Source organism: Flavobacterium sp. GSP6 (genome assembly GCF_003984855.1).
Classification (GTDB): Bacteria; Bacteroidota; Bacteroidia; order Flavobacteriales; family Flavobacteriaceae; genus Flavobacterium.
Map to the genome: position 1 here is coordinate 1 of NZ_RYDO01000008.1, position 115,343 is coordinate 115,343.

The 115,343-nt window shown below is 34.1% G+C and carries 92 protein-coding genes, 1 other RNA gene and 1 pseudogene (1 of these 94 running past the window's edge); 48 read left to right on the forward strand and 46 right to left on the reverse strand.

What is annotated here, in order from left to right:
* Positions 1 to 314: 314 nt before the first annotated feature.
* The 4 genes from EKM03_RS09515 (at position 315) to EKM03_RS09530 (ending at position 4,094) form a co-directional block, all read left to right on the forward strand.
* Positions 315 to 662 carry a helix-turn-helix domain-containing protein gene (locus EKM03_RS09515; RefSeq protein ID WP_126556010.1) on the forward strand — a complete coding sequence of 116 codons (348 nt, stop codon included), beginning with the start codon at positions 315 to 317 and terminating at the stop codon, positions 660 to 662.
* Positions 662 to 1,954, forward strand: a complete 1,293-nt coding sequence (locus EKM03_RS09520; RefSeq protein WP_126562206.1) for a type II toxin-antitoxin system HipA family toxin — start codon at positions 662 to 664, stop codon at positions 1,952 to 1,954. Before EKM03_RS09515 ends, EKM03_RS09520 begins: the two co-directional genes overlap by 1 nt.
* A 9-nt stretch (positions 1,955 to 1,963) precedes the next feature.
* The gene (locus tag EKM03_RS09525; RefSeq protein WP_126460079.1) at positions 1,964 to 2,143 is read left to right on the forward strand and encodes a hypothetical protein; all 180 of its coding nucleotides are present in this window, start codon (positions 1,964 to 1,966) and stop codon (positions 2,141 to 2,143) included.
* A 166-nt stretch (positions 2,144 to 2,309) separates the two neighbouring features.
* Positions 2,310 to 4,094 (forward strand): DUF885 family protein, encoded by a 1,785-nt coding sequence (locus tag EKM03_RS09530; protein ID WP_126460076.1) that lies wholly within the window; start codon positions 2,310 to 2,312, stop codon positions 4,092 to 4,094.
* Positions 4,095 to 4,204: 110 nt separating this feature from the next.
* Here the strand turns inward: EKM03_RS09530 and EKM03_RS15485 are convergent.
* The 5 genes and pseudogenes from EKM03_RS15485 to EKM03_RS09555 form a co-directional block, all read right to left on the reverse strand.
* Positions 4,205 to 4,435: pseudogene (locus EKM03_RS15485) on the reverse strand (integrase core domain-containing protein); the annotation flags it as partial.
* Between the two features lie 94 nt (positions 4,436 to 4,529).
* On the reverse strand, positions 4,530 to 5,996 hold the full coding sequence (nhaC, locus tag EKM03_RS09540; protein WP_126740270.1) for a Na+/H+ antiporter NhaC: 1,467 nt from the start codon (positions 5,994 to 5,996) through the stop codon (positions 4,530 to 4,532).
* A 204-nt stretch (positions 5,997 to 6,200) separates the two neighbouring features.
* On the reverse strand, positions 6,201 to 7,814 hold the full coding sequence (locus EKM03_RS09545; RefSeq protein ID WP_126740271.1) for a glycoside hydrolase family 3 protein: 1,614 nt from the start codon (positions 7,812 to 7,814) through the stop codon (positions 6,201 to 6,203).
* Positions 7,815 to 7,980: 166 nt separating this feature from the next.
* Complete coding sequence (locus EKM03_RS09550) at positions 7,981 to 9,255, reverse strand: MFS transporter (RefSeq protein ID WP_126740273.1); 1,275 nt, start codon at positions 9,253 to 9,255, stop codon at positions 7,981 to 7,983.
* Between the two features lie 26 nt (positions 9,256 to 9,281).
* Positions 9,282 to 10,811, reverse strand: a complete 1,530-nt coding sequence (locus EKM03_RS09555; protein WP_126740275.1) for a glycoside hydrolase family 10 protein — start codon at positions 10,809 to 10,811, stop codon at positions 9,282 to 9,284.
* A gap of 236 nt (positions 10,812 to 11,047) precedes the next feature.
* Here EKM03_RS09555 and EKM03_RS09560 point away from each other — a divergent pair, with 236 nt between their 5' ends.
* From EKM03_RS09560 to EKM03_RS09570, 3 genes are all read left to right on the forward strand, one after another.
* A complete protein-coding gene (locus EKM03_RS09560) occupies positions 11,048 to 13,963 on the forward strand; it encodes an FAD-binding and (Fe-S)-binding domain-containing protein (protein WP_126576283.1) in 2,916 nt (971 codons plus the stop codon).
* 235 nt (positions 13,964 to 14,198) lie between these two features.
* A complete protein-coding gene (locus tag EKM03_RS09565; protein ID WP_126576282.1) occupies positions 14,199 to 16,118 on the forward strand; it encodes an amino acid permease in 1,920 nt (639 codons plus the stop codon).
* Between the two features lie 256 nt (positions 16,119 to 16,374).
* The gene (locus EKM03_RS09570) at positions 16,375 to 17,034 is read left to right on the forward strand and encodes a M15 family metallopeptidase (RefSeq protein ID WP_126740277.1); all 660 of its coding nucleotides are present in this window, start codon (positions 16,375 to 16,377) and stop codon (positions 17,032 to 17,034) included.
* Between the two features lie 4 nt (positions 17,035 to 17,038).
* Here the strand turns inward: EKM03_RS09570 and EKM03_RS09575 are convergent, their stop codons facing one another.
* From EKM03_RS09575 to tsaD, 8 genes are all read right to left on the reverse strand, one after another.
* Positions 17,039 to 17,605, reverse strand: coding sequence for a hypothetical protein (locus EKM03_RS09575; protein ID WP_126460051.1), 567 nt, complete (start codon positions 17,603 to 17,605; stop codon positions 17,039 to 17,041).
* Between the two features lie 2 nt (positions 17,606 to 17,607).
* Positions 17,608 to 18,789 (reverse strand): class I SAM-dependent methyltransferase, encoded by a 1,182-nt coding sequence (locus EKM03_RS09580; RefSeq protein WP_126740278.1) that lies wholly within the window; start codon positions 18,787 to 18,789, stop codon positions 17,608 to 17,610.
* A 2-nt stretch (positions 18,790 to 18,791) separates the two neighbouring features.
* Positions 18,792 to 19,883, reverse strand: a complete 1,092-nt coding sequence (locus EKM03_RS09585; protein ID WP_126460045.1) for an AI-2E family transporter — start codon at positions 19,881 to 19,883, stop codon at positions 18,792 to 18,794.
* 75 nt (positions 19,884 to 19,958) lie between these two features.
* The gene (locus EKM03_RS09590; RefSeq protein WP_126453317.1) at positions 19,959 to 20,903 is read right to left on the reverse strand and encodes a zinc metalloprotease; all 945 of its coding nucleotides are present in this window, start codon (positions 20,901 to 20,903) and stop codon (positions 19,959 to 19,961) included.
* A gap of 260 nt (positions 20,904 to 21,163) precedes the next feature.
* Positions 21,164 to 22,111: a zinc metalloprotease gene (locus EKM03_RS09595; protein ID WP_126460042.1), complete on the reverse strand. Its 948-nt coding sequence runs from the start codon at positions 22,109 to 22,111 to the stop codon at positions 21,164 to 21,166.
* A 508-nt stretch (positions 22,112 to 22,619) separates the two neighbouring features.
* Positions 22,620 to 23,258: a DUF4159 domain-containing protein gene (locus EKM03_RS09600; RefSeq protein ID WP_126740280.1), complete on the reverse strand. Its 639-nt coding sequence runs from the start codon at positions 23,256 to 23,258 to the stop codon at positions 22,620 to 22,622.
* A gap of 77 nt (positions 23,259 to 23,335) precedes the next feature.
* Positions 23,336 to 24,040 (reverse strand): 16S rRNA (uracil(1498)-N(3))-methyltransferase, encoded by a 705-nt coding sequence (locus tag EKM03_RS09605; protein ID WP_126460036.1) that lies wholly within the window; start codon positions 24,038 to 24,040, stop codon positions 23,336 to 23,338.
* A 3-nt stretch (positions 24,041 to 24,043) separates the two neighbouring features.
* The gene (tsaD, locus tag EKM03_RS09610; RefSeq protein ID WP_126555958.1) at positions 24,044 to 25,066 is read right to left on the reverse strand and encodes a tRNA (adenosine(37)-N6)-threonylcarbamoyltransferase complex transferase subunit TsaD; all 1,023 of its coding nucleotides are present in this window, start codon (positions 25,064 to 25,066) and stop codon (positions 24,044 to 24,046) included.
* Positions 25,067 to 25,259: 193 nt separating this feature from the next.
* On the opposite strand from tsaD, the gene EKM03_RS09615 reads away from it, so the two are divergent.
* From EKM03_RS09615 to EKM03_RS09630, 4 genes are all read left to right on the forward strand, one after another.
* A complete protein-coding gene (locus tag EKM03_RS09615; RefSeq protein ID WP_126460030.1) occupies positions 25,260 to 29,702 on the forward strand; it encodes a translocation/assembly module TamB domain-containing protein in 4,443 nt (1,480 codons plus the stop codon).
* Between the two features lie 384 nt (positions 29,703 to 30,086).
* Entirely contained in the window at positions 30,087 to 31,073 is a 987-nt protein-coding gene (gene pfkA / locus EKM03_RS09620; protein ID WP_126460027.1) for a 6-phosphofructokinase, read from the forward strand.
* Between the two features lie 75 nt (positions 31,074 to 31,148).
* Positions 31,149 to 32,153, forward strand: a complete 1,005-nt coding sequence (gene gap, locus EKM03_RS09625; protein WP_126460023.1) for a type I glyceraldehyde-3-phosphate dehydrogenase — start codon at positions 31,149 to 31,151, stop codon at positions 32,151 to 32,153.
* A gap of 140 nt (positions 32,154 to 32,293) precedes the next feature.
* Positions 32,294 to 33,145: an N-acetylglucosamine kinase gene (locus EKM03_RS09630; RefSeq protein ID WP_126460020.1), complete on the forward strand. Its 852-nt coding sequence runs from the start codon at positions 32,294 to 32,296 to the stop codon at positions 33,143 to 33,145.
* Between the two features lie 155 nt (positions 33,146 to 33,300).
* Here EKM03_RS09630 and EKM03_RS09635 read toward each other — a convergent pair whose 3' ends face one another.
* Together EKM03_RS09635 and EKM03_RS09640 are read right to left on the reverse strand one after the other, a co-directional pair.
* A complete protein-coding gene (locus EKM03_RS09635) occupies positions 33,301 to 33,681 on the reverse strand; it encodes a RidA family protein (protein WP_126460017.1) in 381 nt (126 codons plus the stop codon).
* 49 nt (positions 33,682 to 33,730) lie between these two features.
* On the reverse strand, positions 33,731 to 36,481 hold the full coding sequence (locus EKM03_RS09640) for a putative LPS assembly protein LptD (protein WP_126564193.1): 2,751 nt from the start codon (positions 36,479 to 36,481) through the stop codon (positions 33,731 to 33,733).
* Positions 36,482 to 36,564: 83 nt separating this feature from the next.
* Between EKM03_RS09640 and EKM03_RS09645 the strand changes: the two genes are divergently transcribed.
* The 11 genes from EKM03_RS09645 (at position 36,565) to EKM03_RS09695 (ending at position 50,769) form a co-directional block, all read left to right on the forward strand.
* Complete coding sequence (locus EKM03_RS09645) at positions 36,565 to 37,722, forward strand: N-acetylmuramoyl-L-alanine amidase (RefSeq protein WP_126460009.1); 1,158 nt, start codon at positions 36,565 to 36,567, stop codon at positions 37,720 to 37,722.
* Between the two features lie 562 nt (positions 37,723 to 38,284).
* Positions 38,285 to 39,250 carry an MlaD family protein gene (locus EKM03_RS09650; protein WP_126460005.1) on the forward strand — a complete coding sequence of 322 codons (966 nt, stop codon included), beginning with the start codon at positions 38,285 to 38,287 and terminating at the stop codon, positions 39,248 to 39,250.
* A 5-nt stretch (positions 39,251 to 39,255) separates the two neighbouring features.
* Positions 39,256 to 40,587 (forward strand): (Fe-S)-binding protein, encoded by a 1,332-nt coding sequence (locus EKM03_RS09655; protein WP_126564194.1) that lies wholly within the window; start codon positions 39,256 to 39,258, stop codon positions 40,585 to 40,587.
* 111 nt (positions 40,588 to 40,698) lie between these two features.
* Positions 40,699 to 41,490 carry a (Fe-S)-binding protein gene (locus EKM03_RS09660; RefSeq protein WP_126453357.1) on the forward strand — a complete coding sequence of 264 codons (792 nt, stop codon included), beginning with the start codon at positions 40,699 to 40,701 and terminating at the stop codon, positions 41,488 to 41,490.
* A 90-nt stretch (positions 41,491 to 41,580) separates the two neighbouring features.
* On the forward strand, positions 41,581 to 42,063 hold the full coding sequence (locus tag EKM03_RS09665; protein ID WP_126459999.1) for an ABC transporter ATPase: 483 nt from the start codon (positions 41,581 to 41,583) through the stop codon (positions 42,061 to 42,063).
* Positions 42,064 to 42,076: 13 nt separating this feature from the next.
* Complete coding sequence (locus tag EKM03_RS09670) at positions 42,077 to 45,073, forward strand: glycoside hydrolase family 3 N-terminal domain-containing protein (protein ID WP_126740282.1); 2,997 nt, start codon at positions 42,077 to 42,079, stop codon at positions 45,071 to 45,073.
* A gap of 144 nt (positions 45,074 to 45,217) precedes the next feature.
* A complete protein-coding gene (locus tag EKM03_RS09675; RefSeq protein ID WP_126459993.1) occupies positions 45,218 to 45,838 on the forward strand; it encodes a phosphatase PAP2 family protein in 621 nt (206 codons plus the stop codon).
* 46 nt (positions 45,839 to 45,884) lie between these two features.
* Positions 45,885 to 47,066, forward strand: a complete 1,182-nt coding sequence (locus EKM03_RS09680) for an MFS transporter (RefSeq protein ID WP_126568940.1) — start codon at positions 45,885 to 45,887, stop codon at positions 47,064 to 47,066.
* 1 nt (position 47,067) lies between these two features.
* The gene (locus EKM03_RS09685) at positions 47,068 to 49,080 is read left to right on the forward strand and encodes a heavy metal translocating P-type ATPase (RefSeq protein WP_126740284.1); all 2,013 of its coding nucleotides are present in this window, start codon (positions 47,068 to 47,070) and stop codon (positions 49,078 to 49,080) included.
* A gap of 77 nt (positions 49,081 to 49,157) precedes the next feature.
* Positions 49,158 to 50,291, forward strand: coding sequence for an N-acetyl-alpha-D-glucosaminyl L-malate synthase BshA (gene bshA / locus EKM03_RS09690; protein ID WP_126459984.1), 1,134 nt, complete (start codon positions 49,158 to 49,160; stop codon positions 50,289 to 50,291).
* A 46-nt stretch (positions 50,292 to 50,337) separates the two neighbouring features.
* Positions 50,338 to 50,769, forward strand: coding sequence for a protease complex subunit PrcB family protein (locus EKM03_RS09695; RefSeq protein ID WP_126740286.1), 432 nt, complete (start codon positions 50,338 to 50,340; stop codon positions 50,767 to 50,769).
* A 46-nt stretch (positions 50,770 to 50,815) separates the two neighbouring features.
* Here EKM03_RS09695 and EKM03_RS09700 read toward each other — a convergent pair whose 3' ends face one another.
* Positions 50,816 to 51,328 carry a hypothetical protein gene (locus EKM03_RS09700; protein ID WP_126740288.1) on the reverse strand — a complete coding sequence of 171 codons (513 nt, stop codon included), beginning with the start codon at positions 51,326 to 51,328 and terminating at the stop codon, positions 50,816 to 50,818.
* Between the two features lie 103 nt (positions 51,329 to 51,431).
* Positions 51,432 to 52,271 (reverse strand): UDP-2,3-diacylglucosamine diphosphatase, encoded by an 840-nt coding sequence (locus tag EKM03_RS09705; RefSeq protein ID WP_126459977.1) that lies wholly within the window; start codon positions 52,269 to 52,271, stop codon positions 51,432 to 51,434.
* 183 nt (positions 52,272 to 52,454) lie between these two features.
* Here EKM03_RS09705 and aroC point away from each other — a divergent pair, with 183 nt between their 5' ends.
* From aroC to EKM03_RS09720, 3 genes are all read left to right on the forward strand, one after another.
* Entirely contained in the window at positions 52,455 to 53,516 is a 1,062-nt protein-coding gene (gene aroC / locus EKM03_RS09710; protein ID WP_126453382.1) for a chorismate synthase, read from the forward strand.
* Positions 53,517 to 53,625: 109 nt separating this feature from the next.
* Entirely contained in the window at positions 53,626 to 54,906 is a 1,281-nt protein-coding gene (locus EKM03_RS09715) for a dicarboxylate/amino acid:cation symporter (RefSeq protein WP_197037191.1), read from the forward strand.
* A 79-nt stretch (positions 54,907 to 54,985) separates the two neighbouring features.
* Positions 54,986 to 56,272: a dicarboxylate/amino acid:cation symporter gene (locus tag EKM03_RS09720; protein ID WP_126459974.1), complete on the forward strand. Its 1,287-nt coding sequence runs from the start codon at positions 54,986 to 54,988 to the stop codon at positions 56,270 to 56,272.
* Between the two features lie 538 nt (positions 56,273 to 56,810).
* Here the strand turns inward: EKM03_RS09720 and EKM03_RS09725 are convergent.
* Both EKM03_RS09725 and EKM03_RS09730 read right to left on the reverse strand, forming a co-directional pair.
* Entirely contained in the window at positions 56,811 to 58,064 is a 1,254-nt protein-coding gene (locus EKM03_RS09725) for a DEAD/DEAH box helicase (RefSeq protein ID WP_126453388.1), read from the reverse strand.
* Between the two features lie 111 nt (positions 58,065 to 58,175).
* Complete coding sequence (locus tag EKM03_RS09730) at positions 58,176 to 59,213, reverse strand: formimidoylglutamase (protein ID WP_126459968.1); 1,038 nt, start codon at positions 59,211 to 59,213, stop codon at positions 58,176 to 58,178.
* Positions 59,214 to 59,313: 100 nt separating this feature from the next.
* Between EKM03_RS09730 and EKM03_RS09735 the strand changes: the two genes are divergently transcribed.
* Positions 59,314 to 60,198 (forward strand): hypothetical protein, encoded by an 885-nt coding sequence (locus tag EKM03_RS09735; protein ID WP_126740291.1) that lies wholly within the window; start codon positions 59,314 to 59,316, stop codon positions 60,196 to 60,198.
* Between the two features lie 48 nt (positions 60,199 to 60,246).
* Here EKM03_RS09735 and hutI read toward each other — a convergent pair whose 3' ends face one another.
* The gene (gene hutI, locus EKM03_RS09740; RefSeq protein ID WP_126562190.1) at positions 60,247 to 61,485 is read right to left on the reverse strand and encodes an imidazolonepropionase; all 1,239 of its coding nucleotides are present in this window, start codon (positions 61,483 to 61,485) and stop codon (positions 60,247 to 60,249) included.
* An 11-nt stretch (positions 61,486 to 61,496) separates the two neighbouring features.
* Positions 61,497 to 62,573 (reverse strand): glutaminyl-peptide cyclotransferase, encoded by a 1,077-nt coding sequence (locus EKM03_RS09745; RefSeq protein ID WP_126562189.1) that lies wholly within the window; start codon positions 62,571 to 62,573, stop codon positions 61,497 to 61,499.
* Between the two features lie 86 nt (positions 62,574 to 62,659).
* Between EKM03_RS09745 and ffs the strand changes: the two genes are divergently transcribed.
* From ffs to fsa, 3 genes are all read left to right on the forward strand, one after another.
* An RNA gene (ffs, locus tag EKM03_RS09750) (signal recognition particle sRNA small type) lies at positions 62,660 to 62,757 on the forward strand.
* Between the two features lie 111 nt (positions 62,758 to 62,868).
* Positions 62,869 to 63,672 carry an SDR family oxidoreductase gene (locus EKM03_RS09755; RefSeq protein WP_126568945.1) on the forward strand — a complete coding sequence of 268 codons (804 nt, stop codon included), beginning with the start codon at positions 62,869 to 62,871 and terminating at the stop codon, positions 63,670 to 63,672.
* A gap of 140 nt (positions 63,673 to 63,812) precedes the next feature.
* Positions 63,813 to 64,469: a fructose-6-phosphate aldolase gene (fsa, locus tag EKM03_RS09760; protein WP_126740293.1), complete on the forward strand. Its 657-nt coding sequence runs from the start codon at positions 63,813 to 63,815 to the stop codon at positions 64,467 to 64,469.
* A gap of 120 nt (positions 64,470 to 64,589) precedes the next feature.
* Here the strand turns inward: fsa and EKM03_RS09765 are convergent, their stop codons facing one another.
* Positions 64,590 to 66,251 (reverse strand): MFS transporter, encoded by a 1,662-nt coding sequence (locus EKM03_RS09765; protein ID WP_126740295.1) that lies wholly within the window; start codon positions 66,249 to 66,251, stop codon positions 64,590 to 64,592.
* A 346-nt stretch (positions 66,252 to 66,597) separates the two neighbouring features.
* On the opposite strand from EKM03_RS09765, the gene nagB reads away from it, so the two are divergent.
* The 19 genes from nagB to EKM03_RS09860 all read left to right on the forward strand — a co-directional run bounded on the left by nagB (position 66,598) and on the right by EKM03_RS09860 (position 88,275).
* A complete protein-coding gene (nagB, locus tag EKM03_RS09770; protein WP_126740297.1) occupies positions 66,598 to 68,535 on the forward strand; it encodes a glucosamine-6-phosphate deaminase in 1,938 nt (645 codons plus the stop codon).
* A 24-nt stretch (positions 68,536 to 68,559) separates the two neighbouring features.
* Entirely contained in the window at positions 68,560 to 70,587 is a 2,028-nt protein-coding gene (locus EKM03_RS09775) for a beta-N-acetylhexosaminidase (protein WP_126740299.1), read from the forward strand.
* A 186-nt stretch (positions 70,588 to 70,773) separates the two neighbouring features.
* Positions 70,774 to 72,393, forward strand: a complete 1,620-nt coding sequence (locus tag EKM03_RS09780) for an ABC-F family ATP-binding cassette domain-containing protein (RefSeq protein ID WP_126453416.1) — start codon at positions 70,774 to 70,776, stop codon at positions 72,391 to 72,393.
* Positions 72,394 to 73,215: 822 nt separating this feature from the next.
* Positions 73,216 to 73,974 carry a DUF4382 domain-containing protein gene (locus tag EKM03_RS09785; RefSeq protein WP_158614866.1) on the forward strand — a complete coding sequence of 253 codons (759 nt, stop codon included), beginning with the start codon at positions 73,216 to 73,218 and terminating at the stop codon, positions 73,972 to 73,974.
* A 46-nt stretch (positions 73,975 to 74,020) separates the two neighbouring features.
* On the forward strand, positions 74,021 to 74,317 hold the full coding sequence (locus EKM03_RS09790) for a DUF418 domain-containing protein (RefSeq protein WP_126555707.1): 297 nt from the start codon (positions 74,021 to 74,023) through the stop codon (positions 74,315 to 74,317).
* 81 nt (positions 74,318 to 74,398) lie between these two features.
* Positions 74,399 to 74,938: a bifunctional pyr operon transcriptional regulator/uracil phosphoribosyltransferase PyrR gene (gene pyrR, locus EKM03_RS09795; protein WP_126555710.1), complete on the forward strand. Its 540-nt coding sequence runs from the start codon at positions 74,399 to 74,401 to the stop codon at positions 74,936 to 74,938.
* Between the two features lie 46 nt (positions 74,939 to 74,984).
* On the forward strand, positions 74,985 to 75,911 hold the full coding sequence (locus EKM03_RS09800; RefSeq protein WP_126555712.1) for an aspartate carbamoyltransferase catalytic subunit: 927 nt from the start codon (positions 74,985 to 74,987) through the stop codon (positions 75,909 to 75,911).
* 77 nt (positions 75,912 to 75,988) lie between these two features.
* Positions 75,989 to 76,321 carry a ribonuclease Z gene (locus EKM03_RS09805; protein ID WP_126459918.1) on the forward strand — a complete coding sequence of 111 codons (333 nt, stop codon included), beginning with the start codon at positions 75,989 to 75,991 and terminating at the stop codon, positions 76,319 to 76,321.
* Positions 76,322 to 76,416: 95 nt separating this feature from the next.
* Positions 76,417 to 77,322: a ribonuclease Z gene (locus EKM03_RS09810; protein ID WP_126459916.1), complete on the forward strand. Its 906-nt coding sequence runs from the start codon at positions 76,417 to 76,419 to the stop codon at positions 77,320 to 77,322.
* Positions 77,323 to 77,418: 96 nt separating this feature from the next.
* Positions 77,419 to 78,063, forward strand: a complete 645-nt coding sequence (pdxH, locus tag EKM03_RS09815; RefSeq protein WP_126562184.1) for a pyridoxamine 5'-phosphate oxidase — start codon at positions 77,419 to 77,421, stop codon at positions 78,061 to 78,063.
* A 165-nt stretch (positions 78,064 to 78,228) separates the two neighbouring features.
* Positions 78,229 to 78,732, forward strand: a complete 504-nt coding sequence (locus EKM03_RS09820; RefSeq protein WP_126562183.1) for a CAP domain-containing protein — start codon at positions 78,229 to 78,231, stop codon at positions 78,730 to 78,732.
* A gap of 413 nt (positions 78,733 to 79,145) precedes the next feature.
* Entirely contained in the window at positions 79,146 to 80,000 is an 855-nt protein-coding gene (locus EKM03_RS09825) for a S1 RNA-binding domain-containing protein (protein ID WP_126454843.1), read from the forward strand.
* A gap of 876 nt (positions 80,001 to 80,876) precedes the next feature.
* A complete protein-coding gene (locus EKM03_RS09830) occupies positions 80,877 to 81,707 on the forward strand; it encodes a 1,4-dihydroxy-2-naphthoyl-CoA synthase (protein ID WP_126459908.1) in 831 nt (276 codons plus the stop codon).
* A gap of 175 nt (positions 81,708 to 81,882) precedes the next feature.
* Complete coding sequence (locus EKM03_RS09835; RefSeq protein WP_126555721.1) at positions 81,883 to 82,404, forward strand: PH domain-containing protein; 522 nt, start codon at positions 81,883 to 81,885, stop codon at positions 82,402 to 82,404.
* Positions 82,404 to 83,918, forward strand: coding sequence for a PH domain-containing protein (locus EKM03_RS09840; protein ID WP_126555724.1), 1,515 nt, complete (start codon positions 82,404 to 82,406; stop codon positions 83,916 to 83,918). The genes EKM03_RS09835 and EKM03_RS09840 overlap by 1 nt, the downstream gene beginning before the upstream one ends.
* 85 nt (positions 83,919 to 84,003) lie before the next feature.
* Positions 84,004 to 84,966, forward strand: coding sequence for a 1,4-dihydroxy-2-naphthoate octaprenyltransferase (menA, locus tag EKM03_RS09845; RefSeq protein WP_126740302.1), 963 nt, complete (start codon positions 84,004 to 84,006; stop codon positions 84,964 to 84,966).
* A gap of 54 nt (positions 84,967 to 85,020) precedes the next feature.
* Positions 85,021 to 85,698: a metal-dependent hydrolase gene (locus EKM03_RS09850; protein WP_126454851.1), complete on the forward strand. Its 678-nt coding sequence runs from the start codon at positions 85,021 to 85,023 to the stop codon at positions 85,696 to 85,698.
* A 185-nt stretch (positions 85,699 to 85,883) separates the two neighbouring features.
* On the forward strand, positions 85,884 to 87,092 hold the full coding sequence (locus EKM03_RS09855) for a M48 family metallopeptidase (protein WP_126740304.1): 1,209 nt from the start codon (positions 85,884 to 85,886) through the stop codon (positions 87,090 to 87,092).
* Positions 87,093 to 87,228: 136 nt separating this feature from the next.
* The gene (locus tag EKM03_RS09860) at positions 87,229 to 88,275 is read left to right on the forward strand and encodes an o-succinylbenzoate synthase (protein ID WP_126740306.1); all 1,047 of its coding nucleotides are present in this window, start codon (positions 87,229 to 87,231) and stop codon (positions 88,273 to 88,275) included.
* A 585-nt stretch (positions 88,276 to 88,860) separates the two neighbouring features.
* On the opposite strand, the gene EKM03_RS09865 is transcribed toward EKM03_RS09860, so the two are convergent.
* The 24 genes from EKM03_RS09865 to ggt all read right to left on the reverse strand — a co-directional run.
* Entirely contained in the window at positions 88,861 to 89,307 is a 447-nt protein-coding gene (locus tag EKM03_RS09865; protein ID WP_126576258.1) for a DinB family protein, read from the reverse strand.
* Positions 89,297 to 89,776: a nuclear transport factor 2 family protein gene (locus EKM03_RS09870; RefSeq protein ID WP_126562180.1), complete on the reverse strand. Its 480-nt coding sequence runs from the start codon at positions 89,774 to 89,776 to the stop codon at positions 89,297 to 89,299. Before EKM03_RS09870 ends, EKM03_RS09865 begins: the two co-directional genes overlap by 11 nt.
* A gap of 429 nt (positions 89,777 to 90,205) precedes the next feature.
* On the reverse strand, positions 90,206 to 92,239 hold the full coding sequence (locus EKM03_RS09875) for an OmpA family protein (RefSeq protein WP_126740308.1): 2,034 nt from the start codon (positions 92,237 to 92,239) through the stop codon (positions 90,206 to 90,208).
* A 3-nt stretch (positions 92,240 to 92,242) separates the two neighbouring features.
* Complete coding sequence (locus EKM03_RS09880) at positions 92,243 to 93,934, reverse strand: Ig-like domain-containing protein (RefSeq protein ID WP_126740310.1); 1,692 nt, start codon at positions 93,932 to 93,934, stop codon at positions 92,243 to 92,245.
* A gap of 364 nt (positions 93,935 to 94,298) precedes the next feature.
* Complete coding sequence (locus EKM03_RS09885) at positions 94,299 to 94,505, reverse strand: histidine kinase dimerization/phospho-acceptor domain-containing protein (RefSeq protein WP_126459879.1); 207 nt, start codon at positions 94,503 to 94,505, stop codon at positions 94,299 to 94,301.
* Between the two features lie 150 nt (positions 94,506 to 94,655).
* Complete coding sequence (locus tag EKM03_RS09890) at positions 94,656 to 94,925, reverse strand: YtxH domain-containing protein (protein ID WP_126555752.1); 270 nt, start codon at positions 94,923 to 94,925, stop codon at positions 94,656 to 94,658.
* Positions 94,926 to 94,951: 26 nt separating this feature from the next.
* A complete protein-coding gene (locus tag EKM03_RS09895) occupies positions 94,952 to 95,104 on the reverse strand; it encodes a lmo0937 family membrane protein (protein ID WP_126459873.1) in 153 nt (50 codons plus the stop codon).
* Between the two features lie 33 nt (positions 95,105 to 95,137).
* The gene (locus EKM03_RS09900) at positions 95,138 to 95,776 is read right to left on the reverse strand and encodes a porin family protein (RefSeq protein WP_126459870.1); all 639 of its coding nucleotides are present in this window, start codon (positions 95,774 to 95,776) and stop codon (positions 95,138 to 95,140) included.
* A 343-nt stretch (positions 95,777 to 96,119) separates the two neighbouring features.
* A complete protein-coding gene (locus EKM03_RS09905; protein WP_126459867.1) occupies positions 96,120 to 96,338 on the reverse strand; it encodes a hypothetical protein in 219 nt (72 codons plus the stop codon).
* Positions 96,339 to 96,613: 275 nt separating this feature from the next.
* Positions 96,614 to 97,048, reverse strand: a complete 435-nt coding sequence (locus EKM03_RS09910; RefSeq protein WP_197037190.1) for a hypothetical protein — start codon at positions 97,046 to 97,048, stop codon at positions 96,614 to 96,616.
* Between the two features lie 122 nt (positions 97,049 to 97,170).
* The gene (locus EKM03_RS09915; RefSeq protein ID WP_126740312.1) at positions 97,171 to 97,392 is read right to left on the reverse strand and encodes a hypothetical protein; all 222 of its coding nucleotides are present in this window, start codon (positions 97,390 to 97,392) and stop codon (positions 97,171 to 97,173) included.
* Positions 97,393 to 97,694: 302 nt separating this feature from the next.
* Positions 97,695 to 97,886, reverse strand: coding sequence for a hypothetical protein (locus EKM03_RS09920; RefSeq protein WP_126555764.1), 192 nt, complete (start codon positions 97,884 to 97,886; stop codon positions 97,695 to 97,697).
* Between the two features lie 205 nt (positions 97,887 to 98,091).
* Entirely contained in the window at positions 98,092 to 98,526 is a 435-nt protein-coding gene (locus tag EKM03_RS09925; RefSeq protein WP_126459855.1) for a response regulator, read from the reverse strand.
* Positions 98,527 to 98,528: 2 nt separating this feature from the next.
* A complete protein-coding gene (locus EKM03_RS09930; RefSeq protein WP_126740314.1) occupies positions 98,529 to 101,141 on the reverse strand; it encodes an ATP-binding protein in 2,613 nt (870 codons plus the stop codon).
* A gap of 29 nt (positions 101,142 to 101,170) precedes the next feature.
* On the reverse strand, positions 101,171 to 101,722 hold the full coding sequence (locus EKM03_RS09935) for an AraC family transcriptional regulator (RefSeq protein WP_126460145.1): 552 nt from the start codon (positions 101,720 to 101,722) through the stop codon (positions 101,171 to 101,173).
* A gap of 325 nt (positions 101,723 to 102,047) precedes the next feature.
* Positions 102,048 to 102,530 (reverse strand): hypothetical protein, encoded by a 483-nt coding sequence (locus tag EKM03_RS09940; RefSeq protein WP_126555770.1) that lies wholly within the window; start codon positions 102,528 to 102,530, stop codon positions 102,048 to 102,050.
* 3 nt (positions 102,531 to 102,533) lie between these two features.
* Positions 102,534 to 103,211 carry a peptidoglycan DD-metalloendopeptidase family protein gene (locus EKM03_RS09945; protein WP_126459846.1) on the reverse strand — a complete coding sequence of 226 codons (678 nt, stop codon included), beginning with the start codon at positions 103,209 to 103,211 and terminating at the stop codon, positions 102,534 to 102,536.
* A gap of 340 nt (positions 103,212 to 103,551) precedes the next feature.
* A complete protein-coding gene (locus EKM03_RS09950) occupies positions 103,552 to 105,960 on the reverse strand; it encodes a thiamine pyrophosphate-dependent enzyme (RefSeq protein WP_126459843.1) in 2,409 nt (802 codons plus the stop codon).
* Between the two features lie 186 nt (positions 105,961 to 106,146).
* The gene (locus EKM03_RS09955) at positions 106,147 to 108,894 is read right to left on the reverse strand and encodes an aminopeptidase (RefSeq protein ID WP_126740332.1); all 2,748 of its coding nucleotides are present in this window, start codon (positions 108,892 to 108,894) and stop codon (positions 106,147 to 106,149) included.
* Positions 108,895 to 109,092: 198 nt separating this feature from the next.
* Entirely contained in the window at positions 109,093 to 109,821 is a 729-nt protein-coding gene (locus EKM03_RS09960; protein WP_126459840.1) for a TIGR00730 family Rossman fold protein, read from the reverse strand.
* A 120-nt stretch (positions 109,822 to 109,941) separates the two neighbouring features.
* On the reverse strand, positions 109,942 to 110,301 hold the full coding sequence (locus tag EKM03_RS09965) for a cupin domain-containing protein (protein WP_126459837.1): 360 nt from the start codon (positions 110,299 to 110,301) through the stop codon (positions 109,942 to 109,944).
* A gap of 36 nt (positions 110,302 to 110,337) precedes the next feature.
* Entirely contained in the window at positions 110,338 to 113,169 is a 2,832-nt protein-coding gene (uvrA, locus tag EKM03_RS09970) for an excinuclease ABC subunit UvrA (RefSeq protein ID WP_126740316.1), read from the reverse strand.
* Positions 113,170 to 113,270: 101 nt separating this feature from the next.
* Positions 113,271 to 115,055 carry a chloride channel protein gene (locus EKM03_RS09975; RefSeq protein ID WP_126568549.1) on the reverse strand — a complete coding sequence of 595 codons (1,785 nt, stop codon included), beginning with the start codon at positions 115,053 to 115,055 and terminating at the stop codon, positions 113,271 to 113,273.
* A 212-nt stretch (positions 115,056 to 115,267) separates the two neighbouring features.
* Positions 115,268 to 115,343 carry the final stretch of a gamma-glutamyltransferase gene (ggt, locus tag EKM03_RS09980; RefSeq protein WP_126740318.1) on the reverse strand. Its footprint extends 1,610 nt past the window's final position, so only the last 76 of its 1,686 coding nucleotides appear in the window; the start codon falls outside the window, past its right edge; the stop codon is at positions 115,268 to 115,270.

Sequence of the window (115,343 nt, forward strand, 5' to 3'; positions counted from 1 at the left end):
TAGAAGAATTCTGGAAACAGAAAAATAATTTTAAAAATGTTGCTTAACTAATACTGCGGGTTTTATTTGCATATCCAGTATGTAAAAAAGTTTTAGGCCTTTTAAATCAAGAAAGAATCATTTTCTGGGATAAAAATTCGGAAGACAAATTTAAATCCTTTTGTGAAGAATATGTACCGATGGAAATTTTAGATGAAGATGAAGACCAAAACATTCTTAATGAAATAGTCTTTTAAAGTTATTTATTGAGTTTTTCGTTAAAATTAGCTATATTTGTATGACACATCAGTCATTAAATCATAAATAACTACTTTATGAATGATACATCATACATAAACTGGATAGCAATGAGCGATAACGCTTTAGCACAAACCATCGGTGCTTTTGTTAAACACCATCGCTTATCGCAGAACAAAACGCAGGAAGAGGTTGCCGGAGCCGCAAATATAAGCCGTTCTACACTCAGCTTACTAGAAAAAGGGGGAACAATAACAGTCCCAACCTTGCTACAAGTATTAAGAGTATTAGACCTTCTCTATATTATGGAGGTTTTCAAGATACAAGAACAAATAAGTCCTATAGAGTTAGCTAAACTAGATCAGCAAAAAAGACAACGAGCGAGAAACAGTGACAATGATTCTAATAAAAAATCAGATTGGTAATGATAACAACGGCATTTGTTAAAATATGGAATGAAACGGTGGGAGCTGTTGCTTGGAATACAGAAACGGGAGTAGCTAGTTTTGAATATGAGGCAAAATTCTTGGCGAAAAACTGGGATTTAGCCCCATTAAAAATGCCTGCCAATAATGCTCGTGGACGTATTTTTACTTTCACAGAATTAAAAGAAATTAAAACATTTAAAGGACTTCCTGGATTGCTGGCAGATGTATTGCCAGATGATTATGGAAACCAATTAATTAACAGTTGGCTGGCCCAAAATGGTCGACCGGAAAACAGTATGAACCCTGTTGAAATGCTTTGCTTTATAGGAACCCGTGGTATGGGTGCGCTTGAATTTGAACCTTCCCAATTTAATGTCAATAAAAGAGCTTTTGATATAGAAGTGGATAGCTTGGTAGCCATCTCTCAAAAAATGCTGTACAAAAGAGAAGGTTTTACAGCCAATCTAAACCAAAACGAGCAAGAAGCCATGATGAACATCCTTAAAATTGGAACCTCAGCTGGTGGTGCTCGTCCAAAAGCCATTATTGCCTATAACGAAAAAACAGGACAGGTAAAATCCGGACAAACAAATGCCCCAAAAGGATTTGAACATTGGTTAATCAAACTTGATACGGTAAGCGATGTGCAGTTTGGTGCAAGTACTGGCTATGGTAGAATTGAAATGGCTTATTATCTGATGGCAAGAGCAGCCGGAATTGAAATGATGGAATGCCGTTTATACGAAGAAAATGGTAGAGCGCATTTCATGACGAAACGTTTTGATAGAGAAAATGGCGATCAAAAACACCACATACAAACGTTATGCGCAATGCAACACTATGACTTTAACCAAATAACGAGTTTTAGTTACGAACAGTTGTTTCAAACCATGCGTTTATTAAAACTACCGTATCCACAAGCGGAACAGTTATACAGAAGGATGGTGTTTAATGTAATAGCACGCAATTGTGATGACCATACAAAAAACTTTGCATTTCGACTAAAGAAAGAGGGTGATTGGGAACTTTCTCCTGCTTATGATATTTGTTTTGCCTATCGCCCTGATAGTGATTGGGTAAGTCAGCATAACTTAAGTATTAATGGAAAGAGAACCTATATTACCAGAGAAGATTTACTGACAGTAGCAAAATCAATGAATATAAAAAAGGCGAATACTATCATCCAGCAAATTGATCAGGCTGTGAAAAGATGGTACGAATTCGCTGAAGCCGCAAATGTGGAGAATAAAATGAAAGAGAGTATTGCTAGATCACATCTAATTTTATAAGTAAAAAACATGTTTGCAGACAAAGTAATACAAACACTTACAGAATGTGATAAAAATATACTCTTCTATTTTGATGCAGATGGATCAAAAAAAGAAGAATTAACCGCTATTGAAGAAGCCGGTATAAAAGTAATAGAAGTAAATCAAAACTATTTTGAGTTAAAGTACAAACTGGAAATGGTATTGTAAATAATAGCGCTTTGAGGACAAACTAAATAATTGCAATAGTTAAAAAAATAAAACATAAATTAGCATATTGAAAAAAAAAATTAACATAAATACCCTAATAGCAGCCATTTAATCGAAAGACTAATCAAGCGTGTAGTATTAAATCATTTTCTAAATAATCCTTAATATGAATAAATTAAAATCTCTTCTTAGAAAAATAGCAGTCCTGCTTTTTGTTTTCACCGGCACAATTGTAATGGCACAAAAAAACTCAAGCAATGCTAAATTCAGCAAATTTCTAGATAATTATTACGAAGAAGGCTTGCTATTAAACCCATTGACAGCTACACAAAGAGGCGACAACAGGTACAACGATTTATTTCCGAACGATATCGCTGAACCCTACCTAAAAAAACAACACGACTTTACCATCGTGTATCAAAAACAATTAGCATCGTTTGATAGAAACAAGCTGAATTCTTTTGATAAAATTTCTTTCGACATCGTAAGTCTCCAAATAAAGCAAGCCCTGGAAAGAGAAACATTCCATCTTGAATACATTCCCTTTAGCCAGTTTAGGGGCTATCCCAGTTCATTACCTTCTCTTGGTTCAGGAAAAAGTTCTCAACCATTTAAAACAGCGAAAGATTATGAAAACTGGCTCAAACGAATTGATGGTTTTACGATATGGGCCGATACTGCGATAGCTAATTTTAACAAAGGCGTTGCAATGAAAATGGTACTTCCCAAAGCCTTGGTGATTAAAATGATTCCGCAGCTGGAAGCTCAAATTGCGACAGATACACTTAAAAATATCTTTTATGAACCCGTTCGGAATATGCCAAGCTCCTTTTCTGCAAAAGAAAAGAAAGCGATACGATTGGCCTATCAAAAGGCAATCAACACTAAAATAATCCCTACTTACCGAAAACTGGCCGATTATTTAAAAAATGTTTATTTGCCAAAATCCAGAACCACATCGGGCTACAATGATTTGCCCAATGGAAAAGCAATGTATGAATATTTTGTTGGAGTAAACACCACTACCAATCAAACACCGGATGAAATTTACCAAACGGGACTTCGAGAGGTGGAACAGATTACTAAAGAGATCGATGACCTCAAGATAAAAATTGGCTTTCAGGGAGACCGAACTGCATTTTTCAATCATGCCCTGACTGATCCCTCCTTTTTTCCTTTCACCACTGACGAAGAAATATTGGAAAGTTACAGAGCCATCCTGCCCATCATAGAGCCGAAGCTGAAAAAATTATTCAATATTGTTCCCAAAACAGCCTTCGAGGTGAAGGCAATTGAAAAATTTAAAGCGGCGACGTCGGCAGCCAATTATGAAAGAGGCACAACGGACGGTAGCAGACCCGGTTATTTTAATGTTCCAATCGTTGACGCTACTAAATTCAATAAGTTGGGGATGGACAATCTTTTTATACATGAAGCAATTCCGGGGCACCATTTTCAATTGTCCTTACAGCAAGAGAATCAATCCATGCCTAAAATCAGAAAATTTGCTGGCTATTCCGTTTTTTCTGAAGGCTGGGCTTTGTATGCCGAATCATTGGGTGATGAACTAGGATTGTACACCGATCCTTATCAAAAATTGGCTGCCTACAAATCAGAATTATTTAGAGCGATACGATTAGTGACAGACGTTGGATTGCATACCGGAATAATGACAAGAGAAGAGTCAATCCAATACATGATGGAAAAAGGGGGAAGAGAGCAGCAAGCTTCTGTTTCAGAAACAGAAAGATATATGGCAATGCCAGGACAAGCGCTTTCCTATAAAACAGGGGAATTGAAAATTTCGGAATTGAAAGCTAAATACATCAAAAGCTTAGGCAGCAAGTTTGAAATCAAAAAGTTTCACGATGCCATTTTGCAGGTTGGTTCCGTGCCTTTAAATGTGTTTGAAACTTATATGGATAATTGGGCTTCTGAACAAAGTAACTAAGGAGAATATAAGTATTAATTGGGAAACAATAGTTTTTTTAAAACCTAACGAAGTTATTAAGTTGTCTTGTCCTGAATAACCGATACAGATTATTAGATAAAAATATTTAATTAAACACTTGCAAAAACGTTTTTGTAAGTGTTTTTTGTTTTATATGTCCTCATTTTAATTTGATTTTGTAAATGCATTTTGTTTGGAGTCAGCATGAAATTAGAATAATGAGGTCTTAATTCATTGTATATGCTGATTGATTCTTTTACAATTTGCTTCATAACTTTTAAATCTAGATTGTATTTGTCAATCATAAATTCCTGCTTTAATATTCCATTTATTCTTTCAGCTACAGCATTTTCTTATTTATTTCTAAATCTAGAATTAGGTTTTGATGTTTTCTAAATCGATGATGAGAATTAGTGGTTACATGATAACTTTTATTTAGATAGATGTATTGTTTGCATCACTTTGTAATTGTCTTATTTTTATGTTGAAAGCAGCAAATAATAAAGTCATAAAAGGGCTTAAAAGATTAAAAAAGGCAAAAGGAAGATAGTCTAATGTTGGCACACCTAATGTTCCTGATTGGTACGCTCCGCAGGTATTCCAAGGAATTAATACCGAGGTTACAGTCCCGGCGTCTTCTAATGTTCTACTTAAGTTTTCAGGGGCTAAACCTTTATTTTTATAGGCTTTCGCAAACATTTTACCCGGAACTACAATGGCTAAATATTGATCCGAAGCTGTAATGTTTAATGCCAAACAGCTTCCTACGGTAGACGCAAATAAACCAAAAGTGGTGTGTGCTAATTTTAAGAGGGCTTTACTAATTGTTGCCAATGCGCCAATTGCATCCATAATGCCACCAAAAACCATTGCGCAAAGAATCAACCATATAGTTCCCAGCATTTTTTGCATTCCTCCAGAAGTAAATAAATCCGCAAGGGTTTCATTTGTAGTAGGAATGCTTACTTTAGTTGTTATGGCATCCATTATTCCTCTGTAACCGGATTGTAAAGTCATGTTGTTGACACCAGAAATTTGATTGATGATGTGAGGTTGAAATAGAATTGCAAATACAGCAGCCAGAAGAGTTCCTGCTAAAAGAGCAATTAGCGGTTCTGTTTTTTTTATGATTAATCCAATAACAATAGCGGGAACTATAAATAACCATCCCGAAACAGTAAAAGAACTTTCAATATCATTCAGCAGTGTTTTTATATCCACATTTCCTTTAATATCCACTGTCAAACCCAGAATAATAAACAAAATTAGAGTAATAATATACGTAGGAATTGTTGTTATCATCATATATCTGATGTGCGTAAACAAATCGGTTCCGGCCATAGCAGGGGCGAGGTTTGTTGTGTCTGACATGGGCGATAATTTGTCTCCGAAATAGGCTCCGGAAATAACGGCCCCTGCAACCATTCCTAAATCAAAACCCAATGCGCCACCAACACCAATTAATGCTATACCTACCGTAGCACTGGTGGTCCAGGAGCTTCCGGTAGCAATAGAAATTATAGAACAAATTAGCAATGTAGCAGGCAAAAATACCGTTGGACTCAAAATTTGTAACCCATAATAAATCATCGAAGGAATAATGCCACTTACCAACCAAGTTCCCGCTAATGCTCCAACCATAAGTAAGATCAGGATAGCGCCTACGGTTGATTTGATGTTCTCGGCCACTTCATCAATCATTTTTTGATAGGTAACCTTATTAAAAAAACCTATAATTGCTGCAACAGCTCCACCCAGCAAGAGTACAAATTGATTGCTTCCGCTCAAAGCATCATCACCGTAAACGAATACATTAAAACCTAGCAGCATGATGAGCGCTAGAACAGGAACCAACGCTTGTCCTATTGATAATTCTTTATTTTTGTTGATTTTTATATCCATTCTATAGTGTTTGGATGTGCAATATAGATAAAAAAAAGCCTTATATCCTAAAGTGGCTGCTCTATCAGTTTTGGTTTTTTGTAGATTTTATTAGTAGAACTTTCAAATTAAACCATTCGGGATTTAAAATATTTCGGAATTTATTTTTTGGCTATTTTTCACAATCCGTAGTCCTTTTTAGAAAAAATCAAATATTTTATGAGTCTATTCAATAGTTGATATTTGCACCGGCAGAGCTCCTTTACACTCCATGTTTTCCAGTAATTGGTGTGCTGCTGTTTCTTGAAATTCCGAAAAATCCTGATACACTTGAACGATTCCTGCAGTAGCACTTAAGTTAGGAATTATCTGTAATGCGTACGGGTTTCCAAAGACATATAAAAAACACTTTTTTGAAATAAATAATTTTTCTAAATACTGCAATACAAAATCCTCTATATCAAAATTATTCATTGGTTTGGCTTTTGGAACAAACAAAGCAATAAGGATAGTATCAAAATCAAGTAGCAGTTCATCTAATTCATTCAGGGCTATGGTATCTCCTCTTTCATAGCAAAATTCAGGACAAGGCAATGCGGCCGATAAATTTTTAAAAAAAGAATTTTCAGTGTTTTTATACAGACTTATTTTGGCTAGATTCGCTCTGTTTTTTGCATCAAAAAGTGTAACGGTATTGCGGGTGTCTTTTATTTTAGTAATGCAATTTTGAGCAATTTTTGAGTTTAATTCAGAAGTGGTTTTAAAATCAAAAGCATTCCGGGAAAGATGCGGTAATTTAGAAGTTCCGTCTATAATACCTGCTTTTTGTTTGCATTTCCACAACCGGTTAAAGCTAGCTTCAATCCGTTCCGGAGTTGCGTTTTTTAGGATTTCCTGTATTCCTTCGGGTACGTTTTCGGCAAAGCACAAAATATCATTACCAGCATTAAAAGCTTCCCATTCCAGTTGCCCTTTTTGATCGTATAATTTAGAAACGCTGTGCATATTCAAAGCATCCGAAATCACTAAACCATCATAGCCCAATTGCTTGCGCAAAAGGGTTTCAATCACGGATTTTGACAGCGTTGCCGAAGTGTTTTTTCCTTCGTTCAAAGCAGGAACTGCCAAATGGCCAATCATAATCGAATCGACTTTGTTCTCAATTCCTTTTATAAACGGAACCAGTTCATTGGCTACTAATTCTTCGAGAGTTTCTTTTAAAATAGGTAATCCCAAATGCGAATCAATATTAGTATTTCCGTGTCCGGGAAAATGTTTGAGACAGCCTAAAACACCAGTATCATTAAGTCCTCTGAGATATTCCAGCGCAAAATCAGTTACTTTTTTTTTGTCTTGACCAAAAGAACGGTAGCCAATTACAGGATTATTCGGATTGTTATTGATATCCGCCAATGGCGATAAATTATAATGAATCCCAACTGATTTTAAGTCTAAACCTATTTGTTTGCCCACTTCATAAACCAGATTTTTTTTATTGTCAGGCAAAGCGCCAAGGGTAATCGCATACGGATATTGTGGTGTTTTTTCTACGCGCATAGCCAATCCCCATTCGGCATCAATACTCATTAATAACGGAGTCGTAGCACAATTTTGATATCTGATTATGAGTTCTTTTAAACGCTGAAAACTACCATCATTCAGGACTACTTTTTTTGTAGTTTCATAATTCGTCGCAGCACTAGCTCTACTGTGAAAAAAAGTCAATCCACCTATATTGTGCTCTTTTATTAATCGTTCGGTAGCCTGAATGTTTTCCTCAGTATCATTGATGAAAACGGCTGGGAAGAAAAATTGTCCTATTTTTTGTTCTATTGTCATTATAAAATGAATATGATGTTAATTTTAAACAAATAAGTCACGTAAGTCAAATTACACAGAATAAATAATTATATAAAAGGGTTGTGAAAAAACAGTTATTTTTAAGAGAGTCTTACTTTCTTAAATAAACTTATATGACTTATATGTTTAAAAAAAGCTAGTTTGTTTATTCTTGTTCTGTTTTCTTACCGAAATCGGCAGGAAAAATCAAAAAGCGGGATAAAATTAATCCAGGGATGGTTGCCAAAAACACCCAAATAAAGAAATTTCCATAGCCCAAATAGTCTTGAATAAATCCGCTCAACATTCCCGGAAGCATCATTCCTAACGCCATAAATCCGGTTGCAATAGAGTAGTGAGAGGTTTTTGATTCGCCATCAGCCACATAAATCAAGTACATCATGAAAGCCGCAAAACCAAAACCATAACCAAATTGTTCCGCAATCACCGTCGCATAAATATAGAAAACGGAACCAGGATGAAAATGGGATAATAGTATGAATCCTATTATAGGTAAGTGCATGGCTAAAATCATGAGTAACATCCATTTTCCTAATCCATCTCTGGAAATGGCAATACCGCCTAAGATACCGCCCAAAGTAAGCGAAATCACGCCAAAAGTCCCATAGATAACGCCAACATCCTGTGTGGTTAAGCCCATGCCTCCTGCAGTTATAGGATCTATTAAAAAAGGAGTTAACATTTTTAATAACTGAGATTCTCCTAATCTGAATAATAAAATGAAAGCCAAAACTAAACCAATTTGTTTCTTTTGAAAAAAAGTAGCAAAAACAACTCCGAAGCTTTTATTTGGGACTGATTCCGTTTTTGCCTCTGCAATTTTTGTTTCAATTTTTGGAGTCGAAAAATAATTGTAAATGGTAATTACCGTCATAATTAATCCTACAATTACCATGGTGTAGGACCATGCTTTTTGTTTGTCTCCATATTCCTGTTCCAGATAACCAGCAATAACTACAATTAATCCGTTTCCGGTAAGCATAGAAAGTCTGTAAAATGTACTCCGGATTCCAAGGAAAAAGGATTGTTGGTCTTTCTCTAAAGCCAACATGTAAAAGCCATCACTGGCCACATCATTAGAGGCTGATGCAAATGCCGCCATCCAAAAAACAGCTAGACTTAGCATGAAAAAATTATTCATAGGAATGGTCAAACCCACAATCAAAAATGCAACTGCAATCAGTAATTGCATGCTCAAAAACCATTTTCTTTTAGTCGAATAGAGGTCAATAAAAGGGCTCCACAGCGGTTTGATTACCCATGGTAAATATAGTAAACTGGTATATATACCAATATCCTCATTGTTGATTCCTAGGTTTTTATACATTATTACCGAAACCGAAATAATAATAGCATACGGCAAGCCTGAAGCAAAGTTTAAAACGGGAATCCAATACCAGGGTCTATTGTCTGTTTTCATTTAAGGCAAATTATATTCAATTAAAATTATAGCGTAAAATTGACAAAAGCAGCTTCACTTTCATTGCCATAAAAATCGATGAATGTAATGGCGCAGGAATTATTTTTATCTAATTTATAAGTAGGAATTACTATTTCAACTGGGTTTTTCTCATTGAAAGCAATTTTGTTGATGATTTGGCTCGGATCATTCACATCAATTTGTGTTTCAGATGTAGATCCATAAACCATCACATAACGCACTTGACTATTTTCAGGATAAGGAACATAAAAACTAGAAGAAATCGAATTTTTAACCAGTGCGTTTGCCCTTGGAACAGCGATTACTTTTTTGACAAAATTTGGAACAACGTGAGGAAGTGCAGGATATTTGTATTGGTTGTTTTCCAGTAATCGAGTCACACTTTGATTTTTGTTTAAAAATGATTTGGCACTAAAAAAAGCATTACCCTGAATATTTTTATATGATCTGGTAATGTCTATTTGGTTGGGGATTTCGTATGGATTATTCCATCTTTTGTCAGAGTCGGTATTGATTTTGTATGATCCGTTACCAATATAGATTGCCGTATTTGTTGAATTTTCAGACCACCAACGCAACAATTTCGAATAGGAAGCTTTAGGGTGATCCATACTCCAGTATAGCTGCGGAACAAGGTAATCAATCCACTTGTTTTCCATCCACGCTAACGGATCAGCAAATAAATCATCGTAATTAGTTTGCCCAGATTCCGTTTCGGAACCTCTTGGATCTACTGATTTATTTCTCCAGACACCAAATGGGCTGATGCCAAATTGCACCCACGGTTTGATTTTTTTGATCGATATTGAAACACTTTTTACAAAATCATTCACATTTTTACGTCTCCAATCCGCTAAATCCAATCCATCTCCATATTTTTTGAAAGAATCAGTGTCGTCAAATAATTCGCCTTTTATTTTATACGGATAAAAATAATCATCAAAATGAATGGCATCAATGTCATAATTTGTAACGACTTCTTCCACGACAGCTGTCAAATGATTTTGAACTTCAGGCAAAGCAGGATTGTAATAGTATTTACCACCATATTTTATCATCCATTCGGGATATTTAAAAAAATCGTGTTGAGGACTTAAAAGTGCAGTATTGTAATCCATTGTGGCTCGGTATGGATTCATCCAAGCATGAAATTCAAAACCTCTGGCATGCGTTTCAGCAATCATCCACGCTAAGGTGTCAAAATAAGGTTTTGGTGCCTGTCCTTCTTTACCGGTCAAAAATCGGGACCAAGGTGCTAATTGGGTTGGATAAAAAGCATCACCAACACTTCGAATCTGAACAATGACTGCATTATAATTTAATTTTTTATAAGCCTCTAAAATCTCAATATAATCTGCTTTTTGTTTGGCAACATTATCAGTACTCATTTTAGGCCAGTCAATATTCACCACTGTAGCAATCCAAACGGCTCTAAATTCATTTTTGGGATTTGTAGCGGATGTTTGTGCGTTACCAATCGAAAAAGATAGTAAAAAGAATAAAATAAGCAAAAGAGTGTGCTTGCGATTTTTCATTAGAGTATTGTTTATAAAGTATTCAAAAATAGTTTTTTTAGTGAAATTTACCCGATAAAATGGGTTTAAAATTCGACTTTTTTTATCAGCGCAATTTCTTTGCCGTTTTTTCAAAATAACATTAAAGAATACTTTACCTTAAATAATAAAAGGATTTGAATATTTCTTATTAGTTTTTAAAGTATACACCACTATATATTTATATTTGTGAAAATAACAGCAATTCACTCCACAATATGTCAATTACGCCTCCGTTACAAGAACTATCTCAATCATTAGAAGGCATTCTTTTATATGATGACCTTCATAAAACATTGTATGCCACTGACGCTTCGGCCTACAGGATCCTGCCACTTGCTGTAGCGATTCCAAAATCAGAGGAAGATATTGTAAAAATTATTCGCTTTGCAGCAAAAAATAAAATTTCAATTACGCCTAGAACTGCCGGAACATCATTGGCAGGTCAAACTGTAGGTAGTGGAATAATCGTGGATGTTTCGAAACATTTTACGAAAATTGTCGCTTTTGATTCTATTAAAAAAACCGTTACCGTACAACCAGGAGTAATTCGGGATGAACTGAATTTATATTTAAAACCGCACGAATTGTTTTTTGGCCCCAATACTTCGACTTCCAATCGTTGTATGATAGGCGGAATGGTAGGCAATAATTCATCTGGAACTACATCAATTCGGTACGGAGTTACCCGAGATAAAATTGTGGAAATTAAAGCAGTTTTGAGTGATGGAAGTTCGGCAGTATTTAAAGAAATGACTTCTGCTGAATTCATTGAAAAAACAAAAGGGAACACGCTTGAAAGTTCTATTTACAAGACTATTTATGAGGAACTTTCGAACACAGAAAACCAAAAAGAGATTACAAAAGAATTTCCGAAACCTGAAATTCACAGAAGAAACACCGGATATGCAGTTGATTTAGTATTGAAATCGGAACTTTTTGGAGGAACCGAAAGCACTATAAATCTAGGAAAACTCCTTTGTGGAAGCGAAGGAACTTTAGCATTTACCACTGAAATTACGCTGAAAGTAGATCCGCTACCGCCAACAAATAATGTGATGATAGTGGCCCATTTTCATACCATTCAGGAAAGTTTAGAAGCTGTGGTTACCGCAATGAAACACCATTTGTACACTTGTGAAATGATGGATGACACCATATTAGATTGTACCAAAACCAACCGGGAACAGGCTAAAAATAGATTTTTCATTCAAGGAGAACCAAAAGCGGTTATCATGCTTGAAGTAGCCTCGTATCACAGTATGGAAGATGCTGAATTACAGGCCAATGCTTTGATTTCCGATTTAGAACGAAATAATTTTGGGTATGCTTTGCCAAAAATTTACGGAGCAGATATTGATAAAGTAAATGAGCTGAGAAAAGCAGGTCTTGGACTTTTAGGCAGTATTGTTGGCGACAATAAAGCGGCAGATTCTATTGAAGATACCGCTGTTGAATTGAGTGATTTGCCTAATTATATTGCTGAATTCTCCGCAATGATGGAGCGTCATGGTCAAAGTGCTATTTATTATGCGCATGCCGGTGCAGGAGAATTGCATTTGCGTCCGGTTTTGAATTTGAAAACAAAAGAAGGGATACACCAATTTAGAAACATCGCAACCGAAGTGGCTGTTTTAGTCAAAAAATACAGAGGTTCCTTGAGCGGGGAACATGGGGACGGTATTGTTCGTGGAGAGTTTTTACCTTTTATGATTGGAGAACAGAATTATGAATTATTGAAAAGAATCAAACATGCTTTTGACCCCAACACCATTTTGAATGTGGGAAAAATTGTAAACGCTTTCAAAATGGATGAAAACCTTCGGATGGAAGCGGGGAGAGTAGAACCGGAAATACAAACTATTCAGGATTTCTCTGATAGTATGGGGATTTTGCGTGCTGCGGAAAAATGTAATGGTTCTGGTGATTGCAGAAAATTACCTTCGGCCGGAGGAACCTTGTGTCCTAGCTATCGCGCCACGCGGAATGAAAAAGATACGACGCGCGCCAGAGCCAATGCGCTGCGGGAATATTTGACGCATTCAGAAAAAGACAATAAGTTCGATCATGAAGAATTATATAAGGTATTTGAGTTGTGTGTGAGCTGCAAGGCTTGTGCCAGTGAATGTCCCAGTAATGTGGATGTGGCAGCAATGAAATCAGAGTTTCTGTACCACTATCAAAAAGCGAATGGATTTTCATGGCGCAATAAAGTATTTGCTTTTAATGCGAAATTGAATGGACTGGGGAGTATCACTCCAAAGTTTACGAATTTCATGCTGAACTTGCCTTTGGTAAAAAAAACCATGGGAATTGCCTCAAAAAGAGAAGTACCGCCTTTGGCTCAGCAAACCTTTAGAAAATGGTATGAGAAAAATTGGAATCAAGCACCAAGTGATTCTTTTGTAAACGGAAAAGTATGTTTGTTTTGTGATGAATTTACTAATTTTTATGATGTTTCAGTAGGCATTGATGCGTACGAGTTATTGACAGCATTAGGATATGAAGTAATTATGGTGGATCATGAGGAAAGCGGAAGGGCTTTTATCTCTAAAGGTTTTCTGGAAGAAGCCAAAGCAATCGCAAACATAAACGTAACTGTTTTTTCGGATTATGTTACTACTGATTTTCCGTTGATAGGAATAGAACCTTCAGCAATATTGACCTTTAGAGATGAATACATTCGATTGGCTGACGATAAGGAAGGTGCTGAAAAATTAGCACAACATGTATTTACGATTGAAGAGTTTTTTAAAAATGAAATTACAAAAGGTAAAATTCATCCAGAACAATTTTCTGATGTTGCAAAAACAATAAAAATTCACGGACATTGTCACCAGAAGTCATTGAGTACTATGGAAGCAACTTTTGTAATGTTGAATGTCCCTAAAAATAGTTCAGTTACGATTTATAATTCGGGATGTTGTGGTATGGCTGGCTCTTTTGGTTATGAAAAAGAACATTATGAAATCAGCATGCAAATGGGAGAAGACACCTTGTTCCCAAAAATAAGAGCTACTGATGCAACAGTGGCTATCGCAGCAGCAGGAACTAGTTGCCGCCATCAGATTTTTGATGGTACCAGTAGAAAAGCCTTGCATCCGGTCACGATTCTAAAAAGCTGGTTGAAATAATAATTGCAGCTGATTTTAAAATTATTTTTTAATTAGATGAATAGCAAAATTTGACTTATTTACTATAAAAAAAAATTGATTTAACTTTTATAAAAAATAAATAAAAAAATAGTTAGAGAAACTCCATTAATTAAAATTGTTTTATACTTTTGAATTTTGAAGATAATTTGAACTATTTTCATAATTATAGCATACAATTTACAGTTTATTAATTTTTAATGATAAAGTTTAGTTTATGGCATCTTCAAGTTTATTTAGAAAAAAAACAGTACAAGATATTTTAAAACAGGTTGAAAAAAGAGATGCCGATGGCCATAATGCATTAGGAAAACATTTAACGGCGCGTGATTTAACAGCATTTGGTATCGCCGCAATTGTAGGAGCCGGAATTTTCAGTACGATTGGTAAAGCTAGTTCTGATGGAGGGCCTGCAGTTATCTTTTTGTTCTTGTTTACTGCTATAGCCTGTAGTTTTGCTGCTTTTGCGTATGCTGAATTTGCATCGATGGTTCCCGTTTCCGGAAGTGCTTATACGTATTCGTATGTGGCTTTTGGAGAAATAATAGCCTGGATTATTGGTTGGGCGCTGATAATGGAATATTCTGTGGGGAATATAACGGTCGCCATATCGTGGAGTGACTATTTTACGGGTTTACTTGAAAGTGGCGGGCTTCACTTACCACAATGGGTTCAAATGGATTTTTTGTCCGCTTCCAGAGGTTTTGACGATGCCATTGCGCTAATGCAAGGTGGCAAAGAATTTGCAAACTTAAGTCCTGCTTTACAGGATGCTTATACAGCCTGGACGACTTCGCCGGTTATTGGATCGTTTCATTTTGTGGCAGATCTTCCTGCACTACTGATTATTGTTTTGATTACGGCATTGATTTACCGCGGAATGAAAGAATCTCGAAATGCGAGTAATATCATGGTGGTTGTCAAATTATGTATTGTTCTTTTAGTCATAGCGGTTGGTGTTTTCTATGTGGATACTGCAAATTGGGATCCTTTTGCGCCTAATGGTGTTACAGGAGTTTTAAAAGGAGTTTCAGCAGTGTTTTTTGCTTACATTGGGTTTGATGCCATCTCGACAACGGCTGAGGAATGCAAAGATCCACAACGTGATTTGCCTAAAGGAATGATGTGGGCCATAATAATATGTACCGTTTTATATATTGCCATTGCTCTGGTACTTACCGGAATGGTGCGTTATGACCAGTTGAATGTAGGTGATCCCTTGGCTTTTGTATTTGAAAAATTAGACCTAAAATGGATGTCCGGAATCATTGCCGTGAGTGCGGTTGTGGCTATGGCAAGTGTTTTATTGGTTTTTCAAATGGGACAACCGCGTATCTGGATGAGTATGAGTCGTGATGGTTTGTTGCCAAAACGTTTCTCAAAAGTACATCCAAAATACAAAACACCATCGTATGCGACAATTGTTACCGGGTTTGTAGTAGCAGTTCCCGCTTTATTTTTGAATTTAACATTGGTTACAGATTTGTGCAGTATTGGAACGTTATTCGCTTTTGTATTGGTTTGTGCCGGAGTTTTAGTGTTACAAAACAGAACCGATATACCTCGTGGAAAATTTAAAACTCCTTATGTAAATTCAAAATTCATATTGCCAGTTTTGATTATTATGGGATTGGTGTTTGCTTTTGGTTACAATAAAAAAGGAACAATGGATTTTATTACCAATAAAACTCAAATCAACAGTTCATCCGCTATCATCACCTCGTTAAACAAAGAAGAAACCCAAAAAGTATACAATTATTTAGTCACTATTGATGCTAAAAACAGCACTGATGAAACGCCGGATTTAGAGCATTTATTGCGCCAGTATCAACAAGATGAGGCAAAATATGCTGCTGTTATAGCGGGTTTGCCAATTGCTGATGCAGTGAAATATGAAAGCGGTTTTAGTTTATTTAAACACAAAATTCCAATGTGGATTTTCTTGATTGTTTTAGCTGGATTATCCGTTTGGTCTTTTAAATCAAATTTGTCTTTGATACCGCTATTGGGATTGATTTGTTGTTTGTACATGATGGCTGAATTGAGTGTTTGGAACTGGATTTATTTTGGAATATGGCTTTTGATTGGATTGGTCATTTATTTTGGCTTTAGCCGAAAAAACAGCAAATTAAATTAAGAACACGAAAAAATTCTAAAACAGTCAGGGTCTTACTATGCATTTAGATCACTATTAGGAAAAACAAATAAGTCCGCTAAAAGTAATTTTAGAGGACTTATTTGTTTTAGAGGATATCTTAGTTGTCTTTTTTATACAATGAAATTGAAGGAAATGCAATTGCTTTTTCAAAATTGAAACGATTACTGAACGGATTAATTCATAGGGAATAATTGATACCACTATTTTTTACCTTATTTTTATAAAAAATAAACACATGATTTTCACTGTCAAAGCACTTGTATTCGTTAGTTTTCTTTTTTGTATTGTTAGCTGTCAAGCGCAAAACTTGATTTCTAAAACAGACGAAAAAAAGATTCCAATTAGCAATGATACGCTATTTGTAAATTTGAAAGAATACAGTCAAGATTTTGTGTATGATATGAAATACGCCACAACAGACAATTTCCTGAACGCAAAAGTATATGATTGCGCAGAATGTTTTTTGCGGTTAAAAACCATTCGTGCACTTGTTGAAGCCAATGAGAAGTTTATGGAAAAGGGCTATAAGATTAAAATTTTTGATTGCTATCGCCCTTTAGATATTCAGAAAAAAATGTGGGAAATTGTACCTAATCCTAAGTACGTGGCTAATCCCTCGAAGGGATCAATTCATAATAGAGGGGGAGCTGTAGACCTTACTTTAGTGAACAGCAGTGGAAAAGAATTAGATATGGGTACTGGTTTTGATTTTTTTGGAGTCGAAGCGAGTCATGATTATCCTACTGTTTCGCACACAGTAAAGGCAAATAGAAACCTGCTGAAAACAACAATGATTAGTAGTGGTTTTAATTCATTTGATTCGGAATGGTGGCATTATAATGTAAAATCAGGGTTGAATGACACTATTTCTAATACTAAATGGGAATGTAAATAAACTATTATTCGATACACTTTATCGTATTTATAAAGTAGGTTTCCGGATAGTAAATTTCGTTGTTTAATTCCGATTTAAATTCCTTTTTTATAATAAAATCCTCTGTATCAGTTAAATATTTGATGCGCATCATAGAAACTGGAGAACTTTTTAATTCTTCAAAACTATCCTTCATAAACATAAATGCTGCAGAATTGATCCGGTTATCATATCCATTGTCATCACGAATCAAAGTGCCACAATCTTCTTGATCAGTGTGTATTAACGTAATTATTTTTCCGTTGTTGAGTTGTAAAAACAATTTTGAATTTTTATCAAAACAATTCGCTTTTATAAATCCCTTGCTTTTTTGGATAAATTGTATGTTTAAGGTTGGTAATCCATCCGTTAAAGCCAGTGAATAGAAAATATAGCTGGAGTTTCCGGCAAATTTTTTTTCACTAATCATATATTCTTTAGTTGATTTATAGGTTCCTATTGAATCAGTAACGTTTTCACTGTAATCACATGGTTTTTGTGCAAAAAGACTCAAACTGAAGAAAAAGAAAGTTAATGTAATTATGAATTTCATTTTTATGATATTTTGGTGCAAATTAAAACTATTTTATGGTTATTTTCATCAGTTGTAAAAAAACTATATATATTTCCTCCGTCTTTTATTTTCCATTTTTTCCGAATACTTTCTACACTGTCCGGAAAATTCCGAGTTGTGATATTGGCTTTACTGTTTTCTAAAAAAAATTTCATCGCTGTTTTGTTGTAGGAAAATGTATTTTGAATTTCAAAAACACGACCCGGAAAGGGAATTAAGTCCATGGAAGTGTATAAGTGGGAATGCTTGTGTAGTTTATTGACTTTGTAAAAGGATCCCACTTCATCAAATCCACCTGATTTCATAATAGCACTATTGGGCTCGTATAAATAGGTTTGAGGTAAGTTGAAATTTGGAAAACTAGCATCTTCATTCCAAATAAAATCAAAAGTTTCATTTTTATCCTTGAGGATATTGACAGTTTTAATGCGTATTGGTCCGGAATAAGCTGCATGAAGTTCCCATAACAATTCCTTAACTTCGTTCTCAACGGCTATAATATGAATTTGTTTCACGTGTTGTAATTCCGTTAGTCCGGCAGTAATATCAAGAATAGGAGCCGTTTTTATGAGAATAGCATTTGTATTTTTAAAATAAAAAGTTAGATTTTCAGGAACATTTGGCAAACAATCTTTAAGCATGAATACCTTTCCTTTGGTATCATTTCTTCTGGAAGGATCAATATAAATCCAGTCCCAGTTTGTTTTTAAAGCGGTTAAGGTTGCCAGACTATCTCCGGTATAACAAGTAATATTAGGAACACGTAATTGCTCAAAATTGTGTTTTACAAGTTGAGATAAATCGGGATTAATTTCGCAATGAACCACTTCTTTTATTTTTTGTGCAAAATAAAAATCATCCACACCAAAACCTCCAGTCAAATCGATTAAGTGATCACCAGTAACAATAGAAGCTTTATAAGAAGCTGTTTTTTCAGAAGACGTTTGTTCTACTGAAAGTTTGCTTGGATAAATGATGTTTTGGGACAAGAACCAATGTGGCAATTTATCTTTTGCTTTTGTCTTAGCGTCTATTTGGTTCAAAATGGTGATCCAATCCACATTGGGAAAGGGATTTTTTTGTAATGCTAATGTTGCTACGTGTGTACCAATGTTAGCATTGATAAATACTTGTACTTCAGGATTTAAAATCATTAAATCCAAAATTAAAGGTCTTTAGTTAATGATTGAATGATCTTATTTTCCGGAAAAAATTCTTTCCCTATCACCTTAATTATTGTATACAATGGAACGGCTACAATCATTCCCAATATTCCAAAAAGAAAACCGGCAATTAAGATAACCAGAAATATTTCTAAGGGATGTGAACTGACACTTTTTGAAAAGATAATAGGTTGGGATAAATTGTTATCAATAATCTGAACGATCCAAAAACCAATAAGAACGTAAATTGTCGTAGGTAAAATATCGGATTGGAAGTCACCACCTAAATTGCTGATCATAGTCAAAATTGCGGCTAACACCGATGCAATTAATGGACCTATGTAGGGGATAATATTCAATACAGCACATAAAAAAGCAATAACAATTGCATCGGGAATACCAAAAATGACTAAGACTATGAAGTATAAAAGAAACACAATAAATAATTGAAGCAATAATCCAATAAAATAACGCGATAGTAAATGGTTGATCTTTTCCAGTGAATTTAAAATTTGAAATTCGTGACTATTGGGAATTAATTTTTTTACTCCTAAAAGAAACATTAATCGGTCTTTTAAAAAGAAAAAAGTAATAAACAGTACCGAAGCCAGTCCCACAACAAAACTACTGATTGTTCCCAAAATAGCATTTAGAAAATTTGGAATGATATTAAAATTTATTTTAGAGGAAATGTTGGCTTCCTTAAGTATTTGTGAGGAATCAATTTGATGACTTTCCAAAAACACACTGATCTGATTGGCTAACTCAATTATATTTTTTTCAATTTCTGCTGTGTTGAGCAGTGATAAATTTTGTCCTTGGGATAAAATCAAAGGAATAAACATCATTATGAAACCAAATATAATCAGTATAAAAATAAACAAAGTGGTAATAGTAGCAAAGAGATGATTAAATTTTAATCTCCGTTTAAAAAAATCTAAAATAGGATTTCCAATCATTGTGAATATAAAGGATACTACAAGATAAATTATCACCGATTGAATTTGGTAGAAAAAGAACAGCACTAAAGCACCTAGCACTAAGGTAAGTAGCGCACGGATAATGCCGCTAGAAATGGTTTTTGACGTAATCATATCTTTATATTAAGGGCTAAAGATAAAAAAAACTCGCTAACAAGTAGCGAGTTTTAAATTCTAAAAAACTAAAAATTATATTCCGAAACTCGCTCTTGCTCCACCAGAAACAAAAATTGCATCCATTCTTGATTTTTGGCCGTTAGAGAACATGTACATACCTCTATCATCTGTATAATCCATGTAATTCATAGTCATTTCTACAGGAGTACCAGAGCATGTACTGTAATGAGGGTAGGTAGGAACACCATAATTAGCAGTATTGTGCGTAGGCGTGTCAGAAACTAAATCGCTTCCACAAGTAGCATCACCCCAAATGTGACGTAAATTCATCCAGTGTCCTACTTCGTGAGTTGCTGTTCTTCCTAGATTAAATGGCGCTGTTACTGTCCCGGTAGTACCGAATGCATTGTTATCCATTACTACTCCATCGGTAGACGATGCACCTCCAGGAAATTGTGCGTAGCCTAGAATACCGCCACCAAGATTACAAGACCACATGTTTAATACAGTTGTTGGTGTAGTTGGAACGATTCCATTTGTTGATTTTTTCATAGAATCATCTGTAGACCAAGATGTTATAGTAGTAGATCTTCTCTTTACACTTTGTAAGACGAATGTAATTCCAACATTTGCTTTTACTCCTGAAAATGCTGCGGGAACTGAATTATAATCAGAATTTGCAGCATTAAAATCTTTATTCAATACGTCAATTTGGGATTGGATTTGTGCCAGCGAAATATTTTCAGCTGTAGTTCTGTATAAAACGTTTACGACCACTGGGATTTCTACTTTACCGTTAACTAAGCGACCAGATAACATTGCTTTGTCGGTAAAAGCTTCAATTTTATTCATTCGCAAAACTAATGACGGATCAGCTTTCATTTGGGCAGCTAACACTTCTTGAGATGCGCAACCACGTTTTGTAACTGCATCAGCTGATGGAGTAATTTCTGTTGTGTCATTTTGACAAGAAAAAAGCATTAATAATGCTACAGCAGATAAAAGAATTTTTTTCATAATGAATTTGTTATAAATTAATAGATTTGGTTTATTATATCACAATTTTATAACAATTTTTATTTAAAAAAAAATTTTATGATTACTTATTTATTAAATAATTTAAATCTTGCTTTTTGGATAAGAACAGTAAAGACTATTTAAATAAAATTTATGCTGTTAATAGGTTACTTATCGTAATGAAGAAATATAAACACGTAATGCTTATAAATAAAATAGGCGACTTTTTAGGTCGCTTATTTTATAAATTTATTTAGGAATTATACTCCAAAACCTGCTCTTGCTCCGCCTGCAACAAAAATTGCAGCCATTCTTGATTTTTGGCCATTAGAGAACATATACATACCCCTATCATCTGTGTAATCCATGTAATTCATAGTCATTTCTACAGGAGTTCCAGAGCATGTGCTGTAATGAGGATAAGCAGGAACGCCATAATTAGCAGTATTGTGTGTAGGTGTGTCAGAAACTAAATCACTTCCACAAGTTGCATCACCCCAGATATGACGTAAATTCATCCAGTGTCCTACTTCGTGAGTTGCTGTTCTTCCTAAGTTATAAGGATAAGCCCCTGATCCAGATAATCCAAAATATTTTGAATCAACTACAACACCATCAGTAGCCGTTGATCCGCCAGGAAATTGCGCATAACCTAAGATACCGCCACCAATAGTACAAGCCCATATATTAAGTGATGTTGTTGGTGAAGTAGGGTCTAAACCGCCTTGTTTTGTTTTTTTCATAGCATCTCTTGTGCCCCATGAAGTTTTAGTAGTAGATTTTCTATTTATTGTTTCTAAAACGAAAGTAATACCAACATTTGCTGCAACTCCAGAGAATAAAGCGGGAGTACTGCTGAAATCTGAATTAGTAGCATTAAAATCTTCGTTTAATACATCTATTTGAGATTGAATTTGAGCATCAGTTATGTTTTCTGCCGCAGTTCTGTATAAAACGTTTACAACTACAGGAATTTCTACTTTACCGTTAACTAATCGACCGGCTAACATTGCTTTTTCAGTAAATGCTTCAATTTTATTCATTCTCAAGGCTAATGATGGATCAGCTTTCATTTGTGCAGCAAGAACTTCTTGAGTGGCACAACCGCGTTGAGATACAGCGCTTGCTTCCGAAGTTGTTTCTGCTGTATCATTTTGACAAGAGAAAAGCATTAAAAGAGCAGCAACGGGTAAAAAAAAATTTTTCATAATCGAGTTTGTTATAAATTAATAGATTTGGTTAATGATTTAACAATTTTATAACAATTATTTCATGAAAAAAAATAAATATCTATTTTTTCATGAAATAAATATCAATTATGACTTTTTAGTAGCCTCTTTCTGCTGTCGTGTTCTTGATTTACCTCTGGTCTTAATAAAATATATTTAGGGAGATTGTAATTAATATTATTCTTATTAAATGATTCTTTAATGCTAATTTTACCTCTGAAAAAAGAAAGTAATGGTGGATTTTTCAAACTATTTATTTTCACAATTAATACTAATCTGTATTTTTTATTTGATTGTTAGCGATGGCATCTTTCAAAGAAGGATATTAAGAATTATAGCGCTACAGAACTCGAAAGTTCAAAAGTCATAAAGTCAAAAAAAATGTAAAATAGTATCTTAAAATCAATTTGTTACTTCTTGTTGTCTAATTGTAAAACACGACATTATACGATGATTGTTACTCAAAATAAATTATTGGTAAGCGGTGTTAATTATTAAAAATATAATTGATAATATTTGCCCCCATTTTTAATGCTTTTTCTCGAATCGCTGCTGGATCATTATTGACTTCTGGATCTTCCCATCCATCTCCTAAATCGCATTCATAGGTATAAAGCAGTATTAATTTATTTCTTATAAAAAGTCCAAAAGCTTGGGGTCGTTTACCGTCATGTTCGTGTATTTTGGGTAATCCGTTTGGGAACGAGAATGGTTTTTGAAAAATGGCATGACTCGCTGGAATTTCCACTAGACTATTATTTGGAAATATTTTTTTGATTTCTTTTCGGATGTATTGGTCCATTCCATAATTATCATCAATATGAAGAAATCCTCCAGCCAGCAAATAATTTTTAAGGTTGTTGCTATCAGCAGCACTAAAAACTACATTTCCATGGCCGGTCATATGCACATAAGGGTATGAAAATAAATCAGGACTAGCAGGCTCAACCGTGGCTGGCTTTGTTTTTATTTGGGTATTTATAGTTGCATTGCAGTATTTTATCAAATTGGGTAATGATGTTGGGTTTGCATACCAATCGCCACCACCACTGTATTTTAACAATGCAATTTCCTGCGAAAATGAAACGACCGAAAATAATAAGAGTAAATAAAATATTTTTTTCATAGCCAATTTCTATTATTTGCACCCATTTTGTGCATTGTTTTTTTTTGATTGTTCAGCAATCCAAACACGTTTTATTATTATTCATTGACAAAGTGTATGCTGTGACAAGCCACTATTGCTGCCGTTTCTGTTCGTAGCCTTGTATTTCCTAATGAAACCGGAATGTACTTGTTGTCAATTGCCAATGCAATTTCTTTTTCTGAAAAATCACCTTCAGGGCCTATTAGTAGGGTCACATTTTCATTTGGTTTCAAAACGGATTTCAATGATTTTTTATCCGTTTCCTCACAATGGGCAATTAATTTAAGGCCTTCATAGTTGTGTTTTAAAAAATCTTTCATCAATATGGCCTGATTTAATTTCGGCAGGTATAATTCGTTAGATTGCTTCATGGCAGCTAATAAAATTTTATCAAATCGTTCATTATTGATAACTTTTCGCTCTGAGTGATCACAAATAATAGGTGTGATTTCGTGAATGCCTATTTCGGTTGCTTTTTCCAAAAACCATTCGTAACGGTCATTCATTTTAGTTGGCGCTACAGCCAGATGTATGTGAAATTTTGCAACTGGGGCTTTTTCGAACGAAAGGATTTTAACGGTGCATTTACTGTCGGATGCCAGTGTTATTTCTGTTTTAAATAAGTAGCCTGAGCCATTGGTTACAAATAATATATCGGTATCTTTCTTGCGTAATACTTTGATAATGTGTTTGCTTTCTTCTTTATCAAAAGAAAAAATTGTCGTGGATTCTGTAATAGTAGGGTTAAAGAATAATTGCATAATTTATAATTGTATTCTTGCTTTAGAAACAACAGATGAAGTTTCAAATGTTTGGGTTAAAAATTTTTGATATCCTACAATTCCTATCATTGCAGCATTATCAGTAGTGTATTCAAATTTAGGAATAAAGGTTTTCCAACCATATATGTTTTCTGTTTCCTTTAATGTATTTCGGATTCCGGAATTAGCAGAAACGCCTCCGCCGATGGCTATTTGTTTGATCCCGGTTTCTTTTACGGCTAATTTTAATTTGTCCATTAAAATTTCAATAATAGTATGTTGGATTGATGCGCAAATATCATTTAGATTCTCAGCAACAAAGTTTGGATTTTCTAATTTTTTCTTTTGAATAAAATATAAAATAGCCGTTTTCAAACCGGAGAAGCTAAAATTTAATCCTGGAACTTTAGGTTTTGTAAACACAAATGCTTTTGGGTTTCCTAATTGCGCATATTTATCAATTAAGGGGCCACCAGGGTAGGGAAGTCCTAAAATTTTAGCGCTTTTGTCAAAAGCTTCTCCAACTGCGTCATCAGTGGTTTGACCAATTACGGTCATGTCAAAAAAATGATCTACTTTGATGATTTGTGTATGTCCACCGCTTATAGTTAAGGCCAAGAACGGGAAAGTGGGTTTTTCATAGCCCTCTTCCTCTATATAATGTGCCAGGACATGAGCTTGCATGTGATTTACAGCAATCAAAGGAATTTGTAAGGCCAGGGCAAGTGATTTTGCAAACGAACTCCCTACCAGTAGCGAACCCATGAGTCCCGGACCTTGTGTAAATGCAATTGCAGATAACTGTTCTTTTTGTATATTTGCCTTTCGAAGCGCCGCATCGACTACCGGAACTATGTTTTGTTGGTGTGCACGTGAGGCGAGCTCAGGAACTACGCCACCATATTGATTATGAATTAGCTGATTTGCAACAACATTTGACAATACTTTATCGTTGTGTAAAATGGCCGCTGCAGTATCATCACAAGAACTTTCAATGGCAAGAATAAAAACCTCGGGATTTTGCATAAAAAGGCATAAATTTGGAGTTACATTTGATGATTAGTTTACAAAAAATAACAATTTTGTAAAGGCCAAAATTAAAGAATTTTTATTTAAGGCACAGGAGTTTCCAGAGGTAAAATGAAATTTTAGAAAATTTAAATATATAGTAGGTATCAAAAAAATAAAAAAAATAGTATTTCGGTCTCTACTTGGACTAATCCTACTTTTACTTGTACTTGGTATTGCTCTTACCCTACCATTTGTTCAAACTAAAATAGCACAGTATTTCACCCGAAGTCTCAATAAAGACTTTGGAACTAATATTGCTATTGACGGAGTTGTTATATCTGTTTTTGGAGGTGTAAAATTCAAAAAAGTATTGATTCTGGATCACCACAAAGACACTTTAATTTATTCGGATAGAATTGCAACGACTATTTTAGAAGGTAAAAAATTGCTGGACGGTGATCTGATTTTTGGTGATTTGCGGTTGAGTGGTTTAGTATTTAATTTAAAAACGTACAAAAATGAAAAAGAGTCTAATCTCGATAAATTTATAGCCGCTTTTGAAACCGGAAGACCATCAACAAAAAAGTTTCTGCTCACCGTAAAGGAATTAAAAATTTACGATAGTCATTTTATTTTGACAGATCTAAATCGTGAAATTCCAAAAGACTTGGATTTTACTAAACTGAATGCTTCCGTAACGAATTTTAAAATTTACGGTCAGGATGTAACGACTATGATTGATAAAATGTCATTTTTAGATTTTCGGGGTTTGTATGTTAAAAATTTAAACTCAAAATTCAGTTATTCCAGAAAAAACTTAAAACTAGAAAATCTGAATTTGTTGACCAAAGAATCCACCTTAAAAGGGACTGTATTGTTAAATTATAAAATTGAATATTTTTCTAATTTTACCGATAAAGTACTCTTTGATATTAAACTGGATGCTGCCTCAATTGCTTCAAATGATATTCGTTACTTTTATAAAGAAATAGGGAAAAATCAACATTTTTATATCAAAGCATCTATTAAAGGAACGCTTAATGATTTGAAATTCAAAAATTTAAAATTAGTTGATGATCGGAAAACACAGATCAACGGTGCTATTAATTTTAAAAACTTGTTTGCTAAAAAAGGGCAGAAATTTTCGATGTATGCCAGATTTGACAAATTAACCTCTAGCTATGATAATTTGATAGTTATATTACCTAATATTCTTGGAAATAAATTACCCAGTTCTCTAAAAAAATTAGGACGATTTTCAGCTTCCGGAGTTTCAAATGTTTCTACAACTGTTGTCAAAGCTGATTTTTCTATGATAACGGCGTTAGGTAAAGTAATCTCTAATTTAGAAATAAAAAATATAAATGTTATTGATAAGGCTTCTTATATTGGGAACGTTATTTTAGAAAATTTTGATATTGGAACTTTATTGGATCAAAAAGAACTAGGAAAGGTAAGTTTGAATATGGATATCGATGGTAAAGGATTCAAAGAAAAATACCTGGACACAGCTATCAAAGGGAGCATTAGCCAAATAGAGTATAAAAAATACAATTACACGAATATTGATGTCAATGGAGTTCTTAAAAATCCGAATTACAGAGGACAAATTGCCATAAAAGATCCTAATTTAAGTATGAATTTTGAAGGTTTATTGGATTTAAGCAAAAAAGACAATAGATACGATTTTCACATTAATGTTGAAAACGCAGATTTGAATAAATTAAAGTTAATTAAGGATTCTATTGCTGTATTTAGAGGCGATGTGGTAGTTCAGGCATCAGGAAATACTGTAGAAAATTTTCAAGGAAATGTGTATATCAACGAAACCTCCTATCAAAATGCAAAAGACACGTATAATTTTGATGATTTTACCATAAATTCAACTTTTGATGAAAATAGAGTAAGAACCATGACTGTAAATTCACCAGATATTGTTCAGGGTGAAATTGTGGGTAAATATGAATTTAACCAATTGGAAAACCTGGTAAAGAATTCTTTGGGAAGCCTGTACACGAATTTTAAGCCCAACAAGGTAAAGAAAGGACAGTTTCTTAAGTTTAATTTCTCTATATATAATAAAATAATTGAAATATTTTACCCTGATATTTCTATTGCACCCAACACCATTATTAAAGGAAATATAAACTCCGATAATCAGGAATTTAAACTCAATTTTAATTCGCCTCAAATTATAGCTTCAAACAATATACTTGATAATATAAGAGTTTCGGTAGACAATAAAAATCCGCTTTATAATGCCTACATAGAACTGGACAGTATAAAAACAAAATACTATAAAATACGTGATTTTAGTCTGATAAATGTCACAATGAAAGACACACTGTATTTTCGTTCGGAGTTTAAAGGGGGACCAAAAGCAGAAGATTATTTTAATCTGAATTTATACCATACTATTAATCAGGATAACAATAATGTAGTTGGAATTAGTAAATCAGAGGTGAAATTCAAAGATTATTTGTGGTTTTTGAACGAAAAAGAAGCAACTGATAATAAAGTTGTTTTTGATAAATCATTTCAAAATTTCAATATTGATAACATTGTGTTGTCACATGAAGAACAGGAAATTTCTTTAGTGGGCCTTTTTAAAGATACTACAATTAAGGATTTACAACTGAGTTTTAAAGATGTGGATCTAAACAAAATCACGCCTGCTAATGATAAATTTATTGCACATGGAAATATAAATGGAAAAGTAAATTTCAAGCAAAATAAAGATGTTTTTCAGCCTACATCTTCTATAGTTATTGATAATTTGAATTTAAATAAAATAGATTTAGGAACTTTAAATTTTGAAATTGAAGGTGATGAAAATCTTAGCAAGTTTACCATAAATTCTAATTTAGAGAACAAAAATTTTGAATCATTTAATGCGGATGGTAGTTTTGAAATTGTCAATAAAGAAACCATTCTTGATTTGAGGCTAAAATTTGATAAATTTAATATCGCAACCTTGAACTCTTTGGGTGGTGAAGTATTGTCTAATATACGAGGTTCAATAGCCGGTAATGCTACCATAGAAGGAAATCTTAAGAAACCTAGTATAAATGGCAGGCTGTACCTTGACCAAGCAGGAATAACCATACCCTACCTGAATGTGGATTACGGTTTAAGTGATAACACAATTATAGACCTGACCGATGACCGATTCTTGTTTAGAAACAATACCTTGACAGACACAAAATTTGGCACTGTAGGGAAGTTAAACGGAAGTATTGGGCATACTAATTTTTCGGATTGGAAATTAGATTTAACCGTTAATTCAAAAAGGCTTCTAGCATTAGATACTAAGGATACTGAAGATTCAGCTTATTATGGTACTGCATTTATAGATGGAGTTGCCACTATAAAAGGACCAACTAATTCATTGTTTATAAAAGTAGCTGCAAAATCAGAGAAAGGAACAGCCATAAAAATTCCTATTAATAATGCCGAAAGTGTAAGTGATAATATTTTTCTTCATTTCCTGACTGCTAAAGAAAAATACAATGTAAGGAACGGTATTGTAGAAAATACCCGGAATTATAATGGCCTTGAATTGGAGTTTGATTTTGATATTACACCGGATGCCGAAGTAGAGGTAATTCTAGACCGAAACACAGGTCACGGAATGAAGGGGAAAGGTTTTGGCTCTTTGTTGTTTAAAATAAACACGACGGGGAAATTCAATATGTGGGGTGATTTTCAAGCGTATGAAGGGACTTATAATTTTAAATATGGAGGACTGATAGACAAGAAGTTTGAGGTCAAAAAAGGAGGGTCAATTTCCTGGGAAGGGAATCCGATGCGCGCACAGTTAAATCTTGAAGCAGTATACAAAACTACTGCAAATCCTGCAATTTTGTTAGAAAATGCTTCTTTTAATACGAAAGTCCCCGTGGAAGTAGTTATAGGAATTAGAGGCGATTTGACTAGTCCGGAACCCGATTTTAATATTGAATTTCCAACAGTCAGCACGGTGTTAAAATCAGAAATCCAATATAAGTTAAATGATAAGGACGTGAGACAAACTCAAGCATTGTATTTATTATCTTCCGGTGGATTTTTAAGTCCGGAAGGAGTAAGTCAATCTGATTTTTCAGGAAGTTTGTTTGAGACCGCCTCTAGTCTTTTAGGAGGAATAATACAATCTGACGATGAAAAATTCAAAGTGGGTCTGAATTTCATTGGAGCCGACAGAAGAATAGGAAGAGAAACAGATGGACGGTTTGTTGCAACAATTTCATCCAAAATAAACGAAAGAATAACGATCAATGGAAAACTAGGAGTTCCTTTTGGTGGGATTAATGAATCCGCTATCGTAGGAGATGTTGAAGTGTTATATAGGGTTAATGAAGATGGAACACTTAATTTACGATTGTTTAATAAAGAAAATGATATCAATTATATTGGGCAAGGGATTGGTTATACCCAAGGTTTAGGAGTTTCTTACGAAGTAGATTTTGATACTTTCAAGGAGTTAGTCAATAAAATTTTTACGAATCTAAAAATAGACAGAGTGACAGTGCCCGCCGCTGAAGATCAAGATTCTGACTTATCTCCGGATTATATTAATTTTATGAAATCTAAAAAACCCAAAACAGAAAAAACCAAAAATAATCAAGAAGGTTTAGTCCCGGAGGAAAACTAATTTTTTTGTAAACAGGAGGAATCAGAACCAAGAATTCATACAAATGAGAATGAGAATCAGGATCAGGATAGGAGATTAACAATATCTGCTTCAGTACCAATTAAAAGAATTTCAGACTTACCACAAGGACGTTTTTTTTTAATTCCTCATTTGTAAATACGTAATGGATCATTGTCATAAAACAATCATAAAAACGCTTAAATTGTTAATTATCAAATAAAAATTCATTATTTTTTTATTTTGTTAAATAAAATTCGTTTTATTTTGATTTTTCGAAAACTTATTAACGAAAACGTTTGAATTTTGGTTGCTTAACTAATTTATAAAAAACACGGCTCTGTAAGTGCTGAATGTTTGCTAGTTTTACACTTTAATACTTAAATAATGCCAAAAACAATAAAAAAAGTTGGTGTTCTTACTTCGGGAGGAGACTCACCAGGTATGAATGCAGCAATTAGATCCGTTGTTCGGACATGTGCGTATCATGCTATTGAATGTATAGGAATATACAGAGGATATCAGGGAATGATTGAAGGCGACTTCAAAGAAATGGGACCTCGTAGCGTAAACAACATTGTTAATAAAGGAGGGACAATTTTGAAGTCAGCACGTTCTTTAGAATTTAAAACTCCAGAAGGAAGAAAAAAAGCACACGATAACCTGATTAAAGCAGGAATAGATGCTCTAGTAGTAATAGGGGGCGACGGTACTTTTACCGGTGGTTTGTTGTTCAATAATGAATTTGATTTTCCAGTAATGGGAATTCCGGGAACTATTGATAACGATATTTTTGGGACCACCCATACTTTAGGATATGATACCGCTTTGAATACCGTTGTGGATGTCATTGATAAAATTAGAGATACCGCAAGTTCACACAATCGTTTATTCTTTGTAGAAGTGATGGGTAGAGATGCCGGTCACATCGCTTTGAATGCCGGTATTGGTGCCGGTGCCGAAGAAATTCTGATTCCCGAAGAAGATTTAGGATTAGAGCGATTATTAGAATCCCTGCAAAAAAGCAAGGCTTCTGGTAAATCATCCAGCATTGTTGTAATAGCAGAAGGAGATAAAATAGGGAAAAACGTATTTGAATTAAAAGATTACGTAGAAGCTAATTTGCCGGAATATGATGTTAGAGTTTCTGTTCTGGGCCACATGCAACGTGGCGGTTCCCCTTCTTGTTTTGATCGGGTTCTTGCCAGTAGATTGGGCGTAAAAGCAGTTGAATCTTTGCTGGAAGGCAAGTCAAAGTTCATGGTAGGGTTAAAGAACGATACAGTTTCATTGACACCTTTGGAACAAGCCATTAAAGGCAAAACAGAAATTGATAGAGAATTATTAAGAGTTTCAGACATAATGTCTACATAAAGGGATTAAAGTTTATAGTGAGGAAATTAGACTTTAGAGCAAGTTAATATTTAAATAAACAAAAATTAAAGTAAAATGTCAAAAGTTAAATTAGGAATAAACGGTTTTGGAAGAATAGGGAGAATAGTTTTTAGAGAATCGTACAACAGAGATAATGTAGAAGTAGTTGCAATTAACGATTTATTAGATGTAGATCATTTAGCTTACTTATTAAAATACGATTCAGTTCACGGACGTTTCGCCGGAAAAGTAGAAGTGAAAGACGGAAAACTTTTTGTAAACGATAAACACATCAGAATTACTGCAGAAAGAGATCCTGCAAATCTAAAATGGAATGAAGTAGATGTAGATGTTGTAGCGGAATGTACTGGTTTTTTCACTACTATTGAAACGGCAAAAGCACACATCACCGGTGGTGCTAAAAAAGTAATTATTTCTGCACCTTCTGCTGATGCGCCAATGTTTGTAATGGGTGTAAATCATGACAAAGCGTTAGCTTCAGATACAGTGGTTTCTAATGCTTCTTGTACTACAAATTGTTTGGCTCCCTTGGCCAAAGTAATCAATGATAATTTTGGAATTGTTGAAGGTTTGATGACTACTATTCATGCAACAACTTCAACTCAAATGACAAATGACGGACCATCAAGAAAAGATTTCCGTGGCGGTAGATCAGCATTAGTCAACATGATTCCATCTAGTACAGGTGCTGCAAAAGCAGTAGGAAAAGTGATTCCGGAATTGAACGGAAAACTAACAGGGATGTCTATGCGTGTTCCTACTGTAGATGTTTCAGTAGTAGATTTGACCGTTAAATTAGCAAAAGAAACAACCTATGAAGAAATCATGGCTGTTCTAAAAACAGCTTCTGAAACCACTATGAAAGGTGTTTTAGGATATACCGAAGATGCTGTAGTATCACAAGATTTCGTTTCGGATCCCCGTACTTCAATTGTGGATGCTAATGCAGGAATTGGTTTGAATTCTACTTTTTTCAAAATTGTATCTTGGTATGATAATGAGTATGGTTATTCAAGCAAATTGATCGATTTATCAGTACATATTGCAGGTTTAAAATAATTAATTATATTTACAAAGTCCCGTTATCTTTATAGTAACGGGACTTTATTTTTTATTCCCTTTTTCATTTATATTTTGTTAATACCTTCCTTTATGAAAGTATTAGGAAATATAAGAACAAAACCAAAAACCAGAAAAAAATGAGATTAATAGTTGATAGTGGTTCTACCAAAGCCGATTGGATTGCAATAGATACAAATGGTAAAATATTGTTTACAACTCAAACCTTAGGATTGAATCCTGAAGTACTTGAAGAAGATGAAATTATTGAACGCTTAAATGATCGTTTTGATATTTTGCAAAACAAGAAAAATGCAACCCATTTGTTTTTTTATGGAGCAGGTTGTGGTACTGAAAGAATGAAAATTGCACTGTCTCAGGTTTTTCAAAAGTATTTTCCTAATGCTATTATAGATGTCAAAGAAGATACCTATGCAGCCGTTTATGCAACGACTCCAAAGGGAGAAAAAGCAATTGTTTCTATACTGGGGACCGGATCAAACTGCAGTTATTTTGATGGCAAAGAACTCCATCAAAAAGTACAGTCATTGGGATATATCGCCATGGATGATTGCAGCGGAAATGTTTTTGGAAAAGAATTAATCAGAAAGTACTATTTTAATAAAATGCCAAAAGAACTGGCCGTTGAATTCGAGAAAGAATACAACCTTGATCCAGATGCTATAAAAAGCAAATTGTACAAAGAACCCAATCCAAATGCGTATTTAGCGACTTTTGCGAAGTTCCTGATTCAGCACAAAGAAACGGAGTTCTGCAGAAAAATTATTTTCAAAGGAATGAAATCTTTTGTGAAAAATTACATAAAACAATACGATAACTGCAAAGAAATTCCAGTTCATTTTGTGGGGTCCATAGCCTTTTATCTCAAAGAAGAGCTGCAAGAAATATTTGATAAATATGAGTTGCAATTAGGCAATGTATTGCGACGACCTATTGATGGTTTAATTGCATATCATATTGCAAATAAATAGTTTTTCAGAGTTTATTTTTATCAAAAACCACTGTTAATTTACTTTAGAGCAAGTAAATCAACAGTGGTTTTTAATTTATAACTAATTTATAACGGACATTCTGAAATCGTTTCAACCGTTTTTCTTGTTTTAATAATGAAAGCGGAAAAAAAGCACTAAAGAATAGCGATCATTGAGATTTCAATATTCACATTTTTTGGCAAACAGGCCACTTGAACTGTTTCCCGTGCCGGAGCAGTTTTCTCGTTAAAATAGGAACCATAAACCGTATTTATTTTCCCGAAATCGGTCATATCCATAATAAATATTGTGGTTTTTACTATGTTTTCAAATGTCATTCCGGCGGCTTCCAGAACTGCTTTCATATTTTGCATGACTTGTTCTGTTTCGGCTTCGATTGAATCAAGAACTAACGTTCCAGTTGCCGGATTTATTGCAATTTGACCTGATGCATACAATGTGTTTCCTTTTAGGACTGCTTGGTTGTACGGGCCAATTGGTGCAGGAGCATTTTCTGTAAAAATTATCTTTTTCATACGTTCTATTTTATGTAATTCAATTTAGTTTAAAAGTCTCCTGGCCTAATTACCGATTTATAGTACTTCGTTTGTCCCATTTGATGTCGCTGAGCACGCCTGATTTTATTCCAATGAAGAATCCCCAGTTTGCATTATCACCAAATGGTGACCAGTTAAAATCCATTCTCCAACTTAATAAATCCCTTTCAAAACGAAGCTGAGTAAAGGTAACTCCTTTTTGAACAAAATCGTACCCGGTTGATATTCCTGCTTTCCATTTTGGAGTGATATCAGCATTAGCTGAAATCATTATCGAGTTACCAATGATTTGATTCTCTCTATTATTGTTTCCATAGGTCAAAGAATAGGCAAAGGTCATATCCCATGGTAATTTTGAATTAAAAAACTCAGAAATTTTATCTTCTCCATCATCTTCCTCTTCTTCGTCAAACTGACTTCTCCTGTTGTCTCCTAAGTCCGTATTGGTACCGAACAGATCATCTCCACGGCCCCCATTTCTTCGACTTTGTTCATTTGTGTCTTTTTCTTTTTTATCATTTCCTTTACTGGAAATAGAGTAATTTAAAGTCATATTAGAACTTGTCATTCTAAAAAGGCTGCCGCCGTTGTTAATATTAAAGACATTAATTCGGTTTCCGGAGTTATCAATCGCATAGGGATCTAACGTTGCGCCAAAATTGACATTCATTTTATTTTGAAAAAGTTGGGTACCACCACTAACTCGTATCGGCGCAAAAGCTAATGAATTGACACCATCTGCATCTAAATTATAGCTGGTAGATAGGTTTAAGTTATTCAGCAGCATTATTTTTTTAGGTTCAACCTTGGTGCTATCGCTATCAGTAACTTTTGCTTCAAAAGTGTTGCTCAAATCAAATCCTAACGAATTCGAATTATTCAATCCTGGGGCTCCAAAAATCCCGCTTTCAAATCTGGAATATTGTTTTGTCATTGTCCCGGTTGCATCGGATGCGTAGGTGTCATAATATTTTTCGAAACTTGGGGTATACCCATACGAAACAGATGGTCTCATGACGTGCCGAATTGATTTTATCTTTTTGTTTTCACCAAAGTTAAAAGTTCCATAAATAGTGGTTCCCAGACTTGAGGAGAAGGAATAGGTTCTAAAGGCATCAAAGCCATTAACCGTTTTATCGACTACGGTGCTTTGGTTTTGATCAAAACTTCTTTCAATTGTTTTGGTATACCAAATTTCTTCATAATTTACGGATGTAGACGCACTGAAATATTTAAATAATTTAAAATTGGTGCTTAACGGAATACTGTGTTGGAAACCAATTTTTGCATCCCGGAACATTTGTGGCTTGAAGAATAAAGAATCGGTAGTAACAATGCTGTTTCGGCCATTCAGATTATATTGTAAATTGATGTTCTTGAAAAATCCTTTTTTTACGCCGTCTTTCCCCACAAAAGGATAAATCCGATCCACACTCAGTTGTAGTGTAGGTAGTGTCATATTGATTTCTGCGGTTTGTGTATTTTGCGAGTGAGTTGCAGTCAATGACATTCTAACTTGTGGAATTGAAGTGAATGTTTTTGAATACGACACAGAAGAACTTAAGGTATTATTTAGATTTGAACCAATATTTATCTGATTGATAGATTGTCGAAAATATTTACTACTTCCAAGATTCACAGAGGCCGAAAAACTAGAATTAGGATTCGATTTAGAGTCTTTGGAATGGGACCATTGTATGTTATAAATATTTTGTTTTAAGTAATCAGGGTAGCCTCTTTCGCTGGTAATTAAGTTTTCAAATCGAATGTTTAAGTTTCCTCTATAATTGTATCTTTTGGCATAACTGGATTCAAAACGCAACCCGTAACTGCCATTAGTATAATAATCGCCTAATACGGTTAAATCATAATTATCACTCAAGGCAAAATAATACCCTAAATTTTGCAACGAAAACCCTCGGTTGTTGGAGTCGTTATAGCTTGGTAAAATTAATCCTGAAATGCTGGTTTCTTGGCTCATTGGAAAAAAAGCAAAAGGCAATGCAATTGGAGTAGGAACATTTGCAATAACCATATTAGTCAATCCCGTAACTACTTTTTTACCTGGGATGAATTTTACTTTGCTGGTTTGAAAATAATATTCTGGATTGTCTACATCTTTTGAAGTAGTAAAACGGGCTCCTTTTAGAAAATAAACAGAATCATTTTCTTTTTTGGTCTGCGTTGCTTTTATTTTAAATTCGCCTTGATCTGATCGTGAGTTCCAAATTAAAGCTTTTTTTGTTTTAAAATTAAATCGGATAGAATCAGGTTCAATAACATTAGTGCCCTGTTTGAAATTTGGAAACTGTGTATAAGCTCCTGTAGAATCTTTGATGCGACCGGCATATACCTCATTTTTTTCATAATTCATTACAATTATACCAGACTTCAATTCAATGTCTTGATAATACAATTCTGCGTTATTATACAAAGTAATGAGCTTTTTCTTTTGATCAATTTTAGCATATTGATCGGCTTTGTATTTTACCTTTCCGTCAAGGAATGCTTTGGTAGGCTTTATACTGTCTTTTTGTATTGAATCCTTCTCTTTTGTAGTAGTTGCAACAGTAGGAACCTTTTTGATAGTTCCTAAAGTAGTACTATCTATTTGTTTACTAACGGAAATCGCCGTCTTTTTTTTTGATATATCTTGAGAATATAATTTTCCAGACCCTAAGGATAGGAAGATTGATAATAAAACGATATTAAATAAGTTTGTATGCAAAGGTTTAAATGCTATTTTTGTAAAATTATGGCCTGTTTTTTGAGATGTCAAACTTACATATAAATTTTTGTCAAAAATAGTCAAATAAATAAATTTATACCCTTAGTCTTCTAATTAAATTAACTTATAGCTTTATGCACAACACCTATAAAATTAAAATTACAATAACTTTTTTGATGACGATAATATCGCTATCAGCCTTTTGTCAATCTAATGTTTTTAAAGTAACACTTGATGCGGGGCATGGCGATCATGATTTTGGTGCTGTATATGAAGGACGAATAGAAAAAAACATAGCTTTGGCTGTCGTTCTAAAAGTTGGTAAGTTATTAGAAGCTACTCCACAAATTGATGTGAATTTTACACGAAAAACAGATGTTTTTATTGACTTAATTGAAAGAGCCAATATTGCCAATAGATTCAATGCTAATATTTTTGTGTCAATTCATTGTAATGCCAACAGAAATACCGCTGCCGATGGTACAGAAACCTACGTGATGGGTTTAAGTAAGATAGCCTCTAACCTAGAAGCGGCTAAAAAAGAGAATTCTGTAATCACTCTTGAAAAAGATTACAAACAAAAATATGAAGGATTTGATCCAAACTCTCCGGAAACTATGATTGGGATGACCTTGATGCAGGAAGAATATTTAGACAACAGTATTTCACTGGCCAGTAAGGTAGAAGATGCTTTTGCAGATTTAGGAAAAAAAATACGTGGAGGAGGAGTTAAACAAGCGCCATTTATGGTGCTTCATAAAGCCTACATGCCACGAGTATTGATAGAAATGGGGTTTATTTCTAATCCGACTGAAGGAAATAGATTAAATTCAGAAGAAGGCCAGAACGAAATTGCCAAAGCCATTGCAGGAGCTATAATCGATTATAAAAAAGAATATTTTGGAAGTGGAGAATCGGAAGCATTTGAAGTAAAGCCTTCGCAAAAAATTATTGAAAAACAAGTTAAGGATACTGCAACGCCTTTAAAATCAAAAACAAACCTTCAAGTTATTGAAACTAAAAAAGCAATCGATAATACTAAAACCTCATTCAAAGTGCAACTTTTGGCTAGTATCAAAAAAGTAGCGCTCCTGCCTAGAAATTTTAAAGGATTAAAAAATATCTCTGTTGCCTATGAAAATAGAGTCTACAAATATATGTATGGAGAAACAACGGATTACGATGAAGCAAGAAAGCAATTAACAGAGGCAAAAGAGAAAGGATATGATACTGCTTTTTTGATCGCTTTTAAAAATGGAGAAAAAATAAGCATTCAAGAAGCGATTAAATAACAAGTGCTACAGTAGTATTGATTAAAAAAATAAGTTTTATTTCGAAAATAATACGAGCGAATTCGCAATTCTAAAAGTATTTTTATTGGTCTTGTTGAACTTTTTTTCTCAGACCGATTTATTTTATTTTAATGCGGTCACGGCGGTAAAAACCCAGTAAATTTGCACAATAGTTTTGTTGAAAAGCAAATGCGCTTACGACAATATTAAAGTTAAAAAAACAGATCTAAAGATGCGTACGACGTTCAAGTAGTCTATCCCAAAACAACATATTTGTTAAACTATAACTGGTTTTATTAAATAAAAAGTTAAAAGCATCTAATTTCAAAGTGTCTGAAGAGCTTCTACTGATAGCGGATGACAGGATCATTAGTATTAGCTATAAATCTAAATATCAGATTATTATTTAGCAAAAAAAAATCGATATGGTTAAACCTAAAAAGATACGTCCGGACACTTAATTGCATTTAATGTTGGAGAAAAAATAAGTGTAGAATAAGCTCTTAAATAATAACAACAACTTAAAATATTTTACATTAAATTTGTAAAAAATACTTGAATTTTGAAAATAACACGAGAAATTAAAACTGCTATCTTAGTAATTGCTTCTATTTTATTATTTATTTGGGGCTATAGTTTTTTGAAAGGAAGAGATCTTTTCACAAATTATAAAACATTTTATGTAGAATATAAAAGTGTTGAAGGTCTAGCCACATCCTCACCTGTTACCCTGAACGGTTTGGTGGTTGGTAAAGTAAATAGTATTACCATAAATGAAAACACAGGACTATTATTAGTTGAATTGCAATTGAAAACTGATTTTCCTATTTCTAAATCCAGTAGGGCTTCTATTTATGAGCCAGGATTTATTGGAGGAAAACAAATTGCAATTATCCCTAATTTTAAAGATAAAAGCTTGGCACTTGATGGTCAGAAATTGCAAGGCGGAGTGAAATTAGGACTTACTGATAAAGTAGGGGATCAATTAGCACCTCTTCAGGAAAAACTAGAAAAACTATTGTTAAGCACGGATAAATTAATTTCCGGTTTTAATAACGTTCTGGATCAAAAAGGGCAGCAGGATTTAAAACTCACTCTAGCTGAATTGAGCAAAACCATTGAACAATTTCATAAAGTGTCCTTAAATGTCAATACTTTATTAGAAACGAATAAAGCACAAATCAACGGAGTCGTTAGCAATTTTTCTAAAATATCGGGTAATTTTTCTAAAATATCAGATTCCTTGAATAAAGCCGATCTTGGAAAAACGGTAAAAAATCTCAATGCAACTCTAGGAAGAGTTGATGGTATTATGAGTGGTTTAGAATCTGGGAAAGGTTCTATGGGTAAATTGCTAAACGACGAGGCTTTCTACCAAAACATAAAAAACGCCACAAAAGAATTAGAATTATTATTACAAGATATTAGACTTTATCCCACTCGATATGTCAATATTTCTTTATTTGGAAAGAAAAATAAACCGTATGTAGGTCCTGTAAATGATTCTATATCTAATGAAATAAAATAGCAATTATGAGCTACTTAGACAACATTTTATTTGCCGTTATATTGGTAATTGGTTTTGGTTATTTTTTCAACAGTGTTAAAAAAATCAGACGAAATATCAATCTTGGAACGGATGTAAATCGCTTTGATAATCCAAAAGCGCGCTGGATTAATATGGCCATGATAGCTCTTGGTCAATCAAAAATGGTCAAAAAACCTATCGCTGGAGCATTGCATGTTATTGTTTATGTGGGTTTTATTATTATAAATATTGAATTGCTAGAAATTATTATCGACGGACTTTTTGGGACACATCGTGTTTTTGCTTTTTTAGGAACTACGTATGATGTGCTGATTGCTTCTTTCGAAATTTTAGCTTTTTTAGTTTTAGTAGCAGTTTTTGCTTTTTGGAGCAGAAGAAATGCCATCAAATTGAAAAGATTTGTAAGCTCTGATTTAAAAGGCTGGCCAAAAAATGATGCAAACTATATCTTGTATTTTGAGGTGGTTCTTATGACATTATTTTTATTGATGAACGCTTCTGATTTGCATTTACAAAATGTCCCCGGAGGTTTTTCTCATTTTATAAAAGCCGGTTGGTTTCCTATCAGTCAATTTATTGAACCTATCTTTAACGGAATATCAAATGAATTGGTAATGTTGCTTTCAGAGATATTCTGGTGGTTGCATATTGTGGGTATTTTAATTTTTATGAATTACTTGTATTTTTCAAAACATTTACATATTCTGTTAGCATTCCCAAATACGTATTTTGCAAATCTAAATCCGCAAGGACAATTTGATAATTTAGAATCCGTTACTAAAGAAGTGAAGTTAATGATGGATCCTAATGCTGATCCTTTTGCGGCAGCACCAGTGGATGAGAATGCGGTTCCAAGTAAATTTGGTGCCAGTGATATTCAGGACTTAAACTGGGTTCAATTATTGAATGCGTATACCTGTACAGAATGTGGTCGTTGTACGTCAGCTTGTCCAGCCAATATTACAGGAAAAAAATTGTCTCCACGTAAAATTATGATGGATACCAGAGATCGAATGGAAGAAGTAGGAAGAAATATTGATGCCAATAAAGGTGTTTTTATTCCGGACAACAAAACATTATTAAACGATTACATCACACCAGAAGAGCTTTGGGCATGCACTTCTTGTAATGCGTGCGTGGAAGAATGTCCTGTAAACATTAGCCCGCTTTCAATTATTATGGATATGCGTCGCTATTTAGTAATGGAACAAAGTGCGGCACCAATGCCAATAAACGCCATGATGACTAATATAGAGAATAACGGTGCGCCATGGCAATACAATCAGCAAGACCGATTGAATTGGAAAAACGAATAGGCGTTAAATCGCGTCACTGTTTAATAGGCTATTTGTATTACGAATAACCGATTTACAAATGAAGATTTTGTCATTAACCAAATAAGCAAATAACCGAATCAACAAGATAGTATGTCAGAGAATTTAATAGTGCCTACCATGGCCGAAATGTTAGCTCAAGGGAAACAACCAGAAGTTTTATTTTGGGTGGGTTGTGCAGGAAGTTTTGACGATAGAGCGAAGAAAATAACGAAGGCTTTTGTTCGGATTTTAAATCGGGCTAATGTTCCTTTTGCCGTTTTAGGTACTGAAGAAAGCTGTACAGGTGATCCTGCCAAAAGAGCTGGTAATGAGTTTTTGTTTCAAATGCAGGCCATGATGAATATTGAGGTTTTGAATGCATACGAAGCAAAAAAAATTGTTACCGCTTGTCCACATTGTTTCAATACACTAAAAAATGAATATCCGGAATTAGGCGGAAAATATGAAGTGGTTCACCACACGGAGTTTTTGAAATCCTTGTTAGATGACGGAAGGCTGACCATTGAAGGTGGACAATTCAAGGGTAAACGAATTACTTTTCACGATCCTTGTTATTTAGGAAGAGCTAATAATGTGTATGAAGCACCAAGAGAATTGATTCTTAAATTGGATGCTGAATTAGTTGAAATGAAGCGTTCTAAAGCTAACGGTTTATGTTGCGGTGCAGGTGGAGCCCAAATGTTTAAAGATGCTGAACCTGGAAATAAGGAAGTCAATATAGAAAGAACCGAGGAGGCATTAGAAACAAAACCAGAAATTATTGCCGCAGGCTGTCCTTTTTGTAATACCATGATGACGGACGGTATTAAAAATAAAGAAAAAGAAGGCGAAGTAAAAGTGATGGATATTGCGGAACTAATTGCTAATGCGCAGGATCTTTAGTGTACAGTGTCTAAGTAATCAGCAATGCTCTATAATTTATTACACCTAACTTCATAAATCTACAATCTAAAATCACAAATCTAAAATCGTATGTACGTTCCATTTGAAAATTTACCCGAAGAATCTAAAATCTGGATTTATCAATCAAACAGAAAATTTTCGGATGCCGAATTTTCTGAAATAGAAAGCGCCTTGCAATCTTTTCTGGAAGGTTGGGCTGCGCATGGTACTAGTCTAGAATCCTCGTACCAATTAAAATACAACCGGTTTATCATTATTGCCGTAAATCAGGATGTACAAGCTGCAACAGGATGCTCTATAGATTCCTCTGTAGAATTTATTCAAAATTTAGAACAAAAATATACCGTAGATTTATTGGATAAAATGAACGTTACCTTCAAACTTGGAGAACATATAGCACACAAGCCGTTGATTGATTTCAAGAAAATGGTAAAAGATAAAGCGGTTACTGAAAATACCATCGTTTTCAATAATTTAGTTAATAATATAGAAGAATACAATGAATCCTGGGAAGTTCCTGCCATTGATAGCTGGCACAGTCGTTTTTTTTAAACAAAATAGTCAGATGAAAAAGATAAGCATCAGAAATAGTTTTTTTTATGTCTTATTTCTTTTTATTGCTGTTGGTTGTGTTGGTACAAAAACAAATAAGAATAAAGTAATTGTAACCAACATTCCGTCCAAAATTGAAAATTTAGACAGTATTGCTTTAAGTAATATGCCCACACTTTTTGAGTTGTCTCCTCAAGGCAACAAATGGGTTGATAGTGTTTACAGTGCAATGACTTTAGAGGAAAAATTTGGACAATTGTTTATGGTTGCCGCTTATTCCAATAAAGATTCGACGCATATTAAAGCTATTGATACACTCATAACAGATCATAAAATTGGAGGATTAATTTTCTTTCAAGGTGGACCTGTTCGTCAGGCAAAATTAACCAACCGTTTTCAATCCAAGTCAAAAACTCCATTGTTTATTGGTAGTGATGCGGAATGGGGTTTGGGTATGCGATTGGACTCTACCTACAGTTATCCCTGGAATATGACTCTTGGAGCCATCCAAGACATGAAATTATTGGAGAAAGTAGGTGTTCAAATAGGACAACAAAGCAAGCGATTGGGATTGCAATTTAACTTTGCTCCAATTCTTGACATCAACTCCAATCCTAAAAATCCTATCATAGGTTTTCGTTCTTTTGGTGAAGATAAATTCAAGGTTACAGCACATGCTATTGCTTTGATGAAAGGGGTGCAAAGTCAAGGCATATTTTCAACAGGAAAGCATTTTCCGGGACATGGCGATACGGATACGGATTCTCATAAAAAATTACCGACCATAAATTCCTCAAAAGAACAATTACAAGACCTAGCGTTTTATCCTTACAAAAAAATGTTTCATGAAGGACTTTCGTCCGTTATGGTAGCCCATTTAAACGTTCCCAGCATAGAACCAAGACCTAATTTTCCTTCCTCAATTTCCTATAATGTGGTTACTGATATTCTTCAGAAAGAATTGGGTTTCAAAGGACTTATTTTTACAGATGCTTTGAATATGAAAAGTGTAAGCGAATTTAAATTACCCAGTGAAATCAATTTTGAAGCTTTTATAGCCGGTAATGACGTGCTGCTGTTTCCTGAAAATGTTCCTGCTGCTATTGAGAAATTTAAATTTGCGTATTCTATAAATTTATTTACGGAGGAACGATTGGCTTTTTCCGTAAAAAAAATTCTGAAATTCAAGTACAAAGCGAATTTGAATAATTTTAAACCAATTGCCACTGAAAATTTATACACCGATTTGAATTCAGTTGAAAATGAAGCTTTACACTATGAGTTGTATGAAAATGCAATTACCGTTCTAAAAAACACGGCTGCTGTTTTGCCGATTAAAAATTTGGACAAACAAAAAATCGCTTATGTAAAAATGGGAGATGACAACAATGATGTTTTTGTTTCAACTTTAAAAAAATACACTGAAGTAACTGTGATTTCAGATGTGAATTTGGATAGTCTTCAAGTGAAATTACACCCTTTTACAACCGTAATCATTGGTTATCACAAATCAGATGTTGCTTTTAGTAATCATGATCTAAGATTGGATGAGTTGGCAAAAATTAAATTTCTAGCCCAAAATAATACTGTAATTCTGGATGTTTTTGCAAAACCATACGCTTTATTACCAATTATAAATTTTGAAGATATTGAAGGTTTAGTTGTTTCTTATCAAAATAGTGCAGTTGCACAGGTCGTTTCGGCAGAACTAATTTTTGGGGCTATTGAAGCCAAAGGGAAACTACCGGTTTCTATTAATACTAGTTTTAATGTAAATGATGGTTTGCCAACAGAAAAATTGAATCGGCTGGGATTCACAACTCCAGAAAATGTTGGGATGAATTCAACGATTTTATCAAAAATTGACAGTATTGCTACTAAAGCAATTGACGCTAAAATGACTCCTGGAATTCAGGTATTGGTAGCCAGAAAAGGAAAAGTTATTTATCAAAAATCATTCGGTCATCATACGTATGATAGAACGATTAAAGTGCAAGACTCCGATATTTATGATGTTGCCTCATTAACGAAAATTATAGCTACATTGCCTAATGTGATGCAGCAATACGATCAGCAAAAAATAAATTTGGAAACAACATTAGGATCAATGTCTCCTATTTTTAAAGATTCCAATAAGGCAAATATTAATTTCAAGGATTTATTGTCGCATTATGCAGGTTTAGCAGCAGGAATACCATTTTACAAGGCTACAATGAATAAATCGCAATCTCCTTCTGATGTTTATTTTAGAAAAATTGCTGAAGAGCAGTTTTCGAAAAAACTAGGAGACAGTCTTTTTATACGAAATGATTTTAGTGACACAATTATGAAAATGATTGTTGAGAGTAAACTGTCATTAAAAAAAGAATACAAATACAGTGATCTTACTTTTATGATTCTGAAGGATTATTTAGAAAAGACAACGGGTAAACCATTAGATGTTTTAATTCAAGAAAATTTCTATCGTTCACTCGGGATGAACAATTCAAGTTTCAATCCATTGACTAAATTTGATAAAAACAGAATTCCGCCAACGGAAACAGATACCTATTTCCGTCGTCAACTTTTACAAGGATATGTCAATGATTTGTCCGCTGCTTTAGAAGGTGGGGTTTCAGGTCACGCAGGTGTTTTTTCGAATGCTATGGATGTGGCAAAAATAATGGAACTTTATTTACAAAAAGGAAATTATGGAAACCGGCAATATTTTTCTGAAAAAACATTTGATGATTTCAATACGTGCTATTTTTGTGCCGCCGGAAATAGGAGAGGAGTGGGCTTTGATAAACCACAATTAGGTGCTGTAGGACCTACGTGCGGTTGTGCTTCAATGACGAGTTTTGGTCACACTGGTTATACAGGTACAATGGCTTGGGCTGATCCTGAAACGCAAATTGTTTATGTGTTTTTATCTAATAGAACTTTCCCAATTGCAAGTGAAAATAGATTATCGAAAGAAAATATTCGGGAAGATATCCAAAGGGTAATTTATGAAGCGATTATAAACTAAGCAAACGTTAACGTAATAATAAAATAGTTCAAATGAAATTATAGTCAATTTCATTTGAACTATTTTTTTTAAAATGATTTTGTTAGAAGTGTTTCGTTACAAAGTTCACCTGTATTATAGTATATTTGAGATAAAAACAATAGGATGAAAAATAAGAATACTGTAATTGCAAAAATCAATTTAATTGTATGGCTTTTTTGCATGACTTTTGTAAATGCTCAAAATAATGATATAAATATTCTACGAGATATCAATGTTGATCGAAATAAGAATTTAGATCCTACTTTTAAATTAATAACGAATAGTGCGGTTCCCATCGGTCTTGTTACTCCTATTATTATATATTCGGTTGGTTTATTAAAGAAAGATAATGCCGCCAAGAAACAGGCAATTTTTGTTGGAGAAGCATTCTTAGTAAATGCATTTATTACTACCGCTTTGAAACATACTATAAAAAGACAGCGACCATTTAAAACCTATCCTGATATTGATCAAGCAGCGTCGACCGTGGGTTATTCATTTCCTTCGGGACATACTTCGTCAGCTTTCGCAACGGCAACGTCACTTAGTTTAGCGTATCATAAATGGTATGTTATTGCACCGTCTTTTGTATGGGCAAGTGCCGTGGGATATTCTCGAATGCACTTAGGCGTTCATTATCCAAGCGATGTAGTGGCAGGAGCCGTTTTAGGAAGTGGGTCGGCCTACCTAACCTATAAGGCTAATAAATGGCTTAACAAGAAAAGATCAAGAATGGAAAAATAACGGTTTATACTGTTTACTGTTCTATGAAAACGTAAAATAATTCAAAATGAAAAGATTAAATTATATTTCAAAAACAGTCTGGATAGTATCACTGGTTAGTCTATTTACGGATACAGCGAGCGAAATGCTTTACCCAATAATGCCTATATACCTTAAATCGATTGGGTTCTCGATTGTATTAATTGGTGTTTTAGAAGGCTTTGCCGAGGCTTTAGCTGGATTAAGTAAAGGATATTTTGGTAAGTTATCTGATAGTTCAGGTAAACGTGTTCCATTTGTGCGTCTGGGCTACGGTTTAAGTGCTATTTCAAAACCCATGATGGCGGTATTCGTCTTCCCTCTTTGGATATTTTTTGCCAGAGCAATTGATCGTTTCGGAAAAGGAATTCGTACTGGTGCAAGAGATGCGATTTTATCTGATGAAGCAACTGCTGAAACGAAAGGAAAGATATTTGGATTTCATAGATCAATGGATACGTTTGGTGCCGTTCTAGGACCTGTTATGGCTTTGATTTATCTGCATTTTTATCCACAACAGTATAAAATGCTTTTTTATGTTGCTTTTATTCCAGGTTTACTAGCGGTACTTGCTTCTTTTTTGCTTAACGATAAACTTAAGGTACAGGCAAAGGAGGTAAAACAGATTTCGTTTTTCTCGTTTCTTAGCTATTGGAAAACAAGTCCTGCACAATATCGAAGAGTAGTAACAGGACTATTAGCTTTTGCCTTATTCAATAGTTCCGATGTTTTTTTACTTTTAAAAGCGAAGCAAGCAGGTTTAAATGATACTGTGGTAATAGAGATTTATATTTTTTACAATTTGGTTTATGCTCTTTGTGCATTTCCATTAGGAATTTTTGCTGATAAAATTGGATTGAAGAAAATGTTTACTTTTGGACTTTTTCTATTTGCAATTGTCTATTTTGGAATGGCATTTACTAAAAACAGTTATATTATTGGTGGATTATTTTTAATTTACGGTGTGTATGCTGCTGCAACCGAAGGGATTTCGAAAGCATGGATCAGTAATATTTCTGATAAAAAAGATACTGCGACTGCTATTGGAACTTATTCTGGATTTCAAAGTATTTGCGCCTTATTGGCCAGTTCTTTTGCCGGGGTCCTTTGGTATCAATTTGGTGCGAATACTACATTTTTTATTACTGGGATAACCACATTACTTATTATTATTTATTTTTCGTTTTTCATTAAATATAAAACAATTTAAAATGGCATCCCAACATAAAACTTTACCTGACAACAAATGTTGCGCAGTAGAAGAAAAAAAAGTAAATAAAGCAGAGCAAGATGCAGGATGTTGTTCCTCTCACAGTGAGTCAGAAAATCACGATGAGGAAGATCACGATCATTCTAACGGAAATGAAAGCACCCTCAGAATGTTTTTACCATCTATAATTAGTTTTATAGGATTGCTGATTGCTTTATTGTTTGATAATTACTTTCCTCAATCTTGGTTTAATGGTTGGTTTCGAATCGTTTGGTATGTTGCAGCTTACATTCCGGTAGGGCTTCCAGTTTTGAAAGAAGCTTACGATAGCATTGGTAAAGGAGCTATTTTTTCTGAATTTTTTCTAATGGGAATAGCTACATTAGGTGCGTTTGGAATTGGTCAATATGCCGAAGGAGTGGCTGTCATGTTATTTTACTCCATTGGTGAATTATTCCAAATGCTCGCCGTTAAAAGAGCAAAATTAAATATAAAATTATTACTGGATCAAAGACCTGATGTTGCAAACGTTGTAATGGGACAAAATGTGATTGCAATTAAAGCTTCGGAAGTGGCTATTGGAGCTGTCATAGAATTAAAACCCGGAGAAAAATTAGCATTAGATGGAATGTTGCTTTCGGATTATGCCACTTTCAATACTGCTGCATTAACAGGCGAAAGCAAACCGGATTCTAAGTCAAAAGGAGATACAATTCTTGCCGGAATGATCAATGGCACTTCTATTGCTCAAGTAGAAGTGACTACTGCATTTACAGACAGCAAATTATCTAAAATCCTCCAGATGGTGCAGGATGCCACTGCTAAAAAAGCACCAACAGAATTATTTATTAGGAAGTTTGCTAAAATATACACGCCAATAATAGTGTATCTCGCTATTGCTATATGTGTAGTGCCAATCTTATTTGCAGAAACGTATATATTTAAGGAATGGCTGTACAGAGCCTTACTGTTCTTGGTGGTTTCCTGTCCGTGTGCCTTGGTGATTTCCATTCCGTTAGGGTATTTTGGCGGAATTGGCGCCGCAAGTAAAAACGGAATATTGTTTAAAGGATCTACATTTCTGGATACTATGGCAGCTATTCAGGTAGTGGTGATGGATAAAACAGGGACTTTAACCAAAGGCGTTTTTAAAGTTCAGAAAGTAGTGTCGATAGGAATTCTGGAGTCTGATTTAGTTAACTATACTGCAGCAATTGAAGCTAAATCGACGCATCCGGTTGGTTCCGCAATAGTAGAATTTGCCAAAAATCCTAAAAATGAAATTGTTGTTTCTAATTTCACTGAGATTCCAGGCCTTGGCTTGCAAGGTGTTGTAGATGGAAATGAAATCTTGGTGGGAAGTCCTAAACTGATGAAAAAATTCCATATTGATTATGACACGGATCTTGATGCTATTCCGTACACTATTGTTGTAGTTGCCATCAATCAAAAATATACAGGTTATTTTCTTGTTGCCGATGAAATAAAAGAAGATGCAAAAGGGGCTATTGAAAGTTTACATAAAATAAATATCAAAACAATATTACTTTCTGGGGACAATCAAGCGGTAGTTTTGGCTGTAGCCAAAGAATTAAATATTAATGAAGCTTACGGAAATTTGTTGCCAGAAGATAAAGTCAATAAAGTAACCGCACTTTTAAACCAAAAATTAAAAGTTGCATTTGTTGGAGACGGAGTAAATGATGCTCCAGTCATTGCTCTGGCAGATGCGGGAATTGCTATGGGTGGTTTAGGAAGCGATGCTACTATTGAAACGGCTGATATTGTCATTCAAAATGACCAGCCCACTAAGATTTTTACCGCTATCACCATTGGAAAAAAAACAAAACAAATCGTTTGGCAAAATATTGGATTGGCTTTTTCCGTAAAACTAATAGTTCTCATTCTGGGAGCTGCTGGACTTGCCTCTATGTGGGAGGCGGTTTTTGCAGATGTGGGGGTGGCCTTATTGGCGATTTTAAATGCCGTTCGAATTCAGCGAATGAAATTTTAAATTTGTATTGCATTTAACTTAAAATTCCATAAAACACATTCCTATTTTTCTTAATTTCGTTTCATTAAATTAAATACATGAAAATTGCAATAGTTTGTTATCCTACCTTTGGAGGTAGTGGTGTTGTCGCTACAGAATTAGGACTGGAATTGGCTCGTCGCGGGCATGAAATACATTTCATAACTTACAGTCAGCCCGTACGTTTGGCACTTTTAAGTCCAAATGTGCATTACCACGAAGTAAATGTGCCTGAATATCCATTGTTTCATTACCAACCTTATGAATTGGCCTTATCGAGCAAATTAGTCGATATGGTAAAATTATATAAAATAGAATTGCTTCATGTACATTATGCTATTCCTCATGCCTATGCGGGCTATATGGCAAAACAAATGCTGAAAGACGAAGGCATTGATATTCCAATGGTGACAACATTACACGGAACAGACATCACCTTGGTAGGGAATCACCCGTTTTATAAGCCAGCAGTCACTTTTAGTATCAATAAATCAGATTTTGTTACCTCAGTATCCCAAAGTTTAAAAGACGATACGCTTAAATTATTCAATATAAAAAATGAAATTGAGGTTATTCCTAATTTTATTGAATTGAATAAAAATACAAATAACCTGAACATTCCTTGTCAACGTTCAGTCATGGCCAAGGAAAATGAACGAATTATAACGCACATCAGTAATTTTAGAAAAGTAAAACGAATTCCGGATGTCATTAAAATTTTCTATAATATTCAAAAAGAGATTCCGGCTAAATTGATGATGGTTGGTGATGGCCCTGAAAAAGAAAAAGCAGAATATTTATGTCAGGAATTGGGTATACTAGACAAGGTAATCTTTTTTGGTAACAGCAACGAAATTGATAAGATTTTGTGCTTAACTGACTTGTTTTTACTCCCATCTGAAACAGAAAGTTTTGGTTTGGCAGCCCTTGAAGCTATGGCGTGTAAAGTTCCTGTTATCTCTAGTAATTCAGGCGGTTTACCCGAAGTTAATTTTGAAGGCATTTCCGGCTATTTAAGTGATGTAGGAAATACAGAGGAAATGGCTCAAAACGCATTGAAAATTCTAAAAGATGATTTGACGCTTGCTAAATTTAAAGAAAACGCATTAGCTGTTGCCAAACAATTTGACATAAAAAATATTTTGCCCCTTTACGAAGAGTTATATCAAAAAGCCATTAATAAATACTTATAGACACACAGGAATTATTTTTGAAATTATTAAATGTAAAAACATAAAAATGAAAAAAGTAATGCTGTCGTTCCTTGCTATAACTGTCGTTTCCTGCGGTAGCGTTTCTTTAAAAAGTACAGATGCCACTACAGCGCTATATGAAGTTTTGACTCAGCAAACTAATGGTGGAGCTAGTATCCGTTTTTTTGAGATTCTTTCTGAGCCAAGCGAAATTAAAATGCTGCAGAATGATGAAAATTTAAAAAATAAGATTAATGCTAATGATATTCTGAATGCTAATTTTGTTGTTTTGAATATGGGAGAGAAAACCACTGGCGGATATGCCATAGGAATTGATAATGTAATTGAAACGGATAAAAATATAATTATAACAGTTCAAGAAACAAATCCTGAGCCGGGTAGTATGGTGACACAAGCTTTTACGACTCCTTTTTGTGTTGTGAAAATAAATTCCAAGAAAGAGATTCTTATAAAATAAAAAATGCCACTATTTCTAGTGGCATTTTTTTTATTCTTTTGAAATATTAGAATTGGTATTTAAGAGCTAAAGCTACATCAGAACCGTAATTGTTTCTGTAATAGTCGCTACCACCAAACTCTGGTCTGAAATCTAAAGAGATTAACAATGGAATATCAAAATTATATTCGATACCTATATCTCCGGCAACAAATGCGAAAGCGCCATTGTTATAATTTATATCATTATTATAATAATCTCTGTTGTAAGTTCCTACACCACCACCAACACCTGCATACCAGTTGAATCCGCCATCAATATTCCATACCCATTGGTACAAACCAGTTAATTTGAGTGCATTGTCATCATAATTATCGTTGTTATAATTATTTCTGTTTCTCCAACCTAAGTCTAATTCTAAACGATTGTTATCGCCTAAACCTCTTTGATAGGTGATCTCAGTACCAAAACCACCACTGTCACCAAAACGAAGGCCTAGTGCATTTTTTGAAATCTCTTGTGCTTGTGAGGTGAATGCTAATCCAATTAGCATTATAACCGATAAAATAATTTTTTTCATAAGTAAATTTTTATAAATACAAAGATATTACTAACTTTGAGATTAAATTTACAAAATTAATTGTAAATGTTTCATAATTCACACTTTTGATATAAAACCACCATTAATCTAAAATAGTTTTTTTAAAGAAAATAGCAGGTGTAACATACTGAGTACTGATTAAATCCTCCATCTCAAAAAGATTTTCATCTTCAGCATAATTAGTTTCTGAGTAGTGAAATAATTTCCAACGTTTTTTATTGTATTCCAATGCGGTTAAATTCTCCACCCAATCCCCGGAATTCAAATACAAAGTAGCCCCGTTTTTATTCTCTTTTTTGATTATTTTTGGCTCGTGAATATGACCGCAAATTACATAATCGTAGTTGTTTTCGATGGCGAGTTCCGTGGCTGTTTTTTCAAAATCCGAAATGTGCTTTACTGCCTTTTTTACACCAGCCTTTATTTGTTTAGAAAAAGAGTAGGGCTCTTTCCCTATTTTTGATAAGCACCAATTTACAAATCGATTCAAAAGTATCAGATAATCATATCCTAAACCGCCTAATTTTGCAATCCATTTTGAGTGTTGTACGGAAGCATCAAAGACATCACCGTGAAATATCCAGGCTTTTTTGTCATCAAGATCCAAGACTAACTTGTCCACCAATGCAAAATTACCCATACTCATATCGCTAAACTTTCGGAGCATTTCATCATGATTTCCAGTAATATAATAGACTTTTGTTCCCTTTGAAGCAAAACTGATGATTTTTTGGATAACCTTTAAATGCGCTTTGGGAAAATAGGATTTTCTAAATTGCCATACATCAATAATATCTCCATTTAAGACTAAAATTTTAGGTTTAATTGCAGATAAATAATTATAAAGTTCTTTAGCATGACTTCCATAAGTCCCCAGATGTACATCAGAAATCACCACTAACTCGACTTTTCTTTTTTTCAAGGTGTTTGAATTTGAATTTTATCAAATTAATGGAATTCTACTGAATTGAAATGCGATTAAAGGTTAATAAATAGTTTTCAATATTAATTTAAAGTCAATAAATAGGTATTGCTATTCAAAAGTTTAGTGGTTAAAATTTTGAACTTTAAACTAAAATACTACTTTTGTTCAAAACTAATCAGTATGGCAGGAAATAGCTACGGAACACTATTTAGAATAACAACTTTTGGAGAATCTCACGGTGACGCTTTAGGAGGGATAATAGACGGTTGTCCTCCCGGAATAACAATAGATTTAGAAGCAATTCAATTTGAAATGTCCCGCAGAAAGCCAGGCCAATCAGCAATAGTTACTCAACGCAAAGAACCGGATGACGTTCAATTTCTTTCCGGAATCTTTGAAGGTAAAACCACCGGTACACCCATAGGTTTTATTATTCCTAATACCAATCAAAAATCAGATGATTATTCTCATATAAAAGACAATTACAGACCCAGTCATGCGGATTATGTGTATGAAAAAAAATATGGGGTTAGGGATTATCGTGGCGGTGGACGCAGTTCTGCGCGGGAAACTGCCAGTAGAGTTGTGGCGGGAGCTGTAGCAAAACAAATGTTGCCAGACATAAAAATTAATGCGTATGTTTCTTCTGTAGGACCTATTTTTTTAGACAAACCCTACCAAGATTTAGATTTTTCGAAAACCGAAAATAATCCGGTTCGTTGCCCAGATGAACAGGCAGCGGTAATCATGGAAGAATATATTCGTGATATCCGAAAACAAGGGGATACTGTGGGCGGAACCGTAACCTGTGTGATTCAAAATGTACCTATTGGTTTAGGAGAGCCCGTTTTTGATAAGCTTCACGCAGAACTTGGCAAAGCAATGCTTTCTATTAATGCCGTAAAAGGATTTGAATTTGGAAGTGGTTTTGAAGGCGCTAAGATGAAAGGAAGTGCGCATAATGATTTATACAATGCTGACGGAACGACAAAAACCAATCTTTCAGGTGGAATTCAAGGAGGAATCAGTAACGGAATGGATATTTATTTTCGCGTGGCTTTCAAACCTGTGGCCACCATTATGCAAAAACAAGAATCACTGGACAATAAAGGCAATATTACAGAAATGACTGGAAAAGGGCGTCATGATCCTTGTGTAGTACCGCGTGCTGTGCCTATTGTTGAGGCAATGGCAGCCATTGTATTAGCTGATTTTTATTTGATAAATAAAACATATCAGTAGTAATTGTTGATACTTTTTATGTTTTTTACAATACCATTTTTTACCTGACTGCGAGTAAAAAATTATTTTTTATAATCAAGGTTGATCCTACAATCTTATAACCAATTTAATGAATATGAATACAACTAAAAAGCCGTCCTTTTTTTCAGGATTAACAGGGCAAATATTAATAGCTATGGTTTTGGGTGCTATTTTAGGCATTATCATTCATAATTCTATTTCACCGGAAGCAGCTCAAAATTTTAGTAACAAAATTAAAATTCTGGCTACTATTTTTATTCGACTGGTTCAAATGATTATTTCGCCATTGGTATTTACGACGTTGGTGGTAGGAATTGCGAAACTTGGGGATATCAAAGCGGTGGGGAGAATTGGAGGAAAAGCGATGGGATGGTTTTTTACAGCTTCATTTATCTCTTTGTTATTGGGGATGTTTTTTGTAAACATACTAGAACCGGGAGTTGGCCTTAATTTATCAAATGTTGATATGGGATCAGTTTCAGAAGTCACAGCGAAAACACAAAACATATCTTTTGAAAACTTTATTGAGCATATAGTACCTAAAAGTATTTTTGAAGCAATGGCTACTAATGAAATTTTACAAATTGTAATATTTTCGATTTTCTTTGGTCTGGCAGCGGCTGCATTAGGTGATTATGTGAAGCCAGTGACAAATGCTTTGGATAAAATATCTCATATTGTTCTGAAAATGGTAAACTACGTTATGAAGTTTGCCCCAATAGGAGTATTTGGTGCTATAGCAGGAGTATTTGCGGTTAGAGATTTTCAGGAATTGGCAATTACCTATTTCAAGTTCTTTGGTTCTTTCTTAATTGGAATTTCCTCACTTTGGGTCGTGTTGATTGTTGTGGGGTATGTATTTCTAAAAAGCAGAATGACCGTTTTGCTAAAAAGAATTGTAAGTCCATTGATTATTGCTTTTGGAACAACCAGCAGTGAAGCTGTTTTTCCAAAATTGACCGAAGAATTAGAACGTTTTGGAGTCAAGGACAGAATTGTTTCTTTCATGTTGCCGCTCGGGTATTCTTTTAACTTGGATGGAAGTATGATGTACATGACTTTTGCCAGTATTTTTATTGCGCAAGCCTACGGAATTGATTTGGATTTGGGTACGCAAATGACCATGCTTTTAGTTTTGATGCTTACCAGTAAAGGAATTGCAGGAGTACCAAGAGCGAGTTTAGTGGTTGTTGCTGCAACTTGTGGTATGTTTGACATTCCAATCGAAGGAATTGCTTTAATTTTACCTATTGACCATTTTTGTGATATGTTTCGTAGCGCAACCAATGTGTTAGGAAATGCTTTAGCAACATCGGTAGTTGGAAGCTGGGAAAAAGACGAGGATTCCGAACCGGTTTCATTAGACTAAATAATAAAAAACTCCTCAAATAATGAGGAGTTTTTTTTTGTAAAATATCAGTTTGTCTGATTCAAATGAATTTAAAATTATGAAAAAACTTGCTTTACATTGGAAAATTCTTTTAGGAATGATTCTAGGACTCCTTTTTGGATTAGTAATGAAAAACTTAGAACAAAAAGGAATCGTAATTGACTGGATAAAACCTTTTGGAACTATTTTTATAAACTTACTCAAAATGATTGCTGTTCCCTTAATTGTGGTTTCATTGATTGTTGGATTAGCAGATTTAAAAGATATTTCTAAACTTTCTAAATTAGGAGGAAGGACAGTCTTTTTTTACTTATGTTCCACAGTAATAGCAGTCATTATTGGTTTGTTGTTAGCCAATTTAATTAAGCCCGGAACTTACATTAACGAAGAATCCAGAATAAGCTTACTTGAAAATTTTTCGGTTGATGCTTCTCAAAAAATTGAATTGGCGGTAAAAGCTAAAAATAGTGGGCCACTGCAACCTTTGATAGATATTGTACCAGATAATTTTTTTAAAGCTTTAAGTGATAATGGAAGTATGTTGCAAGTCATTTTTTTTGTTATTTTAATTGGGATCGGTCTCATTTTAATTGAAGAAAAAAAATCAAAACCTGTCGTTGATTTCTTTAAGGGATTGAATGATGTAATTCTGAAAATTATTGACATTATCATGCTTTTTTCACCAGTTGGTGTTTTCGCACTGATGGCCGCACTGATGGTCGAAATTCCAGATTTTTCAACATTAGGAGCGCTGGGAATCTATGGATTAACGGTTTTGCTTGGCTTGTTTTTGATGATGTTTGTGTTTTATCCAAGCTTATTAATGATTTTTGCAAAAGTAAATCCAATACAGTTTTTTAACGCCATTGCGCCCGCCCAATTATTGGCTTTTTCAACAAGTTCAAGTGCAGCTGCACTGCCCGTTACCATGGAATGTGTTACCGAGCGTTTAGGAGTTGATGAAGAGGTTTCCAGTTTTGTTTTGCCTCTGGGAGCAACAGTAAACATGGATGGAACTAGCTTGTATCAAGCAGTAGCTGCGATATTTATAGCTCAAGCAATGCTTCCGGAAGCTTTAGACCTCAGTACACAATTGATGATAGTTGTTACTGCAACACTGGCTTCTATAGGATCAGCAGCGGTTCCTAGTGCCGGAATGGTGATGCTTGTTATTGTTCTTGGTCAAGCTGGAATTCCAGAAGCTGGGCTAGCGCTTATTTTTGCTATTGACAGACCTTTGGATATGTGCAGAACTGTAGTCAATGTAACAAGTGATGCAACTATTGCAACTATTGTCGCCAAATCTGTAGGGAAATTAAATAAACCAAAAGAAATTAATTTTTAACTAATAGTTCTTTGTACACCATGAAGTGGATTTAATATATTTGAAATTCATGAGACTTCAAAATAGTTCACTTTTGACACTTAATTGATTAAAATAAATTATTATTTATTGGCGCATAAATTTATATTTAATTAAACTTAATCACTTATGAATCAGGTGTATATTGTGTTATTAATAGTGTTTGTATTTAACTTTTTCAGTGATGACGTACTTGCACAAACGTAAACGGCATGAAACAATGAGATCGTAAAATTAACGGATCATGCGTCACAATACCTGAAGAATGCTGATTTCGAAAAATCCTTGAAAATTTCGAAAATTGCCTTGTACAAAGCCATTACTCAAAAGGATAAATTTTCTATAGTAATTTCTTTAGTACATGACAAAAATAGATAGTATTGAAATTCAAGAAGATTAAGGTCATTTAATTCAAATAATATTTTCATTAAAACGCTTAAAAATAACACGTTAACGATAAATCACTTTTTAACGACAGTTAAAAAGTGATTTATTACAGATGTAAGTCAGTATAACGAATTTAATACCAGCGTTTTTTATTTTGTTTGGAAACCTCTGATTTTCTTGATTTATGAGCTCCACCACTGCGGTTTGAGTTCTTTTGAGTTCCCGCGGGAGCGGTTTCAGGACTTCCTGAATGCCAACCGTATGGGTGATCACTTACGGTTTTTACATCTACTTTTATTAATTTCTGAATGTCTTTCCAATATTGGTGCTCATCTTTGCTACAAAAAGAAATTGCAACACCTTCATTTCCGGCACGACCGGTTCTGCCAATTCGGTGTACATACGTTTCGGGAATATTGGGTAAATCAAAATTAATGACAAATGGTAATTGATCAATATCAATTCCTCTGGCTGCAATATCAGTAGCCACTAAAACATTCACTTCTTTATTCTTGAATCCTTCTAAAACGCGTTGTCTGGCATTTTGAGACTTGTCACCATGAATCGCTTCGGCAGCAATATCGTGTTTGCGCAATGCTTTTACAACGTTGTCAGCTCCGTGTTTTGTTCTTGAAAAAACCAAAACATTAGACAGTTTTTCGTTCTTAATTAAATGATACAGCAAATTTCTTTTTTCTGCTTTTTCAACAAAATATACGCGTTGTTCTACGTTTTCAGCTGTAGAAGAAACAGGAGATACGGTAACTGTTGCAGGATCTTTCAGAAACATTTCGGCTAATTCTCTTATGGCCATTGGCATTGTAGCCGAGAAAAATAAGGTTTGTCTGTTATTAGGGGTCAGTTTTACAATTTTTTTGACATCATTTACAAATCCCATATCCAGCATCTGGTCCGCTTCGTCAAGGACTAAAGTATGCAAATGGTCTAAATCGATGAAACCTTGTTTGACTAAGTCTAGCAAACGTCCTGGAGTAGCAATCAGGATATCAATTCCTTTTTTTAGCATTTCTACCTGTGGCACTTGAGAAACGCCACCAAAAATAGTAAGTTGCACTAAGTTTGTGTATTTTCCATATTGGTCAAAATTTTGTCCAATTTGAACGGCCAATTCTCGGGTTGGGGTGATGACTAAAGCACGGATTGGACTTGCTTTTTTAGAGGACCCTACTATTCTATGCAATTGATGAATAATAGGAATGGCAAATGCGGCCGTTTTTCCGGTACCGGTTTGGGCACAACCAATCATATCTCTACCTGATAATACGATTGGAATGGCTTGTTCTTGTATTGGAGTTGCTTCTAAATAGCCTTGTTCAAATACGGCTTTTTGTATACTTTTTGAAAGTGATAAATCTTCGAATAACATATTTTAAATATTAAATATCATGTATTAAGTACATAGATAGTGCTGCAAAGGTAGTGTTATTTATCGATTAGGTTAATAGGTATTCGTTTAAGCAATTTATCATTTAACCAGTTAGACAATCTGCTGGTTCGATTTAATAAAATCAGTCACCAGATAGCCTATCAGTTTACCTATTAAATGATTGTTTTTTTCTTCGCCTAAATCCGGTGCGCCTTCACAAATGTGTAAATAGGCAGCATTTTTATTTTTGGCAAAATAGTATATAAATTGCCTAAGTTGCTCCACAGAGTATCCACTCATAGTCATGGCACTGCAGGCAATATTAGGAATAGCATCCAAGTCGATCTCTATTCCAAAAAAATCATCATTTATAAATTCCGAAGCGAGCGCCATTTCCTGATCAAAGTTTTTTTCTCTTCTAATACTTACACTATCATAGGTGTTAAAACGAACTCGATCCTCTATTTTCTTAATGATATCCAACACACTTTTTGAAGTGTAGTTTTCATGTAGTCCAAAAATAAAATATTTTTTCAAAAAACCTTCTTCATAAGCATACGAAAAACCATTGCCACTGTGACGTCCTTCTATAATCCTAAAATCAGAATGCGCATCAAAATTGATTGCATTAATAGGTTTGCCTTTGGCGAGTGCAGTTCCTTTTATATTTCCGTATGAATTATTGTGTCCGCCACCAATGATTATTGGAGTTTTACCTGATTTTATAATGTTAAAAATGATATGAGAGACATCTTTGTCTATTTTTTCAACTAATTGGCTTAACTTAAAACGATCATCAATATCATTAAAATCAAGGTGTTCTACTTCCTGCATTTTCTCACTTACGTCTAATTGCCCTAAAACAATTAACTGACTTCCTTTACAAAAACGATTGTGCTGAATATTAGCGATACTTTTTATGGCACTGTCCCAAGCTGAAGCCGCCCCGGGTCGGCCAAAATTAGCTCTTATTCCAATGTCTTCGGGAATACCAAATAATACATATTTAGCCTCACAGGTTGTTAGAAAATCAATTGAATCAACATCTTTTGGGATGGTTATCATTTTTTCTCCAAACTTTATCTCGCCACTTCTGTGGTTCGTAATTTTTGCAAGATCATGAATTGTAAAGCGTATAATTTTTTCCATTAAAAAAAATATTTTTTCCCAAAAATAATATAAATGTATCAACTTGCGTTATTCATTAGTTATATATTGTTAAATTTGTAGAAATTAAATTAATTAAAAGATGGAAAATCAAAAAAGCAGTTCAAGTCTTAAGGCGGTTATAGCAGTGTTGGCTATTTTATTAGTGGGGAGTTTGGTTTACATTTTTAAAATGACTTCCGACGCAGATACCGTTAAAACAGAATTGAAAACTACATTGACCGAAAAAGAATCGGTTATGAAAGATTTGCAGGAATTAAAATCAACGTATGATGCCGCAATTGCTGAAAACACATCCATGTCTGATGAGTTAATTCAAGAAAGAGATAAAGTAGTAAACTTGATGAATGATTTGAGTAAGTCCAAAGGGGATGTAGCTTCATTATCTAAATACAGAACTCAATTCAATGCTTTGCAGGGAAATATGAAAGTTTTAATGGCTGAAAATGAAGGGTTGAAAAAAGAAAACACAACCTTAACTACACAACGAGACAGTACTGTAGTGGTCTTGGGAGAATCTAAAAAATACAACGAAGTATTAGTTGGACAAAACGAAGAATTATCTAAAGCGGTTGAAAAAGGATCTAAATTAACGGTTTTAAATACTAGAGGAACAGCTTTTAAATTAAGAAGTTCTGGAAAACAAATTGAAACAGACAAAGCAAGTAGAGCCGATGTTTTAAGAGTTAATTTTACGATTGCTGAAAATCAAATTGCTAAGTCCGGTGACAAAATGTATTACGTACAAGTAATTGACAGCAAAAACAATGTTTTAGGAGACAAGAAAACGGAAAATTTTGGTGAGAATACGTTAACATACAGTTTTGCAACTAATGTGAAATATGAAAACAAAACAATTCTAGTTTCTGAGGATTTAAAAGGGAAAGATTTTGCTAAAGGAACGTATTTTATCAATATTTTTAATAAAGATGTTTTAGTTTCAAAAACAAGTTTTGTGTTGAGATAATCAAAAATTGAAATAATTAGGAAAGAGGAACGTGCTGTTCCTCTTTTTTTATGAAATAATTTCACCTTCAATCAGTACCGTTTCAATTAGAGTACTGCCAAAAGCGTATGGAAGCTGGTAATAGGATGTAATGGGTTTTGTAATAATTAGATTTGCTTTTTTGCCAATAGTAATGCTTCCATGAGTTTCAGAAATTCCCATGGCGTAAGCTCCATTTATTGTGGCAGCATTGATGGCTTCTTCGGGAGTCATTTTCATTTTGATGCATGCCGTTGCTACAACAAAATTCATGTTTCCTGAAGGAGTAGAGCCCGGATTGTAATCCGTTGCAAGGGCAATAGGAAGTCCTGCCGCGATCATTGCTCGTGCGGGAGTGTAGGGAATGCTTAAAAAATATGAGCAAGAAGGCAATGCAACAGGCATTGTGTCGGTATTTTTCAACGCTTTGATATCTTCCGGTTTCATAACCTCTAAATGATCTACTGATAACGCGTTGTATTCAATTCCTGCTTGAATTCCGCCAATTGAGTTGAACTGATTGACGTGAATTTTTGGCTTTAAGCCAAATTTAATTCCGGCTTCCATAATTTTTCGGGTTTCTTCAACAGTAAAATAACCCGCTTCACAAAACACATCGATGAAATCTGCCAGTTTGTTTTTGGCAATTTCAGGAAGCATATCGTTGATAATTAAATCGATATAACCTTGATGGTTTGTTGCATATTCCAATGGAAAAGCGTGAGCACCCAGAAAAGTTGCTTTTATAGTAATGGGATAATTTTTTGATAGCCGCTGAACCACTCGAAGCATTTTCAATTCTCCATCCAGCGTCAAGCCATATCCTGATTTGATTTCTACAGCTCCGGTTCCCAGTTGCATGACTTCCTCCAGACGCACCTTGGATTGGTTATAAATTTCATCTTCGGGAGTTTCGTTGAGTTTTGTAGCTGAATTTAAAATTCCACCACCACAATTGGCGATTTCTTCATACGACAAGCCATTAATCCGATCTACAAATTCCTGTTCTCTATTTCCCGCATACACAATGTGCGTGTGACTGTCACACCATGAAGGTAAAACTATTTTGCCAGTGGCATCAATTATTTTGTCAGCATGTAATTCCGGCAAATTATCCATTGATCCAAAATCAGCAATCAGGTTGTCACTAATGACCAAAAAGGCATTTTTGATGGTGGGAAGAATTGCCATTTCAGCACCGGAAACTTTAGCAATAGCAGTTTCCCTAATCTGGAGTAATTCTTTGATATTGATAAGTAGCGTTGTCATTTTATATAAAATTATTCAGAAACTTTGATTTCAAACATTTTATCCCAGTTTTTTCCGGTCACAAAAATGGTTTTGGTTTTTGGGTTGTAGGCAATTCCGTTTAGGACATCTGTATCAGGTAATTGGGTAATTTTTTTCTTCAAATCAGCAAGATTGATAATTGCTTCAACGGCTCCATTTTTAGGATTGATGACTGCAATGGCATCTTTCTGGTACACATTTCCATAAATTTTACCATCAATCCATTCGAGTTCATTGATTGCTTTTATTTTTGTTTCAAAGGAATATACGTTCAAGTAATCTACTTCTTTGAATGTGATTGGATCAATGATCCAAATTTTTTCGGTTCCGTCTGATTGGTATAAATAAGTTCCGTCATTTGTCAATCCCCAACCTTCAATTGATTTGAAATAGGGGAACGTTTTTTCTTTTTTGAAAGTATCAGCATTATACACATATCCTTCATTGTTTTGCCAAGTCAGTTGGTATACTTTGTTGTTGAGAATCGTAATTCCTTCCCCAAAATAATTGTCAGCCAGTTCTACTTTTTTATATACTTCTCCAGTTTTATAGTTTGTTTTTCTTAAACTCGAAATCCCTTTTATTCCAGAACTGTTTCCAGAACCGTTTCCAGTTCCTTCATACAGCGTGTCACGGTAAAACTCTAATCCTTGCGTGTAGGCTTGAATGTCGTGCGGATAGGTATTTACAATGGTATATTTTAATAGTTTTGGTTGAATGCCGGAAACTAATTCTACTCTTCCAGTAGCCTCAGCGGTTTGTCCTTCATAATAAACAAGGGCTTTCAGGTCTTGGTTTCCTAATTTTTGATCTTTTAATTCCAATGATAGTTTATCAAGACCTTTCTTAGAAGCAATTTTTTTATCATTGACGTAGTAAATAATGCTATCTACTTTTTTTGAATTGGGATTCAAAACCGCTAAAGAAAGGACTTCTTGTGGGGTATATAATGCTGAAAATTTAGAATTATCAAAGGTAAATAAAGTGTTTTGGCCTTTTTTTTCCTCGTTGCAACTTGCTAAAGTGATTCCTAATAAAATGATAGATAGGAAGTTATGATTTTTCATTGTTTGAATTTTTGATACCCCAATATAACGTTATTTTTTAATGATTAAAGCTCTTGTAAAAATATAAAAAGATTGTATATTTGCACCGGCAAGTCCTACACGACCAGCTCCTGCAGACTCCCCCAGGATGGGAACATAGCAAGGGTACGTGGTTGAGCGGTGCGATGTAGGTCGCTTGCCATTTTTTTAATCTAAATTTATTTCAGATTCTTTTCTAAATTCACACAAATAAGTAGTCTTCCTTCGGGAGGATTTTTTTATTTTTGGATCTTTCGTACAATAAACATCAATAATCATGAATAAAGTAGTTTTAATAACAGGCGGTTCTTCAGGAATAGGGAAATCTATTGGCGAATTTTTACACCATAAAGGTTTTGTTGTGTACGGAACTAGTAGAAATCCGGAACGAATTTTAAATTCGGTTTTTCCTCTAATTGCTTTAGATGTTCGGGATTCGGATTCGATTCATGCAGCTGTAGCCAAAGTGATTGCGACCTCCGGAAGGCTTGATGTTGTCATTAACAACGCTGGTGTTGGGATTACGGGACCATTGGAAGAAATTCCGATGCATGAAATTAAGAATAATTTTGAGACTAATCTTTTTGGCCCAATTGAAGTAATGAAAGCAGTGTTACCACAAATGCGTACACAACAATCAGGATTAATCATCAACGTGACTTCTATTGCGGGATATATGGGTTTGCCGTATCGAAGTGTTTATTCTGCTTCAAAGGGTGCCCTTGAACTCATCACTGAAGCGTTGCGAATGGAAGTGAAATCCTTTGGTATTCATATTACGAATGTGGCACCGGGAGATTTTGCGACAAATATTGCTTCGGGACGTTTTCATGCTCCGGTGCTAAAGGGTTCCGCTTACGAAACTCCGTACGGAAACACCTTGAAAACGATGGATGAACATGTGGACAGCGGCAGTAATCCAAATGAAATGGCTGAAGCGGTCTATCAGATTATCCAAACTCCAGAACCTAAAATTCATTATAAAGTGGGCGTTTTTATGCAAAAAATTTCAATTGTTTTGAAAAGAATTTTACCAGATAAAGTATATGAAAAAATGCTGATGAGCCATTATAAGTTGTAATTTTGCACCGAATTTATTAGCGTGAGGGATTACAGTGAAAATCCTTTTATTTTTTCTTTAAAAAATAAAAGATTGAAGCGGAAAGCCCGACCCTTGGGTCACGCCCAAAGAATTAGAAACACACAATTAAATTATATAATATGAAATTTTTTATTGACACGGCTAATTTAGCTCAGATTAAGGAAGCACAGGCGTTGGGCGTTTTGGATGGTGTTACAACTAATCCAACATTAATGGCAAAAGAAGGAATCACAGGAAAAAACAACATTTTGAAACATTATGTTGACATTTGTAATCTTGTTGATGGTGATGTTAGTGCCGAAGTAAATGCTTTGGATTACGACGGAATGGTAAAAGAAGGTGAAGAGTTGGCGGATTTACACGAGCAAATCGTGGTAAAATTGCCGATGACTAAAGAGGGAGTGATGGCTGCTAAATACTTTTCGGATAAAGGTATAAAAACAAATGTAACTTTAGTATTCTCGGCTGGTCAGGCTTTATTGGCTGCTAAAGCGGGAGCTACTTATGTTTCTCCGTTTATTGGTCGTTTAGATGATATTTCTACAGACGGTTTGGCTTTGATCGAAGAAATAAGATTAATTTATGATAACTACGGTTACGAAACTCAAATTCTGGCTGCTTCAGTGCGTCACACGATGCACATTGTAAACTGTGCGAAAATTGGTGCTGATGTGATCACCGGACCACTTTCTGCCATTTACGGCTTATTAAAACACCCATTGACTGATATCGGATTGGCGCAATTTGTGGCTGATTTTGAGAAAGGAAATAAATAAAAAATGCTCGGTGAGCCATTTTGAGTCTCAGCGAATTGAATAAAAAAATCCCATTTCAAATTTGAAATGGGATTTTTTTTATTGGTTTGGTTTCAATATGGTTTGGTATTATATTTTTGATTAGTGTCCGCCACCAACTTCTACTTCTTTTCCGATTCCTTGTTTTTCCAAAATTCCAATTACTTTCCATCCGTAGAATGCGATGAATGCGAAACATAAAACAGGAATGAAGTAAGAAGCATGAATTCCTATAATATCTGCCAGTTTTCCTTGTAATGGCGGGATAATACCACCACCCAAAATCATCATCACCAAGAAGGCTGAACCTTGGGAGGTATATTTTCCTAAACCTGCAATTGCTAATGAGAAAATAGAAGGCCACATGATACTTAAGAATAATCCACCGCTCATGAAAGCAAAAATAGCGATTGTACCCGTAGTGAATAAACCAATAAGCATGGCTGTCATTCCCATTAAACCAAAAATCATTAAGGTTCTAGACGGTTGATCTTTTCCTAAAAAGAAACCAGCGATTTGGAACAAAATTACAAATGCATAAGCATATAAAGGTGTTACATCTTGTCCGGAAATAGCGTTAGCGGCTAATACGACTCCAAAAGCTATGTAAGGAACTACGATAAGTAAAATTTTCTTTAGTTGAGATGACGGGTTGAAAACTGTAATGGCTCCTGCCCAACGCCCAATCATTAAGCTTCCCCAATACATAGACATATAGGGCGCTAAAGCAGGTCCAGCTATTGAACCAAAATCAGCAGTCACCAATAATTCACCAAGGTTACTTCCTATAGTTACCTCGACACCTACGTAAGCGAAAAGGGCTAACATTCCCAAAACTAATTGTGGGTATTTCATGGCTCCCCATCCTTCAGGATTTTTTTGAGCCGTTGTATTGGCGAAAAATAATCCAATAACAACTACCAAAAGTGTAGAAACCGTTAAGGCTAATCCTAAGTAATCTTTTTCTTTGTTCTCGATAAAACGAGTAATAAATTCAGCATCTTCATAACGGGAAAAGATATAAGCAAAAATGGCAACCAAAATTACAGTGATCGCAATTAGTGTTTTCATTGCTTTATTCGCCGTTTCAAAAGTAGAATCACTTTTTCCGGCCGGTAACTTTTTAGAAAAATGGAATAAGGCTGCTGCCAATAAAAAGAGTCCTCCAACAAATACATAAAGGATTCTCATAGAATCTAATGAATCTGGTTTTTGAGCAAATTCTTCGATATTAACTCCTGCAATAACACCAAACAAGGCGATAGAAACCACTATCGGTCCTATTGTGGTGCCCAATGAGTTGATTCCACCAGCAAGATTTAGTCTGCTTGATGCTGAATGTGGTTCGCCCAGTGAAGCAGCAAACGGCTGTGCCGATGTTTGTTGCAGTGAGAAACCAAGAGCTACAATGAATAATGCACCAAGAATAAACAAATAACTTCCTTGTGTTACCGCTAAAATCATAAGCAGAGCTCCAAACGTACTTATCAATAATCCGTAAATAATTCCTTTTTTGAATCCCCAACCGTTTAAAATATCTTTTTTGGCGATACTGCTAAAAATAAAAAGCAATAAAGCTCCGATATAATAAGCCCCATAAAAAGCAAAATCGATAAGTTGACTTTGAAATTGGTCTAAGCCAAATTTAGCTTTGCAAAATGGAATAAAAATTCCGTTTGATGCTCCAATAAAACCCCAAAAGAAAAATACGGTTATGAGCGTGTAAAGCGCGGAATTGTTAGACTTTGTTTGTTCTGAATTCATAAGTATACATTGGTTAATGATTAAAACTAAATACTTTTATAGCTGTAAGACCGTAAATATATTTGTTAAGTAAATTAAAAAAAAATAATTTACACTAAATATTGTTATAATTATTGAATCACCACGTTTTATTAAAAAATGATGCTTTTTTTTTAACCTTTTTGCTAATTCTAAAACGACGGTAACTTTGAAATTGGGATTAAATGTACTTTATCCATAGAAATAGTTTAAGATTTTCATAATCTCCATTTTTTTGGATACTCGGAGCAATCTAATTTATGTTATTTTTTATTTTTCTTACTCTTTTAAAAAAACTATCTTTATAATTCAGTATAAAAAATACGATATGAAAAGTGATTTAGAAAGAAAAAAAGATATCAGTTATGAAAGTGTCGGTAAATTTGAAGAAACACGATTTGAAAAAATTCATAATAAAATTTTCAAAAATGCTTCAGAAGCGTCTTTATTAGTTGCTCAGGAAATCGCACAATTGATTCTATCTAAACAAGCTGAAAACAAAGTTTGTATCCTTGGCTTGGCCACGGGCTCGTCACCTATAAAAGTATATGAAGAATTGGTCCGAATGCATAAAGAAGACGGACTTAGTTTTAGCAATGTAGTCACTTTTAATCTGGACGAATACTATCCAATGAAAAAAGAGAACCACCACAGCTATCATTATTTCATGCATGAGCATCTTTTTAATCATATTGATATTAAACCGGAAAATATAAATATACCGGATGGAACGATAGCTATTGAAGAGCTGAATCAATACTGTATTGATTATGAAAATAAAATAAAAAATGCCGGCGGACTTGATTTTCAATTGTTAGGAATTGGTCGTACGGGTCACGTTGGGTTTAATGAACCAGGTTCCCACATTAATTCTGGAACCCGAATAATTACACTGGATTATATTACCAGAGTCGATGCTTCTTCTGATTTTAATGGCATTGAAAACGTTCCTAAAAGAGCCATTACGATGGGCGTTTCTACGATTCTTAAATCCAAAAGAATTATTTTGATGGCTTGGGGCCAAAATAAAGCCGATGTCATAAAAAGAACTGTTCAAGGCGATATTAGCTCTGAAGTTCCTGCGACATTTTTGCAAAATCATGCTAATGCTACGTTCGTTTTAGATCAATTGGCAGCTTCAGAATTAACCCGTTTCAAAACACCGTGGTTAGTGGGCGAATGTATTTGGACTCAAGAGTTAAAAAGCAAAGCAATTGTTTGGCTGTGTCAAAGTACCAATCAATCTATTTTGAAATTGACCGACAGAGATTACAATAATAATGGAATGTCTGATCTTTTAGCATTAGAAGGTTCAGCTTACGACTTGAATATAAACATGTTCAATGTGTTGCAGCACACCATAACCGGATGGCCAGGAGGTAAACCTAATACTGATGATTCCCATAGACCGGAAAGGGCTAATCCTGATAAGAAAAGAGTGATTCTTTTTAGTCCGCATCCAGATGATGACGTGATTTCCATGGGAGGAACTTTTTCTAAATTAATAAAACAAGGACATGATGTTCATGTAGTGTATCAAACTTCAGGAAACATCGCTGTTACAGATGACGAAGCCTTAAAATTTGCTGAGGTTTGTACTGATTTCATTGGAGATGCTAAAACTAAAATTGATTTTCAATCCGTTATTGATTTTTTGAATAATAAGTCAGAAAATCAAATAGATTCTCTTGAAGTTCGGAAACTTAAAGCACTTATCAGACGCAGAGAATCGTATGCAGCCGTTCGATACATTGGGTTAAATGAATCGAATATCCATTTTCTGGATATGCCTTTTTATGAGACGGGACTAATAAAGAAAAACCCAATCCACGCGGATGACATTGCTATTGTAAAAGCGATTATCGAAAAAATAAAACCGCATCAGGTTTTTGCCGCTGGTGATCTTGCGGATCCGCACGGAACGCATGAAGTTTGTCTTAATGCTGTTTTTACTGCTATGGCAGCGTTGAAACCACAATCGTTTATGAATGATTGCTGGCTGTGGTTATATCGTGGTGCTTGGCATGAATGGGAAATTCATGAAATAGACATGGCAGTACCATTAAGTCCAGAAGAAGTAATGCTAAAAAGACACGCAATTTTATACCATCAATCGCAAAAAGACCGCGTGATGTTTCAAGGTAATGATTCCAGAGAATTTTGGGTGCGTGCCGAAGACCGCAATAAACATACAGCAAAATTATATGATGATTTAGGACTGGCAGAATATGAAGCCATCGAAGCTTTTAAACGTTTTGACTATTAAAAACATATTGAATACCTATAAACTATGAAATACTTTTTGATCCTATTATTAGTAAGTTTTGTTTCGAATGCACAAATTACCACCGAGCAATTAAACCTGATGCCTTGGCCACAAAATATAAAGTTGACCGCTGGCACTTTTGCTTTAAGCAAAAAATTTAAAGTGAATATTACCGGGAATCCTAATCCCAGAATTTTTATAGGCGCAACCAATTTCCTGCGACGATTAGATGGCAGAACGGGATTGTTTCTCGAACAAAGTTTTTTGACAGAAGTCAACGAAAGTCCGGAAGCTGAATTGCAGATAAATTGTGTTCGCAACGGAAAAATAGAAATTAATGAAGATGAAAGTTACGAATTGAAAATTGCTTCTAATCAAATAACCATTAATGCCACAAGTGATTTAGGGGCTTTGCATGGTTTGGAGACGTTATTACAATTGCTTCAGAATAATAGTACGTCATTTTACTTTCCGGTTGTTGAAATCTCGGATTCGCCACGTTTTACCTGGAGAGGCCTGATGATTGATGCGGCAAGACATTTTCAACCGGTAGATGTTATCAAAAGAAATCTGGACGCTATGGCTTCGATGAAAATGAATGTTTTCCATTGGCATTTAGCCGATGATCAAGGTTGGAGAATTGAATTAAAAAATCATCCAAAATTGACAGAATTAGCCTCAGATGGAAATTTTTATACTCAGGAAGAAATTAAAAATATTGTAAAATATGCTGATGAAAGAGGGATTCTGGTTATTCCTGAAATAGATGTTCCTGGACATGCATCGGCATTGCTGACTGCCTATCCTGAAATAGGAAGTAAAGTAGGTGAGGGGGAAATCACGTATGAAGTACAAAGAAATTCAGGGATTTTCAATGCGACTTTAGACCCTATAAATCCAAAAACCTACGAAGTTTTAAGTTCGATTTTTGATGAAGTGTGCCCGTTATTTCCAAGTAGTTATTTTCATATTGGAGGTGACGAAAACAATGGGAAGGAGTGGAATGCAAATCCTGCTATTCAGCAATTTAAAAAGGATAATAATCTGGCCAGTAATCATGATTTGCAAACTTATTTTAATATGAAGTTGATTCCAATCTTGAAAAAATACAACAAAAAATTAATGGGTTGGGAAGAAATAATGACTGAAAACATGTCTAAAGACGCCATAATTCATGCTTGGCGAGGAACTAACGAAGGGCAAGAAGCCGGTGGAGCATTGATCAAAGCTGCAAAAAGCGGTTACAATACAGTGTTGTCAAATGGATATTATATTGATTTGATGCTTGGTATTGAAAGTCATTATTTGAATGATCCCATACCCAAAAAGATAATTCTTAGTCCAGAGGAAAAAGCAAGGGTTTTAGGAGGAGAAGCAGCGATGTGGAGTGAACTCGTAACGCCATTAAATATAGATTCCAGAATTTGGCCACGAACCGCTGCGATAGCTGAGCGATTATGGTCTGATGAATCTGTTACCGATATGAACAGCTTACGCAAAAGGTTGAAAACGATTTCTTTTCGATTAGAAGAACTCGGAATTGATCACATAAGAAACAAAGAAGTGATTTTAAGAAACATCAGCAACAATCAAGATACACGTGCATTGAATGATTTTTCAAACCTTTGTGAACCACTGAAAAATTACAAACGTAATGGTGGCGGAAAGAAATACCGCATGCATTCTCCGTTGACCTTATTTGCGGATGCTTGTAATGCGGATGCTTCGGAAGCACTAGATTTTAATGTTGCAGTCAATACATATTTAGCAAATAAAAGCAAGGAGAATAAAGGGATAGTGACTGACTTTTTTAAGAAGTGGATCGTCCTAAATTCCGATTTAATTGCTTTAAGTGCCAATGCGCCGCTGGTGCAACCTCTTTTGCCCTTGTCTAAAAGTTTGAGTGATGTATCCCAGCAGCTATTGCTTTTAATAGATAAAAAACAAAAAGTAAGTCAAACTGTATTGGAAGATTTATTAGAGAAATGCAATACCAGAAGTCCCGCCGATGTAGAATTAGCAGTTTACGGCAGTTTAAAAAAATTGTTGTAAACAAGAAAAGTAACATTGGCTTTATGAAGTAAGAATTTTGAAATCCTGATAATTTGTGTCAGGATTTTTTTCTGTTAATTGTTGTTCTAATCCGTAAATTAAAACCGTTAAAAATGGATTTTTTTGGAATTCAGTAAATCGTTATTTTTTTCGTATTTTTGCAAAAATTTTATAAAATAAATATTCATGTTAACAGTAAATAATTTATCAGTTCAGTTTGGCAAACGAATTTTGTTTGACGAAGTAAATACTACCTTCACTCACGGTAATATCTACGGAGTTATCGGAGCCAATGGCGCTGGAAAATCTACTTTTCTTAAAATAATCGCCGGGGAAATGGACCCAACTTCGGGACATATTCATTTGGAACCAGGAAAACGTATGTCGGTTTTAAACCAAAACCACAATATGTTTGACGAAAGCACCGTATTGGAGACCGTTATGATGGGGAATAAAACCTTGTATGCGATCAAAAAAGAAATGGATGCTTTATATTTAGATTACAATGATTCAAATGCGGACAGGATAGGCGAGTTACAAGTGCAATTTGAAGAGATGAACGGTTGGAATGCTGATTCCGACGCGGCATCGATGTTATCAAATCTAGGCATTACAGAGGAACATCATTATACTTTAATGGGAGATCTTGAGGGAAAAATTAAAGTTCGTGTCCTTTTGGCACAAGCGCTTTTTGGAAATCCGGATTTACTTATTATGGATGAGCCTACCAATGATCTGGATTTTGAAACCATTGCCTGGTTAGAGAATTTCTTGGCCAATTATGAAAATACCGTAATTGTAGTTTCTCACGACAGACACTTTTTGGATTCCGTTTGTACACATATTTCGGATATAGATTTCAGTAAAATAAATCATTATTCCGGAAACTATACATTCTGGTATGAATCAAGTCAATTAGCAGCAAAACAACGCGCGCAACAAAACAAAAAAGCAGAAGAAAAGAAACAGGAATTAGAAGAATTTATTCGTCGTTTTAGTGCGAATGTAGCCAAATCAAAACAAGCTACTTCTCGTAAAAAAATGATTAGCAAGCTGAATATTTCCGAAATAAAACCATCAAGTCGTCGTTATCCGGCAATTATTTTTGACCAAGAGCGTGAGGCAGGAGATCAAATTTTGAATGTGCAAAATTTAAGCGCTTCTGTAGATGGAGATATTTTATTTAAAGGCGTAGATTTGAATATGGCCAAAGGCGATAAAATCGTTCTTTTCTCAAAAGATTCACGTGCCACTACCGCTTTCTACGAAATTCTAAATGGAAATCAAAAAGCGGATTCCGGAACTTATGATTGGGGAGTTACAACAAACCAAGCGTATTTACCAGGAGATAATCATTCGTTTTTCGAAAACGATTATTCTCTTGTAGATTGGTTGCGTCAATGGGTAAAAACTGAAGAGGAGCGTGATGAAGTAAATATTCGTAGTTTTCTTGGAAAAATGATTTTTTCAGGAGAAGAAGCCTTAAAAACCTGCAGAGTATTATCCGGAGGAGAAAAAGTGCGTTGCATGTTGTCTCGAATGATGATGGAACGAGCGAATGTTTTAATGCTGGATGAACCTACCAATCACTTGGATTTAGAGTCCATTACAGCTTTTAATAATTCATTAAAAAACTACAAAGGTTCTGTGATTTTCACCACTCATGATCATGAATTCTCGCAAACGGTTGCTAATAGAGTAATTGAATTAACGCCTAATGGAGCGATTGACCGTTACATGACTTTTGATGATTACCTAGATGATGAAAAAGTTCAGGAATTGAGAGCTAAAATGTATATTGTATAAAAAGTAATTTATATTTAAGATTAAAAATATCCCGCAATTGCGGGATATTTTTATTAAAAGAAGTTTTTAATTGTCAATCTTAATTAAACGATCATTATTTCTTACCGAAAATCTTATTAATGATAAAAATGATAATAACGATAACGGCAACAACTATAAATATACCAACACCTACTCCAGCTTTGAATATTCCTCCTATTATTGAACAACTTGAAAATGATATTAGTACCAATGAAAGCATTAATAGTCTGGTTAATTTTTTTAGCATGATTTCTATCTTTAATTTGAAATATAAAATTACAGGTTTCAAGTATAGCGTTGTTACATAATTATTTAAGTTTATTGTGAAATTTAGAGGATAAAATCACAAAATAGTGGTTAACCACCATAATTAAACATAAAAGTAATATAATAAAACCAAAGATGATATTATATTAGAAGATGAATTTAAAGAATTATTAGGTCATAATTTCATTAATATTCTATCAAAAGAAAAACGTGTTGTAGATGAATATGGTCAAATCTTTGAAAATTTGATTAAAATCAACCAAAAAGTAACTGATGAATTATTTTACCTCTGTAGACCTCCGCCTATGATGGAAGCAATAGAAAAGCAATTAACAGTTTTACATGTCAAAAAAGACCGCATTGTAAAGGAAAAAATTTAATGCATAATAAAGTCTTATAGTACTGCTGTTTTAATGTGTGAATCCTATAACTTAATACTAAAGTTATGTAACAAATTTTTTTCACGTTGCTTTTAAATTTACTAAATATTTTAAAGTATTTTATAACTATAAAAAACAATTGAAAATGAAAAAAATGAAAATTATTCTATCTTTCTTCGTATTAGGAATTATTATGACTTCATGTAATAACAACGAAGAAATAGCTTCAAGTTATCCTTATCAAGTAAAAATGACTGACGCTCCGGGGCCATATCAAAAAGTAAATATTGATTTACTAGGTGTAGAAGTAACTGGAGATGCTGGAGAAACGGTAACGTTGAATGTTAAGAAAGGAATTTATAACCTACTTGATTTTTCTAACGGCGAAAGTACTCTTATTGCTACTGACACCTTACAAATTTCTAAAGTTGCTCAAATTAGACTTATACTTGGAACAAACAATACGGTAGTTGTTGATAATGTAACCTATCCTTTGAATACTCCAAGTGCTGAACAATCAGGACTGAAATTACAAGTACACCAAACACTTGAACAAGGAATTTTGTATAGTGTTTTACTTGATTTTGATGCGAATAAATCAATTGTGAATACAGGAAATGGTGCTTATAAATTGAAACCTGTTGTTAGAACAATTGAAGCGGCTATAAGTGGTAACATTAAAGGTAAAATTACTCCGGTAGGCAGTTTAGCTGTAGTCACTGCTGTTGATGTTCTTACGAGTTTATCTTATTCAACAAACGCAAATGCAAGCGGTGAATTTTTAGTTATAGGTCTTCCTTCAGGGACTTACAACGTAACTATGACTCCTGTTTTACCTTTATTGCCTGTAACAAAAAGTACTATCGTAGTGACCATTGGTAATACAACTGATATAGGAACAACTGCATTTTAAAAAGTATAAATAAATTTGTTACGTTAAACACTTAATTTTTTATTAATTGAGTATTTTTTTTATCATAAAGAATGCTGTTAATAACGTATTTTCTAAGTTTATTCCGTTTGGAAAAATGAGCCTTACAAATTATATATTTCAGTCAGCAATTGGCGTATTTATTTATTACCGATATGGGTTGGGACTTTTTAAATATACTGGCGCTATCTTTTGCTTATTGATAGGATTTGCATTGTTTTTTATCCAATTATATTTTTGTAAATGGTGGCTTGAAACCCACAAGCAAGGACTTTTAGAAATGATTTGGCATAAAGCCACATGGATTTCATGGGGCAAATCCTAAATGCTGCTATTTTCTCCCTTTTTAATTATAATATCATAAATTGGAATTTGTATATTTGCCAAACCAAACTACACAATTACTATGAGTCAAAAAGTATTACTTACTGCAAAAGAAGTTACTATCATATTACATCGTTTGGCTTGTCAATTAATAGAAAAACATTTAGATTTTTCAGATACAATATTAGTTGGAATCCAACCAAGAGGTGTTTTTTTGGCGGAGCGATTGAAACAAATTCTGGAAAAAGAATATCAAACTCCTGAAATTCAATTAGGTTATCTGGACATTACCTTTTTCAGAGATGATTTTAGAAGAACAGATAAGCCATTAGAAGCCAATAAAACCAAGATTAATTTTATTGTTGAAAATAAAAAAGTCATTTTCATAGATGATGTCCTGTTCACCGGACGAAGCATACGCTCAGCTTTGACTGCTATACAATCTTTTGGGCGACCTTCGGAAATTGAACTGCTGGTTTTGATAGACAGACGTTTCAGTCGCAATTTACCCATTCAACCGGATTATAGAGGCAGACAGGTAGACGCAATAAATGATGAAAAAGTAAAAGTGAGCTGGAAAGAAAATGACGGAGAAGATGGTGTGTATTTAATTACAAGTTAGATTTAAAACAAAAGCCACCTATTAAAAACTATAATCGTAAATAAAAATGAAAGAATTAAGCGTAAATCATTTATTAGGGATAAAATACATCAACAAGAATGATATTGACCTGATTTTTGAAACTGCCGATCATTTTAAAGAAGTCATTAATCGACCAATTAAGAAAGTGCCTTCGTTACGAGATATTACCATTGCCAATATTTTCTTCGAAAACAGTACCAGAACAAAACTTTCTTTTGAATTAGCACAAAAACGGTTGTCTGCAGATGTTATTAGCTTTTCGGCAGCACAATCTTCTGTCAAAAAGGGAGAAACATTAATAGATACCGTAAACAATATCCTTTCGATGAAAGTAGATATGGTGGTGATGCGGCACGCGAATCCAGGCGCTGCTTATTTCTTGTCCAAAAACGTAAAAGCCAGCATCGTCAACGCAGGAGATGGTGCACACGAACATCCTACACAAGCGTTGTTAGACAGCTATTCCATTCGAGAAAAACTAGGTGAAGTAGCCGGAAAGAAAGTGGTCATTGTAGGTGATGTTTTGCATTCCAGAGTCGCTTTGTCCAACATCTATGCGTTGCAAATGCAAGGCGCTGAGGTCAAAGTTTGCGGCCCTAAAACACTTATTCCAAGACATATTGAATCGCTTGGCGTTACTGTGGAACCTAATTTAAGAAAAGCATTAGAATGGTGTGATGTTGCCAATATGTTACGTGTGCAAAATGAACGTATGGATGTCAATTATTTTCCATCCACAAGGGAATATGCACAACTATATGGAGTTGATAAACCACTTTTGGATTCTCTTAATAAAGAAATTATAATTATGCATCCCGGACCTATTAATCGCGGTGTAGAGATTACAAGTGAAGTGGCTGATTCCCATCAATCCGTGATTTTGAACCAAGTAGAAAATGGTGTAGCAATTAGAATGGCGGTTATTTATCTTTTGGCTTCAAAAATTCAATAAACTAATTTAAAACTTTGTAAATTAGCTACTTATAAACCATACTGCTATTAAAGATGCAGTCTCTGAAATTTAATACAATGAAAGTAGATCAAAAAGGACATACGATAACGATTAGGGATACTCAGGGTGATTTTACTTCTTTTTTAATGAAGGTTACCCATCAATATAAAACATTCGAAAAACACAACATAATAATTGATCTTTTGTTGCATAACGATTTGTCAACAAATGATGTTAAATTATTTATGCCATTGTCAAAACAACATAAAAAAGCTAAAAAATCTTTTGTAATTGTCACTTCTGATTTTGATTACAATGCCATTCCTGAGAAATTAACTGTGGTGCCTTCACTATTAGAGTCTCATGATATTATTGAAATGGAGGAGATTGAAAGAGATTTAGGTTTTTAAGTTAGAACACTCGGTTACTTTTTAACCGCCAAATTTATTTAAACAAATATGAAATAACGATTAAACAGTTAACCAAATAACCGAATAAATTAAACTTGAAACTAACAATCCTCGGTTGCTATGCAGCCACTCCACGAACCTTTACCAATCCTACTTCCCAGATTTTAGACATAAAAAACAGACTTTTTTTGATTGATTGCGGAGAAGGAACCCAAGTGCAATTGCGGAAGAATAAAATACGATTTTCTAAAATAAACCATGTTTTTATTTCCCATTTGCACGGAGACCACTTCTTTGGATTAGTGGGTTTAGTATCCACATTTACTTTGCTCAACAGAACTACGGATTTGCATATTTATGGTCCAAAGGGCATCAAAGAAATTATCAAGTTGCAATTGCGATTGTCTAATTCTTGGACCAATTACGGTTTGTTCTTTCATGAATTGGAATCGCTGGAAAGCGAAATTATTTTTGAAGACGACAAGGTTTTGGTAAAAACCATTCCATTAAAACACCGCGTGTATACAAATGGTTTTTTGTTCCAAGAAAAATTAGGAGACCGAAAACTGAATTTGGATGCCGTTCAAAATTATGAAATAGAGAGTTGCTATTACCAAAAAATAAAAAATGGGAAAGACATCGCGTTGGAAGACGGAAGAATCATAGCAAACGACAAATTGACATTTGATCCTATTCCGGCAAAGAATTATGCATTTTGCTCAGATACTGCTTACAATGAGGAGATACTTCCTATAATTGAAAATATAGATGTGTTGTACCATGAATCTACTTTCCTTCAATCGGAGGAAAATCTGGCCAAAAAAACATTACATTCTACAGCTAAAGAAGCTGCAACCATAGCTTTGAAAGCAAATGCTAAACAATTAGTTTTAGGACATTATTCCACCCGATATGAAAATATCGGATTGTTTAAAGAAGAAGCCGAAACTATTTTCCCCTCAGTACTCTTAGCAGATGATGGAAAAAGCTTTGAGTTTTAAATACAGAAATCAATTTAGAGTATAAAATAGTATTTGGATTTTTTGATAATTTTTATCAAATCATTCAACAATCAAACATTTTTAAAACAATGAAATATGAACGACTTAAGTAATTACAGAAAATCATACGAAAAGAGTGAATTATTAGAATCGAATATTCCGGAAGACCCAATAAATTTGTTTAATCGCTGGTTTCATGAAGTAGAAGATTATGGTGGCGAAAGCGAAGTAAATGCTATGACGGTTGCTACAATAGGTTTAGATGGTTTTCCCAAGTCTAGAGTTGTTTTATTGAAAAAATTTACTGAAGAAGGTTTTATTTTTTATACCAATTACAATTCAGAAAAAGGTAAGGCTATTGCTGAAAATCCTAATGTGTGCCTGTCTTTTTTTTGGCATACTATGGAGCGTCAGGTAATCATTAAAGGAATTGCAAAAAAAACATCGGAAATGACTTCTGATAGTTATTTTGAATCCAGACCTGATGGCAGTAAATTAGGCGCAATAGTTTCTAACCAAAGTGAAGTGATTCCTTCCAGAGGCTATTTAGAGGAAAACCTGAAGCAGTTAGAAAAAGATTTTGAGAGTGTTGTAATTCCGAGACCCAAACACTGGGGCGGATTTTTAGTAACTCCTTTAGAAGTAGAGTTTTGGCAAGGAAGGCCCAATCGATTACATGATAGAATTCGTTATACAAGTCAACACGATTATTCTTGGAAAATGGACAGACTCTCTCCTTAAAGTAGGAAATATACATATATAAATATCTTTATAATGTAGTTAGTCGATTATTTTTGGTAGTTTAACGATAAAAGATGTAATTTTAATTAATAATAAAAAGCATCTATTAATTATTCTTAAAGTTTTTTGCCCCACAATTTACTTTACACTTAAACTACTACTCTTATGAAGCTAAAATTACTTCGTGCGTTATTGCTCGTGACTGTAATATGCACTATGAATTCCTGTTCTTCAGACTCTTCTGATACTCAAACAGCTGATGCCGTAGCAAAGAAAGTAACTGTTTATTCATACAATTCGATCGAAATAGAAACGATGAATTTGATTAATGCTCACAGAGTTCGCAAGGGTTTAACACCTTTAGAAAAAATTAATCACATGTCTTACAAATCAGAAGAACATGATCATTATATGATTGCAAATAATGTAGTGAATCATAATGATTTTGTGGCTCGTTCCGAAAATATAATGAAAACATTAGGAGCCACATCCGTGAGCGAAAATATTGCTTATAATTACAATACACCACAAGCGGCTTTAAATGCTTGGTTAGCCAGTCCTAGTCATAAAGAAAATATAGAGGGTAATTTTACCCATTTTGGAATTGCAATAAAAGAGGATCCTGCAACGGGTAAAAAATATTACACAAATATCTTCGCAAAAATTTAAGTTGAGTATTTTTTTATAATTAAAAGGCTGTCTTCCCCCAAAAGACGGCCTTTTATTTTTTATGAATAGCCAATTATTTTTAAAAAGGTTTAGTGCTATTTTTTTATTTACAAAAAGTCCAATGAATCTACTTTCATTGGACTTTTTGTATTTGTGTAATCTTACGGAATTTTTATTCGTTTATAAAAAAAACAACTAATTTTATTCTAAAGTAGCTCTTTCATTTTTGGTTTACGTCCACTGATGAGTAAAAGATACTAAATAGTCGGCAGTACAACTCATAATGAAACAACGGAAAGTGATGCTTCTGGAAAACCAAAAAACCTCGGATTCGGGCTTTGTTTTTTTGTGGACGGTTTCTTAATTTACTATTTTCAAACTTCGTACCTTTGCACTTTAGAAATTGAAAGAAAATGATTGAAATAGGAAAATACAATACGCTTACCATATTACGCGATACCAAAGTGGGTTTGTTTCTAGGTAATCCAGAAAAAGATCCCGAAGGAATTCACGACATTCTGTTGCCTAACAAATATGTACCAAACGAATTTGAAATAGGCGAGGAGTTGATTGTTTTTGTGTATTTAGACCACGAAGAAAGACCCGTTGCCACCACATTAGAACCGTATATATTATTGAATGAATTTGCGCTTTTGCGTGTGAATTATACCAATCAGATTGGTGCTTTTATGGATTGGGGAATGGAAAAAGATATTTTGGTTCCGTTCAAAGAGCAGGCGCGTCCTATGGAAAAAGGCAAACGCTACTTGGTTTATCTTTATATGGACGAAAAAACTAATCGTTTGGTGGCTTCCAGTAAAACCAACCAATTTCTAAAAAATGAGGAGCTAACGGTTGAAAAAGGAGAAGAAGTGGATTTGATTGTTTCGCACATTACTGAAATAGGAATTAACGTAATTATCAACGAGAAACATAAAGGTTTGTTGTACAAAGATGAAGTGTATGATGATGCAATTCGAACAGGAGACCGCATGCGCGGCTACATTAAGACGATTCGCCCTGATAATAAAATTGATGTGGCATTGCAGGTTCAGGGGTACCAAAGTATCGAGCCCAATGCAGATAAAATTCTAGATGAGTTAAGAGCCAGCAGAGGTTTTTTGCGTTTGACGGACAATTCACACCCGGAAGACATTAAAACAGTTTTAAAAATGAGCAAGAAAACCTTCAAGAAAGCCATTGGTGCTTTATACCGAGAGAAATTAATCGAAATCAAGGAAGACGGAATTTACTTAATTAAGGAGTAAAATAATACCAACACTATTTTTATGTTTTATCGTTTGCAACCATTAAAAAATTTAGGAAGTTTAGTCAAGGAGCATATTCTTACTGTAGATTAATTTCTAAATGATTTAGAAAAAATATAAAATGTTTAAACAATGTTCAATGTAAATTAAAAAAAGAAAGACTAATCGGTATGATTAGTCTTTCTCTTTTTAATATTGTTTTAGAATAATAAATTCTGACAACATTAAAATAAATTGGATGTTCAAAGTAACTTTATCCACCTCTAACACTATAGTATTCAGGATACTATTTTTAAAACAATAACGTAAGCATAAAGTACTTTAAAGAATAGTTTGTCTTTAAATGTCCAGTCAGTTGCGTAGCATTTTTGAAAATAATTTCACAATAAAGCCACTGGTTTTATATATATTGGAAGATAATTTTCTAAACAATTGTTTATTAATGTCTCACTTATGCAAGAACAAGAAAAATAGCTCTTTAGTTAACCGTGGGTGTTACTTTTATTTTTACTGCTGAAGCAAATGATTTTCTCATAAACTCGTTAATCAGGGCTTTTGAAATAGTGTTATAAGTTATTACCGTAGAAAAACGAGTGACAACATTTTTAATGATATTCAATACATTCTTTTTTTAGGTTAATAAATCAGTGAAAAATCAATAATTAAATGAGATAAATAATTCGTATTTATCTGATTAGCTGATTATAAAGTTAGAAATAATTTGGATTCCCAACTGTTAAAACGCTATTTTTTGGTCGTTTTTTAACATTACAAAGCCTTTAATGAGAGAAATATTACCATAAGCTTGTCTAAATAGAATAGATAAAATGTAAAAAATGATTTATTTTTACACTATAATAATTAAAATCAATTGTAATGGATTGGATTACTGCTAAAGAATACGAAGATATCACTTATAAGAAATGCAATGGCGTTGCCAGAATTGCTTTTAACAGGCCGGATGTGCGCAATGCATTTCGTCCAAAAACGACAGCTGAATTGTATAATGCCTTTTATGATGCGCAGGAAGATACTTCAATTGGAGTAGTTTTACTTTCTGCCGAAGGACCTTCTTCTAAGGATGGCGTATATTCTTTTTGTAGCGGAGGCGATCAAAACGCACGTGGTCATCAAGGATATGTAGGCGATGACGGACAGCATCGTTTGAACATCTTAGAAGTACAACGCTTAATCCGATTCATGCCAAAAGTAGTTATCGCCGTAGTTCCTGGATGGGCTGTAGGCGGCGGACATAGTTTACATGTGGTCTGCGATTTGACTTTGGCAAGTAAAGAACACGCTATTTTCAAACAAACTGATGCCGATGTAACCAGTTTTGATGGTGGATATGGTTCAGCTTATTTAGCTAAAATGGTGGGACAGAAAAAAGCACGTGAAATTTTCTTTTTGGGACGTAATTATTCGGCTCAGGATGCTATGGATATGGGAATGGTGAACGCTGTGATTCCTCACGCTGAATTAGAAAATACGGCTTACGAATGGGCGCAGGAAATCTTGCAAAAATCTCCAATGGCTATTAAAATGCTAAAATTTGCGATGAATCTTACGGATGATGGAATGGTGGGACAACAGGTTTTTGCCGGTGAGGCCACTAGACTTGCCTATATGACCGAAGAAGCTAAAGAAGGCAGGAATGCTTTTCTTGAGAAAAGAAAACCGAATTTTGAGAAAAAATGGTTGCCGTAATTGAGTATTCAGTTATTAGTGTTCAGTAGTCGGTCGCCATCAAGAACGCAGTCGTAATTTGTCATTTCGACGAAGAAGAAATCTCATTAACAGTTTCAGTAATCAGACTCAAAAGACTCAAATAAAAACGTCGCGCCTTAGTGGTCTTTGTGGCAAAAAAAACTAAAATTTACAAATGGAAAATTTCACAAACGAAACAATTGATACGGGCCAACTTCCAAAATTTGAGAAAGTCACTTTTATGAATTTACATCCTAAATATATTAGGGTAGTATTGATTAATTTGGCGTTATTTATTGGCATACTTATTCTTGTTCCAATATTAATTTCAACATTTAAACCGGAACTGTTTTCAGGAAGAGTCTGGTTGATTATAGGAGCTGTTATTCCCGTATTCTCAGCTTTGTTGGTAGTGTTTTCTATTATTGGATTCCATAAAAAAGGATTTGCATTCAGGGAACACGATGTGCTTTTCAGACACGGAATAATTGCTACAAATACGATTGTAATTCCTTATAACAGAGTGCAACATGTGGCATTGCATGAAGGACTGATTTCACGTTATTTTGGTTTGGCCAAAATTGAAATTTTTACTGCTGGCGGAAATTCCAGTGATATTGAAATTCCCGGAATTGAAAAAGAACAAGCCGAAAATATCAAACAGTTGTTGATGGGTAAAATACAAAAGCAATTGTAATGGGAGCCGATTTTAGTCAGCCACAGAGGCAATCTTCAATAGGGATTTTAGTGATGTTTTTTTACACGCTTCAGTATTACGCCAGAGCGTTGTGGCCTATGATTGTGATTTGGATTTTCAAGTTTGATGAGGTTAATAAATTGTATTTTTTCTTTGGGATGCTTGCCCTCTTTGTGAGTGTTGGAGTTGTTTCTTATTTGAAATACCTGAATTTCACTTTCTTTTTGGATGCCGAAAATCAGGAATTTATAATTACAGATGGCGTTTTCAATAAAACCAAAACCGCGATTCAGCTGCGTAAAATCCAACAGGTAAATATCAATCAGTCTTTTATTCAAAAATTAATTGGAGTTTATGAATTGGATGTAGACACAGCCGGAAGCAATAAAAAAGAAGGCGCTATTCAAGCGATTTCGCAAGAACTGGCTTTGGAATTGAAATTTCGTTTGTTAGAAAACGAAGATATAAAGAATGAAATTGGCGCTGAAGAAACTGTATTGGAGGAAACCGAGCAAAAACTATTTGAAGCTGCGCATCCTTTTATTAAAATCAGTTTTTTGAGTTTGCTGAAAGTTGGAATTACATCTAATTATGGCAGAAGTATCGCTCTATTGGTAATTTTTTTTAGTACTATATATGAGAATTTTCAAAATTTTGGAGAAGAAAGCAATGCTTATAAGGAGAAAGTAGGATTATACATTGATAAAAATGTAGTGTTGCAAACTATTTTAATATCAATACTGTTGTTGTTTGTTGTGGTTCTGGTTGTAAATGTGATCCGTACGGTTTTTAAATATTATGATTATAGAATAGCGAGACAAAAAGGATCTTTGTTGTTGTCTTTTGGCTTGTTGAATACGAAAAGCACTATCATCAAACCTGAAAAAGTTCAGATCACGTCCGTTACCAGAAATTATTTCCAAAAAAAAATGGGAATTTTAGAACTACAAATCAAACAAGCTACCGGGGGTGAAAAGGAAGAACGGAAATCAATAATAGAAATTCCGGGATGCAGTGAAGCCGAAAGAGATTCCATATTGACGTTATTATTTCATCAAATTCCTGAAAAGGGAGTAATGCTTCAGCCTAATTTTCGTAAACTTGTTTTTTCTGTTATTCTTTCAATAGGATTACCTTTGTTTGGTTTTATGGCAGTTGGTCATTGGATTGAACCTATAATTTTTGAATATAATTATGTGATGCCAATTTATGTGATTTTTATTGGAGCAATCCAGTATTTTAAATTCAAAAATGACCGATTGTTTATCCACGAGAATTTTATAATAAAGCAAAGTGGCGCTTGGGATGTGAGCAATGATATTATTGAACCCAGTAAAATACAAGCGATTACAACGTCGCAGCTTTTTTGGCATAAAAAGTTGGATATTGGTTCCATAACATTGCATACCGCAGGAGGAAATATCGCTTTTCAATTAGGGAATTATTCAGTACTACAACAACAAGTTAATTTTTGGTTGTACGAAATAGAAACTTCCGATAGCAATTGGATGTAAATAAAATGGTTTAAAGTTTAAGGTTTAAAGTTGTTTTTTACAATAAAGCTTAAGTTTTAAACTTCAAACTTTTAAATAAAAAAATATGAAAGATTGGATTGAAGCCGCACGTTTACGAACCTTACCCTTATCGGTTTCTGGAATAATAGTTGGAAGTATGTACGCTTTGGCACACCCAACAGATAACATATTAACGCCTACGGAAGTCTTTAACTGGCGATTGTTTGGTTTTGCAATATTGACAACATTAGGATTGCAAATACTGTCCAATTTTGCCAATGATTACGGTGACGGAATGAAAGGAACGGACAATGAAGATCGGGTAGGACCAAAACGTGCCATACAAAGCGGTGTGATTACTCCGCAAGCCATGAAACGCGCCATGATCATAACATCAGCTTTGACGTTGCTTTCAGCGATGCTATTGATTTATTATGCGTTTAGAGATACAAATTTATGGTTTTCCTTGTTTTATTTGGTTTTGGGAATTCTTTCAATTGTCTCTGCGATTCGCTATACGGTTGGGAATACGGCATATGGTTACCGTGGATTTGGCGATGTGTTTGTCTTTGTATTTTTCGGTTTGGTGAGTACTTTAGGAGTGAATTTTTTATATTCTAAACAATTGGATGCGTTGTTGGTTTTACCTGCAATAGCCATTGGATTATTGAGTGTAGGTGTTTTAAATCTGAATAATATGCGAGACGAAGCATCAGATAAAAAATCAAATAAAAACACGATTGTCGTAAAAATTGGCGGTGCCAAAGCTAAAATATACCATTATATTCTGATTGTAACCGCAATGGTTTTAGTATTGATTTTTGCAATTACAGATGATTTTCACTTTGATCAATACTTGTTTTTATTGTCGTATATCCCTTTGACTAAACATTTGATTACTGTCTATAAAAACCAAAACCCTAAGGAATTAGATCCCGAATTAAAAAAGCTGGCATTGAGTACTTTTGCACTTTCAATTTTATTGTCATTAGGTATGATTTATTTCTTTTCGGATATAATTGTAAACACTTTTTTAGGGGGGAGATAAAATAATAATCTAAATACGGAATCCTTTAATCATTCTATTTTTAAATTTAAAAAGATGAAAATAACATTTTACGGTCACGGGGCATTAGGGATAGAAGTTGGCGGCAAACATATTATTGTAGATCCGTACATTTCTGCAAATCCCAATGCAGCTCACATTGACATTGATACGTTAAAAGCCGATTATATTTTAGTGACACATGCTCACGGAGACCATATTCTGGATGTCGATGCGATAGCTAAAAGAACGAATGCGGTAATTGTTTCTAACGCTGAAATTGCCGGTTATTATGGTGCAAAAGGCTTTCAATCGCATCCTATGAATCACGGTGGAAGCTGGAATTTCGATTTTGGAAAACTGAAATATGTAAATGCCATTCATTCCAGTTCGTTTCCTGATGGCAGTTATGGAGGAAATCCTGGCGGTTTTGTCATCGAAGGGGAACATAAAAACATCTACATTGCTGGTGATACAGCGCTTACTATGGATATGAAACTCATTCCTATGCGGACCAAACTCGATTTAGCCATTCTGCCCATAGGTGATAATTTTACCATGGATGTTGAAGATGCGATTGTCGCTTCTGATTTCTTGGACTGCGATAAAATTCTGGGGTATCATTACGACACTTTCGGTTATATCGAAATTGATCATGAAGATGCTATTCGTAAATTCTTCAATAAAGGAAAAGATCTCATGTTGTTAGAGATAGGAAGTTCCATAGAGTTGTAATTTTTTTATTTGAAGCTAATCCAGCTATCCGTTGCAATCTTTTATCACCCTGTCAGGGTTTGAAACCCTGACAGGGTGATAAAAGGATTTTTACTTCTATCTGGGCTAGGGTTTGCCGGTACCAAACTTCGTAGTTAATTTTACTAAAACGTTGTTCGCTCTGGTGTTTAAATTTTATATCAATCATGCAAAAAAAGAATTTCATTTTTTTATTTCTGTTTCTAATTTCAACAAATACTATTTTTTCTCAGAAAGATGGCTATTGGGATAAAACCCGTGCTACAACCGAAGAAATTACAGTTTCCGCCAGAGATAGAATCGTTATAAAAACTCAAGATTTCCCTGAAGGAACTACCGAGGTCGTATACAGAATAACGCTTTTGGATAAAAATCAGCAAATGGTAGGCAGTTTAGTTTCGGTTTTAAAAGCTATTCCAGACCCAACAGGAATCAGTCAAGGTTCAGCAGGAGCAGTTTTTATCTTGTCGAAAATATCAGGTGATGATAAATGCAAGTATGCTGTTTTCTCTAGCGATGAATTAGCCACACAATATAAAGAAAGTGGCAAAACGGATGATGCTTGTTTGGTTCAAGACACGCCGGTGAGTAAAGATGCCAAACGACTTTCTACTGAGAAATCTACTTGTATGCGATCGAATTCGGGAAATTTATGGTTTGGTTTCGAAAGTAAAAACTGGATCATGAACCAAAAAATCATTCTCGAAGTCGTGCCGTGGGTCGATAATAAACTCAGTCGCGGATGGACTTTAGCAAACAGAAAAGCAATAATTGAACAATGCAAAACTTCTAATTTGGCTCAAAAAATGACCAATTCAGATGATTTTTGTGTTTGTATTCTCGATAAAATCCAAACCAAGTACAAGTTTAAGGAATTCCAGAAATTATTAGCTGTAGAGCGCACTAAGGCGTTCAGGGATTTTGGGAATAGTTGTTTTGGTGAAAGTAGTCTTTCAAAAAGCGTGTATGACGATTTGCGTAAGCAAGCCGCTATGTTGGCTAAACAAGGAATGCAAGGTGAGGCAATCACGAAATTGACAACGATTATCAATGACGGAAAAGCAACTGCTTTGGATTATAATGCGATAGGTAGCAGTTATGTTTTGACGAAGCAATACGGCAAAGCAATTAAATTCCTGAAAGAAGGTGAGAAAATAGACGATACAGAGTTATTGATAAAGCTGAATTTGGCGCACGCGTATTTATTGAATGATAATTTTTCGTCTGCAAAAGCCATCTATAAAGAGTATCAGTCTCAAAACGTAACGGATAGTTTGAGTTGGACTCAAAAAGTAAAACAAGATTTCGCAGCTTTTAAGAAAGTTGGGATTAAAAATGATGATTTTGAAAGAGTTTTGAAGTTAATGGATAAATAAATCGAACTTTAAAGCTTATATGCCTTATATGTTTTAAAGAAGCAACAATTCTTTTACCATATAACGCATATAAATTTTAATAAAATAATTCAGATATAAGTTTACTAGATTAAAATAACTCATAATTCATAATTTCTTGAAAGCAACCTACCACAAATACATTCTTAATTTCAAACGACCATCAGGAACTTCTCGTGGCGTTATGACGGAAAAAGAAACTTGGTTTATTGTTTTGGAACAAGACGGTAAAAAGGGAATAGGAGAGTGCGGAATCCTTCGCGGATTGAGTATTGATGACCGACCGGATTATGAAGAAAAATTGCAGTGGACTTGCGATAATATTCACTTAGGAAAAGATCAGCTTTGGGAAGCGTTATTAGAGTTTCCTTCGATACAATTTGGAGTGGAAATTGCGTTCCGATCTTTGGAGAGTGAAAACCCTTTTTTCCTCTTTCCATCTGAATTCATAAACGGTACAAAATCCATCCTGATAAACGGTTTAGTTTGGATGGGTGAAGAGGCGTTTATGAAGCAGCAAATCGAGGAAAAATTAGCGCAGGGTTTTAGATGCATCAAACTCAAAATTGGAGCAATAGATTTTGATAAAGAACTACAGTTATTACGGTTTATTCGGGAACATTTTACTCCGGAACAAGTCGAAATTCGGGTGGATGCGAACGGTGCTTTTGATGTAACTTTAGCTTTAAATAAATTAATTCAACTATCTGAATTTAAATTACATAGTATAGAGCAGCCGATACAAAAAAACCATACTGACAGGATGGCAGATCTGTGTAAAAAAGCTCCTTTTCCTATTGCTTTGGATGAAGAGCTGATCGGTGTGTTTACTTTGGCAGATAAAAAGCAATTACTGACGAAAATCAAGCCGCAATACATCATTTTGAAGCCTAGTTTTGTAGGTGGTTTTCGAGGCACGCAAGAATGGATTTCATTGGCTGAAAAGCATAAAATCGGGTGGTGGATTACCTCTGCTTTGGAGAGTAATATTGGACTAAATGCGATTGCGCAATGGACTTTTTTGCAACACAATGCAATGCCTCAGGGATTAGGAACCGGATCGCTTTATACGAATAATTTTGACTGTCCGCTGGAAGTTTCACAAGGGCAATTGTGGTATAAAAAGGAGTTGGACTGGGCGTTTGATTTTGCTCTTTTGAAATAGATTATCTCGTCTTTTTTTGTTCGCCCTCTCCTAACAAAACGGATAATGTCTTCTAACTAGGAGTGCGGTCCGCTATCAATTTTATAATAAATAAATAACGGGACCTGCCAAAAGTGAGGTTCTAAAATACAAATAAAGATAGCTAATCCTTTTTGTATTCCTTTTTTTCAATCCACTTACAAACAGGATATAGAATAAAACTAATGAGTAAAGCAAAACATAACGGAATAAATAGTGTTTTTCCAAAATAGAATATTAATGCGGACAACGTTAAGTAAGTCGAAAGTTTAAAAGTCGTAAAGTCAAAAGAATTAACTTTAAGTAAAATATCATTAAATCAGATTGTTACATAATTTTATCCTGATTTTAAAATACGACATTATACCATGGTTATTACTTATAAACTGAAGAATTTCTAAAACAGAATATTTTTTAGTGGACTGAACCGGGATGAGAGTTTTAGAGGATTGGATATCAATATTACATTATAGTCGTTATCTCTTATTCGTATTTTATATTTATTTGCGAGTAAGATGTTTGTTATAACTAATCGAATTACAGTAAATTGAATATTGTGGTAAATATTTAAGCGTCCAATAATCGCCTGTGGTAATTAATTTGTCCCAAATGATAGGCAAGGTGCGTGGTCAAATGGAGGAGTATGAACTCAGTTGAAGTTTTGTTCTTTAAAACTAAAAGTGGATATTCCATTTTCAAATCTTCTTCTGAGAGGGTATTAAGTGCATTGACAAGGATAACTATCGTTTCTTCGATTTTTGATAATAATTCTGCTCTTGAAATATCTTTAAGTGAAAATTCTAATGGTCTGTTTCTTATATAACCCGTCTTTCCATATTGGGCTCCAATATATGTGTTGAGATTTCCTATAATATGCAAGCATAGATTTCCGGCTGAATTAGCGATTCCTTTTTGTGTTTTCCAAATATCACTTTCGTTTTCATACGATTCAATTTCGGATTTCAGAATGTTTAAATCTCTAATGAAAAGCATTTTCAGGGTGTCAATCAGCATGTTGAGTTTCTTTATATTTTTTTAATGATAAAAGGGCTTGCTCTTGAATTTTTTTATGAAAAAAACCAGTCCAGCCTAGTAGATATCCGGTGATTCCAAAAGCTTGTTTGGACCATTTAAAAATATCAAAATCATCGGTGTGTTTTATAATTAATCCGTCTTTAAACTGAAATTGTGCCTGAATACGATTTACTACTTTTCTATTAGTCTTACTGAAATTGTAGGTAGCTATAAATTGTACGGAGCCAATATAGTCATCAGCCTTGACCGCAGAGAATTTAATTGTAATATTCCCTTTGCTTTTTTCGAGGAGCATTTTCCACATTAGGCAAACATCATTTCCCTTTAATAGACCAAAAACTGGATCACGAAATTGAATACTGGAATCATAACAGTTACACATTGTTGGTGAATCTGCATTTGCAATAGCACTATAGAATTTGGTAAGTATTTTCTCGTTTTCGGTCATGTTTTTAAATAAAGTGAAAAGTAAAAATACTAAAATTTTTACGAAAAGTAAGTGTTTAAAATCAAAATTGGAAAGGGACTACGTCTAATTTACCTTTACTTTGTAAAATTATAAGATTCAGAACTAATAAATTAATTCAAAAAAATTGGTATTAATTTGGGACTAAAATAGTAATAAAGATCTTCATTTCTTTCCATAGATTTCACAGATTTGCATAGATTAATGCGCTTCATAGCTTTAAAATATTTTTAATCAGCCCAATCTGTTGCAAAAAATTTCTTTAATAATTGCGAGAATATATCTTTCTTGCTACTTAATTATGAAAATGAATTTCTATTCATGATATCTGAAATAAATTTCAGCACAAAAAAAGAGGATAGAACTTTGCGTTTCTACCCTCTTTGTCAATTTATAATACGTGCATTTTACTTATTTAATAGCGGGTATTATATCAATTATGACGGTACGGTTGTAAAAACGTTCTTCAGGGGTTTTGTTTTCAAAAGGAGAATTATTTTCATTCTCGCCCTCTCCGGTTACTTCAAATTTTACGTCATTCCTACCGGCTTTAGATAACCCTTTTTCAAGGATCCCTTTCACATCGTTAGCACGGGCTAAAGACAAGTTTTGATTGTAGGTTTCTTCACCAATACTATCAGTATGACCGTGAATTAGTACTGTTGCGCCAACAGGTATTTGTGGGGTTACTACTTCGCTAAGGTATTTTTCATAGATACCAATTGCTTTAGATTTATTAAATTCATAAATAATACTATATCTGGTGCCTTCCTCCATTTTTGCAGGAGTCCAAAGTACCATGTGAACAGGAGTTTCTTTTTCTACAATTTTACCACTTTTAGTTTGACCAATCATTTTTACGGTGTAATCACCTTCTGGACGGCTCCCTAAAATTGCTTTCCCAGGAATTTTAACTTCGTCTTGAGTATATGGTCCAAAATTTTGAACCGTACCTTGCTCATCAGTAATTTGTAATGACCATGAAGATAAGGCTTCACCGGCTCCTTTATTGTTGAAGCTAACATAGCTTTCAATAGGAGCTTCTTGTAGTGCTATTATTTGTACAGGTTTTAATTGCGCATCAGGTCCACTTTGAAATTCCATTAGTAAATCCGGTGAATTACTTTCGATAGAAACTCTGCGATCGCCTTCACGAAGTAAGACTAGTTCTTGAGTTCCGCCTGGTTGTTCAGAAGGTATAGTTGGTTTGTCTTGACCTTTAGTCATGATTCTAGACGGATCAATAGCAAATATATATACTAGATAAGTTTTGATTGATGCTGCCATTACTAAACCCTCTTGGGATCCTTTTTCTGACGAACCTACCAAGATAATTGTAGCTGTAGGATTTTTTTGCATTCGATCACCCAGAATGTTCAATACATTATAATACACAGTCATTTGACGTTTAGAACGATCAGACAATTTTTTTGGAACAAAAACTTCCAGTTGGTCTTCTTTGAAGTCTTTTACTTGGTCTTTCGTTAATATAACATAACGACTTGGAATTTCAGTAGATCCTTGATTAAAAAATACATAGTTTCTAAGTGGGAAAATCTCTGTCATTCTTCTTTCTCCCGGAACATTACTAGGAGAATTTACGGAGAACTGTACTTCACGGTCCTTAGCCAGATCTGTTGCTTCCTGAATATTTTTCCCTTGTCCAAATTTGAGTGCAACACCAGCTCTGACAGTAGTATTGTTCCATGTTTCTGTAGCACGTGGATCTTGACCAAAATAGGGTTGGAAAGCGACAAAAGGCGACAATATAAATTGTGTTTTGTTGCTGTCTGAAGATAGCGGAATGTCATATCCAGCTCCAATTTGAAGAGATAAAATTGTTTTGTTAATGGCACTAAAATCACCTCTTACTTCAGGAGAAGGCTCTTGATCCGGAAATGCCGTATTAGTGCCCAATTGATAGGTAAATGATTTGTCTAAGTTGAAAGCTAAACGCGGGCCTCCATACACATAGAAATTAGATTTGAACGGAGCAAAACGTACGCTGGGTTCCACGGTGATGTAACTAAGATCAGTAGATAAATCTGCAGGACAGTCACATGCGGTAGTAACGGGGTCAAAAGAACCTTTACGGCTGTCATAACCTGCTTGAAACATGATGCCCCATCTGGAATCAGCAGGCCTGTATTCTACAAGCGGCGCAATGAAAAGTCCAATACCGTCTCCCTCATGGAAAGTAGCGGGTGGTGTGAAATTAGCATTCAACTGATTTGTTGAACCGCGATAAAAATTAAAATTGGCACCAGCTGCAGCTCCAAAAAGCCAAGTAGGTTTTGCATATTTTACTACTAGTGTTTCTTGTGCCTGAACTTGGGTTTGAATGCTCCACCATGTCAAAGCAACTATCGCAACACTTTTGAAATTCAGATTATTAGGGGACCATGCAGCGCATGATCCCATTTTGAAATTATTTTTAGTTTTCATTTTTTACGGTTTAGAGATTATATTTGTGTGCGTCATTACTACTGCTCCATTTCGAGCAAGCATTCTGCCATTTGCAGTTGAATATGCTCCCATTGTTATAGATTGCAAGGCTAATATATTCCCTTCAAATTTTGTGTAGTTTCCAATAGTTGCAGAACTTCCCGTTTGCCAATACACATTCTTAGCAAGTGCTCCACCACTAAGTTTTATATTTCCACCTGCACCACCAACAGTAGTAAAAGCAGATGCGACTTGGAAGATCCAAACGTCAGTTGCAGAACCGGTAAGAGTCAAATCTCCATTTTGTACTAAAAGTGTGGATGTTGATTTGTATATACCTGCAACAAGTGTTTTTCCGCCCTGATCACCGGATACAGTTATTGGCGCACTATAAGAAGCTCCTTCTGCAAAAAGATATGCATTAGTCAGGTCTAGTTTTGCTTGTGTTAGCAGGGCAGCAATCCCTACAGGGGCAGTATCATCAGAAGCATAAATAGCACCATTTATTATAACTGCGGGAGGAAAGCCTGTTATTGAAGAACGAACACCAGGACTGATACCCACATCCATATTATTAATTACACTGAAACCTGCATTATTACTTACTCCAACACCGGATAAAATTCCAAATCTTTCTGCTGATCCAAGATTTACTGTATTTCCAACCAAGTTTGAACTAGTACTGAAGTTCCAAACGTAATCGTTTGCCAGAGGAGTACCCGCTAAATTTTTAGCAGCTGTACTAATTGTTGCGGTATAAGTAGTCCCTGCTGTAAGTGGGCTTGTAGGAATAAAGGAAAGTGTAGTCCCTGAATAGGAAATAGCTCCTGCTACCGCTGTAGTACCATTTTTTAAAGTAAAGGTAGAATTACTAATAGTAGTAGGATCCATTTCTACACTAAAACCAGCAGTAATAGTTTTATTCAGAGCAACACCAGAAGAATTATTTTCAGGATCTGTTGTGACTACTGAAGGTCCACTAGTGGCGCCTGTGGTAAATGTCCAAACAAAGTTATTTGCAAGTGATGTTCCTTGTATATTTTTGACTCCAGTTGTGATCGTACTTGTATAGACTGTATTGACAGTTAAAGGAATACTAGGTACAAAATAAGCTTTTGTTCCGTTATAAGTAACCGTACCAGCAACGGAATTAGCGCCTTGTTTTAAGGTGAAATTGGTAGCGTTTACAGTCGCTTGATTCATTGGCATATTGAACTCTGCCGCAACCACTTTATTCAGAAATACATTGGTGGCATTGTTCAACGGATCTGTTTCTATTACCATTGGAGTAACTGTAGATCCGGTACTAAATGTCCAAACATAGTCTACTTGTAATGCATTTCCCATTACATCTTTAACGGATGTTTTAATTTTACCGGTATAGGTTGTGTTCGCAGATAATGGGGATGTAGGATCAAGTGTAGCAGTTGTTCCACTGAATGAAACAGTTCCTGTAACTAAAGTGGAGCCTTGTAAAGTAAAAGAGGATTGGTTAAAAGTTGATGCGTTCATCTCCTCATTGAAAATAACGGTAATCGATTTGTCTAGTGCTACATTAATAGCTCCATTTTCAGGGCTTGTCGAGACAACTTCTGGACAAACACCATCAATTTCTTGAAAGTCATCCTTAGCGCAACCAGAAATTAATGCAATAAATAGTATTGCAAAAGTTACTAATAAATTTTTAATTTTCATTTTTTGTTTATTTAGGGGATTAAGTTATATGCAGACAAAGGTGAGTTTATTAAAGTAGGAATATGTTATGGAATTAGCGAAATTACTTGCAAGATTTACTCTTGTAAATTGTCATCTTTACTTTTATGTATTAAAAATCAATTAGTTATATTTTGTGTTTGCTTAACGCAATATTAAAAGAGAATAGTGGCCTTTTACAGGATCTCTTTACAGTTTAAAAGCTTTTTTGTAGTTTTATATCGATGTTCAATTTTAAGTTCAAAAAAGTAAATAGCGTAAAACGCAAAAATTAATTTTAAAAAAAGACATAAAAAAAATCAAGAATTTTCATTCTTGATTTGTAAATAATACGAATATAATCTGTTTATGTCTTTTTTTTCTTTTTACCTTTTTTTTCTAATGCAAAAATAAATGTTGTCAATTCATTTGTAAAAATATCCAGCGCTATGGTAGATTGTTTTATGTACTCTGAAAATTCCTTTAATTCATTTGGGGAATTTATAGATTCCTCAAGTAAATTGGCTAACCCAATGATATTGGCAATAGGTTGCCTCACTCTATGCGAGGTCATGAAGATCATTTCTTCAAGACCTTTTATATATTCTTTATGGTTTCTTTTGCTTTTTTAAAAAGCATTTATACTGTAGTTACATTGTTTTCCACACTGAAAATTGGAACAAATTGATATTGAGAATCTTTTTGTAACTGTAATTTAAAAATTTTAAATTTTAAATTCCTTTTTAGCTTCTACAAATTTAGTTTCTCCCTTGCCAATTAAATTTTCGCCTTCGTTCCAAATTTTCTCATACTTTTGAGTTATTGTCCCTAATAAAGAGTCTAATTTGCCTTTTAGTTCATCAGCATAATCATTGCTTTTGTCCATGATTTTTCTTCTTGTTTTGTCTCCTTTTTCAGGCGCAAACAAGACTCCTAATAATGCTCCTACGGCAACTCCTCCTAATACTCCTAATATAATTTTATCTGCTTTCATAATGTTTATTTTTAATAACAATGAATTTAAATTCCTCGGCCTTTTATCAGTCTCAATATCACTGCTATTACAGCTATAACCAAAAGGATGTGAATAATTGATCCCGCGCTGTATGCGAAGAACCCAACCGCCCAAAAGATAATTAAAATTACGGCTATGGTATATAATAGATTGCTCATGATTTTAGTTTTTAATGATTAATATTTTAATTTCTAGTTAAGTCTAAGTCCCACATATACGCTCAATACGCTATTTTTTGCATCAGGATAAGTGTAATTAGTACCGGAATAATTTCTTTCTTTTCCTACTTTGGTTAAACCATAATTATATCGTACTCCAAAGTTTGCAACATCTAAATCGATACCAATACCTCCGGAGATACCGGCGTCAAACTTATTGAAATCATTGGTGTCTAATTCACTTTCGGAACTAAATAAGTTAGAATCATTGGTTGTTTTACCACTTACCATATAAGCGGCATAAGGCCCAACATGGACATTAAAATTATCGGTAAGATTCATTACCAATAAGACTGGTACTTCAATATAATTGACATTGAATTTAGCTGTTCCGTTAGCAAAAGAATTGTTGTACACCAGTTCTGCTCCTTTTGTGGTATAGTTAATCTCAGGCTGAATAGCAATAGCATTAGTAATGGGAAGCTTAGCATATAAACCGGCATTAAAACCTGTTAATACATTATTGTCATCTACATTATCCGTGTAAAGATTTGAGAAATTTAATCCTCCTTTAAAACCAAAAGAAGCTGTTTTTTCTTGTGCTTCAATAGTTGTAAAAGTGATAAGGCTTACAAATAGTGAAGCTAAAATAATTGATTTTGATTTTTTCATTTGTTTAATTTTTTAATTAAAAAATTGTTCTTTGCAAAGATGCAACTGTTTCAAAATAATTATGTTACAATACTTTTTGATAAGTTTATATTATTCACACTTTTTTCAATCTCCAAATTTTTCTTTTGATTTTTATTTTTGTCTTTCCAATTTCCTTTTAAATCTGATTCATTCCGCTTTATTGATAATTACCTGTGAAAGAATTGTCACTTTACAAAGTTCAGCTCTTTATACCTAAAAACGATTACATAACTTTTAGGATTAGTTACATTATTCACGGGTTACAGACTAAGGCTTAGAGCCACATGTATTTTGCCTCATTCATTTCATATACCGGAATTGATTAATTGGCAGTTCTAGGGTGATTAATAGTGTATTCTTTAAGGATATTTTCTAAAGACTTGTAGTAATTTGTTAATGTTTGGATATTTATTTCAGGATTTGAAATAATTGGAACAGTGATGGGAATCTCCGCTAGGTATTTAGATAACTCAGGATACTGGTCGTGTATTTTTATCGTAATTTCAAGAATAGATTCGCTAAGTTGTTTTTCTGTTTTCATACTAAAATAGTTTAAGGTAACCTTTATTTTTTTAAAAAAGATGCAATCAAATTCACGAATTTCATCTTTAATAATTAGAATAAATACTTGATAAAGTAGTGGTTATAAAGTAAATTTATTCAAAATACGGTTGTTTATTCCAGAGTAAGAATTGTTATTGCGGGTTTCATGTCCTAAGGTTTTTTTGGATTATTGCTATTCCAAAAAAAGAAAAGGTAACTTTTTAAAAATAAAACCTACCAGGTATGGATTCATATCAGGTAGGTTTTATAAATTTAAAATTTGTTGGTAGACAAAATCATCTGCATCCCCGGATATTGAATATCTCCGTCATCTTCAGCAGTTATAAATATTTTTGACGGCTTGTAGGCTGTAACTGTTTCAAAAGTTGCTCTAAGTTTTGAGGACAAAAATCCGCTATCGCTTTTTATTTGACCAATATTTCTCACAATATCCCCGTCTGTTTCCATCCAGACAACGTAAACATTTTTTGAAGGCTGTAATCTGTTTACTTCGGCTAAATCTGATATTTTTATTTTTATCAAATAATTTTTGTTACTGTCTTTTGTGACATTTACCGAGCCATTTGCTGCGGGGACCACAATAGAATTTTGAAAAGCAATGTTTTTACCACATGAAGAAATCGAAAGCAGCATCAGCATTGCTAAACCACCCATAAATATTTTTTTTAAATCAGCACTTATTTTCATTTTAGTTTTATTTTAAGAGTATATATAATACAAATTTAAGTTTTTTTATTAAATTAGTTGTTGAATAACTTTTATTTAAACTTGTAATATTCACAGATTAATAAAAAATTTATTCTTTGTAATTAATTACTTTGTTTCTTGTCTTTCATAATTAAAACAACTCCTCCAATAGCAAGTACAGCCCCTGTAATGGGGGACCATTTTATTGGATGGTTTACTTTTTTATTTATTTGTATTGGGCCTATATCAACAATTTTTTCAGTGGTTACATAGTTAAAGCTGTTGTAAAGTAACAGAATTACTCCTAAAAAAATCATCGCGATTCCAATGGTTCTTGTTTTCATTTTTTTTTATTTAAAAGTGATTGTATGGAGATGCGTTTATGCTTTTGAAAAATATTCTTTTACAAAGGTATGTTGCTGATTTGGTGTCATCTGATTGGGATGTTTGATTTCGAATTTTATTTTAAAAAATGTTCATTCTCACTCAAGAAATTAAACAGTTCCAGTGGGTGTGCTTGAGCAAATGGCTTTTAAAGTACAGCTATAGAGTTGTCAATTTGGTATAAAACAATTTAAATTATAAGATAATTCCGTTCTATTTATGGAGTGTTGTTTTGACAGTTGTGCAGAGTGAAGATATTTTATTATTCATCTTTTGTTGTACGAATCAGACTAATACCTGAAGCGAAAAATACGGCACCTAATATGCCATAAATAAGGAGGGATTTAATGTCACTCATATCGTCTGAGGCACTAGAAAATAATACCGCAGTATAGATTAGACCGCTAATTCCAAGAAAAGTAAGTACAGTTCCAAAGATTCTTTTAAGATTCATATTTCTTTTTTTTAAATGGATTGCTATAGTTTTAGTAATTTCTCGTGAAAGTCTAATTAGAAACAAATACACAAAATAAAAATATCTTCAAACAGCTGTAAATAATGGTATTACAATACAAATGTATTCCGATTAGACTTTACGAGTGTTATATAATTGTCTATAAAAGTTACATCATTCACACTTAAAAAAAAGGGATTTAGTATCACATTCTATCCATGAACCAATTCAATTCCTTTGTCATTTTTTGATATTTAAAAATAGTTTTGATATTTTTATTTAACCGAATAAAGGCAGTTTCACTTTTTACTACATAATCAAATGCTTTGTGATGCATACAGTTTACTGCAATTTCAATCTTATCCTGTGAGGACAACATGATCACTGGAATATCTGGATTGAAAGCTTTAATTTGATCTAAAGTTTTAATTCCGTTTATGGCATTTTTCTCAATACCATCAAGTTGGTAATCTAAAATGATCACATCTGGATTATTGGATATATTTGCCAAGCAGTGTTCACCGGTAGAGAAGGTTTCAACGATAAAATCAGTATTTGTGGTAAATTCAATTTCTAAAGATTTTAAAAATAATGCATCATCATCTACTAAGAAGATTTTTATTTTATTTTCGTTTTTCACTATTATGTGTTTTTAATTATATTAAGTTCTTCCTCTAGTTCAATACAGGCTTGCAGACAAATTTTTTCTAGTTGTAATACTAAATCATATATTCCCTCTGATTGATCTTGTGTAATTGCAAAGTTCTGAATTTTTTTTGCCATATTTTCAAAATCACTGTTAATACCCATTATGGCAAATGAAGGGATCATTTTATGGGCAGCAGCGCCTAATAATTTCCAGTTTTTGTCCTCTAAACTTTGCTTTATAGTATTCATTAAAGGCGGTGTTTGTACTAAATACAGGGATATCATTTCCATCATTAAGGTTGGATTTGATTTTGTTTTTTGATTCAAATAAATCAAATCAATACATTTTATTTTTTTCTCTTTACTATTGTTTTCCTTTAAACCGTTATTAAGTTTTTCACTCAGTTTTTCCAGTTTTGGTTTTTTTAATATTCCAACAATTTTGCTGTACAGCAGTCTTTCGTCAACTGGTTTTGCAAGGTGGTCATTCATTCCTACCGATTTGCATTTAGCTAAATCAACTGTGGTGACATCAGCAGTTAAAGCAATAATTGGGACTTTTGAATTCATTTTCTTACGGATATACTCTGTAGCTTCAAATCCGTTCATCTCTGGCATTTGTAAATCCATTAGAATAATGTCGTACTCTTTCGCTTTTAGTTTTTCGATAGCTATTTTCCCGTTTTCGGCAATATCGCACTCAAATCCAAAATCGTCTAATAATGTCTTCATTAGCAATTGATTGAGCGGAATATCTTCAACTACTAAGACTTTAATATTCTTGATTTCGGTATCTAATTCGATTAACTCATTTTCTAATTCAACATCGGCATTTGTTTTCTGAAAACTTAAAGTAAAACTAAATGTAGAACCTTCATTTAGGGTACTTCTTACCCTTATAGTCCCGCCTTGTGGCTCTATCAGCTGTTTGACAATTGCCAGACCTAGTCCCGTTCCTCCGTACAATCGTGAAGTTCCACTGGAAGCTTGTTGAAAATTTTCAAATATTTTGTCTATTTTTTCTTCTGGGATACCAATTCCGGTATCAGTAACGGCAAATTCAATAATGACTCGATCTTCGTCTTCATGTATCAAATGTACGCTTACTGTAATGTTTCCTTTTGATGTAAACTTTACGGCATTGCTCACGAGGTTTAAAATAATCTGATGCAAACGCACCGGGTCTCCCACAAGTACATTTGGTATTTTACTGTCGTATTGCTTTATTAATCGTAAGTTTTTTTCTTGAATTTTTGTTTCAAATAAATGCAGCATAGCTGATATGGATGATTTCATTTTGAAAGGTTTTTTTTCAAATGTCATCTTTCCTGCATCAACTTTTGCTAGATCGAGTATGTCGTTGATCAGCACAATTAGGGCATCACCACTCATCTTAATCGCACTGATGTATTCTTTTTGTTTGGGTGTCAATTCTGTTTTCAAAACCACTTTTGTAAATCCAATGATGGCATTCATTGGGGTACGTATTTCGTGACTCATATTTGATAAGAATTGTTGTTTTGCTTTTACGGCATTCTCTGCTATAATAGTGGCGCTTTCAGCATTTTTTTTAGCTTCTTCAGCAATTTCTGTAGTTAACTCAGCAAAAACTCTGGCCTCAATCAACTCTGTCGCAATTCTTTTTTGCTCAGTAACATCTCTGGCAACAATTACTACACCAAGGATGTTTCCTTTGTCATCTTTGTATACGGATCCGTTGAATAATACATCTGTTAGTTTGCCGTCTTTATGCCGTAGTGTAAGTGGTGAATCTGCAACAGATCCTTTCTCAAATACTTCCTGATATACTTCTCTTGCGTTTTGTTGTTCCGTAAAATAATCAAAAAAATCAGAATCAGTAAGTTCCTCTCGAGGGATTCCTGTGATATTTACTAAGGCTTCATTCATGTCAGTAATTTTTCCTTTGGTATTAATTGTAACCAATGGATCACGACTCGCTTCAATTAAACTGAGTGAATACTGATACGCTAATTTTGCGTTGTACGTAAGTTCCTCTAGTTTTTTATTTACAATTTCTCGTTTTTCTTTTTCTTTACTTTGAAATAAAAGCTCCTTATTGGCAATAACTAATTCATCCGCGCGTTTTTCTTTTTCATTGTTTTGAAAAGCCAATTCTTCATTGGCAATAACTAATTCAGCCGCTCGTTTTTCTTTGATCTTGTTTTGAAAAGCAAGTTCATTGTTTGCAATTTTTAAATCTAGCGCCCATTTTTGTTTTGCACTATCTCTGGCAACAATTAGTACGCCTATTATAGTTCCTAAATTATCTTTGTATACAAAGGCATTAAACAATACATCCGTAAAACTGCCATTCTTATTTTGAATTGTAAGCGGAAAATCAGACACAGCCCCTTTCTGGAGAACTTCATGATAGACGTCTTGTATTTTTTGTTTTTCTGTAAAATAATCAAAAAAGTCAGAATCAATTAAAAAATCGCGAGTAAATCCCGTTATATGTATTGTCGCTTGATTTATATCCGTAATTTTCCCTTCCGTATTTATTGCAATTATGGGATCCAGACTGGCTTCTATTAAACTTCTTGCGTATTGTGATTCTTGATTTTTAATGATTTCTGTTTTATTTATGAAGGTAGATAAATAAGGTGTTGATTGTTCTAATTTAAATTCCCGATTTCTTCAATTGGGCTTCGTCTTTTATCTTTTAATTTTTTAAAGTGAGAAGGGGAAAGTCCGGTTACTTTTTTGAACTGACTTGATAAATGGGCAACACTGCTGTAATTCATTTTCCAAGCGATCTCAGTTATATTTAATTCGCCGTAAATAATTAATTCTTTGATCCGTTCTGTTTTATGTGAAATTATAAATTGTTCAATTGTGGTTCCCTGCACTTCTGAAAACAAGTTAGATAAATAGGTGTAGTCGTGATTTAAGAGTTGGCTCAAATAATCGGAAAAATTGATCTTAATATTTTCAGTTGAATGGTGCACCATTTCGATAATTATATTTTTAATTTTTTCAATAAGCATTGACTTTTTGTCATCCATCAATTCAAGTCCAGAATCTAAAAGTGCAATTTTTAATTGTTGTCGTTGCTCCAAAGTAATATTTTCCATAATTTCAACTTCTCCTAAATCGACAACCATAAAGTGAAGGTTTAGTTTTTTTAGCTCTTCTTTCACTGCAATTTTACAGCGATTGCTTACCATGTATTTTATATATAGTTTCAAAAATATTTCTTTTACAGTTTAGACAAAAATAGCTTCTAGTAATAAAGGTACATTATATAATTTAACTTATAAGTTATATAATTAAAGGTATTCTATTTTTAATAGGATATTAATCCGAAATATTCAATTGAATTATAGTAATTAATTTTTTACAATTAGTAAATTTCGTTAAATATTTTTCACCAGTAATATTCTAGCAATTTTAAAATAATTGGCATTAAAACTATTTTTGGAATTTAGTATTTCTATTCTGTTTTGCAACAACTATTCCTGAAGAAAAAATGCAGTGCTATTTTTTAAAAAATTATTTCATCAAAAATGAATTTACCCAATCTAATGATTTAATAGAGGAAACTTTATTTTCTTCATTCATTGTAACTCGAAGTTCCTTGTTGGCTACTTTTTTAGTATATGATGCCTTGTATCTGAAAAGAGTACTTCCGTCAAAATTGTTTTTATATACCTCAACTAACTGAAGATCAATAAAAGTTCCATAATATTGGCGAAAACGCGTACAGGTCTTTGTCAGTCTTTCTTCGGTGGTGTTTTTTATTACTGACGTTGTGGCTTCATTGAGGTTAAAAGGCTTGAATTTTGAAGTATTACAGGTCATCAAAACTCGCTTTCCTAATTCATACGCTTTGGCTTTTTGATCCGCATCGATTGCTGTTAAGTCCAGCTTCACAATTTTAGCGTTCTCAAATTCGGGTTCTGGGGCAATTACAATAGTTTTTGATTTGCATCCAATAAGTAAAAGAATGCTAAATACAATAATTATTTTTTTCATGATTTATTTAATTTTTAATAGGATATTAGGATCCGGACAATTTTTCAAATAGTAGCTCAAATCATTTTTGCTGCAGACACCCGGATAATCACCAAGGATTTTTGCTATTTTTTTTATAATCTGAAAATGCAAATGTGGGGCATAATCACCATTGACAGCAGAATCGCCTAATGTAGCCAGCTGACTTCCTTTTTCGTACACATCACCAATATTAATGTTACTAATGCTTTCAAGGGACAAATGACCGTATAAAGTATAGAATTTTTGATTTTCTATTTTATGTTCCAGAATAATAGTGGGGCCATAATCACCCACACCAGTATTGTAATTGAAACTGTGGATAAATCCGTCTAATGCTGCCAGAACTGGCGTTCCTGCCTTGATCCATAAGTCTAGACCAATGTGAATGTTTCTTTCATCGGTTTTCGTGTCATTAAAAATTTCACTCCGTTTGTATAAATTTCTAATTTCATTATATCCTCCAAACGCAACTTTTGCATTATTTTGAGCTAAATAATCCTCAATATATTCTTCAAAGGCAACTGCGGTATGTATATTTCGTTTTGATAAGATTTCATTTGTATTGGATAAATCTAATGGCAGGTAGCTGTTGTAATCAATTGTTTGATCTATAACTTTAACATTTTGAATGTTGTGTAAGATAGTTTCTAGTTTTGTCATTTATTGGGTTTTAAAAAGCTTAAATTTAAATAAAAAAAGGCTGTATAAAAATTTTACGCCCGCTTTATAACTTTTAATTAGCAGATAGAACCTTTTAATTTGAGTGTACAAGTATAATTTTTAACTCCTAATTTTAAGAATTATTTATAAATAGGTACCGAGTTTAGCAGCTGAATTTTTCTTTTAAAACGTCATCAACTTTTCATGCTCATCCGTTAAATGGGATATACAATCTAATAATGGATTATCTAATGACTGTTTAGAAATGAGTTTATGTATTTTTTCTATCAAAAAAAATCCCAATCGTTTCCAATTGGGATTCTAATTTATGAATTGGATCTTAGTATAAATTTGGATATTTTGATGGATTTACTTCATTCATCATACCATACACTTTTTCAAAAATATCTTCTATTGAAGGTTTAGAGAAATAATCACCATCTGTTCCGTAAGCAGGTCGATGTGCTTTTGCTGTTAGCGTTTGAGGCTTGCTGTCTAAATAATTATAACCATCTTGATGCTCAATAATTTGTTGTAAAACATAAGCTGAAGCACCACCAGGAACATCCTCATCAATTACTAAAAGACGATTTGTTTTAGCAATACTTTTTACAACATCTTGATTAATGTCAAACGGAAGCAAAGATTGTAGGTCGATAATCTCGCAATCTATACCTATTTCAAGGAGTTCCTTGGCAGCTTGCTGTACTAATCGCAAAGTAGAACCATAGGAAACGAGTGTAATGTCTGTTCCTTGTTTTAAGGTTTCAACTACTCCAATTGGTGTTTTAAATTCGCCATAGTTTAAAGGCATTTTTTCTTTCAATCGATAACCGTTCAGGCACTCAATGACTAAAGCAGGTTCGTCACATTCTAATAAACTATTATAAAAACCGGCTGCTTGAGTCATGTTTCTAGGAACTAAAACGTGAATTCCTCTAATGGCATTTATAATCATTCCCATAGGAGAACCAGAATGCCAGATGCCTTCTAAACGATGACCACGAGTACGGATAATTAATGGTGCTTTTTGTTTTCCTACGGTTCTATAGCGCAACGTAGCTAAATCATCACTCATGATTTGAATTGCATACAATAAATAATCTAAATATTGAATTTCGGCAATAGGGCGAAGACCTCTTAAAGCCATTCCAATCCCTTGACCTAAAATGGTTGCTTCACGAATTCCTACATCGGCAACGCGGAGTTCTCCGTATTTTTCTTGCATTCCTTCTAAACCTTGATTGACATCACCAATAGCTCCAGCATCCTCACCAAAAATTAATGTTTCAGGATATTTAGTAAAAATTGCATCAAAATTATCCCGCAAAATCATACGTCCATCTGTATCTTCCTTGGCATCTTCAGCATAAATAGGCAGAACTTTTTTGACAGAGAACACATTTAAATCCGTTTCCGAAAATAAGTTGCTGCTAAAATTCTTTTGTGTTTTAGCAGTGTAGGTTTTTATCCAAAGTGACAGTTCAGTTTTGCTATTTTCATTTAGGATTAAACGCAATACTTTTCGGGCTGTCACCAGAATTTCCTTTTTCAAAGGAGATTTGATACTGCTTAAATCAACGATATGTTTTAATATCGCTTCTTTGTTTTTGCTGCTTTCGGCTATTTTTTGTAATAGAGCGACTATTTCTTTTTGCTCTTCAATTATGGGTTCTAAAAATGCATTCCAGGCCGCTTTCTTGCCTTCTAAAACATCTTTTTTGGCTTGTGTATCAATGGCTTCAATTTCTTCAGGAGAAGCAATATTGATAGCAATCATCCATAATCTCATTTGACGGATGCAATCATAGTCTTTTTCCCAGGCCAATCGGTCCGTATTTTTGTAGCGCTCATGAGAACCAGAACTGGAATGTCCTTGCGGTTGTGTCAATTCATTTACGTGTATCAAAACAGGAGTATGATTTTCTCGGGCTATAGTGGCAGCTTTTTCATACGTGGCAATCAGGTCTGCATAATCCCACCCTTTTACTCTTAAAATTTCAAAGCCATTTGTGTTTTTGTCTTTTTGGTATCCTTTTAAAATTTCAGAAATATTTTCTTTTGTGGTTTGATGTCTTGCATGAACAGAAATCCCATATTCATCATCCCAAATACTCATTACCATTGGTACTTGTAAAACACCCGCTGCATTGATAGTTTCAAAAAATAAGCCTTCTGAAGTACTTGCGTTTCCTATGGTGCCCCAGGCAATCTCATTTCCTTGATTAGAAAAATTAGCTGCATTTGGTATTCCGGAGACTTGTCTGTAAATTTTTGATGCTTGAGCCAGTCCTAATAAACGTGGCATTTGTCCGGCAGTTGGGGAAATGTCAGCGCTAGAGTTTTTTTGTTTTGTTAAGTTTTTCCAACTTCCATCTTCATTTAGACTATGGGTAGCAAAGTGACCGCCCATTTGCCTTCCTGCTGACATTGGTTCTTGTTCGATATCATTATGACCATATAATCCGGCAAAAAATTGTTGGATACTAAGTTCACCAATAGCCATCATAAACGTTTGATCCCGATAGTAGCCAGAACGGAAATCTCCATTTTGGAATGCTTTCGCCATTGCCAGTTGTGGTACTTCTTTTCCATCTCCAAAAATCCCAAATTTAGCTTTTCCAGTTAATACTTCCTTACGTCCTAAAAGACTGCATTCTCTGCTTAATATGGCTATTTTATAGTCATTTAATACTTCGATTTTGAAATCTTCAAATGTCAATGTAGTATTGGTTTTTTCTTTTATCATAATTGAAAAGTATAACTTTGAGGTGCAAATTTACTTAAAAAGTAGCTAGATTCATAATTCATTGAAATAAATATAATTAAATTATTGTAATTTATTCTAATAAAAAGCATCTTATTTTTTTAGTATATGTAATTTTAAAATCAATTCACTAAGAATAGTTTAATAATTAATAAGAATCTTATTGGATTAGAACCATTTTCGATTAAAAAGATTGATTAATGTTTTAGGTGAAAAAGTTACGATGAAGCGTATTTTTTCATTGTAATTGTTTTGGGCAATTTCCCATCCATTAGTAGAATAGACCGGAAAATACAATTCAAAATAGTCTGTGACTAAATTTAGGCGTATACCACTGTCATAGACAAATCTTTCTTTTACATTTTTATTTTTGATTAAACCAATGTCACCATATACTTCAATCCAGTTCCAGATACTATAACTGGCATTAAAGCTGGTAAGCCATCGATTGGCATAAGGCGTAGCAATTTTTGATTTAAAACCGCCTTCGGCTAATACATATTGTTGACTAAAAATCCCTGTACTTTCAGACCTTCCAAAATAATTGTAATCAAAAAGGTAATCCGTTGGCCGGTCTAATGCGAAGCTGAAAAAATCGGATTGCGTTTTATTATACAAAAAACTTCCCGCATACAACCGTAAATTAATTTGCCGGTTGTTTTCAAAGAGTTTTCGGTATTCAATTTCACCTGTAATTTTTCCGAATTTACCAGAAATTTGTAGATCCGTAGTAAAATTAAAATGGTTGGTAACTTCTGTTTTGGTATTAATATATCTCGCATCAAAAACAGAATAATTTTCGGGGGAGTTGTCAAGTACCAGGATGCTTTTTTCTTTATTGACAATTACTTGTCGGAATAAGAAAAGCTGTTTCCTATTGTCTCTGAAGTTGGGCTCTCGGATACGCAATTGCACCGTTGGATTTAGTCTAAGATACGCTGCATCCTGTGCATAATGAAAATAGGATCCACTTACTGAATATCGGGCATTATACAGCGTTGTGTTTCTAAAATTTTGGTTGACCACAAAAAATGCTGAACCAGATACGTTATTTGATTTAGTAGAATAAGATGGATTGACATCAAAAACAAAAGGCTTTTCCAGAATGGTTTTGTTATGCAATCTGATGCCGGGAGTTAAACCATCGTATAAATTGTAATATATTGACGGAACATACAGTACTTGATTGTAATAAGGATCCTCTAAGTCTTTCATGAAAACAAACTTTACAGGACGATTATTAGGGAAAAAACCTTCTAATTTCTTCCAGTTATTTCTTAAGTTATATTCTGGAACTTCATTTTTTAGATTTAAAATAATTTTGTCAGCATTATTTCTGGGTATCGTGAAAGTAGTATCGGTTTCATTAATATCCAGCCATTGCTTAAAAACAATTTGACCTTTTTTAGTACCATAAACTGGAATGGGAATAAGAGTTCCAGTTCTGTTTTTAATTGAAAAAGTGATACTGTCTTGGGTTTTTAAGACGCTTGAAAATTTATAATCAATGATGTCTCTTGAATTAATGATTGTATTAAAAAACCAACTGATATCTTTAGTTGTATTTGATTTTAATAAAATTTCAAAATCGGATCTTGATACTTGTTCCAACTGATTTTTTTTATAAAATTGTTGAATACTGGTCTTTACAGCATCATTTAACAAATAATCATCCAGAAACCGAATGCTTAATCCCGCACGGTATTTACTGGCAATTTGTTCATTGAATTTTATTAAAGTGTTCTTTGGATCGCCTAATGGCTGATCCAGATTTTTGCGAGCCATCAACATATAGAAATAACTGTATTGTCCATTAAAGTCAATATTGGTCAGATTGAAACTTTTTAGCAATCGGATGTTTGATGCACTGCCCATCATTTTAGCTTTGGGATGATTTTCATCCATATATTTCATCATCGCATAAACTTGAATACCATCATAAATCCAATTGTCTTTTCTAGGATCCAGATGTAAACTCTTTTTTAAATATTCATTTAAATAGGCTTTTAGAAATTTAATTTCGAAAATAAATTCATCAGAAAAAGGACTTATAAATGAGGGAAGCTGATTCAATCCATAAAACGGATTTTTTTCATAATCCGTTTGGGAAACTACAATTCTTTCGTAAGGATATTTCCCAATCAAATCACTTGCAAAATTCACAATTCGGTCAATTGCAATTGCTTTTTGAATGTTGTCTAATTTGTTGCTTTTCATATCCGTCAGTACTTCAACTGAACTGTTTTTGTAACTCTCAAAATTCAATTTAGGCTCAATGATCAGACTGAAATCAGTTCTGTTATTCCCCCACAATTTGTAGTTTGAAAAGCCATTATTATCAGTTGTTTTCTCACTGTTTAAATCGGATGTTGCTTCTAAAGTAGTGGGTATTTTAAGATCAATTTCAAAGTTAGAAATAGCATTGACAATATCATCCAGATTATTATTACTATTTTTGATAAAAGCATGGTTTTCATAACGCGCAGGAGTAAGGTACCAGTTTTTAAGGTTTACAGTTCCATTGTTGTGGTAACCAAATTTTGTAAATTTTTCGCTGGGGATTTTAGTAATGTACGAGAGATTTAAATTGATTTTCTGGTTTGGAAGTAGCGGATTTTTTAATTGGACAACTACATAATCAGGATTTTTCTCTGTCCTTTGCCAAGACAAAAACTGCTGAGTGGCATCTGTAATAATTAAATTTATTGTGCTACCACGCTCTTCTTCTTTGGCTAAATGAAATCCTCTATAAAATTCATCCGAAAATCGTTTGGCTAAAGGCGTATTTTTATTGGAAAAGGCATGATTCCAGTCATTCAAAACAATAGATGTCAACGTATCATCGGACTGATTATTAAAAATGATTTCCTGCTTAATATCCAATGTCTTTTTTTCAGTATTTAACACTACAGAGATGGTAGAGTGCTGCTGTGCATATTGATTCAATGTAGCTAATAAAAAAAGAATGTAACAGAATATTTTAAGGTATGATTTCAAATTCAGATATTGATTTATTAAAAAAATAAATGTACTTATAATTAGATAGTATTCTTACTAGGGATCTTAAAATAAAACAAAAAAAAGAAGCTGTTTTGAAGCAACTTCTTTTTTTGTTTAAAAATTTGGAGATAAATCGTATTTCTTGTAAAAGGCATTCAGGACGTCAACCACTTCATCTTCTGTATCTACAATTTTAAATAAATTCAAATCTTCGGCATGAACTGTACCTTCTTTTTCCACTAAAACCGTTTTTATCCATTCAATTAATCCTGCCCAAAAGCTGGAACCAACAAGTATAATTGGGAATCGAGCAATTTTTTTGGTTTGTATTAAAGTCATCGCTTCAAATAATTCATCCATCGTTCCAAAACCTCCCGGCATCACTACAAAACCTTGAGAATATTTGACAAACATCACTTTGCGAACAAAGAAATAATCAAAATTAAGGTTTTTATCACTGTCAATATATGGGTTGAAATGTTGCTCAAAAGGCAGTTCAATATTCAATCCTACTGATGTTCCACCACCCAAATGTGCACCTTTGTTTCCTGCCTCCATAATTCCTGGACCACCGCCAGTGATTACACCATAACCGGCCTTACTGATTTTATAGGCAATCTTTTCAGCAAGCAAATAGTAGGGGTCTTCAGGCTTTGTTCTGGCAGAACCAAAAATGGTTACGCACGGACCTATGCGTCCCATGCTCTCATAACCATTAACAAATTCGGCCATGATTTTAAAAATCGCCCAACTATCATTGGTCCTAATTTCGTTCCAAGTCTTTCTTTTCAGTCGGTCTTGGATTACTCTATCTTCGTCGTTATCAAAATCTTCTAATCTCATTTTCAAAAATATATTTTAATTTCTCTTTTTTTTGGAGCTATTTCCTGCTATCCATTTCAATCTTTATTGTTTTAAAGAAAAACAATAAAGGATTTTCATTGCTATCAGGGCTAAGCAAATTTAATACGTTTGCTCTTCAATGGATTTTGTTATTTTAGATATAACTTTACCAGTATGTTCAGTAGTTTTTGATTCTATCAGCATTATTAAACAGTCGTCAGTTGACGAAACTCTGTGGTTTATACCTTTTTTTACCACAAATAAATCTCCTTTTTTCATAGTGAATTTAGGTTCGTTTTCAATTTCCATTAAAAGTTCTCCTTCTACAATGTAAAATAATTCATCTTCATTTTCATGATTATGCCATGGTAAATCTTGGCCTTTGATTTTTGCCACTTTAATAAATTGATCATTAACTTCACCAATTATTTTAGGTGAAAAATAGTTTTCGACACTACTGAACGCTTCTTTTAAATTCATAATTTCCAAAAATTATTTTTTTATTTTTTATGTATACTAAAGTAATTCTTTTTTCAAGAATTGCGCTGTATAGCTTTTCTTATTTTTAATAATTTCTTCCGGAGTTCCTTTGGCAATGAGTTGTCCGCCGCCTTTTCCGCCTTCAGGGCCAATGTCGATGATGTAATCCGCAAGTTTAATCACGTCCATATTGTGTTCGATAATCAAAATCGTATTTCCTTTGTCAACCAGTTTATTGATCACTTCCATCAACACTCGAATGTCTTCAAAATGCAAACCAGTTGTGGGTTCATCCAGAATATAAAACGTGTTCCCAGTATCTTTTTTAGATAATTCTCCCGCCAGCTTAATGCGCTGTGCCTCCCCGCCGGAGAGTGTAGTGCTTTGTTGTCCAAGGGTAATATATCCTAATCCAACATCCTGAATGGTTTTTACTTTTCTATAAATCTTCGGAATCATTTCAAAGAACGGAACCGCTTCATCTACTGTCATATTCAACACATCCGAAATGGATTTTCCTTTGTATCGAATCTCCAAAGTTTCTCTGTTAAAACGCTTTCCTTGGCAGGTTTCACATTCTACATATACATCAGGTAAAAAATTCATTTCAATCGTTCGCACTCCAGAACCTTGGCAGGTTTCACAACGTCCGCCTTTGACATTAAAACTAAAACGTCCGGCTTTATATCCCCGAATCAGACTTTCAGAAGTCATCGTAAACAGATTTCTGATTTCGGTAAAAACTTCGGTATAAGTTGCAGGATTAGAGCGTGGCGTTCTGCCAATCGGACTTTGGTCAATATCAATCACTTTATCAATATGTTCCAGTCCTTCAATTTTTTTATACGGTTTTGGTTTTTTGACACCATTAAAATAATACGCGTTCAAAATAGGGTAGAGCGTTTCATTAATTAACGTAGATTTACCACTTCCGGAAACTCCAGTCACGCAAATCATTTTGCCCAAAGGCAATTCTATCGAAACATTTTTCAAGTTATTTCCGGTTGCTCCGGTCAGTTTTAGGAATTTCCCATTTCCCTCCCGACGTTTTGCTGGAACCTCAATTTTCATCTTCCCATTGAGATATTGTGCCGTAATGGTATTTGAGGCCATTGTTTCTGCAGGAGTTCCAATGCTAATGATTTGTCCTCCGTATTTTCCTGCTTTTGGTCCAATATCAATTACATAATCTGCACGTTCAATCATATCTTTATCGTGTTCTACCACAATTACAGAGTTTCCAATATCGCGTAATTGTTCCAGGGAATGAATCAATTTGTCATTATCTCTTTGGTGTAAACCAATACTTGGCTCATCCAAGATATATAAAACACCTACAAGTTGCGAACCAATTTGAGTCGCTAATCGAATGCGTTGTGCTTCACCACCCGAAAGTGATTTAGAGCTTCGGCTTAAAGCCAAATAATCCAAGCCTACATTCATTAAGAAGTTCAGTCGATCCTTAATCTCTTTGATGACTTCGGTAGCGATGCGTTTTTGTTTGTCGGATAAATGATTTTCTAAGTCATTAAACCAAACCGTTAGATCCGAAATATCCATATCGCACAATTCGGTACTATTCTTTTCATTGATTTTAAAGAACATCGCTTCTTTTTTCAAACGGGAACCGTCACAAACCGGACATTTTATTTCGTCCATAAATTCCTTTGCCCAGCGCTTGATTGATGTAGAGCCGCTTTCATCATGTTGGTTTTTTATGAAATGTGAAATCCCTTCAAAATCAATTTTGTATTCTCGGGCAACGCCTAAATCTTTTGAGTTGATGGTGAATTTTTCTTTGCCGCCATTCAAAATCATTTCCATCGCTTCCTGCGGAATGGTTTCTATGGCATCCGTCAATTTGAAACTATATTTTTCGCCTATGATTTCAAGTTGCTTAAAAATCCACGAAGATTTATATTCTCCCAAAGGCGAAAAACCGCCATTTTTTATGGATAATTTTGGATTTGGAATAATCTTTTTTTGGTTAATTTCATTGACTGTTCCTAAGCCATTGCAATGATCACAAGCGCCTTTTGGGGAATTGAAAGAAAATAAATTGGGTTCGGGATTCTGATAGGAAATTCCAGTAGTAGGACACATCAAATTCCGGCTAAAAAATCGTACTTCATTGGAATCTTGATCCAAAACCATCAAGACGTTCTCCCCATGATGCATGGCTGTATTGATGCTTTCCGACAAACGTTTCTCGTTATCTGGGGTGGCTTCAATCACCATTCGATCCACAACAATTTCGATGTCGTGTGTTTTATAACGGTCTAATTTCATTCCCAAAGTAATATCCAATACATCGCCGTTTACGCGAACTTTAAGAAAACCTTGCTTGGCAATTTGTTGAAAAAGCTCCGCATAATGTCCTTTGCGAGACCGAATAACTGGCGCTAAAATATTGATTCGCTTTCCGGTAAAATCTTGAATAATCAAATCTTTGATTTGCTCATCAGAATAGGAAACCATTTTCTCGCCGGTGTTGTAACTGTATGCATCAGCTGCACGAGCATAAAGCAAACGTAGGAAATCATAAATTTCAGTGATAGTTCCCACGGTGGAACGCGGACTTTTACTGGTCGTTTTTTGTTCAATAGCAATTACAGGAGAAAGTCCGTCAATTTTATCCACATCGGGACGTTCCAAGCCACCAAGAAACTGGCGTGCATAAGCCGAAAAAGTTTCTACATAACGGCGTTGCCCTTCGGCATAAATAGTATCAAAAGCTAAGGAGGATTTTCCAGAACCTGAGAGACCGGTAATTACAACCAGTTTTTCCCGAGGAATAGAAACATCTATATTTTTTAAGTTGTGAACGCGAGCGCCTTGAACTTCGATGGTATTGTCTTTGTCTAACATAATTTTTCGCAGATTCCGAATTTTTCGGAAACAAAGTTACTATTTTGATTTATTCTTTCGATAGAACACTTTAGAAGTTTGTGTTAAAAGTAATTACGAAATTATTCTATCGTCATCGATTTTAGTTTAGTTCTGTAGGCCTCAAGCGCAATAGATTTAGAAATAAAACCATAATATTTGTCGTTTTTGAGTACTGGCAAAAAGGCTACTTTAGATTTTTCAAATTTATTCATGACGGTTTCCATACTGTCATCCGGAGTGACTGTTTCCAAAGGTTTTATCATAATATCTTTGACCAAAGTATATTTAACTCTATAGGTATTGAATATTATTTCCCGAATAGTATTAAAATGAACCATTCCTAGAAGTTGATTTTCTGGATCTACTACAGCAAAAATTACTTGATTAGAATGTGATATCAAATCTACTAATTTTTCTAAATTTTCATTTGGCGTGACCGTTAAAAAATCCGTTTGAATAATAGAATTTGTTTCTAATGTGGAAAGAACATTAGTGTCTTTATTGCTGGTAAATGCATGTCCTTTTTGAATAAGATTTTTTACATCCATAGAATGTTTTTCAAAACGCTTTGAAATAGCAAAACTGATAGAAGAAACAATCATAAGTGGAATCATTAAATTATAACCTCCTGTAATTTCAGCAATTAAGAAAATCGCAGTCAATGGCGCATGAAACAAGCCACTCAATATTCCGGCCATGCCAACCAAAGTGAAATTGCTGATAGGAAGTTTCGTTAATCCGGTTAAATTTAAAAATTTAGCAAAGAAAAAACCAACATAAGACCCCAGAAATAGGGAAGGTGCAAAATTACCTCCATTACCACCACTACTCAAGGTTATTCCTGTAGCAAAAACCTTCATCATCATGGTGCAACCTACAAACAATAAAAGCGCCCAACTATTATTTCTAAAACTACTGAATAAAGTGTTCTCCAATAATTTTCCGGGATCATTTTCGGATAATGTTTTGATACTTTCATATCCTTCTCCAAAAAGTGTTGGAAAAATAAAAATAAGAATGGCCAAAATAGAAGAACCAAATAAGGCTTTTTTATAAGGCGATAATTTAAGTCTGGCAAAAAAATGTTCTACCCTTTGAAAGTTACGGGAATAATAAACGGAAACAAACCCGGTAAACAAGCCTAAAAGTACGTAAAAAAAAAGGTTGTGATAATCAAAACTTTGCTGTTGCTTAAAGGACAGTAAGATGGCTTCGTCCAAGGCAATAACGGATACTAATGCGCCTGTTGCCGCTGCAATCATAATGGGTGTAAATGCCGCAATACTCACATCAACTAATAACACTTCAATAGCAAATAATACACCCGCAATTGGCGCATTAAAAGCAGCGGCAATACCTGCGGCAACACCACAACCGATTAGAAGCGTTCGGTCTTTATAACTCAGTTTATATTTTTGGGCATAATTAGACCCAAAAGCAGCTCCTGTAATAACAATAGGGCTCTCCAGACCTGCAGACCCTCCTAATCCAACTGTTAGTGAGCTAGTAACAATTTGGGAATACATTTGTTTTTTTGGAATAATACTTGCTTTTTTGGCAACAGCATATAAAATTTGCGAAGTTCCTTTTTGTATGGTTCCTCCCAAAACTCTTTTGACTACAAAAACAGTAAGCAGAATACCAATTATAGGCAAGATACTATTAAGAAAACCTAATTTTAATATTCCACTGACATACGTGGCAAAAGAAAAAACCCAATGAGCAAAAGTTTTTAAAACGATCACGGCAAATGCAGAAGAGATACCAACTAAAACAGCAGATAAAAATATAAACTGTTTTGGAGTCAATAAAGACTGTGCTATGGCAATTATTACTTCTAATTTGGTGATCAACTTTTTGAACATTATATTTTTTTTAAAGGGGATGCAAAACTACTATTATTTTAATCCTAACAAATGTTTTTTAAAGCTTCTTTTGTGCTTAAGGGGTTTAAATTACAATTTGCGACAAACTGCTGCACAGCTTTTGGATCTATTTTGTGTAAAAGCGTTTTCTAAGGCGTGTGTAAATTTCATAAAAAAGTAAATTTGTCATCATTCCGAGCACAATCGACGGACTAAAATCCAACCGCTGTATCGTCACCTCTAAAATCAGCACCACCCTCTAATTTTTTAGTTGGTAAAACCAAAATC

Bases quoted from the DNA above. Each gene is read 5' to 3' on its own strand.
- EKM03_RS09515 (WP_126556010.1), top strand. From the start codon at position 315: ATGAATGATACATCATACATAAACTGGATAGCAATGAGCGATAACGCT.
- EKM03_RS09520 (WP_126562206.1), top strand. From the start codon at position 662: ATGATAACAACGGCATTTGTTAAAATATGGAATGAAACGGTGGGAGCT.
- EKM03_RS09525 (WP_126460079.1), top strand. From the start codon at position 1,964: ATGTTTGCAGACAAAGTAATACAAACACTTACAGAATGTGATAAAAAT.
- EKM03_RS09530 (WP_126460076.1), top strand. From the start codon at position 2,310: ATGAATAAATTAAAATCTCTTCTTAGAAAAATAGCAGTCCTGCTTTTT.
- nhaC (WP_126740270.1), bottom strand. From the start codon at position 5,996: ATGGATATAAAAATCAACAAAAATAAAGAATTATCAATAGGACAAGCG.
- EKM03_RS09545 (WP_126740271.1), bottom strand. From the start codon at position 7,814: ATGACAATAGAACAAAAAATAGGACAATTTTTCTTCCCAGCCGTTTTC.
- EKM03_RS09550 (WP_126740273.1), bottom strand. From the start codon at position 9,255: ATGAAAACAGACAATAGACCCTGGTATTGGATTCCCGTTTTAAACTTT.
- EKM03_RS09555 (WP_126740275.1), bottom strand. From the start codon at position 10,811: ATGAAAAATCGCAAGCACACTCTTTTGCTTATTTTATTCTTTTTACTA.
- EKM03_RS09560 (WP_126576283.1), top strand. From the start codon at position 11,048: ATGTCAATTACGCCTCCGTTACAAGAACTATCTCAATCATTAGAAGGC.
- EKM03_RS09565 (WP_126576282.1), top strand. From the start codon at position 14,199: ATGGCATCTTCAAGTTTATTTAGAAAAAAAACAGTACAAGATATTTTA.
- EKM03_RS09570 (WP_126740277.1), top strand. From the start codon at position 16,375: ATGATTTTCACTGTCAAAGCACTTGTATTCGTTAGTTTTCTTTTTTGT.
- EKM03_RS09575 (WP_126460051.1), bottom strand. From the start codon at position 17,605: ATGAAATTCATAATTACATTAACTTTCTTTTTCTTCAGTTTGAGTCTT.
- EKM03_RS09585 (WP_126460045.1), bottom strand. From the start codon at position 19,883: ATGATTACGTCAAAAACCATTTCTAGCGGCATTATCCGTGCGCTACTT.
- EKM03_RS09590 (WP_126453317.1), bottom strand. From the start codon at position 20,903: ATGAAAAAAATTCTTTTATCTGCTGTAGCATTATTAATGCTTTTTTCT.
- EKM03_RS09595 (WP_126460042.1), bottom strand. From the start codon at position 22,111: ATGAAAAATTTTTTTTTACCCGTTGCTGCTCTTTTAATGCTTTTCTCT.
- EKM03_RS09600 (WP_126740280.1), bottom strand. From the start codon at position 23,258: ATGAAAAAAATATTTTATTTACTCTTATTATTTTCGGTCGTTTCATTT.
- EKM03_RS09605 (WP_126460036.1), bottom strand. From the start codon at position 24,040: ATGCAATTATTCTTTAACCCTACTATTACAGAATCCACGACAATTTTT.
- tsaD (WP_126555958.1), bottom strand. From the start codon at position 25,066: ATGCAAAATCCCGAGGTTTTTATTCTTGCCATTGAAAGTTCTTGTGAT.
- pfkA (WP_126460027.1), top strand. From the start codon at position 30,087: ATGCCAAAAACAATAAAAAAAGTTGGTGTTCTTACTTCGGGAGGAGAC.
- gap (WP_126460023.1), top strand. From the start codon at position 31,149: ATGTCAAAAGTTAAATTAGGAATAAACGGTTTTGGAAGAATAGGGAGA.
- EKM03_RS09630 (WP_126460020.1), top strand. From the start codon at position 32,294: ATGAGATTAATAGTTGATAGTGGTTCTACCAAAGCCGATTGGATTGCA.
- EKM03_RS09635 (WP_126460017.1), bottom strand. From the start codon at position 33,681: ATGAAAAAGATAATTTTTACAGAAAATGCTCCTGCACCAATTGGCCCG.
- EKM03_RS09645 (WP_126460009.1), top strand. From the start codon at position 36,565: ATGCACAACACCTATAAAATTAAAATTACAATAACTTTTTTGATGACG.
- EKM03_RS09655 (WP_126564194.1), top strand. From the start codon at position 39,256: ATGAGCTACTTAGACAACATTTTATTTGCCGTTATATTGGTAATTGGT.
- EKM03_RS09660 (WP_126453357.1), top strand. From the start codon at position 40,699: ATGTCAGAGAATTTAATAGTGCCTACCATGGCCGAAATGTTAGCTCAA.
- EKM03_RS09665 (WP_126459999.1), top strand. From the start codon at position 41,581: ATGTACGTTCCATTTGAAAATTTACCCGAAGAATCTAAAATCTGGATT.
- EKM03_RS09670 (WP_126740282.1), top strand. From the start codon at position 42,077: ATGAAAAAGATAAGCATCAGAAATAGTTTTTTTTATGTCTTATTTCTT.
- EKM03_RS09675 (WP_126459993.1), top strand. From the start codon at position 45,218: ATGAAAAATAAGAATACTGTAATTGCAAAAATCAATTTAATTGTATGG.
- EKM03_RS09680 (WP_126568940.1), top strand. From the start codon at position 45,885: ATGAAAAGATTAAATTATATTTCAAAAACAGTCTGGATAGTATCACTG.
- EKM03_RS09685 (WP_126740284.1), top strand. From the start codon at position 47,068: ATGGCATCCCAACATAAAACTTTACCTGACAACAAATGTTGCGCAGTA.
- bshA (WP_126459984.1), top strand. From the start codon at position 49,158: ATGAAAATTGCAATAGTTTGTTATCCTACCTTTGGAGGTAGTGGTGTT.
- EKM03_RS09695 (WP_126740286.1), top strand. From the start codon at position 50,338: ATGAAAAAAGTAATGCTGTCGTTCCTTGCTATAACTGTCGTTTCCTGC.
- EKM03_RS09700 (WP_126740288.1), bottom strand. From the start codon at position 51,328: ATGAAAAAAATTATTTTATCGGTTATAATGCTAATTGGATTAGCATTC.
- aroC (WP_126453382.1), top strand. From the start codon at position 52,455: ATGGCAGGAAATAGCTACGGAACACTATTTAGAATAACAACTTTTGGA.
- EKM03_RS09715 (WP_197037191.1), top strand. From the start codon at position 53,626: ATGAATATGAATACAACTAAAAAGCCGTCCTTTTTTTCAGGATTAACA.
- EKM03_RS09720 (WP_126459974.1), top strand. From the start codon at position 54,986: ATGAAAAAACTTGCTTTACATTGGAAAATTCTTTTAGGAATGATTCTA.
- EKM03_RS09725 (WP_126453388.1), bottom strand. From the start codon at position 58,064: ATGTTATTCGAAGATTTATCACTTTCAAAAAGTATACAAAAAGCCGTA.
- EKM03_RS09730 (WP_126459968.1), bottom strand. From the start codon at position 59,213: ATGGAAAAAATTATACGCTTTACAATTCATGATCTTGCAAAAATTACG.
- EKM03_RS09735 (WP_126740291.1), top strand. From the start codon at position 59,314: ATGGAAAATCAAAAAAGCAGTTCAAGTCTTAAGGCGGTTATAGCAGTG.
- hutI (WP_126562190.1), bottom strand. From the start codon at position 61,485: ATGACAACGCTACTTATCAATATCAAAGAATTACTCCAGATTAGGGAA.
- EKM03_RS09745 (WP_126562189.1), bottom strand. From the start codon at position 62,573: ATGAAAAATCATAACTTCCTATCTATCATTTTATTAGGAATCACTTTA.
- EKM03_RS09755 (WP_126568945.1), top strand. From the start codon at position 62,869: ATGAATAAAGTAGTTTTAATAACAGGCGGTTCTTCAGGAATAGGGAAA.
- fsa (WP_126740293.1), top strand. From the start codon at position 63,813: ATGAAATTTTTTATTGACACGGCTAATTTAGCTCAGATTAAGGAAGCA.
- EKM03_RS09765 (WP_126740295.1), bottom strand. From the start codon at position 66,251: ATGAATTCAGAACAAACAAAGTCTAACAATTCCGCGCTTTACACGCTC.
- nagB (WP_126740297.1), top strand. From the start codon at position 66,598: ATGAAAAGTGATTTAGAAAGAAAAAAAGATATCAGTTATGAAAGTGTC.
- EKM03_RS09775 (WP_126740299.1), top strand. From the start codon at position 68,560: ATGAAATACTTTTTGATCCTATTATTAGTAAGTTTTGTTTCGAATGCA.
- EKM03_RS09780 (WP_126453416.1), top strand. From the start codon at position 70,774: ATGTTAACAGTAAATAATTTATCAGTTCAGTTTGGCAAACGAATTTTG.
- EKM03_RS09785 (WP_158614866.1), top strand. From the start codon at position 73,216: ATGAAAATTATTCTATCTTTCTTCGTATTAGGAATTATTATGACTTCA.
- pyrR (WP_126555710.1), top strand. From the start codon at position 74,399: ATGAGTCAAAAAGTATTACTTACTGCAAAAGAAGTTACTATCATATTA.
- EKM03_RS09800 (WP_126555712.1), top strand. From the start codon at position 74,985: ATGAAAGAATTAAGCGTAAATCATTTATTAGGGATAAAATACATCAAC.
- EKM03_RS09805 (WP_126459918.1), top strand. From the start codon at position 75,989: ATGAAAGTAGATCAAAAAGGACATACGATAACGATTAGGGATACTCAG.
- pdxH (WP_126562184.1), top strand. From the start codon at position 77,419: ATGAACGACTTAAGTAATTACAGAAAATCATACGAAAAGAGTGAATTA.
- EKM03_RS09820 (WP_126562183.1), top strand. From the start codon at position 78,229: ATGAAGCTAAAATTACTTCGTGCGTTATTGCTCGTGACTGTAATATGC.
- EKM03_RS09825 (WP_126454843.1), top strand. From the start codon at position 79,146: ATGATTGAAATAGGAAAATACAATACGCTTACCATATTACGCGATACC.
- EKM03_RS09830 (WP_126459908.1), top strand. From the start codon at position 80,877: ATGGATTGGATTACTGCTAAAGAATACGAAGATATCACTTATAAGAAA.
- EKM03_RS09835 (WP_126555721.1), top strand. From the start codon at position 81,883: ATGGAAAATTTCACAAACGAAACAATTGATACGGGCCAACTTCCAAAA.
- EKM03_RS09840 (WP_126555724.1), top strand. From the start codon at position 82,404: ATGGGAGCCGATTTTAGTCAGCCACAGAGGCAATCTTCAATAGGGATT.
- menA (WP_126740302.1), top strand. From the start codon at position 84,004: ATGAAAGATTGGATTGAAGCCGCACGTTTACGAACCTTACCCTTATCG.
- EKM03_RS09850 (WP_126454851.1), top strand. From the start codon at position 85,021: ATGAAAATAACATTTTACGGTCACGGGGCATTAGGGATAGAAGTTGGC.
- EKM03_RS09855 (WP_126740304.1), top strand. From the start codon at position 85,884: ATGCAAAAAAAGAATTTCATTTTTTTATTTCTGTTTCTAATTTCAACA.
- EKM03_RS09865 (WP_126576258.1), bottom strand. From the start codon at position 89,307: ATGCTGATTGACACCCTGAAAATGCTTTTCATTAGAGATTTAAACATT.
- EKM03_RS09870 (WP_126562180.1), bottom strand. From the start codon at position 89,776: ATGACCGAAAACGAGAAAATACTTACCAAATTCTATAGTGCTATTGCA.
- EKM03_RS09875 (WP_126740308.1), bottom strand. From the start codon at position 92,239: ATGAAAACTAAAAATAATTTCAAAATGGGATCATGCGCTGCATGGTCC.
- EKM03_RS09880 (WP_126740310.1), bottom strand. From the start codon at position 93,934: ATGAAAATTAAAAATTTATTAGTAACTTTTGCAATACTATTTATTGCA.
- EKM03_RS09885 (WP_126459879.1), bottom strand. From the start codon at position 94,505: ATGACCTCGCATAGAGTGAGGCAACCTATTGCCAATATCATTGGGTTA.
- EKM03_RS09890 (WP_126555752.1), bottom strand. From the start codon at position 94,925: ATGAAAGCAGATAAAATTATATTAGGAGTATTAGGAGGAGTTGCCGTA.
- EKM03_RS09895 (WP_126459873.1), bottom strand. From the start codon at position 95,104: ATGAGCAATCTATTATATACCATAGCCGTAATTTTAATTATCTTTTGG.
- EKM03_RS09900 (WP_126459870.1), bottom strand. From the start codon at position 95,776: ATGAAAAAATCAAAATCAATTATTTTAGCTTCACTATTTGTAAGCCTT.
- EKM03_RS09905 (WP_126459867.1), bottom strand. From the start codon at position 96,338: ATGAAAACAGAAAAACAACTTAGCGAATCTATTCTTGAAATTACGATA.
- EKM03_RS09910 (WP_197037190.1), bottom strand. From the start codon at position 97,048: ATGAAAATAAGTGCTGATTTAAAAAAAATATTTATGGGTGGTTTAGCA.
- EKM03_RS09915 (WP_126740312.1), bottom strand. From the start codon at position 97,392: ATGAAAACAAGAACCATTGGAATCGCGATGATTTTTTTAGGAGTAATT.
- EKM03_RS09920 (WP_126555764.1), bottom strand. From the start codon at position 97,886: ATGAATCTTAAAAGAATCTTTGGAACTGTACTTACTTTTCTTGGAATT.
- EKM03_RS09935 (WP_126460145.1), bottom strand. From the start codon at position 101,722: ATGGTAAGCAATCGCTGTAAAATTGCAGTGAAAGAAGAGCTAAAAAAA.
- EKM03_RS09940 (WP_126555770.1), bottom strand. From the start codon at position 102,530: ATGAAAAAAATAATTATTGTATTTAGCATTCTTTTACTTATTGGATGC.
- EKM03_RS09945 (WP_126459846.1), bottom strand. From the start codon at position 103,211: ATGACAAAACTAGAAACTATCTTACACAACATTCAAAATGTTAAAGTT.
- EKM03_RS09950 (WP_126459843.1), bottom strand. From the start codon at position 105,960: ATGATAAAAGAAAAAACCAATACTACATTGACATTTGAAGATTTCAAA.
- EKM03_RS09960 (WP_126459840.1), bottom strand. From the start codon at position 109,821: ATGAGATTAGAAGATTTTGATAACGACGAAGATAGAGTAATCCAAGAC.
- EKM03_RS09965 (WP_126459837.1), bottom strand. From the start codon at position 110,301: ATGAATTTAAAAGAAGCGTTCAGTAGTGTCGAAAACTATTTTTCACCT.
- uvrA (WP_126740316.1), bottom strand. From the start codon at position 113,169: ATGTTAGACAAAGACAATACCATCGAAGTTCAAGGCGCTCGCGTTCAC.
- EKM03_RS09975 (WP_126568549.1), bottom strand. From the start codon at position 115,055: ATGTTCAAAAAGTTGATCACCAAATTAGAAGTAATAATTGCCATAGCA.